Source organism: Delftia sp. (genome assembly GCF_059499305.1).
In genome coordinates, this window is record NZ_JCABYI010000037.1 from 125419 (window position 1) to 226218 (window position 100800).

Below are 100800 nucleotides of genomic sequence, written 5' to 3' on the forward strand. Positions count from 1 at the left end.
TACCGCTGAGCTAATCACCCATATGTCGTTACTGCGACAAGACTTAGATTATGTCATAACTTCTAGGACTGATTTTCGAAGCTGCGCCAAATTGTCTTGCCGCCGCTCGATTTATCCATCTGCACCATCACGTCCTCGTGCGCGGCCAGCTCCTGATCATTGGCGCTCACCACGCGTAGCCTGAAGCTGCGCAGATCGACCTGCGCGACCACCAGGCCGCCCTCGGACTGGGCCGGCTCCTCCACCATCAGCAGGGCCTCCTGGCCTCGCGTGAGGTTGATGTAGACATCGGCCAGCAGTTCCGCATCCAGCAAGGCTCCGTGCAGCGTGCGCCCGGAGTTGTCCACTTCCAGACGGTCGCACAGCGAGTCCAGCGAGTTGCGCTTGCCTGGGAACATTTCCTTGGCCATGACCAGGGTGTCGATGACGCCGCTCACGCACTGCCTGATCGGCGGGCGGTTGGCAAGCTCCAGCTCCTTGTTCAGGAATCCCAGATCGAAAGGCGCGTTGTGAATGATGAGTTCAGCGCCTTGCAGATACTCCCAGATCTCATCGACCTTTTGCTCGAAGCGAGGCTTGTCCTTGAGGAACTCGGTGGTGATGCCGTGCACGCGCAGCGCGTCCGGATGGCTGTCGCGCCCCGCATTGAAGTACAGATGCAGGTTGTTGCCGGTCAGCTTGCGGTTGACCATCTCCACGCACCCCAGCTCGATGAGCCGGTCGCCGTTGTCGGCGGACAGGCCCGTGGTTTCCGTGTCGAGAATGATTTGACGCGACATGTGCTGGGTCCTCAGTGGTTTTCCTTGGCGTGGTTGAGCGAGTACTTGGGAATCTCGATGGTCACGTCCTCGCGCGCCAGGATGGCCTGGCAGGACAGGCGGGACTGCGGCTGCAGGCCCCATGCGCGGTCCAGCAGGTCTTCTTCCTCTTCCTCGGCCTCGTTCAACGAGTTGTAGCCTGCCTTGACCACCACGTGGCAGGTGGTGCATGCACAGCTCATGTCGCAGGCGTGCTCGATCTTGATGTTGTTGTCCAGCAGTGCCTCGCAGATGGAGGTGCCGGCAGGCGCCTCGATTTCGGCACCCTGGGGACAGTATTCGGCGTGGGGAAGTATTTTGATAACGGGCATGGCGGATCTGCGTTCGGATCAGAAATCAGGAAAGGGATTGCACGCTCTTGCCGGCCAGGGCCTGCTGGATGCTGCGGTTCATGCGCTCGGCGGCAAAGGACTCCGTGCCCTTGGCCAGCGCCTGTGTTGCGGCCTCGATGACGGCAGCATCCTCGGAGCCCACGCTGGCGCGCAGGGCGTCGACCAGCGCGTCGATGGCTGCGCGCTGGTCTGCAGCCAGCACATCGCCATCGGCCTGCAGCGCGCTCTCCGTGGCCATGAGCATGCGGTCGGCATCGACACGCGCCTCCACCAGAGCGCGCGCCTGAATGTCCTGCTGGGCCGTGGCAAAGCCGTCCTGCAGCATGCGGGCGACCTCGTCGTCCGAGAGGCCGTACGAGGGCTTGACATGGATATGCGCCTCGACGCCGCTGATCTGCTCCTTGGCACCCACCGACAGCAGGCCGTCGGCATCCACGGTGAAGGTCACGCGGATGCGGGCCGCGCCGGCTGCCATGGGCGGGATGCCGCGCAGTTCGAAACGCGCCAGGCTGCGGCAGTCCGCCACAAGATCGCGCTCACCCTGCACCACATGAATGGCCAGGGCCGTCTGCCCGTCCTTGTAGGTGGTGAAGTCCTGGGCGCGGGCCGTGGGAATGGTCTCGTTGCGCGTGATGATGCGCTCCACCAGACCGCCCATGGTCTCCACACCCAGCGACAGGGGAATCACATCCAGCAGCAGCATGTCGCCGCTGGAACTGTTGCCCGCGAGTTGATTGGCCTGAATGGCAGCGCCCAACGCCACGACTTCATCGGGATTGAGGTTGACGAGAGGATCGCGGCCAAAGAACTGGGCCACTGCCTCGCGCACCTGGGGCATGCGGGTGGAACCACCGACCAGGACCACGCCCTGCACCTCGTCGCGCGTCAGGCCAGCGTCCTTGAGTGCGCGGCGCACCGCCGCCAGCGAGCGCGCCGTCAGATGGGCCGTGCTCGCATCGAAGTCGCCACGCTTGACATCGAAATGCACAGTGCCGGTGGACAGCTCTGCCGTGAACGTGGCGGCCTGAGCATCCGTCAATGCCTGCTTGCAAAGGCGTGCCGCCATGCGCCAGCGGGCCTTGTCCTCGGCGGTCTGCGGAACCACGCCGGTCTGCTGGGCCACCCACTCAGCCAGTGCCGCATCGTAGTCATCGCCACCCAAGGCCGAGTCCCCCCCCGTGGAGACGACCTCGAACACACCCTGGGACAGGCGCAGGACCGAAATATCGAAAGTGCCGCCACCCAGATCGTAGACGGCGTAAACGCCTTCGGAGCCGTTGTCCAGGCCATAGGCAATGGCGGCAGCCGTGGGCTCGTTGATCAGCCGCAGCAGGTTGATGCCGGCGAGCTTGGCCGCATCCTTGGTGGCCTGGCGCTGCGCGTCGTCAAAGTAGGCTGGCACGGTGATGACCGCGCCATGGATGTCGTCGTTGAAGGTGTCCTCGGCGCGAAAGCGCAGCGTGGCCAGGATCTCGGCGCTGACTTCCACGGGGGTCTTCGTGCCATCGATGGTCTCGATCCCGATCACGCCACGACCGGCTTCTTGCTCAGCAAAGCGGTAAGGCAGCTTCTCCGGCGCGTCGATGTCCGCCAGCGTGCGGCCCATGAAGCGCTTGGCCGAGGCGATGGTGTTGCCCGCATCGGTGGACAGCGCCGCCTGCGCGGCGTAGCCGATCTCGCGGCGCCCCTGGGGCAGATAGCGCACGACGGAAGGCAGCAGTACCTGACCCTGATCATCCGGCAGGCATTCGGCCACGCCATTGCGGACTGCGGCGACCAGCGAATGGGTGGTGCCCAGGTCGATACCCACGGCAATGCGTCGCTGGTGGGGATCGGGGGACTGACCGGGTTCGGAAATCTGCAAAAGCGCCATGGAAATACTCGGGGAAATTGCAGGTCCGGGCCGGCCGGCCTGCCTTGTGAATAAGGGACTCTCGTGGGAGGTTCGGGTCGCGGACTATTGTCCCAGTTGATCGCGGCGACGCTCTATGTCCTGCGCAAATCGCGCAACAAACATGAGGGCTCTGACCTGCTGCACGGCCGCCTGGGCATCGTGCAGTTCATCGAGCTGGCGGCCGCATTCGGCCAGCATGCTCTTTCTGGCCTGCGACACTTCGCCGTCCAGCGCATCCAAGGCGGCCTCGTCCTGCGCATCGTCCAGCGCCTCGCGCCATTCCATCTGCTGCATCAAAAAGGCGGTGGGCATGGAGGTGTTGTCCTCGGCACGCACGGGTGCACCCAGCAATTCGCAAAGATAGGCTGCTCGCCTGAGCGGCTCTTTCAGCCGTTGGTAGGCCTCGTTGATGCGTACCGACCATTGCATGGCCACACGCTGCGCAGCTGCGCCCTGCGAGGCAAAGCGGTCAGGATGGGCCTCGCGCTGCAACTCCTTCCAGCGCGCGTCAATGGTGCTGCGCTCCTGCGCAAATTGGCGCGGCAGCGCAAACAGCTCGAAATCGTCCGATTGCAGGTTCATGTCGATAAAAAGCCGCCAGCACCGAAGCGATGGCGGCCTCTTGAGGGAGTAGAAAAGTCAGGGCCTGCCGGGCATGCCGCCAGGCCACCAGAGCCTGGCCCCCCGGCAAATGCCGGTCAGATGCGAAAGCTCTCGCCGCAGCCGCAGCGATCGCGCTCGTTGGGGTTGTGGAACTTGAAGCCTTCGTTCAAGCCTTCACGCACAAAGTCCAGTTCCGTGCCATCGATATAGGCCAGGCTCTTGGGGTCGACCAGCACCTTGATGCCGTGGTCCTCGAAGATCACATCCTCGGGCAACTGTTCGTCCACATACTCCAGCTTGTAGGCCAGCCCGGAGCAGCCCGTGGTCTTGACCCCAAGGCGCACGCCGATGCCCTTGCCGCGGCGCGACAGGTAGCGGCTCACATGGCGGGCCGCGGACTCGGTCAGCGAGATCGCCATATCAGGCGGCCACCACCGCAGTGCGCTTGGCACGGTAGTCGTCCACTGCGGCCTTGATGGCGTCTTCGGCCAGGATGGAGCAGTGCACCTTGACGGGAGGCAGGGCCAGTTCTTCGGCGATCTGGCTGTTCTTCAGCGCAGCCGCTTCATCCAGCGTCTTTCCCTTGACCCACTCGGTCACCAGCGAAGACGAGGCGATTGCCGAACCACAGCCATAGGTCTTGAAACGGGCATCTTCAATGACGCCGGTTTCGGGGTTGACCTTGATCTGCAGCTTCATCACGTCGCCACAGGCAGGCGCGCCGACCATGCCGGTGCCCACCGATTCGTCGCTCTTGTCGAACGAACCCACGTTGCGGGGGTTTTCGTAGTGGTCTACCACTTTGTCGGAATAAGCCATGATGTCTACCTCTTCAATACTTGATTCGCGTGCCGGCCGACGCTCAGTGCGCCGCCCACTGGATGGTGCTGAGGTCGATGCCGTCCTTGTACATCTCCCACAGCGGGCTGAGTTCGCGCAGCTTGACCACATTGGTGCGGATGGTGCTGATCGCGTAGTCGATTTCTTCCTCGGTCGTGAAACGGCCGATGGTCATGCGCAGGCTGCTGTGCGCCAGCTCGTCACTGCGACCGAGGGCACGCAGCACATAGCTGGGCTCCAGGCTGGCCGAAGTGCAAGCGGAGCCCGACGACACTGCCAGCCCCTTGATGCCCATGATGAGCGACTCGCCTTCGACGAAGTTGAAGCTCATGTTCAGGTTCTGAGGCACACGGTGCTCCATGCTGCCGTTGATGAAGACCTGTTCCAGATCCTTCAAACCGTTGAGCAGGCGCTGTTGCAGCGCATAGGCCTTGGCATTGCTCTCGACCATCTCTTCCTTGGCGATGCGGAAAGCCTCGCCCATGCCGACGATCTGGTGCGTGGGCAGCGTACCCGAACGCATGCCACGCTCATGACCACCGCCGTGGATCTGCGCCTCCAGGCGCACACGCGGCTTGCGGCGCACGTACAGGGCACCCACGCCCTTGGGACCGTAGGTCTTGTGCGCGGTCATGCTCATCAGGTCGATCGGCAACTTGGACATGTCGATCTCCACGCGGCCCGTAGCCTGCGCAGCATCCACATGGAACAGGATGCCCTTCTCGCGGCACAGCGCGCCAATCGTGGGAATGTCCTGGATGACGCCGATTTCGTTGTTCACGAAGAGCACGCTCACCAAGATGGTATCGGGACGCAGCGCGGCCTTGAATGCCTCGATATCGAGCAGACCATCAGGCTGCACGTCCATGTAGGTCACCTCAAAGCCCTGGCGCTCGAGTTCACGCATGGTGTCGAGCACGGCCTTGTGCTCGGTCTTGAGCGTGATCAGATGCTTGCCCTTGCCTTGATAGAAGTGCGCCGCACCCTTGATGGCAAGATTGATGGACTCGGTCGCGCCACTGGTCCACACAATTTCACGGGGATCCGCGCCAATCAGATCCGCCACCTGGCCGCGGGCCTTCTCGATGGCCTCTTCGGCCTCCCAACCCCAGGCATGGCTGCGCGATGCAGCGTTGCCGAAGTGCTCACGCAACCATGGGATCATGGCGTCCACCACGCGAGGGTCCACGGGAGTGGTCGCGCCATAGTCGAGATAGATGGGGAAATGCGGGGTCATGTCCATGACTGGCTCTTATCAAAGTTCCGGCTGGCAAAAATCGGGAAGGCGATGAACTCCGGTGAATCCATCCGGGCGGGCAGCACCGCGCCACACAGCCATGCGCAGCGGCGCCCTGCCCTCAGGGTGTCAAAAGTCGATCAGGACTTGGCGAAGGCGTTGCCCAGCGCGAATACCGAGTTCGGTGCATTCACGCGGATGGGCTTGACCACGGGAGCCGTGGAAATCGCACGACGCACTACGGGCTTGTCCTCGATCTGGATGCCCTTGGCCAATTGTTCGTCGACGAGCTTTTGCAGCGTCACGGAATCGAGGAACTCGACCATGCGCTGATTCAATGCCGCCCACAGTTCATGCGTCATGCAGCGGCCTGCTTCGCCCAGACAATTTTCCTTGCCGCCGCATTGGGTGGCGTCAATGGGCTCGTCCACGGAGACGATGATGTCGGCCACGGTGATGTCGCCAGCCTTGCGGGCCAGCGTGTAACCGCCGCCGGGTCCACGGGTGGACTCGACGAGTTCATGGCGGCGCAGCTTGCCGAACAGCTGTTCGAGATACGACAGGGAAATCTGCTGTCGCTGGCTGATGGCAGCCAGCGTAACAGGGCCATTGTTCTGGCGCAGGGCCAGATCGATCATGGCAGTGACCGCAAAACGGCCTTTGGTGGTGAGACGCATTACGAGCTCCTTCAGTCAGGCTTGTACGTTACAGAAACACCCGCTCCAGCGATTTGACTGGAGTTGGGCACAGTCTCCGCCCTTACTCCGTCCTGTTCAAAAGGTTCAGAGCCCTTCTTTTCATCGAAGTTTTTGTTGTTGTTGAGTGTTGACCCTGAGTGTACCACATTCCCCATCAATTTTGTCGGGTAACAAGAGCCAACAGGCTTCAGACAAGGCACCGCCTCAGGAAACCTGCGCGGAAGAGCCTCCGAACAGTTGCTCCTTGAGCAGTGCCAGCTGATCGCGCACCCGCGCCGCCTGCTCGAACTCCAGGCTGCGCGCATGTTCGAGCATCTGCTTCTCCAGACGCTTGATTTCCTTGGCCACATCTTTTTCGGACATGTCCTCGACACGCGCTCTTTCGAGCTGATTGGCCTCCAGACGTTCCGCTTCCTTGCCGCTTTTTTCGCTGTAGACACCATCAATCAGGTCTTTCACCCGCTTGACAATCTGCTTGGGTTCAATGCCGTTTTCCTCGTTGAACGCCATTTGCTTGGCGCGGCGGCGCTCGGTCTCGCCGATGGCCTTCTTCATCGACTCCGTGATCCTGTCCGCGTAGAGGATGGCCTTGCCGTGCAGGTTGCGTGCTGCGCGGCCGATGGTCTGGATGAGACTTCGCTCGGCGCGAAGAAAGCCTTCCTTGTCGGCATCGAGGATGGCGACCAGCGAGACTTCAGGGATGTCCAAGCCCTCTCGCAGCAGGTTGATGCCCACGAGAACGTCGAAGACGCCCAGACGCAGGTCACGAATGATCTCCACGCGCTCCACCGTCTCCACATCGGAGTGCAGATAGCGCACCTTGACCCCGTTTTCGCTCAGGTAGTCGGTGAGCTGCTCGGCCATGCGCTTGGTGAGCGTGGTGATGAGAACACGCTCCCCGCGCTCGACGCGCAGGCGGATTTCCTGCAGCACGTCATCCACCTGGTTGGTGGCCGGGCGCACTTCGATTTCGGGGTCGATCAGCCCCGTCGGGCGCACAACCTGGTCCACGATCTGACCTGAGTGGGTTTTTTCGTAGTCTGCCGGCGTGGCCGAGACAAAGATGACCTGGCGCATGCGCCGCTCGAATTCCTCGAATTTCAGCGGCCGGTTGTCCAGCGCCGACGGCAGCCGAAAGCCGTACTCCACGAGCGTGGTCTTGCGCGAGCGATCGCCGCTGTACATGGCGTTGAGCTGACCGATCATCTGGTGGCTCTCGTCCAGGAACATGAGCGCGTCGCTGGGCAGGTAGTCGGTCAATGTGCTGGGGGGCTCGCCCGGGGCTGCGCCGGAGAGGTGGCGCGTGTAGTTCTCGATGCCCTTGCAGTGGCCGACCTCGGTGAGCATTTCAAGGTCGAAGCGCGTGCGCTGCTCCAGGCGCTGGGCCTCGACCAGCTTGCCGTCACCCACCAGTTGCTTGAGCCGCTCGGCCAGTTCCAGCTTGATGGTTTCCACGGCGGCCAGCACCTTGTCGCGCGGCGTGACGTAGTGGCTGCTGGGGTAGACAGTGAAGCGCGGAATGCTCTGGCGCACGCGGCCCGTGAGCGGGTCGAACAGCTGCAGGCTTTCAACCTCGTCGTCGAAGAGTTCGATGCGGATGGCCAGCTCGGAATGCTCGGCGGGGAAGACATCGATGGTGTCGCCGCGCACGCGGAACTTGCCGCGGCTGAAGTCCTGGTCGTTGCGCTGGTACTGCATGCGGATCAACTGCGCGATGACGTCGCGCTGGTTGATGCGGTCGCCGGTACGCAGCGTCATGATCATGCGGTGGTAGCTTTCGGGTTCGCCGATGCCGTAGATGGCCGAGACCGTGGCCACGATGACCACGTCGCGCCGCTCCATGAGACTTTTGGTGCACGAAAGCCGCATCTGCTCGATGTGCTCGTTGATGGCGCTGTCCTTTTCGATGAAAAGGTCGCGCTGGGGCACGTAGGCCTCGGGCTGGTAGTAGTCGTAGTAGCTGACGAAGTACTCGACGGAGTTCTTGGGAAAGAACTCGCGGAACTCGCTGTACAGCTGTGCGGCCAGTGTCTTGTTGGGTGCGAAGACGATGGCCGGACGACCCAGGCGGGCGATCACGTTGGCCATGGTGAAGGTCTTGCCCGAGCCCGTCACGCCCAGCAGGGTCTGAAAGGATTCACCGTCCTGGATGCCCTCGACCAGCTTCTCAATGGCGGCGGGCTGGTCGCCAGCCGGTGGATAGGGCTGGAACAGCTCGAAGGGGGAGTCCGCGAAATGCACGAACTGGCCCGAGGCCGCAGGTGCTGGAGAGGAATCAGAGACTTCGTGCATGACGTGGGTTCGCAAAAGTGGGTATCGGCCGGCGAGATCGCTAGAATTCATGGGTTAACCCGAAAGCCTACCGCAGCTTGGGGCTAGCCGCGTTTTTTCCACCTCCCAAGACATCCCAAGGACGCTTCATGTCTCTGTTTACCGCCGTCGAAATGGCCCCCCGCGACCCCATCCTGGGTCTGAACGAGCAGTTCGCTGCCGACACCAACCCCAGCAAGGTGAATCTGGGCGTGGGCGTGTACTTCGACGACAACGGCAAGTTGCCCCTGCTCGAGTGCGTGCAGGCCGCCGAGAAGGCGATGATGGACAAGCCCACGGCCCGCGGCTACCTGCCCATCGACGGCATCGCTGCCTATGATGCCGCAGTCAAGGGCCTGGTGTTCGGCGCCGAGTCCGACGTCGTCAAGTCCGGCCGCGTGTCCACGGTGCAGGCCATCGGCGGCACCGGCGGCCTGAAGATCGGCGCCGACTTCCTCAAGAAGATCAGCCCCGCTGCCAAGGTGCTGATCTCCGACCCTAGCTGGGAAAACCACAAGGCCATCTTCACGAACGCCGGTTTCGAGGTGGGCACCTATGCCTACTACGACGCCGTCAACCGCAAGGTGAACTTCGAAGGCATGCTGGCCGACCTGAACGCAGCGGCCCCTGGCACCATCGTGGTGCTGCACGCCTGCTGCCACAACCCGACCGGCTACGACATCACGGCCGAGCAGTGGGACCAGGTGATTGCCGCCGTCAAGGCCAAGGGCCTGGTGGCCTTCCTTGACATGGCCTACCAGGGCTTTGGCCACGGCATTGCCGAAGACGGCGCCGTGATCGGCAAGTTCGTGGCCGCCGGCCTGAACATCTTCGTCTCGACCTCGTTCTCCAAGAGCTTCAGCCTGTACGGCGAGCGCGTGGGCGCACTGTCGGTGGTCGCCAACGACAAGGAAGAGGCGGCCCGCGTGCTGAGCCAGCTCAAGATCGTGATCCGCACCAACTATTCCAACCCGCCCACCCATGGTGGCGCCGTGGTGGCGGCCGTGCTGAACAACCCCGAGCTGCGCGCACTGTGGGAAAAGGAACTGGGCGAGATGCGCGTGCGCATCAAGGCCATGCGCCAGAAGCTGGTGGATGGCCTGAAGGCTGCCGGCGTCCAGCAGGACATGAGCTTCATCACCACGCAGATCGGCATGTTCAGCTACTCCGGCCTGAGCAAGGACCAGATGGTGCGCCTGCGCACCGAGTTCGGCGTCTACGGCACGGACACGGGCCGCATGTGCGTGGCCGCGCTCAACAGCAAGAATATCGACTACGTCTGCCAGTCGATCGCCAAGGTGGTCTGACCGCCACTCCAGCCACCTGGCCCTGCGCCGGGTGAGAAGGCATGCCGCCAGCGCTCCCTGCCCTGGCGGCATTTTCTTTGTGCGGGCGATTTTTGCATCCTGGCAGTCCGGTATGCGCCAGGGCTGCGCGGGTACCGGTGCGATCATGCGGGCAGCCGAAACATCGAATGAAGAACGAGACGCTCCATTCCCATGCCAGATCACGCCTGCCTCACTCCCTTCACCTCCTCGCCTGCAGACGGGCTGCCCCTGTCCGGCGTACGCATTCTGAGCCTGGCACTGAACCTGCCGGGTCCCGCCGCCCTGATGCGCTGCGCGGCCATGGGCGCGCAGTGCAGCAAGCTGGAGCCGCCCTCTGCGCAGCCAGGGCCTGCCGGCGCGGACCCTATGGCGCTCTACAGCCCGCAGGCCTATTCCGACATGCACCAGGGCATCGCAGTCTGGCAGGCACAGCTCAAGACCGAGGACGGACAGGCCGCGCTGCACAAGGCGCTGGACAGCGCCGACATCCTGCTGACCTCGTTCCGCCCCGCCGCGCTGGCCAAGCTGGGGCTGGACTGGGCGTCGCTGCAGCAGCGCCATCCGCAGCTGTCGCTGGTGCGCATCGTCGGCAGCGCGGGAGCCCTGGCCGATGTGCCGGGCCATGACCTGACCTATCAGGCCGAGGCGGGGCTGGTACAGGGCGGCGCCATGCCACCCAGCCTGTTTGCCGACATGGCTGGCGCGCTGATGGCCAGCGAGGCCGTGCTCAAGGCCTGGCTGCTGCGCCAGCGCAGCGGCCACGGCAACCTGCAGGAAACAGGACTGGCACAGGCCGCGCAATGGCTGGCCCTGCCCTGGCACTGGGGCCTGACCCGGCCCGACGGAGATGTGGGCGGAGCACACGCAGGCTATCGCGTCTATGCCTGCGCCGACGGTTCGGTGGCCGTGGCGGCACTGGAGCCGCATTTCGCGGCACGCCTGTGCGCAGCAGCATCGGTGCCGGGCGATGGCAGCATCGCCTGCATGCGCAACCCGGCCACGCATGCGGCCCTGGAAGCCTTCCTGGCTGCCCTGTCCTGCGCCGAACTGGCAGACCTGGCCGAGCGCCACGACCTGCCCCTGCATCCGCTCGCCGCTCAGCCAGCGGCCTCGCGCCGCTTGTAGGCGAATGCCGAAAGGCAGCATCTGCGCACGACCTACAAGCCGCCTGGGTCGCGGCTGCCCGCTGAGTATGAACATGCTGCTGCCGACGACCCTCTTTACCGCGATAGCCTGCTCCTCTTAAATCAGAGTTGCGCATACAACCAGACAACCCGAACACATCTGGAAACACCCATAATCGGCTCATCTGGAGGCAGCCCCATGGTTCGAGAACATCCATCGACCGCCCCGCTATCCGGGATGCGTCAGCCACCTAGCCACTCAGCGCCTGGCCTGCAGCGCATCGGCGCCAGCGCCTAAGGCCGCCGCTGGGTCCCCCTTCCGTCCACCGCCTATGCAAAGCCAGCCCCCAGCCCATGTGCCGGTACTGCAGCTGGTGCAGCGCATCTGGCCCCTGGTGCTGGTGGTCGTGGTGCTGGTGGTCATGGCCAGCGGCAGCCTCTACCTTGTGTCTGCGGTGCGCGCCTTCGTGGCCGGAGAAAGCCTGTGGTCCAAGGCACAGAAGGATGCCATCTACGCCCTGAGCCGCTATGTGGACAGCGGCTCGGCGCGCGACCTGGCGCGCTTCGAGCAGGCCATGATCGTTCCTGCAGGCGACTGGCAGGCCCGCATGGCGCTGGACGATGTGCCGGCCAGGGTCAAGGACGCGCGCGCCGGCATTCTGCTGGGAGGCAACCACCCGGACGATGCCGACGCGCTGATCTGGCTGATGCAGACTTTTCGCCATGTCGAACTGCTGGAGGAGCCCTATCGTTACTGGAAGCAGGGCGACCAGTACCTGCAACAGCTCGACCGGCTGGCGCAGGAGATAGAGCAGCGCCACACCGTGGGAAGCGTGAGCGCCGAGGACGTCATCACCTGGAAGCGCGAGATCGAGCAGATCAACGCCGGCGTCACACCCGCCACCCAGCAGTTCAGCGCCTCGCTGGGCCGCAGCTCCCGGCAGATGGTGGTGTGGCTGCAGTGCATTCACCTGATGCTGGGCGTGGCGCTGATCCTGGTGGCACTCTGGCATACGCGGCGCATGCTGCAGCAGCGCCAGCAGGTGCAAAACGACCTGCTGACCGAAAAGGAAAGGGCCCAGACCACGCTGGCATCGCTGGGCGATGCCGTGATCACCACGGACGCCCAGGGCGTGGTGGACTATGCCAACCCTGCCGCGCTGGGCCTGCTGGGCAGCAGCGAGCAGCAGCTCAAGGGACGGCACCTGGCCAAGGGCCTGCATTTCAACAGCATCGACACCACCCAGACGGCGGAAAGCCTGCTGACCCATCTGCTGTCGGGTCGGCAATTGCGCGAAGAGCACACGCGGTGGCTGCGGCGCCATGACCGCAGCATCGTGCCGGTCAAGCTCATGGGCTCGGCCATCAGCGGCGGCGGGGAGCGCCCGGCAGGTGCGGTGATCGTGCTCAGGGATGTCTCGCGTGAGCAGCAGTATCTGGACCAGCTTTCCTGGCATGCCAGCCATGACGGCCTGACCGGGCTGGAGAACCGCGTGGAATTCGAGCGCCGCCTGCAGCGCCTGCTCAACCAGGGCCAGCACAGGCTGCGGCCCGCAGCCCTGCTGTACATGGATCTGGACCAGTTCAAGCTCATCAACGAGACCTGCGGCCATCCGGCGGGCGATGAAATGCTGTGCGAGGTCAGCCGTCTGCTGCTGCACAACCTGCGCGAGACAGACACCCTGGCCCGCCTGGGCGGCGACGAATTCGGCGTTCTTCTGGAGAACTGTCCGCCCGAGCCCGCGCTGCGCATTGCCGAAAAGCTGCGCCAGGCTGCCGAAGCCCTGCACGTGCACTGGGGCAAGCAGGTGCTGCGCACAGGACTGAGCATTGGACTGGTCCACATCGGCGGCGAGGTCCAGTCGGCCCAGGACCTGCTGCGCATGGCCGACATGGCCTGCTACCGCGCCAAGGAGCGCGGCCGCAACCGCATCTATGTCTACCGCAGCGACGACGGCGAATACACCCGCCACGTCAGCGAGATGGAATGGGTCACGCGCATACGCACGGCGCTGGAGCAGGAGCGCTTTTGCCTGTATGCACAAAGCATTGCACCGCTGCAGCCCGATGGCCAGCGCGGCCTGCATTTCGAGGTGCTGCTGCGGTTGCGCGACGAGCAGGGCCAGATCATCTCGCCAGCCGCGTTCATACCCGCGGCAGAGCGCTACGGCATCATGCCCACCGTCGACCGCTGGGTGATCGCCAGAACGCTGGCCACGCTGGCCGAGCATCCGGCCGCGCTGCGCCATATCGACACCTGCGCCATCAATCTGTCAGGCCCCAGCCTCGACGACGACGGGCTGCTGGACTTTGTGCAGGCGCAGCTGAGCACGCACGGCATCGCGCCGCAGCTGCTGTGCTTCGAGATCACCGAGACCAGCGCCATCGCCAGTCTGTCCAGCGCCACCCGGCTGATCCAGGCCCTGCGCACGCTGGGCTGCCGTTTTGCGCTGGACGACTTCGGCGTGGGCATGTCCTCGCTGACCTATCTGAAGCAGTTGCCCGTGGACTATCTGAAGATCGACGGCGGCTTCGTGCGCGACATGCTCCAGGACCCCAGCAACCACGCCATGGTGGAGATGATCAACCGCATAGGCCATATCCTGGGCAAGCGCACGGTGGCCGAGTATGTGGAAAGCCGGGAGATCGCCCAGGCCCTGCAGGCCGTGGGCGTGGACTACGCGCAGGGCTTTGCCCTGGCGCGGCCCGTGCCGCTGGACACGCAGTACTTCGAAAGCGGTGCCCAGGCCGCCCGCCGCGAATGGCAAGGCACGCTGGCGCCGGCAGTCGGCTGAGGCGCGTCAGCGCGGCTTGCGCCCGCCCGGCGCGGCCTTGCGGCCGGCCCCGGCAGCGCCTGCGGAGCCGCCCACGCCAGGGCGCGGTGGCAGGCCCGTGTGCTGGGTCAGCATGCGGCCGGGCTTGGGCTGACTGGAGCGCAAGCGCACGTCGCCTCCGGGGTCGCGGGCCTGTGCCTGCGCCTTGCCCGGCCCCGCACTCTTGCCACCGGCCTTGTTGAGGGCATAGGCCTTGCCCTGCTGGGAGACCACGGCACGCGCGGCCACGCCCGTTCCCTGGGTGCTGTTCTTGCGGCGCGCGCTCTGGTAGCCGCCATCGACCAGGGGCTGGAAGGTGGGGATCAGGTGCTGCTTGCCGTTGCCGATGAGGTCGGCACGGCCCATGGCCTTCAAGGCCTCGCGCAGCAGCGGCCAGTTGTTGGGGTCGTGGTAGCGCAGGAAGGCCTTGTGCAGTCGGCGGCGCTTTTCACCGCGCACGATGTCCACCGACTCCTCGCTTACGTCGCGCATCTGGCGACGCACCTTGGTGAGGGTGTTGCGACCCGAGTGGTACATGGCCGTGGCCGTGGCCATGGGGCTGGGGTAGAAGGTCTGCACCTGGTCGGCGCGAAATCCGTTCTTCTTCAGCCAGATGGCGAGGTTCATCATGTCCTCGTCGCTGGTGCCCGGGTGGGCGGCGATGAAGTAGGGAATCAGGTACTGCTTCTTGCCCGCTTCCTCGCTGAACTGCTCGAACATCTGCTTGAAGCGGTCATAGCTGCCTATGCCCGGCTTCATCATCTTGGTCAGCGGCCCGGATTCGGTGTGCTCGGGCGCGATCTTCAGGTAGCCGCCCACATGGTGCTGCACCAGTTCCTTGACGTACTCGGGCGACTTCACGGCCAGGTCGTAGCGCAGGCCCGAGCCGATCAGGATCTTCTTGATGCCCGGCAGATTGCGCGCGCGGCGGTAGATCTTGACCAGCGGGGCATGGTCGGTGTGCAGGTTCTGGCAGATGCCGGGGAACACGCAGCTGGGCTTGCGGCAGGCGGCCTCGATCTCGGGGCTCTTGCAGCCCAGGCGGTACATGTTGGCCGTGGGGCCGCCCAGGTCGGAGATGGTGCCGGTGAAGCCCTTGACCTTGTCGCGGATGTCCTCGACCTCCTGGATGATGGACTCCTCGGAGCGGCTCTGGATGATGCGGCCTTCATGCTCGGTGATGGAGCAGAAGGTGCAGCCGCCGAAGCAGCCACGCATGATGTTGACCGAGGTGCGGATCATCTCCCAGGCCGGGATCTTGGTCTCGCCCTCATGGCTGCCGTTGGCGTCGGCATAGCTGGGATGGGGGCTTCGCGCATACGGCAGGCCAAAGACCCAGTCCATCTCGGCCGTGGTCAGCGGGATGGGGGGCGGGTTCAGCCACACATCGCGCGCGGTCACGCCTTCGCCGTGGGCCTGGACCAGGGCGCGGGCGTTGCCGGGATTGGTCTCCAGGTGCAGCACGCGGTTGGCGTGGGCGTAGAGGATGGGATCGGCCTTGACCTGCTCGTAGCTGGGCAGGCGCAGCACGGTCTTGTCGCGCGGCGGCTGCTTGCCCTTGCCGCGCAGCGACGGGTTGGGCACGAACTGGATGGTCTGAACGGCGGCGACCGAGGCGCCGTCCGGCTTAGCGTCGGCATCACCCTCTTCCTTGGAGCAGGTCTGGCCCTGGGCCTCGGCCTGCTCGCTGGTGGTCATGTAGGGGTTGATGTGGGGCTCGACCACGCCGGGCTCGTCCACCACGGAGGAATCCAGCTCGAACCAGCCCGCTTCCGACTCACGGCGGAAGAAGGCCGTGCCGCGCACGTCGGTAATGCTTTCCACGGGCTCGCGCGCAGCCAGGCGGTGGGCCACCTCGACCAGGGCGCGTTCGGCGTTGCCGTACAGCAGGATGTCGCACTTGCTGTCCACGACGATGGAGCGGCGCACCTTGTCGCTCCAGTAGTCGTAGTGGGCGATGCGGCGCAGGCTGCCCTCGATGCCGCCCAGCACGATGGGCACGTCCTTGTAGGCCTCGCGGCAGCGCTGGCTGTAGACGATGGCCGCGCGGTCAGGGCGCTTGCCGCCCACGTCGCCCGGCGTGTAGGCATCGTCGGAGCGGATCTTGCGATCGGCCGTGTAGCGGTTGATCATGGAATCCATGTTGCCCGCCGTCACGCCCCAGAACAGGTTGGGCCGGCCCAGGGCCTTGAAGGCCTCGGCGCTTTGCCAGTCAGGCTGGGCAATGATGCCCACGCGAAAGCCCTGTGCCTCCAGCACCCGGCCGATCACCGACATGCCGAAGCTGGGGTGATCCACATAGGCGTCGCCCGTCACCAGGATCACGTCGCAGCTGTCCCAGCCAAGCTGTTCCATCTCAGCCCGGCTCATCGGCAGGAACGGGGCCGTGCCAAAGCGCTTGGCCCAGTAAGGACGATAGCTGGTCAGCGGCTTGGCGGCGCGATGGAAGAAGGAAACGTCAACGGGGGCGTTCATGATGGGCGGTTCGGCTTCTGGGAGCCTGTGCGGAAGGAACCGGCCAGTGTACGTTTCGGCACTCAACCCTGCTGGTCAAGGGTCTTGCTCCAGCCCCCTGATACGGCCTTCCTGCTGCTGCCAGCCCGACCTCTTTGCGGCCTCCTGCGCCAGCCAGGCCTTGGGCGTGTGCCCGGACCAGCGGCGAAATGCCCGTGCAAACACCTTCGGCGAGTCGTAGCCCGCGTTCTCGGCGATGCGGGCCGATGACAGCCCGCCGGCCTCCATCTGCTGGGCGGCCAGCGCCATGCGGTGCGCCGTCAGATAGCCGATGGGCGTGGCACCCACCAGCTCCTTGAAACGCATGCTGAAGCGGGTGCGCGACATGCCGGCCTCGATGGCCAGCGTCTCCACGCTCCAGGCCCGCTGCGGTTCGCGGTGCATGCACACCAGAGCACGCGCAACACAGGCATCGCCCAGGCCCCGCAGCCAGCCTTCACCCACGGCGGCCTCGCGCGCCAGGTGCTCGCGCAGGATGTTGACCAGCAGCAGCTCGCCCATGCGCGCGGCCGACAGGCGCCAGCCCGGGCGCCGCGCCAGCGTCTCCAGCGTGAGCGACTCCATGGTGGTGGCCAGGCAGTCGGCCAGCGGCAGGTCGCTTGCCCGGATGTGGATCAGCGGCGGCAGGATGCGGAATACCGAATGACGGCAGTAGGCGGAAAACCACAACAGGGCCGAAAACATGTCCGTGGCCTCGCCGCCGCCGCCATGGCTGAAGACCAGGGGATTCTCGTCCCGCGGTCCTTCGGCGTGGCGGGCGATCATGCGCGAGAACAGCTCGCTGGCAACGTCCATGTCGGACGCCACCACATGCGCGGCGCCCATGGGCAGCATGACCAAATCGCCGGGGTCGACACGCAGCGCCGGCATGCCCTCCACCTGGATCCAGTAAGGCGCGCCGCGCGCCATGCGGATCATGGCGCCGGTGACGCCCGTGGACTTCAGGCTCCACGGCGCCGTCAGCGCAAAGCGCGCCGTGACGGCGCGCTCCGAGCGGCAAATATCGAGAACTTCACTGAGTACATCCATGGCTCGCGGGACCCTTGTTTTCGGGCCGATGTTAGCCAGTGCCGGCCATGCCACGGCCCGTCGGCACCCCGACAGCGATAGCGGTTTTCCCTGGAGCGCGACTACGCACTAGAGATCCTGCTGCGCCGCCTGCACCAGCTCCGAGAACACGGACGCGCTGCCCAGCCGTTCGGCCGCCAGCAGCGCCAGCTTGACCAGGAACAGCTCAGACCGCTGCGGGCCCGCCGTGTCGATGGCTGTGGCCAGCTGGTCGTAGACAGTTTCCAGGCCGGCGATATCAAGGGTGTGGGGTGATGTCTGTTCTTGGCTCATGCCGGAACTCCTTGCGTGCAGGTGGCGTTGTCGATGGCCGATTGCAGGCGCCGGGCATCCAGCGCCAGCCAGCGCGCGCAGACATGCTGATCGGGCCGCAGCAGATAGGCGGCACCAGGCGGGTGCCCTGCCGGCACGCCATGGCGTGCACGGCAGCGGCCATCTGCATCGGCCAGGGTCAGATCGGCACCCTGGACCGGCTGCGCGGCCGCCTGGCTGGAGATGGCCACGATGCGCAGGCCCACGCCACGGCCGCGCGCCATCCTGGCAACTTCGCACCACTGGGCAGGCACGGGCGTGCCATCGGTGAAATACAGCAGGTCGAATCCACCGCCCAGGTGGTCCAGCAGATAGTCATCGGGCCCCAGGCGCAGGTTCAGCGGCGGTGCGCCATGGCCAGGGCCGGCTTCAAACAGGTGGTTGTCGTCATCCGCGCTGTTGAGCGGCGAGTGCGCGTATTCGTGCGGCCGGGAGGTGCGCCAGTGGTACAGCGGCCGCACGAATTCCTGGGTGAGCGACAGCGACAGCACGGCATCGCGCAGCAGCCGGAAGCCGCGCGAGGGCGGCGCCATGAAGCGCGTGCTCTTGCCGGCCTCTTCGACAATCTCGCGCGCCGCGCCCACGCGCTCGCCGCTGTAGCTGTCCAGCAGCCTCACCGGCGCCACGCCGCGCGCCACCAGGGCCAGCCGCCAGGCCAGGGCCTGGGCATCCTGAAAACCCGTGTTGGCACCGCGCACGCCGAAGATGGGCAGCATGTGGGCCGCATCGCCCGCGAAGATCACGCGGCCGTGCACATAGTCCGGCAAGGTCAGCGCGCGGGCGGAGTAGACCGAACTCCAGTCCATTTCCCAGGGCGTGCCGACGAAGCCGATCATCTCCAGCTGCGCGTCGATGCGCGCCTTGAGCGATTCGGGCTGCAGCGCCTGCTGCGCGTCCTCGCCCGCAGGCAGTTGGTAGTCCACGCGCCAGATGCCATGCGGCTCGCGGTGCATCAGGATGGTGTTGCCGGGGTTCCAGACCGGGTCGAAGAAGGCCAGGCGCTCCGTGGGCAGTGGCAGGTCGATGCGGATGTCGGCGATCACGAAGCGGCCCTCGTACGACGCCCCCTCCATCACCAGGCCCATGGCCGTGCGTATGCCGGAGCGGGCGCCATCGGCGGCGACCAGCCAGTCGGCCTCCATCGCATACGGGCCTTGCGGCGTGTCCACTTGCAGCCGCGCCTTTGCGGCGGCGCCGCTGCCGACCTGCTCCACCCGGTCCACGCGGTTGCCCCAGCGCAGCTCGATCAGCGGATGGGCCAGCACCGCATCGACCAGGTATTCCTCCAGGTACTGCTGCTGCAGATTGGTCATGGGATGGAAGCGATCGTCCTCGCTGTGCGGCGCCTCCATGCGGAACACGCGCTGCCCCCGGTAGAACGAGTTGCCACAGCGCCAGGGCAAGGCGTTCGCCATGACCCGCTCGGCCACGCCCACCTGCTGCAGGATCTCCATGGAGCGGCGCGTGAAGACGATGGCGCGGCTGCCTTCGGACACCTGCAGTTCGGACTCCAGCAGCACGCAGCGCTGGCCGTGGCGCGCCAGCTCCAGCGCCGTGGTCAGCCCCACAGGGCCCGTGCCGACGATGACGACAGGATGGCGCTGCACCCCTGGATGCTGCGAAGGCAGCCAGGGCTGGTGCACCCGGTACCGGTAGTAGATGGAATGCCGCGGCTGGGCATGGGGCTGATGCATGGATGTCTCCGTCTTGCGTCTTTGTGAGGCCGCAGTGTAGGCAGCCCCCGCTCCGGCAATGTCCCCGGATGGGGACAGACAGGACCCTCCAGCCCCCAGGCTCAGGACAGCGCCTCGGGCTCCATCAGCAAGGCAAACAGCTCGCGCTGCCCCTGCACGCCCAGCTTGCCGCAGACGCGCTTGAGATAGGTCCGGGCACTGGCCACCGTGATGCCCAGGCGCTGCGCCAGCCGCTCGGTGTCCAGCCCCTCGACCACGCAGCGCACCACGTCCATATCGCGTTGCGTGAGATGCACAAAGCGCCGCGCCAGGCGCGCCAGCACCAGGCCCGCCAGATCGTCCTGCAGGGCCTGGCCTGCGTAATGCAGGCGCATGGCCTGCATGACCAGCGGAGCAAAGGACTCGATGCGTGCAATGGACTGCGGGTCAAAGCTGCCGTGCTCCTCACCCCGGTACAGATTCACCGCCAGCCAGCGTGCGCCGGTCTGCAGGGTCAGCAGCGAAAGCCGCTCCACCAGGCGGGGCAGGTCATAGCAGACACGGCGGTACTCGGGATGGCTCACGTCCGAAGGCTTCTGGCGATGGAGCCAGACGCGCGCTGGCGCCTGGGGATTGCGCTGCTGCCGCGCCAGCTCGGCCTGCATCACGCGCTGCGCGCCGTCCAGTGGATAGAAGCGCTCGCTGTAATCCTGGGAAATCAAAGGCAGTGCGCCTGTGCGTGCCCGGTCCCCGAACCCCACGATGCGCGGCCGAGATCGCCCCTGGAACGAAAAGATCGTGCACTGCGCCAACGGCACATGCCGGCCCAGCAGGTGCAGCAGCTGCCCGGCCACCTCGTCGCTGCTGCCGCTGGAACGGCCCACCTGCTCCAGCAGCGCCGTCACATCGCCCAGCGGCACAGGCAGGCTGGCATCGCTGGCGCAGGCAGGTGCCAGCAGCCAATGGCTGCGGACGGTGTCATTGCTCATGGGTGCGGGAACAGGCCGTGGCAGGAATGCAAAAAAGGCCGGTGCATTGCGCAGCCGGCCTGGGTGAAGATGTTGGAATGATAAATCCAGCGCAGCGAGGCCATTGCCTGCTGCGTTCCTGTCGGCGGTCGTTGGAGCCGCTCAGCCTGGCCGGATGGCCCTTGGCTGCACGGCTGCAGCCATCACCATTCGCCTACGTTGCGAATGCGCTGGTCCAGGTCCAGAGGAAGGCCGCCACCGGCGGCTTCATGGTCCTGGCCTGCCTGCTCCAACGCCATGGGCGGAGGACTGAAATGATCGCGGCCAAAGGTGTGTTCGGTGAGAACGGGATCGCGGGAAGGTGGGGTGTTCATGGTTGCGCCTCCTTGACAGAAAGCTTACTGCGAATCTTTCACTATTTCTGTAGGACAAACCTGGATGCAACCCTCTGAAGCTGAAATGACACAAGGTACGCATGCTCACAAATGTGTAGCGCTTCGTAATAAAGGCGTAATGAATCCATGCGCCAAACCCCGGGCCAGGGGCGATCGGGTAAGCTTGCCGCCCTCCATGCCACAGACACTCCGCGCGCCTGCGCACAGCGAACTCCTCATCAAGAAAAGCCGTTTCATCGGCTGCGTGCAGCCCATGGCCGACCGCGCCAGCGCCCAGGCCGTGGTCGATGCGCTGCGCCGCGAGCACCCGGGCGCCGCCCATGTCTGCTGGGCCTTGCTGGCGGGAGGCCAGTCGGCAGCCGTCGATGACGGCGAGCCCGGCGGCACGGCAGGCCGCCCCATGCTGGATGTGCTGCGCCACCAGGACCTGGAAGGCGTGCTGGCCACCGTGGTGCGCTACTTCGGCGGCGTCAAGCTGGGCGCCGGCGGCCTGGTCCGTGCCTACACCGATGCCGTGGCCCAGGCCTTGCTGACCGCCGAGAAGGTGACGCTGCAGCGCATGCAATTGCTGCGCTGCAGTGTCCCTTATGCGCTCGAAGGCCTGGTGCGCCGCGAGATCGATGCGGCAGGCGCCGAGCTGCTCCAGGTCGAGCATGGATCGCTGGTGCAGTTCGATCTGCGCCTGCCGCAGTCGCAGGCTGAAGGCTTTGTGGGCCGCCTCAATGAGGGCGGACAAGGACGCGTGGGCTGGATGGAGATCCACCACGGCGAGTGAAATGCGCCGGGCCGAACCCGTTCAACCGGCCACCAGAAACCGCTGCGCCAGCAGAACCCAGTACGCCGCTCCCACGGCGATGTTGTCGTCGTTGAAGTCATAGCCCGGGTTGTGCACCATGCAGGCGCCCTGCTCGCTTGCATGGCCATTGCCGATCAGCAGATAGCTGCCTGGCACGCGCTGCAGCATGAAGGCAAAGTCTTCGCTGCCCGGCAAGGGTGGCGCCTGCAGCGTGACATGTTCCGGGCCCAGCAGCTCCAGCGCGATCTGGCGCGCGAAGTCCGTCTCCTTGGGCGTGTTGACCAGCACGGCATAGCCGGGTCGCCAGTCGAGTTGCGCCTGCACGCCGAAGCTCTCGGCCTGCGCACTCACCAGATCGCGAATGCGCTGCTCCAGCAGCCTGCGCACATCGGCATCCAGCGCACGCACGCTCAACTCCAGCACCGCACTGTGGGCGATCACGTTGTTGGCCTTGCCCGCATGGATGGCGCCCACGGTCACCACCGCCATCTGCAGCGGATCGATGTTGCGCGAGACGATGGTCTGCAAGGCCATGACGATGCTGGCGGCCGCAACGATGGGGTCGGCCGCGCGGTGCGGCATGGCACCATGCCCACCCACCCCGGTGAGCGTGAGCGTGGCGTAGTCGGAAGACGCCATGGCCGCGCCCTCGCGCAGGGCCAGCCTTCCCTGGGGCAGGCCCGGCATGTTGTGCATGGCAAAGATGGCGTCGCAGGGATGTCGCTCGAAGAGGCCGTCCTCCATCATGCGCAGGGCGCCGCCGCCGCCCTCCTCCGCAGGCTGGAAGATCAGCGTGAGCGTTCCGTCGAAGCCGCCGTGCTCGGCCAGATGCCGGGCCGCTGCCAGCAGCATGGCGGTATGGCCGTCATGGCCGCAGGCATGCATGACGCCGGCATGCGTGCTGGCATGGGCGAATTCATTGGCCTCGGCGATGGGCAGGGCGTCCATTTCGGCACGCAGGCCCAGGCGCCGGTGGCCGCTGCCGCGCACCAGCTGCCCCACCACGCCCGTGCCGCCCAGGCCGCGCTCCACCTCGTATCCCCATTGCTCCAGTTGCTGCGCGACCAGGGCGCTGGTGCGGTGTTCCTCGAAGCCGAGCTCGGGGTGCCTGTGGATGTCGCGGCGCACCTCGACGAAGGCTGCGGCCGAGCCGCGCAAAGTGTCCAGAAGGGTGTTCATGTGCGGCGTCTCACTGGGGTTGCAGGCGGATGGAGCGGGCAATGCTGCGGTAGCGGGCCGTCTCGGCCTCATAGAACTGCGCGGCTTCGGCCAGCGACATGGGCGCCGCGGCCAGTTGGGTCTGCAGGGCCAGTTGCTCGCGCACGCCCGGGTCCTTGAGCATGGCGCCTATCGCCTGGTGCAGCCTTTGCAACACCTCCTGCGGCGTGTCCTTGCGCACCAGGAAGCTGGTCCAGGTCTTGTAGGCGAAGTTTTTCAGCTCCCGGCCCTCACGCACCGTGGGCACATTCTTGAGCAGCTCCGATCGCTGCTCCCCCAGCTGGCCCAGGATCTTGAGCCGGCCCTGCTCGGCCAGCGCGCCCATGGCAGCGCTGTAGACGAGCACAGCGAAATCGACTTGCCCGCTGCCGATGTCCTGCAGCAGCGGCGCGTTGCCCTTGTAGGGCACATGCATGAGTTGTATGCCAGCGTCCTGCTGCACCTTCTCCAGGATCAGGTGGTAGAGCGAGCCAATCCCGACGCTGCCGTACGACAGCGGCCGGCTGGCGCTTTTGCGGGCCAGCGCGATCAGCTCATCCACATTGCCGGCCTCCAGGTCCTTGCGAGCGACGAAGACCATCACGGCCTCGGCCACGGGATGGACCAGGCGGAAATCCTCGCACTTGAGCCGCACGGCGGCATTGGCCAGCGGCGACAGGATCACCTCGTTGGGCGAGCCCTGGAAGACGTAGTGCCCGTCAGGCGGAGCGGCCAGCACCTTTTGCGCGGCCATGGCGCCGCTGACGCCGCCCAGGTTCTCCACGATGACCTGCTGGCCCAGTGCCTTGGACAGCGGCACGCTGAAGATGCGGGCAACGGCATCCGAAGGGCCGCCGGCCGGATAGGGAACCATCAGGCTCACGGGCCTGGAGGACGGGCTCTGCGCACAGGCCAGGCCCGCGCTCAGCAGCAGGCCGGCGCCCGTCAGCCAAACGCGCTGGAACAAAAATCTCATCATGTCTCCTTGGTGGATGGCTCCGGCTCGGTCGGCCGGATACGCGGCATCCTAGGAGCCGGGTCATCGAACGTCCAATGCATTGTTGGCTGCATTAGCATGAGTTTCATGCAGACTTCAGGGCGCGAAAAATCATGACGCTGGTGCAGCTCAGACATCTCATATCGGTGGCGCAGACCGGCTCCTTCAGCCGCTCGGCCGAGGCCATGCATCTGACACAGCCGGCCCTCAGCCGCAGCGTGCGCGCGCTGGAGCAGGAGCTGGGCATACCCTTGTTCGACCGCATCGGCCGCCACAGCGAACTCACAGCATTCGGCCGCGAGATGCTGGGACGGGCACGCGCCCTGGTGACTGAAGCCGACGAGCTGCGTGACAGGGGGCGCCAATTGCGCGAGGGTGCGGCCGGCACTGTGCGTGTGGGCCTGGGATCGGGCCCCGGCGCAATATTGATGACGCCGTTCCTGCAGCACATGACCGTGCACCATCCCGGCGTGCGAACCGAGGTGGCGCGCGGCAGCACCGATCTGCTGGTGCACTCGCTACGCGAGCGCCTGCTCGACGCCCTGGTCGTGGACCTGCGCGCGCTGCGGCCCGCACCCGACCTTGCGCTGGACGTCGTGCACGAAATGCGCGCCGCCTTCATGTGCCGCACCGACCATCCACTGGCCCGCCTGCAGCGGGATCTGCGCTTCGAGGATGTGCAGCGCTACCCCGTCGCCTCCACCCCATTGAGCGACCAGGTGGCCTGGCTGCTGGTGGAGACCTATGGCGCCATGGCCCACCCGGCGCGGTTCGTCACACTGCAGTGCGAGGAGTTGCCTAGCCTTGTGGACGTTGCGCGCAACAGCGACACCGTGCTGCTGGCCGTGCGCGCCGTCGCCCCGGACCTGGCCGAATTGCCCATGGACCCGCCCATGCGCAGCACCGCCCGCTTCGGGCTGGTCACGCTGCGTCAGCGCAGCGAGGCGCCGACGCTGGCAATCCTGCGAGGCCTGATGGGGAAGTTGATGGCCGACGATGCCCCTGCGCCGGAACAGGCGCCCAGCCATGGCGGAAGGCCGGGCCGCATGGCATTGCCAGACTGATTTGATGCTGGTAATTACTCATCAAATGGCCAAAAAGCAAATCGCAAGCAGGCAAAACAAGCCATGTGAAATTAGACAGTTAGCTTTCAAGCCCTGATCAATGTAGTTCCCTAAAGGAATACCCAAGGCAATAAGCAGCTGTCACCAACTTATTTCCCGATATCAAAACACTGCCACAAGTATGATAAAAGCCAGCTCCAACTGAACTACCATTTGCATACAGGCTGCTATTTTCCAAATTTATTAGACCATCTTCCGAAAAATAAATATTATTTGCATGCGCCGCAGATGAGGACATTAAAACACCAAATACCACCATAGTGGACAATGATTTTTCATATCGAAATCTCATTTCAACCCCTTTATCTCATCGTTTTTAAATTGATACTGACGAGCAGGAGTCCACAGATTCTGCACACAGCACGCGTTGTCTGTGGACGCCCAGATGATGGCGCGAAAGCTTTCATCGCCCAGTTCGCTGTAGCAAGCCACCATTGCGGTATCGCCTATATTCACCACAGGCGCATTCATACCGCAAACATGCTCATATTCATTTCGCCATCATCTGAAGTGGCATTAGTTCGGTTTTACCTGTATTCGCAGTCATCATTTCCATCAATTTCGACAACTCGCTCGTTCGCGCCATCATCAGGGGCAACATACTATATGAGCCCAAAAAAGCCTGTGCCGCATTGGAGGAGGAAAAATTCTCGAATGAAATGCCGTTCGCTTGCACTGCAGGGGCCCAGAGCCCGCACACAGCGATTGCCAGTGTGGTTGCAAGTCTTGGATATCGCATCTTCATGGTATTTCCTTTATGCACGGTGTGAGACGAGGCTGCGCCTTCATGGCGTGCACAGGTTCTGCACGAAGGCATGCGTGGCCAATTGCGCGACTTCGCTCCTTCCTGTCATGTAGCAGCCATCCTGGCTCAGTGCCGAGGCCGCACTGTTCTCGCCGCCTGCGAGGGTTCCCTGGTCCACGGTGCCGCCCAAGGGGGTCCAGGTGATGGCGTGCGAACTTCCGTCGGCCAGTTCGCTGTGGCCTGCCACCGTTCCGTTGTCACCGATATCCACCACACGTGCATTCATGCCGCCAGGCAGCGGAGGAATATCGCGGATGACACCGGTCTGGCTGTTCCAGTAATAGGGCATGCTGCGCCCGTCTGCCAACTGGTAGTGCCCAATCACCTCGCCGAGGATGTTGAGATCGACGCCGCTGTTTCGCGCGGGCGGGGACGATATGGACAACACCTGCGGACTGGAGGACGAGTTGAGCCAGACGACGGTGCGTCCACCCTGGGCACCGAAATCGCAGTAGCCCATGATGCGGGTATTGACGACGGTCTTTGCGCGGCAGAAGACGGCATTGAGAGGCAGGTTCAGGGCCGTGGCCATATAGCCGCCCAGAACTGCGGCAGACCAATAGACAGGACGCGGATGCCCGCTGTTGTCGGGACAGTTGCCCACGATGCCCGGCATGTTGCCGCCCACCACGAAATTGTCCACATCGGACGGAATGCAGTTGGTGCTGTTCAGGCCCAGCAGGCCCGCCGGCAGCGCGCGTGCCGTGGTTTCATTGTTGCGCCACATGACAGGGCGGGCCGTGTTGCTGCCGCTCAGGCTGACGCCTGCCACATAGCCGCCCTGGTTGAATGCCGTGGGCATGCTGCGCACATCGAGCGTCAGCGGCTGCAGTGTCTGCACCGTGGCCGGCGTGGCCGCATTCCAGAACACCCCCACGGACACCGAATTGCCGTCCAGGCAGCTGCCCACCACCTGGCCGCTGTTGGTGATGGCCGCCGCGTTGCAGTTGCGGCCCGGCGACAGGCGCACAAGGTCCGCCGCACTGCCCGGCGCCAGCGACACGAAGCCTGCGGACGAGCCGTCGCTCTCTGCACAGGCGCCCACGACATGGCCGCTGTTGTTGATGTCCAGGCCCACGCATTGCGGACCTGCCGACGTGCCCACGTCCTGCATGGGCAGGGCCTGCGCGGCCGGCAGTGCCAGCAACGCTAGGCACGCAACGGAAAAATTCAAATGCTTTGGCTGAAGGCGCATGAAGGGTTCTCCTGAAAAAGCAAAGAAGTCGTTCATGGAAATCGGGCGCCGAACAGGAAATCCGCATGGGGCTTGGCATATGCGCGCCGGCGCAGACGCTATTTCCGTGATCCGCATCCCGGCCCCACGATAGGCATCGCGGTATGGAGCCGTCCATCCGAGCAGCAATCAAAACAACAAAAACAATCAACAAAATCAAAAGCTTGCAAAAGAATCCTCCATCAATAATTGTCTCATCGGCATCCGGGATTCAGGCCATGCCATAGCGCAGCGCCATATGAATGGGGGCTCTCCATGGCAATCACACACTGCCTGACATCCGACAGCGCATGGCCGAATGGAGCAATTCGCCGCCGCTGGAGTCCGGCAGAACTGCTGGCACTCGAACGCTGGGCCGGCGTCCTGCCCGTGCAGGTGATCTGCCGCCGACTGGACCGCAGCGAACGCTCCGTTCGCTGCCAGATGCACAGGCGCGGCCTGAGCACCCGGGTCCGCGAAGGCGTCGGGCTGAGGCAGGTCTGCGAGGACCTGCAGCTTTCTGCACGGTCGGTGAGGGCCTTCATCCTCGATGGCCGCCTGCGCCTGCACAGCGCACAGGTGCATGGCGAGATGGTGGCGCAGCTTCATTGGTCCCTGCGCCGCTGGTTGCAAACAGCGCAAAGCCGCTTGTGCCGTGTCAGCCATTTGAGGGTTACCGAGACCTCCCTCAGGCGCTTTGCGCGGGAAGCGGATTTCGGCGCATCAGGCAGCCGCACGGGCGCGGCATGGCAACACTGGGCATCCGGCTAGCCCCTGCGCGGCACGGGCCGGGCCCTGGATGTCCAGCAGCGGTTTCGGCCCTTCGCCTACGACTGCCGCGAGCGCCAGCATGCAGACTGGCACGCATGTCCCATGGCAGGCGAGGCAGTCATCTCGACCATCTGTCGGCACTTCAGTCGGCACTTCAGTCGGCACTTCCGTCGGCACACCTTTCGGCACATCCACCGGCAGCGGAGACCTCCACGGGACCTGGTGCCACAGTCAAAGGAATCAGACAGCATGAAAAACCCACCCACCACCGCCCTCGACGTGATCATCGTCGGTGCCGGCTCGGCCGGACTGTCGGCACTGCGCGAGGTGCGCAAGCACACGGAGCATTTCGCCATCGTCAACGACGGGCCCTGGGGAACGACCTGTGCGCGGGTGGGATGCATGCCGTCCAAGCTCCTGATCGAGGCGGCCAACGCCTTCCATGCACGCCATCACTTCGATGCCTTCGGCATACGCGGCGCGAGCGGGCTGCAGCTGGACCTGCCCGCCGTTTTGCGCCGCGTGCGCAAGCTGCGCGACGAGTTCGTGGCAAGCACGATCAAGGCCACGGAGGGCCTGGGCTGGCGGGCCATCGACGGGCGCGCCAGGCTGCTGGCAGCCAATCGGATCGAGGTCAATGGCAAGGTGCTGGCTGCGCGCAAGCTCATCCTCGCTCCGGGCTCAAGCCCCGTGGTGCCGGAGGAATGGAAGCGCTTTGGCAAGCGCATCCTGACCACCGACACCTTGTTCGAACGCAAGACGCTGGGCCCGCGCGTGGCCGTCGTCGGCCTGGGTCCGCTGGGCGTGGAGATTGCACAGGCGCTGGCGCGGCTGGGACTGGAGGTCACCGCATTGGGACGCGGCCCGAAGCTGGCGGGCCTGTCCGACCCGAACGTCACCGATGCGTTGCGGCATCTGCTTGAGAAAGAGATGACGGTGATCACCGACCATGAAGTGCAGTTGAGCAAGGGCCCGGACAGCAGCATCGTCGTGCGTGCAGGCGACACCCGCATCGTCGTGGACCATGTGGTGGCCGCCATGGGTCGGCGCCCGCAGCTCGAAGGCCTGGGCCTTGAGACGCTGGGACTTGAGCTGGACGAACACGGCCAGCCGCCCGTAAGCCGCGAGACACTGCAGGTCGGCGAGCTGCCGCTGTTCCTCGCGGGCGATGCCAATGGCGACCGCCCCTTGCTGCATGAGGCCGTGGACGAAGGCCATATTGCCGGCACCAACGCCATGGCAGAGAACGTGGCCTGCTTCGAGCGGCGCACGCCGCTGTCCATCGTCTTCAGCTCGCCCAACGCGGCCGTCGTGGGCCAGCCCATGAAGGCGCTGCTGGGGCAGGACTTCGTGGTGGGCCGCGTGGATTTCGCGCACCAGGGGCGTGCGCGCGCTGCGCAGCACAACGCGGGCCTGCTTCACGTCTATGCGGACCCGGCCAGCGGCCGGCTGCTGGGCGCGGAAATGTGCGCGCCGGCCGGCGAGCATCTGGCCCATCTGCTGGCCCTGGCCGTGCAGCAGCAACTGACCGTGCATGAGTTGCTGCGTGCGCCCATCTATCACCCCGTGCTGGAAGAGGGCCTGCGCACCGCCCTGCGCGACGCGGTGCGCCAGCTGCCCCAGCAGCCGCCCTCCGACCTGGGCAACTGCGATTCTTTGCCCATGGACGATTGATCGCGCGCGGCCCAGGGCCGCACGCGGATCAAGCCTGGGGGGCGCTCTGCGGTGCGCTTACTTCCGACAGCGTCCACCCGCCATTGCCATCGACCGCCAGCGCGTGGGTATGGAAACCCGCCAGCGTGCTGCGGTGGCCCACGCTCACCAGCATGGTCGAGCGCATCTGCTCGCGCAGCAGCGTGTACAGCGCATGCTCCAGGCCCTCGTCCATGGCCGAGGTGGATTCATCGAGAAAGACGATGGCGGGCCGGTTGAACAGCACGCGGGCAAAGGCCAGGCGCTGCTGCTCGCCAATCGACAGAATGCGGGACCAATCCTGGTTGACATCCAGCTTGTCGGCCAGATGGGCCAGGCTGACCTGGCGCAGCGCCTGTTGAAGGCGCTCGTCGTCCTGCGGTGAAGCATCCATCGGATAGGCAATGGCCGTGCGCAGGTCGCCCAGCGGCAGATACGGGCGCTGCGACAGGAACAGCGCCTGGTGGCCGCCCGGGCGGCCCACCGTGCCCTGGGCATGCGGCCACAGGCCGGCAATGGACCGCAGCAAGGTGGTCTTGCCACTGCCCGAAGGCCCCTTGATCAGCAGCGCCTGGCCGGGAATGAGCTTCAGTTGCAGGCCGCTGAGCAGGTGGTGGCCGTCCGGGCGGCTGACCTGCAGGTGCTCGATGTCCAGGGCGCCGGGCTGCTCTCTGTGGACGACCTGGGGCAGTTCGCGGGTCTGCGCATTGGCATCCAGAAAGCCGCACAGGCGATCCAGCGCAGCGCGGTACTGGGCGAAAGTGTCGTAGGAGGTTCGGAAGAAGGACAGCGCATCCTGCACCTGCCCGAAGGCCTGCGAGGTCTGCATCACATCACCGAGCTTGATGGCACCGCTGAAAAAGCGCGGCGCCTGCAGCAGAAAGGGAAAGACCACGGCCACTTGGTTGACGGTGAGGTTGAAGCCGTCGAACTTCAGGCTGCGGTAGACCAGCGCCCAGACATTGGCGATCAACGCCGAAAAGCGCGTCAAAAGCGTGTTGCGCTCGATGGCCGCGCCCTGGTAGAAGGCGATGTTCTCCGCATATTCGCGCACGCGCACCAGGGCGTAGCGGAAGTTGGCGGTCAGCCTCTCGTTCAGGAAGTTCAGCCGAATCAGCGGCTGGCCCAGGCGAAAGGCGATCAGCGTGGCGACGATCACATAGAGGTAGACCGCGAACACCATGGCCCGCGGAACCTCCACGCCCGCCACCGCGATGGGCGCGGACAGCCCCCAGAGAATGCCCGTGAACGCCACCAGCGAGACCACCGCGCTGACGGCACCCAGCGCCAGGGTCAGCGAGTTCGAGACAAAGGTGTTCACATCCAGCTCGATGCGCTGGTCGGGGTTGTCCACCGGCTCGTCCAGGAAGTGGCTGCGATAGTAGGCATCGCCGCGCATCCAGTCGGTGGTCACGCGCTCGTTGAGCCAGACCCGCCAGCGGATGCGAAACGCCTGGTTCACATAGAAATTGAACAGCTCGCGCAGGATGTGGACCGTGGCCAGCACCGCAAAGATACCCAGGAAGCGCCAAAAGCCCTTCTGGTCCAGTTCCTGCAGCGCGCTGTAGAAGCCGTTGTACCAGTAGGAAAACAGCACGTTCATGCGCACCGAGACCAGGGCCAGCACCAGCAGCAGCGTGAACACCAGCAGCGGCCACCAGCTGTTTCTGGGGTGCAGGAACGGGCCGGCCAGCTGCCAGAACTGCCGACCCCAGCGGGTGAATCGAACCACCAGCAGCGCCACGGCCGCGAAAGCCACGACGGTGATCACTGAGGCCGCCGCCAGCCAGACCAGGCTTTCCTGCAGCGCCTTGCTCCAATCCATGTCCATGTCGGAGATCCTCGGGTTGTGTGGGTGGAGAGAATCTACTCCTGTTCAGACATGCCGGCGGGCAGGCCTGGGCGCATGCCGGCAGCAAGCCATCTGCGCTTGCAATGCCCCCATCGCCTTTGCCGATGGGGCCGCTGCCGACAAGGCCGCTGCGCAGGATTAACATTCCGTGCGTGCCGCCCCGGCGGCACGCACGAAGACAGGACCGGCCCGCGCGGTTCCCCCACGACAACAGCGATGCCCTCCCGGGGCCCTGCCCGGGCGGCTCAGACACAAGCCAGAACATGCCCGCATCGCCGCCCCAGGCCCACCCGCCACACGACCCCGCCGATGTGCCGGCCCGGCGCCCCGCCCCCGCCAATCTGCGCGATCTGTTCTGGTCCTTCACATGGCTGGCCCTACAGGGCTTTGGCGGTGTGCTGGCCGTGGTACAGCGCGAGCTGGTCGAGAAAAAGCGCTGGCTGACCAATGAAGAGTTTGTGGAGGACTGGGCCGTGGCCCAGATCATGCCCGGCCCCAATGTGGTCAACCTGTCCATCACCATTGGCGAGCGCTACTTCGGCTGGCGCGGTGCCTTGGTGGCCGTGTGCGGCATGCTGTGCTTTCCCATGCTGCTGGTGCTGACGCTGACCGTGATCTATTCCCAGCTGGCCGACCACCCCGCCGTGGCCGGCGCGCTGCGCGGCATGGGCGCCGTCGCAGCCGGCCTGGTGGCGGGCATGGGCCTGAAGCTGGCCAGCACGCTGAGCCGCCACCCGCTGGGGCGCTGGTGCAGCGCGGGGCTGGCGCTGGCCTCGTTCATTGCCATGGCGGTGATGCGCATTCCGCTGGCCTGGGTGCTGCTGGTGGTCGGCGGCGCGGGCTGCGTGCTGACCTGGAGAAAGCTCACGCCATGAATGCTGCCCACCAGATTGCACTGAGCCTGCAGCCCGCCGACTGGTTGCAGTTGATGCTGTATTTCCTGACGCTGTCGCTGATGGCCGTGGGCGGGGCCATTGCCACGGCGCCCGACATGCACCGTTTTCTGGTCGATGGCCATGGCTGGCTCAGCGAGGCGCAATTCAGCTCCTCCATCGCCATTGCCCAGGCGGCGCCCGGGCCCAATGTGCTGTTCATCGCCTTGCTGGGATGGAACCTGGGCCTGAACGCAGGCGGAGGCACGGGCCTGCTGGCCTGGGCCTTTGGAGCACTGGGGGTGACCATCTGCATGATCGGCATCCTCTTGCCCAGTTCGCTGCTGGCCTGGCAGGCATCGCGCTGGGGCCAGCGCAACAGGAACCGGCGCGGCGTGCGGGCCTTCAAGCAGGGCATGGGCCCTCTGGTCATCGGCCTGCTGCTGGCCACGGGCTGGCTGCTGGGCACGGGCAGCGGTCGCGCCGCCCAGGATTGGCGCCTGTGGCTGCTGACCCTGGTCTGCGCCCTGCTGGTCTGGCGCACGCGCATCCACCTGCTGTGGCTGCTGGGCGCCGGCGCGGCGCTGGGAGCGCTGGGCTGGATCTGAGCGGATGCGCGAGAGGGAGGGGACTGCCCCGGTTGTGCGTCAAATGGAGCCGCCATGGCGCAAGCCCCTTCCCTCCCCCCCTGGGCCGCGTCGGGCGGCCTGCCCCTCCGCCTTCAGTCGCCCAGCAGCAGCGGCAGCACCTGTGCCGACGGGCCGCGCAGGCATTGGTGGGCCGCGTCATCCAGCTCGGACGGTGCGGGATTGATCACGGCCACATGTGCGCCCGCCCTGCGTGCGATTCGCGCCAGCCCTGCAGCCGGGTACACGGCGCCCGATGTGCCCACCACCAGCAGCACATCGCACTGCTGCACCGCCGCCTCCGCGGCCTGCCACACGCCCATGGGCAGGGACTCGCCGAACCAGACCACGCCCGGGCGCACCAGGTTGCCGCAGACGGCGCACTGCGGCGGCTCGCCCGGCTTCACCTGGGCCAGATCGCAGCATGCGCGCGGCCTTTCCAGCCATCGGTCCCGCATCAGCTCACCATGCAGGCACAGCACGCCGGGGCTGCCTGCGCGCTGGTGCAGGCCATCGACGTTCTGCGTGACCAGCGTCATGCGGCCCGGGTGGCGCAAGGCCCATTGCGCCAGCGCATGGTGGCCGGCGTTGGGCTGCACCGCAGCCACGGCTTCGCGCCGGTGCGCATACCACTGCCAGACGCGCTGCGGATGCGCGCGAAAGCCTGCCTCGCTGGCCATGTCCTGCGGGTTGAACTGTGCCCAGTAGCTATTCTTGTCGTCGCGAAAGGTGGGTACGCCGGATTCGGCGCTGACGCCTGCGCCCGTGAGCACCGCGATATGGGCTGCACGCGCGATGCGGTCGCGCAGCTCGCCCTGGCCGGCCAGTTCAGGCTCGGCGGGGGAAGGCGAGGAAAGGGAATGTTCGTCGGGCATCGGGGCGGCGATGGAAAAAAGGCAGGCCATTGTGAGGCAGTGTCGCCCCGCCACGCATCAAATGCCTTTTTCCACCATCTCCAGCAGGCGCAGCGCCAGCGCGCGCCGCTGCTCGGCGGTGGCGTGGCGCAGCGGCCCGTCTATCACCAGCAAGGCCATGCCGTGCACCGCGGACCAGGCCAGGAACTCGGCCTGGGGCCGGCGCTCGGCAGGCAGCACGCCGGCCTCGGCCATGCTGTCCAGCGCATAGCCCAGCAGCTCGAACGGGTTCAGTCCCATGGCCGCTGCACGCGTGGTGTCGGGCGGCAGGTCCACGTCGTACTCGACCGAAGCAAAGGCCGTGCGAAACCAGCCGGTCTCCGTCTGGGCAAAGCCCAGATAGCCGCGCCCCACGGCAGCCAGCAGCGCGCGTGAGCGCTGCAGCACATCGGGCAGGGTGCGCGCCTGGGCCATTTCGGCCTCGATGGCTGCGGCCAGTGCGCCCAGGGCCGCGGCGCGCACGGCATCAAACAGCGCCTGGCGGTTGGCAAAGTGACGATAGGCTGCATTGGGCGCCACGCCCGCCCGGCGCGTGGCCTCGCGCAGCACGATCGCCTGGGGACCGCCTTCACGCGCCAGCGCCAGGCCAGCCTCGACCAGGGCCTGGCGCAGGTCGCCGTGGTGATATGACTCACGCCTGACACGTCGCTGCGTCACTGTTTTGCTTCCTTTTTTCTGCGTGGCCACATCACCCGAGAGGGAAGACAGCCCTGCCCCGCCGATTTACAGCTTGACACCGAAGCTGACAGCGCCTGATGTGGACAGCGTCCATTTTAGTCCCTAGCATATGTGAACGGCGTACACACGCCGGGCAGAAATCGATAAAAAGCCGGCATCGAACGGCATGAAACGGTTATCACCGTCACCAAGGAGACAAGCATGGCTTTGCACACCGGCCGCATACAGCCCTGCCTCTGGTTCGACAACCAGGGCGAGCAGGCGGCGCGCTTCTATACCGAAGTCTTTCCCGATTCCCGCATCACGGCCATTGCGCGCTACGGCGAAGCAGGCCACGACATCCACGGCAGGCCGGCGGGCAGCGTGATGACGGTGCAATTCGAGCTGGAAGGCCAGCCCTTTCTGGCACTCAACGGCGGCCCCATGTTCCGCTTCAACGAGGCCGTCTCGCTGATGGTCAGTTGCGATACACAGGACGAGATAGACCACTACTGGGGCGCCCTGTCCGAGGGCGGCGACCCGGCGGCGCGTCAATGCGGCTGGCTCAAGGACCGCCATGGCCTGTCGTGGCAAATCGTTCCGTCCCAGATGGCGAGCTGGATGGGAGGCCCCGACATGGCCGCCGCCCAGCGCGTGATGCAGGCCCTGCTGGGCATGCAAAAGCTGGACATCGCCGCTCTTGAGCGCGCGCATGACGGCGGCTGAAGCCTCCTGGTCCCCTCCTCCCGTCCTCCCGTTCCTCCACTCCCCTCGCCACCGTCCCTCCCAGGAGCGTTCCATGCAATTCATCCCCTATCTGAACTTCAACGGCAACTGCGCCGAGGCCTTCGCCTTCTACGCCAGGCTGTTCGGCGGCACCATCGTGCACCAGAGCACCTTTGGCGAGACGCCGGGCATGGAGCAGATGCCCGAGGCCGACAAGCGCCTGATCATGCATGCCCACCTGCAGATCAAGGACCAGGCGCTGATGGCCTCGGACGCCACCGACAACTGCGGTGGCGGCGGCTACCAGCAGGCCCAGGGCATGTGGATCTCGATCGGCGTGGACGACGCCACCGAGGGCGGCCGCATCTTCAACGCGCTGGCCGAAGGCGGCAAGGTGACCATGCCCTTCCAGGCCACGTTCTGGTCGCCGGGCTTTGGCATGGTGACGGATCGCTTCAACACACCCTGGATGGTCAACGTCAAGGGCGAGGCCTGAACAAGGCCGGCCGACACATTGCCTCAGTCACCCAAGAAGGAGTCCTCATGAACGCCAATCCCGTCGTCTGGTTCGAGATCCATGTGCAGGACATGGCGCGTGCGCGCCGGTTCTATGAAACCGTCTTCCAGGGCAAGCTGGAGCACCTGCCCGCGCCCGATGGCTCCGACAGCCAGGAGATGCTGTCCTTTCCGATGGACATGACAGGCCCCGGCGCGGGCGGAATGCTGGTGCGGATGGACGGCGCACCTTCCGGCGGCGGCGGCACGCTGGTCTATTTCGGCTGCGAGGACTGCGCCATAGAACAGGGCCGCGTCGAGGCCGCAGGCGGGCGCATCGAGCAGGCCAAATTCTCCATCGGCCCCCACGGCCACTGCGCCGTCGTGGTGGACACCGAGGGCAACCGCATCGGCCTGCACTCCATGCAATGAGGAGCACCATGACAGCACAAGACCTTCCCGAACACGCCAACGACCTGGTGCTCACGCGCCTGTTCGACATCCCCGCCGACAGGCTCTACCGCTGCTGGACCGAGCCGACGCTGATCCAGCAATGGTTTGCACCCAGCCCCTGGAGCGTGGCCCGGGTGGACAACGACGTGCGGCCCGGCGGCCACAGCCTCATCGTCATGCGCAGCCCCGAAGGCCAGGAGATGCCCGGCAGCGGTGTCTACCTGGAAGTCATTCCCAACCGGCGCCTGGTCTTCACCGACGCCTTCACCCAAGGCTGGGTGCCAGCCGAAAAGCCCTTCATGACGGGCATCGTCACCTTCGACCCCGAAGGCAGCCAGACCCGCTATACCGCCCGGGTGCGCCATTGGAATGCCGCCGACCGCGCCCAGCACGAGGCCATGGGCTTTCACAGCGGCTGGGGCCAGTGCGCAGACCAGTTGGCGGAACTCGCAGCCCGGCTCTGACGCCGGTTTTCACCAGGAGAGCACCATGCACTACATCGACGGATTCGTACTGCCCGTTCCCCGGGCCAACCTGCAGGCCTACCGCGAGGTGGCCGAGGCCGCAGGCAAGGTCTGGATGGAATACGGCGCGCTGCAGTACTGGGAATGCGCGGGCGACGACGTGCCCATGGGCAAGCTGACCTCGTTTCCCCAGGCCGTGCAGCTCAAGGAAGGCGAGATCGTGTTCTTTTCATGGATCGTCTATGCCTCGCGCGCGGAGCGCGACCGCATCAATGCCGCCGTCATGAAGGACCCGCGCATTGCCTCCATGGACCCGGCCACCATGCCCTTCGACGCCAAGCGCATGTTCTGGGGCGGCTTCGAGAGCGTGGTGGAGCTGGGCACCGACGGCGCGCCAGCCTAGATCTGGTCGGCCGGGGCGGCGGATACGGCAGGCGTGGTGCCCAGGCCGCGCTGGCGCAGCGCCTCGTACAGGCACACGCCGCTGGCCACGGACACATTGAGGCTGGAGACGGCACCCATCATGGGAATGCCGATCAGCTCGTCGCAGGTCTTGCGCGTGAGCTGGCGCATGCCGTCGCCTTCTGCGCCCAGCACCAGGGCCGTGGGGCCCTTGAGGTCCACCTCGTACAGGGTCTTGGGCGCATCGTCGCTGGTGCCGATGATCCAGATGTCGCGCTCCTTGAGCTCGTTGAGCGTGCGCGCCAGATTGGTGACCATGAAATAGGGCACGGTCTCGGCCGCGCCGCTGGCCACCTTGGCCACGGTGGCGTTCACGCCCACCGCATGGTCCTTGGGGGCAATCACCGCATGGGCGCCTGCGCCATCGGCCACGCGCAGGCAGGCGCCGAGGTTGTGCGGATCGGTCACGCCGTCCAGCACCAGCAGCAGCGGGTTGCTGACGCCATCGGCCTCCAGCTGCTCCAGCAGTTCATCCAGCGAATGCACCTGTGCCACCGCCTCCACGCGCGCGGCCACGCCCTGGTGGCCGTGGCTGCCGGCGAGCTTGGCCAGGCGTTCACCGTCGGCCTCGATCAGCCGGACGCCGGCCGACTTGGCGCGGTCGAGGAACTGGCGCATGCGCGCATCACGGCGCGTGGCCTCGTAGTAGACCTCGATGATGGATTGGGGCGCGGTCTTCATGCGCACGCCGACGGCGTGGAAGCCGAAGAGAACTTTGGGGGACGACATGGGGCGCGATTATCCCGCCAATTGGGCGCAGCCCCGGCACCCGCCGGACGAAGCCCGTCTGCACGCAACGGCTCCTGTGGTTTTTACGTAGCCGCTACACTGCGCGGGTTGGCCGCTTTCCAGCGGGCCCCTCTCATTGCGGCATGCACCGAAGCCACGGGCATGCCGCTTTGCATTTTTCATCGCCCTGTTTTTTCATTTCTTTCTCAACCATCATGCTCAAAGCCTTTCTTGCCTGGCTTGCCCGCACCAGCCTGGTGGGCCAGATCGCCATCAGTCTGGTCGCCGGCGGCCTGTTGGCCTGGCTCTGGCCCGAGGCCGCCCAGTCCGTATCCCTGCTGGGGACGCTGTTCATCTCCGCCCTCAAGGCCGTTGCCCCTGTCCTGGTGCTGCTGCTGGTGGTCTCGGCCACCAGCAACCACCGGCCCGGCCACGCCACGCAGATACGGCCCATCCTGTGGCTGTATGTGCTGGGCACCTTTGCCGCGGCCGTGGTGGCCGTGGTGGCCAGCATGGCCTTCCCGTCCACCATCCAGTTCAAGGACGCCGCCCCCGCCCAGGGCGCGCCTGGGCGCATTGGCGAAGTGCTGATGGCCCTGGTGCAAAGCGCCTTCGACAACCCGGTACGCGCGCTGATGAATGCCAACTACATCGGCATCCTTGCCTGGGCAGTGGCCATGGGCCTAGCCCTGCGCCACGCCTCTGAGACCACGCGCGCCGTGATGCATGACCTGGGCCAGGCCATCACCCGCGTGATCCAGGGCGTGATCCGTCTGGCGCCGCTGGGCATCTTCGGCCTGGTGGCGGGCACCTTTGCCCAGTCGGGCCTGGAAAAGCTGCTGGACTATGCCCACCTGCTGGCCGTACTGCTGGGCTGCATGCTCTTCGTGGCCCTGGTGGTCAATCCGTTCATCGTCTGGACGCAGACGCGCCGCAATCCCTATCCCCTGGTGCTGACCTGCCTGCGCGAGAGCGCGGTCACGGCCTTCTTCACGCGCAGCTCGGCCGCCAACATCCCGGTGAACCTGGCGCTGGCCAAGCGCCTGGGCCTGGATGAGGACACCTACAGCGTCTCCATCCCGCTGGGCGCCACCATCAACATGGCCGGCGCCGCCGTCACCATCAGCGTGCTCTCGCTGGCTGCGGCCCATACCCTGGGCATCCAGGTCGATCTGCTGACCGCCATCTTGCTGTGCGTGGTGTCCGCGGTGTGCGCCTGCGGCGCCTCGGGCGTGGCCGGTGGCTCGCTGCTGCTGATTCCGCTGGCCTGCAGCCTGTTCGGCATCTCCAACGATCTGGCCATGCAGGTGGTGGGCGTGGGCTTTGTGATCGGCGTGATCCAGGACTCGGCCGAAACCGCACTCAACTCCTCCACGGACGTGATCTTCACGGCCGCGGCCTGCGAGGCGGCCGGGCGGCGCGAAGCTGTCGCCGCCTGAGGTCCTGCCACTGGTTGCAGCCGCTTGACCCGGCGGCCGATCAGGCCGCCAGCGCCTGCCCCTCTTCGATGCTGGCGACGCGGCCGGCCTCGATGGTCACGCGCCGCTCGCAGCGCGCGGCGATGGCTCGGTCATGCGTGACCATGACCAACGTGGTGCCGCGCTCACGGTTGAGCGCGAACATCAGCTCCATGATGGTTTCGCCGGTCGCAAAGTCCAGGCTGCCCGTGGGCTCGTCGGCCAGCAGCACGGCGGGCTCGACCACGAAGGCGCGGGCCAGCGCCACACGCTGCTGCTCACCGCCCGACAGCAGCTTGGGATAGTGGCCCAGGCGCTGGCCCAGCCCCACGCGCTCCAGCATTTCGGTGGCGCGGCGGCGGGCGTCGCGGCTGCCGGCCAGCTCCAGCGGCAGCATCACGTTCTCCAGCGCCGTCAGATTGCCCAGCAGCTGGAAGCTCTGGAAGACAAAGCCCAGCTTCTGCGCACGCACGGCAGCGCGCGCATCCTCGTCCAGCGCAAACATGTCCTGGCCCTGCAGCCGCACCGTGCCGCGCGTGGGCGTATCCAGGCCTGCGAGTATGGACAGCAGCGTGCTCTTGCCCGAGCCCGAGGCACCGACAATGGCCACGGTTTCCCTTGCCGCGAAGCGCAGATCGATATCCCTCAGAATATCCAGTGTTCCGGTCGAATCGCTGACCGACTTGAAGACATGCTCGACTTCGATCAGGGGCTGGGCAGTGCTTTGTGACATGGAGGATGGGAAGACGATGCAAGACAAGCTGCGCGCAATGCGCCGACGCCGCCACTTTATCTCGGCCGGCTTGGCCTTCGGTCTGCTGGGTACTTGGACGGCCATGCCCGCCCGGGCTGCAGACGCCGGCCCGTTGCTGGTGCTGGGCGATTCGCTGAGTGCCGAGTACGGTCTGGCCCGCGGCACGGGCTGGGTGGCGCTGCTGCAAAAGCGCCTGCAGGAGAGCCAGAAAAATGTGCCGCTGGTCAACGCCAGCGTGAGCGGCGAGACCACCTCGGGCGGCCGCTCGCGCCTGCCGGCCCTGCTCAAGCAGCACAAGCCGTCGGTGGTGGTGATCGAATTGGGAGGCAACGATGCGCTGCGCGGCCTGCCGCTGCAAAGCACGCAGGGCAATCTCGACGCCATGGTACGCGCGGCCCGTGATGCCGGGGCCAAGGTGCTGCTGGTGGGCATGCAGGTGCCTCCCAACTACGGCAGCGGCTATACGCGCCAGTTCGAGCAGTTGTTCTCCAAGGTGGCGCAAGAGCAGAAGGTACCGCTCGTGCCCTTCCTGCTGGCCGGTATAGGCGATGCGGCCGACTCGGCCCAGTGGTTCCAGGCTGACCGCATCCACCCCACGGCCAAGGCCCAGCCGCGCATGCTGGACAACGTCTGGCCACAGCTCAGCAAACTGCTGCCCTGAGCACAGGGCAGCCAGGCTGTCAGCTGCTGCGGCCTTCCTCGCCGGAATGCGCCGCTGCGGGGGATGCCTGGTCTTCACCCGCTATACCGCCGCCCTCATGGTCGTCGGGTTTTCTTTCGGCCTTGGCCTTCTCCTTTTCAAGCTTCTTCTGCTTCTTGGCCAGTTCGCGCTGGCGTTTTTCATAGGCGTAGTTGGGTGTCGCCACAGGTGGACTCCTCTGTTGTTGCAAGCCCCACTGTAGCCGCAAGACGGGGCCCGGCCGTAAAACCTCAGGATAGGGGGGACGCAGGGTCGGCAGATTCACCCACGCTGCAGCGGTAAGCATGCCAACTGGCGCAGCCCAGCAAAGGCCCCACCAGCAGCAGGCCCACGCCGTGCCACCACAGCGCAGCAGCCACCAGCACGGTGATGATCGCGGCCCATTGCAGCATGACGGCCAGGTTGAGGCCGACCACGCGCATGCTGGTGATGCAGGCCGTCAGCGCATCGCTGCCCCGGTCCAGCATGGCCGGCAGCGCCACCACCATGCTGGCGAACACCAGGGCCGCGAAGGCGCCGCCGACCAGCACGTAGATCGCCAGGAACTCCCAATTCTCCGGCCGTGTCACGGCCTGCAGCATGCCGGCCGTGGTGGGCATGCCGGTATCGAAGAACACGGCAAACACCACCATGGAGGCGCGCGCCCAGAGCATTTCCAGCACCAGCAAAACCATGACCAGCATGCCCATGCTGCCCATTTGCGTGTCCCAGCAGGTCAGCGAGCTGCCAAGCTCCGGCGGCAATCCCCGCTCCAGCCTGCGGCTGGTGTCGTACAGGCCCATGGCCAGGAAGGGGCCGATGAGCAGACAGCCGCTGGCCATGGCCATGCTGTATTCAGGGCTGGCACGGAACACCCAGCCGATGAGCAGGGCCATGGCCCAGAAGCACAGGCCATAGAACAGCGCAACGCCCGGCGCCCGCCGCAGATCGCGCCAGCCCAGCGCCAGCCAGCGCCAGGGATCGGCCATGCGCAGCGGTTGCACCTGCAGCGCGCCAGCCGGGTGGTCGGAAGCTTTCTCGGGAGCGGGGGATGCCTGCATGCCTGGACCTCCTGGATCAGCGAGCCCCAAGTTAGCGCAGCCATGGCCGCGCTGCCATGGCGGAAACTACCGAGGGCCCCCGCCCAGACCGCGCAGACCCGCACCCCGGTCCGCCCTCAGGCCTGCACCAGCTTGCCCGGCTGGCCGGGCAGCACCTTCCAGGCCGCGTCCCGCACGGTCTGGTACTGGCGGCTGAACACCGTATCCACATAGATCCATTCGGCCTGGCAGGCCTGGGGGGTTGCCGTGACGATCATGTAGCCGCGGCGGGAGGTATCGCAGTACTTGAGCGTGTTGATGAACTGCAGCAGCGCGCCACGCAACTGGGCCGGATCCTGGCCGGGCAGGTAGTCCTCGAAGCCGGGCGAGCTGACGGACGAGGTGGCGAACTCCACGCCCACGCCCTGCCCGCTGCGGTCGCGCAGCTCGCTGGCCCAGGCGTTGTGGGTGTCACCGGCCAGCACGACCAGGTTCTTGCCCAGGCTGCGCGCCGTGGCCAGCACGGTCTCGCGAGCCACGGCGTAGCCGTCCCAGGCATCGAGGTTGTAGGGAATGCTGGGCTGGGCCAGGATGGCCTTTTCCGCCGCCGTCAGGCTGGCCGGGTTGGCCTGGGCCTTGGCCAGCAGCGCCGCGTAGGCCGGCAGCGAGACACCGCTGCCGGGGCTGAGGATGTCCATCAGCAAGGGCGCCGGCAGCTCCATGCGCCCCATCAGCACCTGCTGGCCCAGCACCTGCCAGGTGGCCTGCGAGGCCGCCATCTGCTGGCCAAGCCACTGGGTCTGCGTGGCGCCCATGAGCTGGCGTGCGGGATTGGACATGTCGGAGGAAAAGCGCGCCGCGTCCAGCCCCTGGGCCGTGAAATAGTCGGCGTAGTCCAGCTGTTCGTCGCGGCCGATGACGCGCGTGTCCAGCATGTGCAGCGCCAGCAGGTCGCCGAAGGCGAAGCTGCGGTAGATGATCTCGGGCTGTGCGTTGCGCGTGGGCATCCACTCGTGATAGGCCTTGAGCGCGGCCACCTTGCGCAGCTCGAAGTCGCCTTCGGTGGCCGGCTGGTGGTTCTCGGCGCCGTGCATCCAGGTGTCATTGGAGACTTCGTGGTCGTCCCAGACCGCAATCATGGGCGCTGCCGCATGCAGGGCCTGCAGGTCGGCATCGCTCTTGTACTGGGCATGGCGCTGGCGGTAGTCGGCCAGGCTGACGATTTCGTTGGCCGGCAGGCTCTGGCGCTGCATGGCTTCGGCCTTGCCGTTGGCATAGCCGCCGCGCGCATATTCGTAGATGTAGTCGCCCAGATGCACGGTGGCGTCCAGGTCGCCCTGGCGCGCCGCATGCGCGTAGACATTGAAGTAGCCGGCCGGGTAGTTGGCGCAGGAAAACACGGCCAGCTTGACCTGCTGCACGGCGCCCACGGGCAGGGTTCGCGTGCGGCCCGTGGCGCTGGTCATGCCCTGGCAGCGAAAGCGGTAGTGGTAGCGCGTGGCGGGCCTGAGGCCCGTGGCATCGGCCTTGAAGGTGAAATCCTGGGTGGCGCGCGCCATGGCCTTGCCCGAAGTCACGAGGGTCTTGAAGTCGGCGTCCGATGCCACTTCCCACTCCACCTCGATGTCGCTGGAATGGCCCTGCGGCGGCGTCACGCGGGTCCAGAGGATGACGCGGTCACTCAACGGGTCGCCGCTGGCCACGCCGTGGCGGAACTCGACGGGAATGCGGCTGTCGCCATCCGACCCGCCGCAGCCAGCCAGTGGCAGCGCCAGGGCCGAGGCGCCCATGCCGCGCACGAAATGGCGGCGGCTGGCCACGAGGCCGGATTCGCGGGAGCCGGCTTTCGCCTGCTGCAGGATGTTGGTGATGCTCTCTTTGTGCTTCATGCTGGACCGGGGCCCGAAGGCCTCCGTGGGGTGGTATGAAGCCAGCGAGCATCGGCGGCGCAGGTGACAGGCAGATGTCACCTGCGCCTGGCGCTCAACTATGCAAACGCGGCGGCCAGGGCCTGCTCCAGGTCGGCACGCAGGTCCTGCACCGCTTCCAGGCCGATGGCAAAGCGCACCACGGTGCCGCTGCGCAGCTGGGGCGTGGGGCAGCTGCGCATGGACGACAGCTCATAGGGCACGACCAGGCTGATGGGACCGCCCCAGCTGTAGCCGATCTTGAACAGGCGCAGGCTGTCGCAGAAGCGGTCCACGGCCTGCTGGCCGTGGCGCGGATCGATGACCACGCTGAACAGGCCGGCGGCCACGCCCTCGCCGCCTGCGGCTGCGCCACACAGCGCCTTCCAGTTCTCGTGGCCCGGAGCGCCTTCCAGCGCCGGGTGCAGCACCTGGGCCACGGCCGGCTGCTGCTGCAGCCAGCGCGCCAGCTCGCGCGCGGCGCGGTCCTGGGCGTGGTAGCGCAGCGCGATGCTGGGCAGGGAGCGCAGCACGGCCTCGGTGTCGTTGCCGCCCACGCCCAGGCCCAGGCGCATGTGCGCCAGCTTGATGCGCATGTGCAGCGCCTGGTCGCGCGTGATGATGCTGCCCATGAGCACGTCGCCACCGCCGCTGGGGTACTTGGTCAGCGCATGCACGGTGGCATCCACGCCCAGGCTGTGCGTTCCATCGGCCAGCAGATCGAAGGGGTTGAAGGCCAGGCCCGCGCCCCAGGTGTTGTCCAGCACGGTGGTGATGCCCCGCTCGCGGCACAGGCTCACCATGGCGATGAGGTCGGGGAACTCCATGGTCACCGAGCCCGGCGCCTCCAGCCAGACCAGCCGCGTCTTGGGCGTGATTTTGGCTTCGAGGTCGGCAACATCCATGGCGTCATAGCACTGGTGGCGCACGCCGAAATGGGCCAGCTCGCCCTCGCTCAGGGTCTTGTTGGGGCCGTAGGCGTTGTCGGGCAGCAGCATCTCGTCGCCGGTGCGCAGCAGGGCCAGGGAGGTGGTCGCAATCGCAGCCAGGCCGCTGGGTACCAGCAGGCACTGCAGGCCGCCTTCCAGCGCGCTCAGGCGCTCTTCCAGCAAGAAGGTGGTGGGCGTGCCGTGCAGGCCGTAGGTATAGCTGCTCTTGTCCAGCCACTGGCGGCGGCGCATGGCCGCCACGTTCTCGAAGATCACCGTCGAGGCCTTGTGCACGGGCGGCTGCGGCGCAACAAAGCCCTCGGGCGGCTGGTAGGGATGGTGGATGAGATGGGTGCTGATCTGCAGGTCGGGTGTGCTCATGCAGCGCATCTTATGCGCTGGGCTGCAGCGTTCAGGCATAAAAAAACCAGGCGGGGAATCCGCCTGGTTTTCACAAGGGCAACGGAGCCGGTGGCTGCGATCAGCTGGCCTTGATCTCCAGCATGTTGCTGACGTTGTTCACGCCCTTGACGGACTTGGCAATGTCGCCTGCGCGCATCTTGAGTGCTTCGCTGGGGACCGAGCCGGTCAGCGTCACGGCGCCTGCCTTGGTGTCCACGTCGATCTTGAGGGCGGAGATATCGGGCTCCTTGATCAGGTCGGCCTTGATCTGGGCGGTGATGCCGGCGTCGTCGAGTGCGGCGCCTGCTTGGCTCATGGCGTTGTTGGTGGCCGCTTCGGCCTTGGCAGCACCTTCCTCGATCTTGGTGCCGGCGCTGCTCATGGCGTTGTCGATCTTCTGGCCGGCGCTTTGCGCGGCCTGCTGGGACTGCTGAACCGCAGAGTCGAGCTTCTGGCCCGCAGTGTCTTCGGTCTTGCCGCAGGCGGCAAGGCCGAAGGCCAGGGCAGACACGGCGAGGATCTGGCAGCAGCGTTGGGTGATGAAAGTCATGCGGTTACTCCTTGAATAGTTGTGAGTCGGTCAACACAGGCCTCGACTTTATTGAGGGCCCTGGGACAAACCCATACGACGCCGACGCAAGCGCCTGTAGGACAAGCCCGAACATCCCGGCACCATCCAGTTAGCATGACAATAGCGGCCATGCATTCCCTGGCGCGCTGGTTTCCCTTCCTGGCATGGCCCAAACCTTCGGCAGCCGTGCTGCGCGGGGAGTTCTGGGCAGGTCTCACCGTTGGTCTGATGCTTCTGCCCCAGGGCGTGGCCTATGCCGCCCTTGCGGGCATGCCGCTGATCACGGGCATTTACGCATCCATCGTTCCGGCCCTGGTGGCCGTGCTGTTCAGCGGCTCGCCCCGTCTGGGCGTGGGACCCACGGCCCTGAGCGCGCTGCTGATCGGCGCCTCGCTCACGGGCCTGGCCGAGCCCGGCTCCGCGCACTGGGTGGCGCTGGCCGCATGGATGGCGATTCTGTCGGGCCTGGTGCAGTGGTCGCTGGGGCTGATGCGCGCCGGCTGGCTGCTCAACCTGGTGACCTCGCCCGTGCTCACGGGCTTCACGCAGGCTGCGGCGCTGCTGATCCTGGCCTCGCAGCTGCCCACGCTGCTGGGCCTGCGCTCGACCTGGGGTGCCGTCTGGAACACGCCGTCGCTGCAGCTTTTCGACTGGCAGTCCATCGTCTACGGCATGGCCAGCATTGCCTTGCTCGTGCTCGCCAAGCGCTGGCGTGCGGCCTTTCCCTCGGCCATCTTCATCATCGCGCTGACCGGCGTGATCAGTTGGGCCACGGACTTTGCCGACGACGGCGGCGCCGTGGTCGGCCATCTGCCCGCGGGCCTGCCCAGCTTCCAGCTGCCGGGGCTGCTGAGCTGGGACGAGTTCGGCGCCCTGGTGATGCCGGTGCTGGTGATCTCGCTGGTGAGCTTTCTGGAGACGGCCTCCAGCGCCCAGGTGGAGCACCAGCAGGCCGGCACGCGCTGGAACGAGAACCAGGACCTGGTCGCCCAGGGCCTGTCCAAGATCAGTGCGGGCCTGTTCGGCAGCTTTGCCACCAGCGCCTCGTTCTCGCGCTCGGCCGTGAACCTGCTGGCCGGCGCCAAGACGGGATGGTCCAACGTGTTCTCCATCCTGCTGGTGGTCATCGTGGTGATGTGGTTCATCCCGGCGCTGTACCACGTGCCCAAGGCGGCGCTGGCGGCCATCGTGATCACGGCCGTGGTCAACCTCGTCAAGCCGCGTGTGCTGCTGCAGCTGTTCAAGGTGTCGCGCGTGGAGGGCAGCATTGCCCTGGCCACGCTGCTGCTGACCATCGTCACGGCGCCGCGCATGTACTGGGGCGTGTTCGCGGGCATCGTGCTGAGCCTGGGCTACTTCCTCTACCAGCGCCTGCACCCGCGCATCATCGAGGTGGGCCAGCATCCTGATGGCAGCCTGCGCGACCGCAACCTCTGGCAGCTGCCTCCGCTGGCGCCAGGCCTGCTGGCCCTGCGCATGGATGCCGAGCTGGACTTCGGCTCGGCCTCGGCCCTGGAGCGACGCATCGGCGACGAATGGGCGCTGCGCCCCGAGACGCACCACCTGTGCCTGCTGGCCCAGCCCATCAACCGCATCGACGTGACGGGCGTGGAGACCTTCGTGCGCCTGCAACTGCTGGTGGCCAAGCGCAGCGGCGTGCTGCACGTGGTGGGCCTGAAGTTGCCGGCCGAGCAGGTGCTGCTGCGCGCCGGCGCCCTGCACCGCGGGCCGCACCTGCGGCTGTACCGCACCGATGCGGAATTCCTCGCCGCGCTGGCCCTGCCGCCCTTCATATCTCGGCCGGGATCAACATCTGTTACCAGCGATGGTGCAAAAGTCGACGCCGGCGCGGCGACAATTGAGCCTACACACTGATACACTTCACCGGCTTTTGATTCAGCCCTCTGTGACTGCCCCCGCCTCCCACCAATCCGTATACCTGCGCGACCTGCGCCTGGCCACAGCCCACGCGCTGGTTACCCACGCTGGCGGGGCGGTCCATTTGCCCACGGATTCGCCGACGCGATACCTGCAGGCGCTGATCGACGAACTGTGTTCGCTGTCGCTGCGCGACCCGCTCACGGGGCTGGCCAATCGCCGCCATTTCCGCACCATTGCCGAGCGCGAGATCGACCGCGTGGCGCGCTCGGGCGAAGCGGCGCTGATGCTGATGCTGGACATCGACCATTTCAAGCAGATCAACGACCAGCACGGCCACATCGTCGGCGACCGGGTTCTGCAGTCGGTGGCCCGAACCCTGACCAGTTGCGTGCGCCCCATGGACACGCTGGCCCGCTACGGAGGCGAGGAGTTCGCCATCGTGCTGCCGGCCTGCCCTGCGACGTTCGGCCTGTCCGTGGCCGAGCGCATACGCAGCGCCATCGAGCGCATGCCGGTGGTCATCTCACCCACGTTGACACTGCAGATCACCATCAGCATCGGCGGCGCCTATGCGCTGCAGTGGATACGCAGCACCACGACCTTGTGGACCGAGCGTGCCGACAAACAGTTGTACCTGGCCAAGTCTGCCGGCCGCAACCGCGTGCACATTGAAGAACAACCAGACAGTACGGTAAGCGCGGAGGAAAAAAGCCTGCTTTTCGGACCTTTGTATGCCCCCTCCCCGTTTGACAATGGGCTGAATCCAGATATTGCAACCGATGTGGACCCCGAAGATGGACTCCGCTGATAGCCCGGTGGTAAGCGACAACGCCATTCCCCACCCCTCCCTGCCCGCTGCCGTTTCGATGAGCGATGCCGTGCGCGCCAAGCCGCGCGGACACATCATCGCCGTGACCAGCGGCAAGGGCGGCGTGGGCAAGACCTTCGTTTCGGCCAACCTGGCCGCAGCGCTGACACGCCATGGCCTCAAGGTCCTGGTGCTCGATGCCGACCTGGGCCTGGCCAACCTGGACGTGGTGCTCAACCTCTACCCCAAGGTCACGCTGCACGATGTGTTCACCGGCCGTTCCACGCTGGAGGAAGCCATCCTGCCCGCCCCCGGCGGCTACTCGGTGCTGCTGGCCGGCTCGGGGATGATCGAGTACTCGCGGCTCACGCCCGAGATCCGCCAGCAGTTCACGCACACCATCGAGACGCTGGCTCCTCGCTACGACATCGTGCTGCTGGACACGGGCGCGGGCATCTCCGACGTGGTGCTGTTCTCGGTGTCCATGGCCACCGAAGTGCTGGTCATCGCCACGCCCGAGCCCACCTCGCTGACCGATGCCTATGCAGCCATCAAGGTGCTTGCCATTCAGCAAAAGCGCCAGCAGATCCGCCTGGCCATCAACCAGGCCGCGCGTCCCGGCGATGGCCGCGCCATCACGGGTCAGCTCCAGCAGGTGCTCAACCGCTTTGTCAGCACGGCCTCCGGCGAGCCATTGCGGCTCACGCACCTGGGCGACATTCCCTCCGACCCGGCCGTGCGCGAGGCCGTGATGCGACGCCAGTTGCTGCTGCAATCCATGCCCGGTGCACCGGCTTCGCTGGCCGTGGCCCAGCTGGCCAATAAAATCAAGGCCCTGCTGGTGTCGGGCGGCTGATCGGGCCGCCCCTCGCCGGCGACCCGATCCAACCTGCGGCCCTTGCCGCCCCCGCCTGCCTGCCTGTGCCCGATATCCTCAATATTTCCTGCTACAAGTTCACGCCGCTGCCCGACGCAGCGGCGCTGCGCGACACCCTGGCCGAACGCGCCCAGGCCCTGGCGCTCAAGGGCACCATCCTGCTGGCCGAGGAAGGCATCAACTTCTTCCTGGCAGGCCCCGCCCAGGCGGTGCACAGCTTCGTCGATCAGTTGCGCAGCGATGAGCGCTTTGCCGACCTGACCCCCAAGGAAAGCTGGTCCGACACCGTTCCTTTCCGCAAGATGCTGGTCAAGGTCAAGCGCGAGATCATCCGCATGGACCACCCCACCATCCGCCCGGCAGAGGGTCGCGCGCCTTCTGTCAGCCCCGCCACGCTGCGCCGCTGGCTGCAGCAGGGCCACGATGACGAGGGCCGCGAGGTGGTGACGCTGGATACGCGCAACGACTTCGAGGTCGATGCCGGCGCCTTCAAGGGCACCATCGACTGGCGCATCACCAAGTTCACCGAATTCCCGCCCGCGCTGCGTGCCCACAAGGCCGAACTGGCCGGCAAGACCGTGGTCAGCTACTGCACGGGCGGCATACGCTGCGAGAAGGCCGCCATCCTCATGCAGGACGAAGGCCTGGACCATGTCTATCAGCTCGAGGGCGGCATCCTCAAGTACTTCGAGGAGACCGACGGCGCCTTCTATGACGGCGGCTGCTTCGTCTTCGACGAGCGCCGCGCCGTGGGTGCGGACCTGTCGGCCGCACCCCAGCTGGAGCATCCGCAGGCCCAGGAGACTCCGTCTGCATAGGCCGATCCCCCAGCCCTGACCTGAAGCCAGGGGCATGCACGCCACGCTTGCGGCGTGCACCACCAATGCGGCCGTACCGGCTGCAGCATCGGCTGCCGTTCAACCCAGGGCACGCACCGAGTTGCTGAGCGAGCGGGCGCAGGCCAGCAGCCCTGGGCCCAGGCGGGCCTGCGCCTCCTCCACCGTCCATCGGCTGGTCGGCGCGACGATGTGCACGGCGGCCACGGGACGGCCATGGCTGCCGATGACGGGCGCGCCCAGCGTCATGTCGCCCAGAAAGAGTTCCTCCCGGTTGACGGCATAGCCGCGCTGACGCGCCTGGGCCAGCTCATCGAGGATGGCGGCCTCGTCCGTGATGGTGAAACGTGTGTGCGCGGTTCGCTCGCTCTGGCGCAGCAGGGCCAGGGCTTCTTCATCGGGCAGTGCGCTCAGCCAGGCACGCCCCGAGGCAGTGCAGTACATGGGGATGCGGCTTCCAATGGGCATGTGCACCGGCACAAACTGGGCGCTGATGAAGCGTGCCACGTAGACCATCTCCAGCCCGTCGGGCTCGGTCAGGCAGGTGGTCTCGGTCGTGATCTTGGTCAGTTCCGAAAGATACGGATTGGCCAGGTCGATCACCGGGTTGGCCGCCAGGTAGTTGTAGCCCACGCGCATGACGCGCGGCGCGAGCTGGTAGCGCCGGGTTTGCGGATGCTTGCGGACATAGCCCAACTGCTCCAGCGTGAACACCATGCGTTGCGCCGAGCTTTTGTTGATGCCCGCAGCGGCGGCCACATCGGCCAGCGTCATGCTCCGGTGCTGCGCGCTGAAGGCGCAGAGCACGGCCAGGCCCTTCTCCAGCGACTGGTTGAACAGGGGGTTGGTGTCGTCATCCATCGGTGACGAAGCGGGTTGAGACGGTGCTTGCATGGCGGCAAGTATAGGCATCCACATCAAAAGAATCGCATATCGATTTTTTTGAATTGCTTAGTGGTTTTCTCTTATTTCTTGAAGATTCATCCACATTGATCATTGGCACGGTTCCGAGAATTCTTCGCTGCAGGCGAGGGGCAGCCCCCAAGGTGACCTGTCCCTGCTCTTTCCTTCCGTTGTTCACGCCAAGGAGTCAGGCAATGCCAGGTTTTGTCCGCCGCGTCCTCCACCTCGCCTTGGGCCTGTGTGCCGCCGGCGCCGTCGCGCAGGCTGCGGCGCAAGGCGGCAGCGCCCCGGCCAGCTACAACGTGGGCGCCACGCCCACAGGCATTCCGTTCACCTTTCTGGACGTCAAGAGCAACAGCATCCAGGGCATGATGGTCGACACCATGCAGGCCGTGGCCAAGGCCGGAGGTTTCCAGGCCCATGTGCAGCAGACCAGCTTTGCGGCGCTGATCCCCTCGCTCACATCCAGCAAGATCGACATCATCTCGGCGGCCATGCTCAAGACCGCCGCACGCCAGCAGGTGGTCGATTTCAGCGATGCGGTCTACTCCTACGGCGAGGGCCTGATCGTCAAGGCCGACGATGCCAAGGCCTATGTGTCATTGGACGACCTCAAGGGCGAGGTCGTCGGTGCCCAGGTGGGCACGGTGTTCTACGACCTGCTGCAGAAAAAGGGCATCTTCAGGGAAGTGCGCAGCTACGACTCGGTAGCCGACATGACGCGCGACCTGGCGCTTGGCCGCATCAAGGCAGGGCTGGGCGACCAGCCCATCATTGCCTACCAGATACGCCAGCACAGCTTCCAGGGCGTGAAGCTGGCCGAAAGCTACAAGCCCTCCAACGTGGGGGATGTGTGCCTGGTGGTGCGCAAGGGTGACACCGAAACCCTGGCCCGCCTGAACAAGGCCATCGCCACCATCAAGGCAGACGGCACCCTGGCCCAGATCGTCAAGAAGTGGGGCATCTGAGGACATCGGACGCCCGTCGGATCGCCTCGCGCATCACCCCCCTTTGCCGCGCAATGCACGGCAATGACACCTTCGAGGAAAGTACGCCATGCAAGCATTTGTGCAGCACGCGCGAGAGTTCCTGCCCATCCTGCTGCAAGGAGCGGTGGTCACGGTGCAGGTCACCGCGCTGTCGTTCCTGTTGTCCAGCGCGATCGGACTGGTGCTGGCGCTGGGCAAGCTCTCACCCGTGCGCGCCGTCTCGTGGGCCGCGTCGACCGTGGTCAATGTGATACGGGGCCTGCCCATCATCGTGCAGCTGTTCTACATCTACTTCGTGCTGCCCGAGGTCGGCATCCAGCTCACCGCCTTACAGGCCGGGGTGATCGGCCTGGGCATTGCCTATTCGGCCTATCAGGCAGAAAACTTCCGCGCCGGCATCGAGGCGGTGGACCCAGGCCAGCGGGAAGCCGCATTGGCCATGGGCATGCGACCGGCCCTGCTCATGCGCCGCGTGGTGCTGCCGCAGGCATTCCGCATAGCGCTGCCGCCCTACGGCAACACCCTGGTGATGATGCTCAAGGACTCGTCCCTGGTCTCCACCATCACCGTGGCCGAGATGACGCGCCAGGGCCAGCTGATCGCAGCGTCCACCTTCCAGAACATGACGGTCTACACCCTGGTCGCCCTGCTCTACCTGGCCATGAGCCTGCCGCTGGTATGGGGGCTCAGGCGTCTGGAGAAGCGCTTTGGAGCGGGAAGGAAGTCGCCATGATCGAGATCGATCACCTGGAAAAGGCCTACGGCGAGCATCGCGTGCTGCGGGGCGTCAACCTGCGCGTGGCACGTGGAGAAGTGGTGTGTCTGATCGGCCCTTCGGGATCAGGCAAGTCCACGGTGCTGCGCTGCATCAACGGCCTGGAGTCGTACCAGGGCGGCGAGGTGCGCGCCTTCGGTGAGCGCGTGGACACACGCGCGCCGTTCATCCACGCGCTGCGCAGCCGCATGGGCATGGTCTTCCAGCGCTTCAACCTCTTCCCGCACCGCACCGTGGTGCAGAACGTGATGGAAGGCCCCATCCATGTGAAGGGCCAGGCGCCCGGCCAGGCCCATGCCGAGGCATTGGAGCTGCTGCGCAAGGTAGGTCTGGCAGACAAGGCACAGGCTTGGCCCGCACAGCTTTCGGGCGGGCAGCAGCAGCGGGTGGCCATTGCCCGCGCCCTGGCCATGAAGCCAGAGGCCATGCTGTTCGACGAACCCACTTCGGCCCTGGACCCCGAGCTGGTAGGCGACGTGCTGGGCGTGATGCGCCAGCTGGCCGAAGAAGGCATGACGATGATCGTGGTCACGCACGAGATGGCCTTTGCTCGCGAGGTGGCCGACCGCGTGTGCTTTCTGCACGGCGGCACCATCGTGGAGGCAGGCCCTTCGGCCCAGGTGCTGGGCGCACCGCGCCATGCACGCACGCAGGACTTCCTGCGGCGCGTGCTGCACCAGCACTGTGCGCCATCAGAAGGTGCGGCATGACGATGGCAGCTACCGCCTCCATCGCATCGTCTTCGTCGGTACGCCCCGTGCTGTCGCACCCGTCAGCGCCATCGCTGTGGGCGGCCACTGCACCCGCCGCACCGCCCACGCCACCGCTGGCAGCAGCGCTGACCACCACCGACGTGCTGGTGATCGGCGCGGGATATACCGGCCTGTCGGCAGCACTGCACCTGGCCGAAAGCGGCGCCAGCGTGTGCGTGCTTGACGCCCATGCTCCCGGCTGGGGCGCGTCGGGCCGCAACGGCGGCCAGGTGAACCCCACCCTCAAGTACGACCCCGACGAACTGCAGCGCATCCACGGTGCCGCTCTTGGCGAGCGGCTGATCGACGCCGTCTCCCGCTCGGCCGACCTTGTGTACGGGTTGATCGAACGCCACGGCATCGACTGTGCGCCCGTGCGCGCCGGCTGGCTGCAGGTCGGATACACCCAGCAGGCGGTGGACGGCATGCATGCGCGCGCCCGGCAGTGGGAGCGGCGCGGCGTGCGCGTGGAACTGCTGGACCGCACTGCCACGGCAGCACGCACCGGCACGCCCGCGTTTACCGGCGGCTGGCTGGACGGCCGCGCCGGCGCCATACAGCCCCTGGCCTACGTGCGCGGACTGGTGCGCGCCGCACAGACCCTGGGCGCGCAGGTCCACAGCGGATCGCCCGTGCTGGCACTGGAGCGACAGGGCACGGACCATTGGGCCGCCACCACGGCCCAGGGTCAACGCATACTGGCCAGGCAGGTGCTGCTGGCCACCAATGGCTATACCGATGGCCTGTGGCCTGGCCTGGCGCGCACGGTACTGGCAGCCAACAGCTTCATCGTGGCCACGCAGCCCCTGGGCAAGGCGGGCGCGCACATCCTGCCCGGGGGCGAGACAGGCTCGACCTCGCAGCGCCTGCTGCTGTACTTTCGCAAGGACGCACAAGGCCGTCTGCTCATGGGCGGGCGCGGACATTTTGCGGACCCGCAGGGTGCAGGCGACTATGCCCACCTGGAACGCGCCGTGGCGCTGATGTTCCCCGGACTGGGCCCCCTCCAATATGAGTACCGCTGGGCAGGGCGCATCGCCGTCACACGCGACTTCATGCCCCACCTGCACCAGCCTGCCCCCGGCATCACCATGGCCCTGGGCTACAACGGCCGCGGCATTGCCATGGCTACCCTGCTGGGGCGGGAGGCGGCCGTGCTGATGGCCGGCGGAAATGCGCCGGCATGCCCCTTTCCTGTAACGCCGGTTCAGCCGATACCGCTGCATGGGTTGCAACGGTTGTACATAGCGGCAGGGGTAGCTTGGTACAGCCTGCTGGACCGGCTGGGTGCGTGAGGTTCAGTGGAGCCGGCCGATCAAGCCGCGCCGGCCTGGCGCATCAACCGCAGCGCCTGCTGCGCCACGCGCTCGCCGAACAGGCGCGCGGTCTCCAGGTCGCCCGGCAGCATCTCGGCGGCCGAGGCATCCGAGGCCGATTGCGCCATGGCGCCGCTGAAGGCGCCTATCCAGTTGAGGTCGTTGCGCTGCGCGGCGCGCGCGTTGGACGGCAGCATGCCGCTGCCCACCCACAGCCCGCCGTGCTGCATGGCCAGCTGGAACAGGTAGTCCAGCGTGGTCTGCTTGTTGCCGTTGACGCTGGCACTGTTGGTGAAGCCGGCGAACAGCTTGTCCTTCCAGGCCTGCACGAACCACGGCTTGGACGAGGCATCGGCAAAGCGCTTGAACTGCCAGCTGGGCCCGCCCATGTAGGTGGGCGAGCCGAAGATGATGGCATCTGCCGCCGCCAGCAGCTCCCAGCCGCCGGCAGGCAGCTGGCCGTCGCTGTCTATGGCCAGCATGCGCGCACCCGCGCCATCGGCCACGGCCTGGGCCATGCGCTGGGTGTGCCCGTAACCCGAGTGGTAGACCACCACGATATCTGCCATACAAGAAATCCTCGGGCGCCGGCCACGGCTCCAGGCCGGCAGGCGCCACATTCATCGATCATCCACGCCAAAAGGCCCCACAGCGCTGCTGCGGGGCCCACTCAGGCCGGTAGCCTAACAAAAATAAAGGAGCCGGCGGCAGTGCGCGGGCCACTCAATGGCGCCGTGCATCCACACTCCAGCCACCGGCGCCATGGGCGGCAAAGCCCAGCAGGCCGCCCGTGACGGCGATGTTCTTCCAGAACAGCAGCTGCTGCATCATGGCCGCGTCGGCCGGCACGCTCCAGTAGGCATGGAAGAAGAAGCTGGCCACCAGCGTGAAGAAGGCCAGCGCCAGGGCCGCCCAGCGCGTGCACCAGCCCAGCAGCAGGGCCAGCCCGCCGACGATCTCCACCACCAGGGCCACGGCCACGCCGATCTGCGGCATGGGCATGCCCACCGAGGCCGCATAGCCCACCGTGCCGGCGAAGCCTCCGATTTTCTGAAAGCCCGCAGGCACGAACATCAGCGCGATCAGGATGCGGCCGGCCAGCGCCAGCGGGTTGCTCAGACGGTTCAGCATGATGGTTACTCCTCGTGAATGCTCAGGCTTGCAGATCGAACACCAGGACCTCGGACTGTTCCCCGTCGTGCAGGCGCAGTCGCGGTTCATTCTCCACAAGGGCCGCATCGCCCGTTGTCAGCCGTTGCCCATTGACGCTCAGCGCGCCGCGCACCAGGTGCACATAGGTTTTGCGGCCGGAGGGCAGCTCCATTTCGGCGTGCTCATCGCCGTCGAACAGGCCGGCATAGAGCCGGGCATCGGCATGGACGGTGACCGAGCCATCCGCGCCATCGGGCGAGGCCACCAGGCGCAGCCGGCCGCGCTTTTCCTCGTCGGCAAAGGCTTTCTGCGCATAGCCGGGCGCAATGCCCGTCTCGCTGGGCAGCAGCCAGATCTGCAGGAAATGCGTGGTCTGGCCCGGCGCATGGTTGTGCTCGCTGTGGACCACGCCCGAGCCGGCGCTCATGCGCTGCACCTCTCCCGGCGAGATGGTCTGCTCATTGCCCATGCTGTCCTTGTGCGAGAGCCGGCCTTCGAGCACGTAGCTGATGATCTCCATGTCCTTGTGGCCATGGGCGCCAAAGCCCGTGCCCGGGGCGATATGGTCTTCATTGATCACGCGCAGGTTGCCAAAGCCCATGTGGCGCGGATCGTGATAGCCCGCAAACGAGAAGCTGTGGTGCGAGCGCAGCCAGCCGTGGTCGGCATGGCCGCGTTCGCGGGATTTGCGCAGGGCGATCATGTGTATGTCCCTTTCAACTGGTCAGATCTTCAAAACTCTTGCGTCGGTGGCTCCACTGTAGAAGCCGCTGTAGCAGGCCAGGCACAGCGGGATTGATGGCATCATTCAAAGCTTTTGAATCCATAACGCCCCATGCCCAGCCCCCGCGACGTGCTCACTCCCGACAGCCTGGCCATGCTCCAGGCCATTGCCGAGGCCGGCAGCTTTGCCGCCGCCGCACGCCAGCTGGGCCTGGTGCCAAGTGCCCTGACCTACCGCGTGCGCCAGATCGAGGATGCGCTGGACGTGCTGCTGTTCGACCGCCGCTCGCGCCACGCCCAGCCCACCGAGGCCGGCCGGGAACTGCTGCGCGAAGGCACCCGGCTGCTGCATGAGATCGACACCGTGGCCCACCGCGTGCGCCGTGTGGCCACGGGCTGGGAGCCGCATCTGACCATCGTGGTGGACGGCGCCGTGGCGCGCACGCCCATGCTGGAACTGGTCGAGGCCTTCTACGCCATGCAGCCGCCCACGCGGCTGAAGCTGCGCGACGGCATCCTCACCGGCACGCTGGAGACGCTGACCTCGGGCCGCGCCGACCTGGCCATCGGCGTGGCCGTCAACTCCAGCAACGTGGCGGGCCTGCAGGCCTGCGAACTGGGCGAGCTGGACTTCGTCTTTGCCGTGGCGCCCCACCATCCGCTGGCCACGGCGCCCGAGCCCATCACCGACGCGACGCTGCTGCAGCACCGCATCATCGCCGTGGCCGATTCAGGCCTGCGCGACAGCGCCAGCATGGGCCTGCTCAGCGGCCAGGACATCTTCACCGTGGACTCCATGCAGGCCAAGATCGAGGCCCAGGTGCGCGGCATAGGCTGCGGCTTCCTGCCCCATTTCATGGCCGACGTCTATGTGCAGGCCGGCCTGCTGGTAACGCGCCAGGTCGCCCGGCCCTCGCGCAATGTGCGCATGCACTACGCATGGTCCTGCCCGCCGCAGCAGGACCCGCCGCGCGCGCTGCAGTGGTGGCTGCAGCAACTGGAAAGCCCCGCCACGCGCCGCGCTCTCATGGAAAATCATCACCGACATTGAGCTGGCGCACGCCGCCGGGCGGTCTGTGCGGGTGTAGAGTGGTTACAGGTCCCGGCCTGCTCCGCCGCTGCGGCGAAGCAGGCCGGCAAGGACATGCTTCCCGGAATCTGCCACTGCCCGCAAAGGTCTGCTCCATGAACGCTTCCCGCGCCGCCTCCAAGTCCACGGTCAAGAAAAAGGCCACCAAGCCCCCCGAAGCCTCCAAGGCGCGCCCCAAGGCCGGCGCGCGCCGCATCGCCGTGATCGGTGCCGGCATGGCGGGCCTGGCCTGCGCCCGCACGCTGATGCAGGCCGGCCACGATGTCCATGTCTACGAACGGCTGCCCCAGGTGGGCGGGCGCATGCGCTCGGTCAACGCCGCGCATGGCGCCTTCGACATCGGCGCGCAGTATTTCACCGTGCGCGACAAGCGCTTCGAGCTGGCCCTGCAGACCGTGCCCGGCCTGTGTCGCCCCTGGAGCGTGAGCACGCTGCGCGTGCTGGATGCGCAGGGTCGCCAGTCCAGCGCCGCACCCGCACCCACCGAGGCCCATTGGGTGGCCACGCCCGACATGCAGGCCCTGCCCATGGCCTGGGCCGCGCCGCTGTGGGACGCCGACCGCCTGCATCTGGGCCAGCGCGTGACCAAGCTCGAACGCCAGCCCGGCTCGCGCGGCTGGAGCCTGCATGTGGAGACGACCGAGCCGACCACGCAGATCCGCACCGGATTCGATGAAGTGATACTCGCCCTGCCCGCGCCCCAGGCGCGCCAGTTGCTGCAGACCACGCCCCTGGCCCTGTCGCTGGTGCAGGGCATGGCGGCCGTGGAGATGGCACCGTGCTGGGCGCTGACGCTGTCCTATCCCATGGCCACCGAGGCCGGCCTGTCCACCCTGGGCCCACAGTGGAATGCAGCCCGTACCACCCATGAGCGCGCGGTCTGGGTGGCGCGCGAATCGTCCAAGCCGGGACGCTCCCAGAGCGAGCGATGGACCGTGCTGGCCAGCCCCCAATGGTCCCAGGAGCACCGCTCCGACGACGCGCCCCGCGTGCTGGCCAAGATGCAGAAGGCCTTTGGCGAGATCACGCGCATCCGCATCCCCCCCCGCCATGCCAGCGTCTATCTCTGGCCCCATGCCCAGACCCTGTCGCCGCTGGGCAGCAGCCATTTGCGCAACAAGGACGCCGGCCTGGGCCTGTGCGGCGACTGGTGCATTGGCCGCCGTGTCGAGGATGCCTTTGTCTCGGGGCTGGAGATGGCGCTGGCCATGGTTGCGGACTGAGCCGGGGCAGTGTCCGGCGCCCAGGTCATGGCAAGGGGCGCCGCGAGGCTTTAACATCCGGCCCCGATGATTTGCGCCGTTCCTCAGTCCCCCGATCCCGGCATTGCCACCGCGGCCTCCCCCTATGTGGGCCGCTTTGCGCCCTCGCCCACGGGCCTGCTGCACGCAGGCTCCCTGGTGGCAGCGCTGGCCAGCTGGCTGGATGCCCGGGCCCACGGCGGGCGCTGGCTGGTGCGCATCGAGGACATAGACCCCCCGCGCTGCCAGCCCGGTGCCGACATGGCCATCCTGGGCCAGCTCGCCGCCTGCGGCCTGCTGCCCGACGAGGAGCCGGTCTGGCAATCCCGCCGCGGCGCCCTTTACGAGGCCGCTGTGGAGCAGCTCAAGGCCAGCGGCCTGGCCTATCCCTGCGGCTGCACGCGCAAGGACATCGAGGCCGCCTGGGACCGCCTGGGCTGGATCCATGAACGCCATGTGGAGCGCCCCTACCCCGGCACCTGCCGCGACGGCCTGCATGGCAAGAGCCCCCGCGCCTGGCGCTTTGCGCTGGACCACTTTGCCGGCCGCCACCCCGTGCTGCGCTGGCAGGACCGCCGCATGGGCGCCCAGCAACAGGACGTGATCCACAGCGTCGGCGACTTCGTGCTGCGCCGGGCCGATGGCCTGTGGGCCTATCAACTGGCCGTGGTCGTCGATGACGGCCTGCAGGGCGTCACCCATGTGGTGCGCGGCGCCGACCTCGCCGACAATACGCCCCGCCAGATGCTGCTGCAGCGCGCCCTGGGCCTGCCCGCCCCGCAGTACCTGCATACGCCGCTGGTGCTCATGCCTGACGGCGAGAAACTTTCCAAGCAGCACGGCGCCCCCGCCCTGGACCTGAGCGTCCCCCTGGCCACGCTTCGCACCGCCGCCACCCACCTGGGCCTGCCCCAGCCTTCTCCACAGACCGCATTGGGCGAAGCGCTGCAGTTCTGGGTACGGAGCTGGCGCCATACATACAATTGAGCCCGTGAACCCAATTCCTTCCTCCCACGCCGAGCAGTCCATGGACGGCGACATTCCGAACACCATGCCCGCTGCCTCCGGCACGCCGCATGATTGCCCTTCACCCTCCACGCCTGCGGCCGCGCGTACCGGCCAGCCGCCCGAGGGCGTGGCCCATCCCAAGACCATCAAGAGCTATGTGCGCCGCGCCGGCCGCACCACGACCGGCCAGGCCAAGGCCTTCGAGGAACTGGGCCCGCGCTTCGTGCTCAACTACCAGGCCGCGCCGCTGGACGCAGCAGCCACCTATGGCCGCCAGGGCCGGCTGATCCTGGAGATCGGCTTCGGCATGGGCGAGGCCACGGCCCACATTGCGCGCGTGCGCCCCGACGACAACTTCCTATGCTGCGAGGTGCACGAGCCTGGCGTGGGCGCCCTGCTCAAGCGCATTGGCGAGCAGGACATCACCAACATCCGCATCCTGCAGCACGACGCCGTCGAAGTCATAGACAACATGCTGCCCGAGGCCAGCCTCGACGGCGTGCACATCTTCTTTCCCGATCCCTGGCACAAGAAGAAGCACAACAAGCGCCGCCTGATCCAGGAGCCTCTGGTGGCCAAGCTGGCGCGCCGGCTGCGCCCCGGTGGCTACATCCACTGCGCCACCGACTGGGAACCCTACGCAGTGCAGATGCTGGAAGTGCTGGGCGCCGAGCCACTGCTGGCCAACACGGCACAAGGCTATGCCGCCAAGCCCGACTACCGGCCGCTGACCAAGTTCGAGAACCGCGGCATCCGCCTGGGCCACGGCGTATGGGATCTGGTGTTTGAGCGCCGCTGAGCCGGTCGCGCCCTCCTCCAAGACAAGGCCTCGCATGCAGCCATTGCTACAGAATCTGGTCGAGATGACGGCCCACCGGGACCATCTGCGATTGGAAATCTCGGTGCTGTCCACCTTGTTCAAGCTCAACGGCGTGGTGCAGGTGCGGGCGCTGGAGCTGTTCGCCATGCCTGACGGCAGGCACTGCGTGCGTGCGCGCACCTGGAGCCAGGGCGATGAGGTCATGTCCACCGATGCCGAGGCCCTGTACGACCCGCAGAGCGTGGAGCTGTCCTCCATGCCCTCGCTGCAGCAGGCCCTGCAGCAGCGCGCCCTGGTCGCCTCGGCCGTGCAGCCCGATGGCCGCCATGTGCTGTGGCTGCCGCTGTGGCGCCAGGAGACGGCCTACCACTGCCTGGAGATTGCCCAGTCCACGGCCTTCTCGCCCAGCCGGCTGGATGTGATCCAGGGCATCTTCGGTGTCTATCACAACTACCAGAGCCTGCTGGACTACAGCGAGCGCGACGCGCTGACCGGCCTGCTCAACCGCAAGACCTTCGACGAGCAGTTCCTGCGCCTGTCTCTGCAGGAGCCGCCGGCAGCCATGCCTGGCGTGGCCACGCAAGATGTTCCGGGCCAGTGGCTGGCCGCCATCGACATCGACCATTTCAAGCGCATCAACGACCGCTTCGGCCATCTGTATGGCGACGAGGTGCTGATCCTGGTGGCCAACATCCTGCGCAGCTGCTTCGATGCCAAGGACCGCGTATTCCGCTTCGGCGGAGAGGAGTTCGTGGTGCTGCTGCGCTCGGTCAGCCTGGCCAATGCGCGCAAGGCGCTGGAGCGCCTGCGCCACGATGTGGAGAGCTACGAGTTTCCCCAGGTCGGCCGCATCACCGTGAGCGCGGGATTTGCCGCCATGGGCACGGGCGCGCCCGTGGAGGTTCTGGGGCATGCCGACCAGGCGCTCTACCACGCCAAGGAACATGGCCGCAACCAGACCTGGTACTACGGCGACCTGATCACCCAGGGATTGCTGGCACCCCAGGTGAACAGCAACGACATCGAACTGTTCTGAGCCCGACCTGAGGTCAGGCCGGGTCGGCCACGCGCACGCAGTCGCGCCCGGCGTGCTTAGCCTCGTAGAGCATGGCATCGGCACGCTGCAGCAGTTGCTGCACGCCCTCGCCGCCACGCAATTGGGCCACGCCAAAGCTGGCCGTCAGCATCAGATCCAGCCCGTGGACATGCACGGGCGTGGTGCGCACGGTCTCGCGCAGTTGACCGGCCAGTGCCCCGGCCCGGGCCGCAGCGACACCTGGGATCACGATCAGGAACTCCTCCCCGCCGTAGCGCGCCATCCAGTGCGCCGACGAATCCAGCTCCAGCGCACGCTGGCAGCGCAGCGCCACCTCGCGCAGCGCGGCGTCGCCAGCGGCATGGCCGTGCCTGTCGTTCACCCGCTTGAAGTGGTCCACGTCCACGAACATCACGCTCAGCGCCGCGCCCCGGTCCCGGCTCTGGACGACCTCGGCCGCCAGGCGCTCGTCCATGGCGCGCCGGTTGAGGCAGCCGGTCAGCGCGTCGGTCAGCGACATGCGCTTGACCTCTTCCACCAGCTCCTGCAGTTGCCCGGTGCGCTGGGCCACCAGCAGGTCCAGATGCTCGATGTGGCCGCGCAGGTCATGCTGCAGCTGGGCAAAGCCCTGCACCACCAGATCGATCTCGTCGTGCTGGCCGCGCCGGGTCCGCTCCAGCACCAGTGGCCGCGACAGCTCGTTGGGCTTGAGGCTGGCCGCAAAGCCTGCAATCTGCTGCAGCGGCTGGCGAAGTTCGCGGCGCATCACCCAGGCCACCATCAGGCAGACCAGGGCCGTGAACAGCGCGTAGCCCAGCAGCACGCGCAGCGTGGAGTCGCGCAGCACCTCCAGGTAGTGGCCCCGGTTTTCCCAGACCTGCAACTCGCCCAGCGGCAGGCTGGACTGGCTGTGCCTGGGCGCCGCAATGGCCATGGACACGGCGGGAGCCTGGCCATCCCTGGGCTCGCCGGCCTCGTACATCTCGCCCGTGGAGGTGACGCGCAGCTGCACATGGCCGACCAGGGGCAGCCGGCCCAGCCACTGCACCTGCTCGTGCACCAGGGCAGGCTCTATATCCCACAGCGCGGCCGACAGCGAGATCATGCTGTTGGTCACCACCGTCTCCATGGAACGGCGAAACTCCTGCTGCCCCTTGCGGTACTCCCACCAGGCGTGGGCACCGCCGAACACCAGCATGCAGGCCACGGCCAGCAGCATGATGCGCACAATCAGCAAGGAGGCGATCGAACGGAAGCGGGGCATGGAAGGCGCTCAGCGCAGCAGGTGCTTCAACTCGAATCCGTAGCGCCGCAGCCGGGGATTGAGGTGCTTGCTGTAGCTGCGAAAGTCCAGCGGAGCCAGGGGCGCGCTGATCCTGTGCTCGTAGCGGTCGATCTGGGACTTGTCCAGCAAGGCGAACATGGGCCGCACCTGCTCCAGCCCTTCGGTGGCGAAATCGCTGCCGTGCGCATGGTCGTACAGCATGACCAGGGCCCAGGCGCCCGTGAGGAAATGGCCGCCCGCCAACGCGCTCAGCTCGCCCGTGCGCAGCGCCGTCATGGCGGCGGCCGATGAATTGATGGCACTGAAGAAGGCATCGTGCCCGGGCGCTCCCCCGCGCGCGCGCCAGGCCTGCATGGCGCCAAAGGCCATCTCGTCGTTGCCGGCCCACACCAGGCGCACTTCGGGATAGCGCTGGAACAGCACGGCCGCCTGCTGCTCGGCGCGTTCGCGGCGCCATTCGCCAAAGACTTCCTGCTGCAGCACCACGTCACCGGCCTCGGCCGCTGCGCGGCGCATGCCGGCATTGCGCTCCACCGACGAGGGCGTGGAGCGGTCGCCGGCAATGGCCACCATGTGCAGCCGGCCATCGGCCGCACGCGCGTGGCCCGACGCCCGCGCGGCGGCGAACAAGGCCTTGGCCGTGAGGTAGCCGGCCTCTTCGGCGCCCGGCTCCAGGCTGCCCAGCCAGTGGCGATAGCGCTCCCGCGCCACGCCGGTCTGGCCGCGCAATGTCTCGGGCACGCCACTGAAGGCCATGAAGCTGTCTATGCCTGCCGCCTCCAGCGTGCGCAGGATTTCGGGCGCCACGCTGTAGTCGTTGGTGAACATCACGTAGCGTGGCCGCTGCGCCTTGGGCAGGGCCGCGATCTGCCGCGCGATCTCGATGGGGCGCAGGTGGTCGCGCTGCGCATAGCGCACCTGCAGCTGCATGCCCAGGCTGCTGGCCGCGTCCTGCATGGCCTCGCTGACCGTGGTCCAGTAGCGCTCGTCGGACCGGCCGGGGTTGATGAAGACCACGCTTTGCGCGGCGGCAGCGGCCGATTGCGCCACCACGCCCATCACGCACGCCATGCGCAGCGCCCACGGCAAGACGCCCCGGTGGAGGAATCCACCGGGGCGTCCCGAAGCGGGAGCAGCAGCAATCATCTGCCGCGCAACTGGATCAGGCGCGCTCTGCCACCCAGGCCTGCACGGCGGCCAGCGCGTCCGGCAGGCCCGCTGCATCCGTGCCACCGGCCATGGCCATGTCGGGCTTGCCGCCGCCCTTGCCGCCGACCTGGCTGGCCACGAAGTTCACCAGCTCGCCAGCCTTGATGCGCGAGGTCTCGGCCTTGGTCACGCCGGCAGCCAGCTGCACCTTGTCGCCATCGACGGCGGCCAGCACGATGGCGGCGGCGCCCAGCTTGTCCTTGAGCTTGTCCATGGTCTCGCGCAGGGTCTTGGCATCGGCGCCTTCCAGCCTGGCGGCCAGCACCTTGATGCCCTTGACGTCGACGGCCTGACCGGCCAGTTCGTCGCCCTGGCTGGAAGCGAGCTTGCCCTTGAGCGCAGCCACTTCCTTCTCCAGCGCACGGATCTGCTCCAGCGCGCCGCCGATGCGGGTGTTCAGCTCGGCCGTCGGCGCCTTCAGCGCAGCGGCCGCCTGGTCCACCGTGGATTCCAGCGATTGCAGGTAGGCCAGCGCGTTCTCGCCGGTCACCGCCTCGATGCGGCGCACGCCAGCGGCCACGCCGCCTTCGCCCACCACCTTGAACAGGCCGATGTCGCCCGTGCGCTGCACGTGGGTGCCGCCGCACAGCTCGCGGCTGGTGCCGATGTCCAGCACGCGCACGGAGTCGCCGTACTTCTCGCCGAACAGCATCATGGCGCCCGTGGCCTTGGCCGATTCGATGTCCATCACCCGCGCGTCGGTGGGCGTGTTGGCCAGGATCTCGGCGTTCACGCGGCGCTCGATCTCGCGGATCTCGGCAGCGGTCACGGCCTGGTTGTGGGCAAAGTCGAAGCGCGTGCGCTCGGCGTTGACCAGCGAGCCCTTTTGCTGCACGTGGTCGCCCAGCACTTCGCGCAGGGCCTTGTGCATGATGTGCGTGACCGAGTGGTTGCGCATGGTGGCGGCACGCAGCTGCGTGTCCACCTCGGCCTGCACGGCATCGCCCACCTTCAGGCTGCCGGACTCCAGCACGCCATGGTGGCCGAACACATCGGCCTTGATCTTGAGCGTGTCCTCGACCGCGAAGCGCGCGCCTGCGGTGCTGATCACGCCCTGGTCGCCCACCTGGCCGCCGGACTCGGCGTAGAAGGGTGTGGTGTCGAGCACGACCACGCCGCTCTGGCCGGCCTTGAGTTCCTGCACGGCGCTGCCTTCGGCATACATTGCCACCACCTTGGCGGCCTCGGCCAGCTTCTGGTAGCCGGTGAAGGCATTGGCCTGGCCCGTGTACTCGAGGGCGCGGTCCATCTTGAACTTGCCAGCCGCGCGGGCCTTGTTCTTCTGTTCTTCCATGGCGGCCTGAAAGCCTGCCTCGTCCACGCCCAGGCCACGCTCGCGGCAGACGTCGTTGGTCAGGTCCAGCGGGAAGCCGTAGGTGTCGTGCAGCTTGAAGGCCACGTCGCCGGGCAGCACCTTGGCGCCACCGGCCAGCGCCGCATCCAGGATTTCCATGCCGTTGGCCAGGGTCTCGAAGAAGCGTTCTTCCTCGACCTTGAGCACTTCGGTGATGCGCGCTTCCTGCTCGCGGATCTTGGGATAGGCGTCGCCCATCACGGCCACGAGGTCCTTGACCAGCTTGTGGAAGAACGGCGTCTTCTGGCCCAGCTTGTAGCCGTGGCGGATGGCGCGGCGCACGATGCGGCGCTGCACGTAGCCGCGGCCTTCGTTGGACGGGATCACGCCGTCGGCCACCAGGAAGGAGGTGGCGCGGATGTGGTCGGCAATGACCTTGAGCGACGGGGTCTCGAGGTCGGCAATATGCGTCTCGCGCGCAGCCGCCTTGATCAGTGCCTGGAACAGGTCGATCTCGTAGTTGCTGTGCACATGCTGCAGGATGGCGGCCAGGCGCTCCAGGCCCATGCCGGTATCCACGCAGGGGGCGGGCAGCGGCTTGACGTTGCCCTGCTCGTCCATGTCGAACTGCATGAACACGTTGTTCCAGATCTCGATGAAGCGGTCGCCGTCTTCGTCAGGGCTGCCCGGAGGGCCGCCGGCCACGTGCGCGCCGTGGTCGTAGAAGATTTCCGAGCAGGGGCCGCAGGGGCCGGTGTCGGCCATCATCCAGAAGTTGTCGCTCTTGTAGCGGCCGCCCTTGTTGTCGCCGATGCGGATCACGCGCTCGGGCGGCAGGCCGATTTCCTTGGTCCAGATGTCGTAGGCCTCGTCGTCCTCGGCGTAGACCGTGGCCAGCAGGCGCTCCTTGGGCAGCTTGTAGACCTCGGTCAGCAGTTCCCAGGCCCACTTGAGCGACTCGCGCTTGAAGTAGTCGCCAAAGGACCAGTTGCCCAGCATCTCGAAGAAGGTGTGGTGGCGGGCGGTGTAGCCCACGTTTTCCAGGTCGTTGTGCTTGCCGCCTGCGCGCAGGCAGGTCTGCACCGAGGTGGCACGCGTGTAGGGGCGCTTGTCGGTACCCAGGAACACGTCCTTGAACTGGACCATGCCCGAGTTGGTGAACATCAGCGTCGGGTCGTTGCCGGGCACCAGGGGGCTCGACTCCACGATGGTGTGGCCCTTGGATGCGAAAAAGTCCAGAAAGCTCTTGCGAATGTCGGCAACGGTGAAAGTGGGTGTGCTCATGGTGTCTAGGAGTTCGGAGCGCGCACGCGGGGCGCTGTCCCTGGCGGGAGGGTGTCCCGTCGGGACCAACGCGCATTATAGGTTTGCCCCATCGTCGCGGCAGCGAGCCCTGCCTAGCCTCCATCACGCACGTGGCCGAAGAAGGCCTCTCCTCCCATCTGCCCGCCCTTGAGCACGATCTCCAGCCCGTCACTGGCCGGATCGCTGACATGCGCGCGCAACAGCGGCGCGCGACTGGCCGGACCTCGGCGCCTGCAGCTGTGGGTGGCGCCCCATCCGGGCCGCAGGGCCGACATTCTTGCGCTGGAGAAATGGCTGGTGCAGGAGATGGGGGAGATGGCTAGCACAGGCGATCTCGCCGTTCCCTGATCCCGCTCAGACTGCGCGCGATGGGCGCCCTGGATAATCGCCAGCCGGAACCACAGCAAGCACACCATGGCGCAACCACCGACACCCGAGCCTCATTCCGCCGAACCGGCCCAACCAGGCAAAAGCCGCATCGTGCCCTGGCTCATCGGCCTGCCCGTGGCCTTCTTCGCTGTGCTCATGCTGGCTGGCCAGTTGCTGTCCACGCCCGAAGGCGAGGCGCGCTGGGTGGAGCGCGAAACCATCAAGATCTGCCGCAAGGAAACCGCCAGGCCTGAGGCCGAGCGCAAGACGCAGCAGTTTGAATCGGTGCAGGACTGCGACAGGCTCGAATTCGACTTCAAGCAGCGCTACGGTGAAAACCCCTGAGGCGGAGCCGCAACGGAAAATGCCCCCACGCTCCCCTGCTTCGCAAGGTCCGCTGCCCCCAGGGGGCCAGCTTTTTGCCTTGGGGCGGCCCGGCGACAAAAAAGGCCGGCAGAGCCGGCCTTTGGCTTGCAAGGGCCCGTTCAGTCGCGCGTCTCGATGGCCCGGTTGATGCCCAGCGCCGCCAGCGTGCACAGCGCGCCCGACAGCAGATAGATGCCCAGCGCCACCAGTCCGAAGCGCGAGGACACGCCCAGCGCCACCAGCGGGGCAAAGGCCGCGCCGACCAGCCAGGCCATGTCCGAGGACAGGGCCGCGCCCGTATAGCGATAGCGCGAGGGGAAGTTGGCCGTCACCGTGCCTGCCGCCTGCCCGTAGGACAGGCCCAGCAGGATGAAGCCGACGATGATGAACACGTTGTTGCCCGTGGTGCCGCTGCCCAGCAGCCAGGGAGCCACAAAGCTGAAGATGCCGATCAGGCAGGCCATGGTGCCCAGCGTGTTGCGCCGCCCCACCCGGTCGGCCAGCCAGCCCGAAACCATGATGGCGCCGGCTGCACAGAAGGCGCCAACGATCTGCACGCCCAGCACATGGTTCACCGACTGGTCCGAATACAGCGAGATCCAGGACAGCGGGAAGATGGTCACCAGGTGGAAGAGCGCAAAGCTGGCAAGGGCTGCAAAGGCGCCGATGACCACGTTGCGGCCCTCGTCGCGCATCAGCGGCACCACGCCCATGGGCTCCAGCTCGCGCTGCGCCAGCAGCTCGGTGTAGGACTGGCCCACCACCAGGCGCAACCGGGCAAACAGTGCCACCACGTTGATGGCAAAGGCCACGCAGAAGGGATAGCGCCAGCCCCAGCTGAGGAACTCGTCGGCATCCACATGGGCATAGATGAAGGCAAACAGGCCTGCCGCCAGCACAAAGCCCAGCGGCGCACCCAACTGCCCGATCATCGAATACCAGCCCCGCCGGTTCTGGGGCGCCGACATGGCCAGCAGCGACGGCAGTCCATCCCAGGAGCCGCCCAGTGCAATGCCCTGGCCGATGCGCAGCAGCGCCAGCACGATGATGGCGTTCACGCCCGCCTGCTGGTAGCTGGGCAGGAAAGCCATGCCCACCGTACACACGCCCAGCAGGAAGAGCGCCAGCGTCAGCTTGGTCGCCCGGCCCCAGCGCCGCTGCACGGCCATGGACAGCGCCGTGCCCAACGGCCGCGCCACGAAGGCCAGCGCGAAGATGCCGAACGACATCAACGTGCCGTCAAGCTTGGAAAGATAGGGGAACAGCAGTGCCGGGAAGACCAGCACGCAGGCGATGCCGAACACGAAGAAGTCGAAGTACTCCGAGGATCGCCCCAGGATCACGCCGACGGCGATCTCGTTGGGCGTGACATCTTCGTGGGTGTCGGCGCGGGACAGAGATTCCTTGCTTTCGTAGCTTCCGTTGGGGAAGCTTGCAGTTGTGTCGAGGCCGCTCATAGATGGATGCTCCTTGTCTCGTCTCACTGACAGCTCCGTTCTACGCCCTCGCTTGATCTGGCGCAAGGCGGTTTCACCTCGACCGGACTTGGTGTTTTTCCTGCTGCGCGCGGCCGAAAAATGCGGCCTCCGGGCCGCCGGGACCCCGCTGCCTGCCCCGCCAGGTAGCAGAAAGTTCCCGGCTTCTCCTTGACGTTGGACAAAATGTCCAATGGACAAATTTATACTTCGTAATACATTTGCCCGGATCTTGTAATCCGCGTTTCTATGTAAACGCGCTCTTGTTGCGCCCCTAGCATGCTAAAAATCAAGGAACTCCGTGGGCCTGCGTGGCTCACCGCGGCCGCTTTGACAGCCAGTCTCACTGGCTGCAGCAAAGCCGTCGTGCTCAACCCGGCCGGCGATATCGCCGCGCAGCAAGGCAACCTGGTGGTCACGGCCACCTTGCTGATGCTGATCATCATCATCCCGGTGATCATCCTCACGCTGCTGTTCGCCTGGAAATACCGCCAGTCGAACACCGAGGCCCACTACGACCCCGAATGGCACCACTCCACCACGCTGGAGCTGGTGATCTGGTCCGTGCCGCTGATGATCATCATCGCGCTGGGCGCCATCACCTGGATCAGCACCCACAAGCTCGACCCCTACCGCCCGCTGGACCGCGTCTCGGCCTCCAAGCCCTTGAGCACCGATGTCAAGCCGCTGGAAGTGCAGGTCGTGGCCATGGACTGGAAGTGGCTGTTCTTCATCCCTGAAAAGGGCATCGCCACCGTCAACGAGCTGGCCGCTCCCGTGGATCGTCCCATCCACTTCAAGCTGACCGCCACCTCGACGATGAACGCCTTCTACGTGCCTGACCTGGCCGGCATGATCTATGCCATGCCCGGCATGCAGACCGAGCTGAACGCAGTGATCAACAAGACCGGTGTGTTCCACGGCCTGGCATCGCACTACAGCGGCGCCGGCTTCTCGGGCATGACGTTCAAGTTCCACGGCCTCAGCGACGAGGAATTCGAGCAGTGGGTTGCCAAGGCCAAGTCCGAAGGCAAGGCCCTGAACCGCGACACCTACCTGAATCTGGTCAAGCCCAGCGAGCGCAACCCGGTCGAGCGCTTCGCCACCGTGGACGAAGGCCTGTACGACAAGGTGCTCAACCGCTGCGTCGAGGAAGGCAAGATGTGCATGCACCACATGATGGCCATCGATGCCGCAGGCGGTGAAGCCTATCTCAAGGCCGTGGGCATGAACCTGCCCCAGGATGTGTGCACGGTGCAAAACGCCGACCGCGTCGTGGCCTTCCTGGACCAGCGCGACGGCTCGGCCGCCAGCGCACAGCAATAAGCAGATAGCGGAAGCGGACGACGGCCAGCCCGCCGCCCGTTCCAAAACGACCTAAGAGACTCGATATGTCTGAACATACCTCCCCGGCACAGGCCCACTGGCTGCTGGGACGCATCACCTGGGACTCCATCCCGATGGCGCATGAGCCCATCGTGCTGGTGACCTTCATCGCCGTGGTGCTCGGCGGCCTCGGCGTGCTGGGCCTTCTCACCAAGTTCCGCCTGTGGGGCCCGCTGTGGCGCGACTGGCTGTGCAGCATCGACCACAAGAAGATCGGCATCATGTACATGATCCTCGGTCTGGTCATGCTGCTGCGCGGCTTCGCAGATGCGCTGATGATGCGCCTGCAGCAGGCCATGGCCTTCGGCGACAACCTGGGCTACCTGCCTCCGCACCACTACGACCAGATCTTCACCGCCCACGGCGTGATCATGATCTTCTTCGTGGCCATGCCCTTCGTGACCGGCCTGATGAACTACCTGGTGCCGCTGCAGATCGGCGCCCGCGACGTGTCCTTCCCGTTCCTGAACAACTTCAGCTTCTGGATGACCACGGGCGGCGCCGTGCTGGTGATGATCTCGCTGTTCCTGGGCGAGTTCTCCACCTCCGGCTGGCTGGCCCTGTCCAACCTGGGGGCGCAGAACCCGGGGGTCGGGCTTGACTACTACATCTGGGGATTGCAGGTGGCCGGTGTCGGCACCACGCTGTCGGGCATCAACCTGATCGTGACCATCATCAAGATGCGCGCACCCGGCATGAACCTGATGAAGATGCCCGTCTTCACCTGGACTGCCCTGTGCACCAACGCGCTGATCGTGGCCTCGTTCCCCATCCTGACAGCAGCCCTGGTGCTGATGTCGCTGGACCGCTACGTCGGCACGAACTTCTTCACGAACGACCTGGGCGGCAACCCCATGCTGTACGTGAACCTGATCTGGATCTGGGGCCACCCCGAGGTCTACATCCTGATCCTGCCGTGCTTCGGCATCTTCTCCGAGATCGTCTCGACCTTCAGCCGCAAGCGCCTGTTCGGCTACACCTCCATGGTGTACGCGACGGTGTGTATCACCATCCTGTCCTACCTGGTGTGGCTGCACCACTTCTTCACCATGGGCTCGGGCGCCAGCGTGAACACGTTCTTCGGCATCACGACGATGATCATTTCGATCCCGACGGGCGCCAAGATCTTCAACTGGCTGTTCACCATGTACCGCGGCCGCATCCGCTTCACCGTGCCGATGCTGTGGACCGTGGGCTTCATGTGCACCTTCGCCATCGGCGGCATGACCGGCGTGCTGCTGGCCGTTCCCCCGGCCGACTTCGTGCTGCACAACAGCCTGTTCCTGATCGCCCACTTCCACAACGTGATCATCGGCGGCGTGGTGTTCGGCGTGTTCGCCGGCATCAACTTCTGGTTCCCCAAGGCCTTCGGCTACAAGCTCGACGAGTTCTGGGGCAAGTGCTCGTTCTGGTTCTGGCTGGTCGGCTTCTGGGTGGCCTTCACGCCGCTGTACGTGCTGGGCCTGATGGGTGTGACGCGCCGCGCCAACCACTTCGAGGACCCCTCGCTGCAGATCTGGTTCATCATCGCCGCCTGCGGCGCAGGCCTGGTGGCCCTGGGCATCGGCAGCTTCCTGATGCAGCTCGTGGTCAGCTACTTCAAGCGCGACCAGCTGCGTGACGAAACCGGCGATCCATGGGAAGGCCGCACGCTGGAGTGGGCCACATCCTCGCCCCCGCCCCAGTACAACTTCGCCTTCACGCCCGTGGTGCATGAGATCGATGCCTGGTGGGATATGAAGAAGCACGGCTACCAGCGTCCGCTGACCGGCTTCAAGCCCGTGCACATGCCCGCCAACACCGGCGCCGGTGTCGTGATCGCTGCGCTGTCCACGGTCTTCGGCTTCGCGATGATCTGGCACATGTGGCCCCTGGCCATCGTGTCCTTCGCCGCCACCGTGCTGGCGTCGATCATCCACACGTTCAACTACAAGCGCGACTACTACATCCCCGCCGCGGAAGTCGCGGCCACGGAAGAACTGCGCACACAACAGCTGGCACGTCATGTCTGATATCCGTTACACCGCAGGCGGCGCTGCCGCCCTGGCCCCGCGTGAGTACCACCTCGCCGAGGAGCCCCATCCCGAAAACGGCACCGCTCTGGGCTTCTGGCTCTACCTGATGAGCGACTGCCTGATCTTTGCAGCGCTGTTCGCCACCTATGGCGTGCTGGGCCGCAACTACGCTGCAGGCCCCACGGGCGCCCAGCTGTTCGACCTGCCCCTGGTGGCGATGAACACGGCCTTCCTGCTGCTGTCGTCCATCACCTTCGGCTTCGCCATGCTGCAAAAGCAGCAGGGCAAGCTGGGCGGCACGCAGATGTGGCTGGCCATCACCGGCCTGTTCGGCCTGTGCTTCCTGGGCCTGGAACTCTATGAGTTCTCCCACCTGCTGCACGAGGGCGCTGGGCCTCAGCGCAGCGCCTTCCTGTCCTCGTTCTTCACGCTGGTGGGCACCCACGGCCTGCACGTGACCTTCGGCCTGATCTGGCTGGTCACGCTGATGATCCAGATCAACAAGCACGGCCTGACGCACGAGAACAACCGCCGCCTGATGTGCCTGTCGATGTTCTGGCACTTCTTGGACGTGGTCTGGATCGGCGTCTTCACTTTTGTTTATCTGATGGGGGTGCTGTAAATGGCTGCACACGACATCCACGCCGGCCAGGGTCACCACGACCATCACGGCCATGACGACCACCACCACGATGCCGGCCCGCACAGCACGTTCTCGGGCTACATGTGGGGCTTCGTGCTCTCGATCATCCTGACGGCCATCCCGTTCTGGCTGGTGATGGGCAACATCATCTCGGACCGCTCGACGGCCGTGATGGTGCTCGGCGGCTTCGCCGTGGTGCAGATCCTGGTCCACATGGTCTTCTTCCTGCACATGAACGGCAAGATCGAAGGCGGCTGGACCCTGCTGTCCACCATCTTCACCGTGGTCTTCGTGGCCATCGGCATCGCAGGCACGCTGTGGGTCATGTTCCACATGAACACCAACATGATGCCCCAGCACACCATGCCGGCCGATCCTGCGGCGCAGACGGCACCGGCCGTGGTCACGCCTTGACCGCATCCGGAAACTCCGGGCCCTCCAGCCGCGCAGGCGCATCGCGCCGGCGCGGCCCACTCGCTCAGGCGATGCTCATCTCGGTGGGCATCGCCTTGTTTTTGGGCTTCATCTTCCTGGGCAGCTGGCAGGTGCAGCGCCGCGCCTGGAAGCTGGATCTCATAGAGCGCGTGGAGCAGCGCGTGCACGCCGCGCCCGCTGCCCTGCCCCCGCCCGCCGAATGGCCGCAGATCACGGCCGCCGACCATGAATACCGCGCTGTGCAGGCCAGCGGCCAATGGCTGACAGGCAAGACCGTGCTGACCCAGGCCGTGACCGAGCTGGGAGCAGGCTTCTGGGTGCTGACGCCGCTGCAGCTGGACGATGGCAGCCAGGTGCTGGTCAACCGGGGCTTCATCCCCACGGAGCAGCGCGCACGCTGGCAGGCGCAACCCGGGCAGGCATCCCAGGACCAGGTGACGGTGTCCGGCCTGCTGCGCATCAGCGAGCCGCGCGGCGGTTTTCTGCGCGAGAACGATCCTGCTCAGCAGCGCTGGTTCTCGCGCGATGTGGCGGCCATTGCACAGGCCCAGGGCCTGGACCATGCAGCCCCCTACTTCATCGACGCCGGCCTGCCCGGCCAGCCCGTGGCGGACGGCACCTGGCCGCGCCCGGGCATGACCGTGATCCGCTTTCCCAACAGCCACCTGGTCTACGCACTGACCTGGTACGGATTGGCGCTGATGGTGGTCGGTGCCGCCTGGCTGGTCAGGCGCAATGACCGGCAGCCGGCCGACAAGCCATAGAACCGCCTTGCGCAGGCAACGGGGCCATCGATGACATCGGTGGCCCTTTTTCTTCAGTCCTCTACAAGACCCTGCCGCACCATGGCTGCCTGCGGTAGCGCACAATCGCCCGCGTGAATTCGCCTTCAGAGTCCCTGTTCCGCGTCGAGCGCACCACCGAACGCCAGAACATGCAGCTGCTGATACAGCTGCGCTGGTTTGCCGTGGTCGGGCAGGTGATCACCATCTCCCTGGTGCACTACGGCTTCGGCATCAACCTGCCGCTGCCGGCCATGGCCCTGGTGCTGATGGCCAGCGTGTTCACCAACCTCGGCTACATCTACTGGTACCGCAGCCACCGCCGCCAGATCTCGGCGCGCAACCTGTTCCTGGCCCTGCTGGCCGACGTGCTCGCCCTGGCCATACAGCTGTATCTGAGCGGCGGCGCCAGCAATCCCTTCATCTACCTGTTCCTGCTGCAGGGCATTCTGGGCGCCGTGCTGCTCAGGCCCGTGCACGCCTGGATCATCGTCGCCAGCACATCGCTGTGCACCCTGGTGCTGGCCATCGTGCACTGGCCCTTGCCCATTGGCGCGGCGGGGCCGGACGGGCTGCCCGGCCTGTACGTGAGCGGCATCCTGATCAGCTTCGGGCTGACCACGGTGCTGCTGGTGGTCTTCCTGCGCCGCATCGTCTCCAACCTGCGACGGCGCGACGCGCGGCTGGCCAACATGCGCCAGCGCGCCAGCGAGGAAGAGCACATCGTGCGCATGGGCCTGCTGGCCACGGGCGCGGCGCACGAGCTGGGCACGCCGCTGTCGACCATGTCCGTCATCCTGGGCGACTGGCAGCGCATGCCCGTCATCACGCAAGATCCCGATCTGCTCGCCGACCTGCAGGAGATGCAGCAGCAGCTGCTGCGCTGCAAATCCATCGTCTCCAGCGTGCTCATGTCCGCCGGCGAAACCCGCGCCGACGCGCCCCAGGCCACGACCTTGCATGCCTTCATGGATGGAGTGGTCGCCCAATGGCAGTCACGCCATGCGGTGGAGCGTTTCGACTATGTCCAGGCCGAAGAGGACTTCCCCATTCTTTCGGATACCGCGTTGCAGCAAATGGTTTGCAATGTGCTCGACAATGCCGCCGAGGCATCTCCCGGCCATGTGGCGCTGCACCTGTCCGTGCGCACCGGCATGCTGTGCATCACCGTGCGCGACAAGGGTCCCGGCTTTGCACCTGCCGTGCTGGAGCAGCTGGGCCAGCGCCATATCTCCACCAAGACGGAGCGCCCGGGCCGCGGACTGGGCCTGTTCCTGGTGCTCAACGTGGCGCGCTCGCTGGGCGGACGCGTTCAGGTGAGGAACACCCCGCCCAGGGGCAGCGAGGTGGAGATCCGCCTGCCCCTGTCATCGATTGCCATTGAACCCGGCGCCTGAAGCGGCGCCCACAGGAACCCGAATCGCCCATGGACAGCTCCCGCCTCCTGCTGCTGGTTGAAGACGATGCAACGTTTGCACGCACGCTGACGCGATCGTTCGAGCGGCGCGGCTACCGCGTGCTGCAGGCCGCCAGCGCCGAGGAAGTGCGCGAGCTGCTGCAGACGCATTCGCCGCAATACGCCGTCATGGACCTCAAGCTGGCCGGCAATGCCTCGGGCCTGAGCTGCGTGCAGATGCTGCACCAGCACAACCCCGAGGCGCTGATCGTCGTGCTCACCGGCTATGCCAGCATTGCCACGGCCGTGGAGGCCGTCAAGCTCGGCGCCTGCCACTACCTGGCCAAGCCGTCCAACACCGACGACATCGAGGCCGCCTTCGGCCGCCTCGAAGGCCGCACCGACGTGGAGCTGTCGCGCAACCCCACTTCCATCAAGACACTGGAGTGGGAACACATCCACGAAACCCTGGCCGAGAGCGACTTCAACATCTCCGAGGCCGCACGCCGCCTGGGCATGCACCGGCGCACGCTGGCGCGCAAGCTGGAAAAGCGGCAGATCAAGTAAGACGGCAGGCACCAAGACAAACCGGGCCTCAAGGGCCCGGTTTGTCATTGCGCGGCCATGGCCCTCAGGCCATCAGCCCAGCCAGAGGTAGTGATCGATCAGCAGTGCCAGGAACAGCACGCTCAGATGCACCAGCGAGAAGCGGAAAGTCCTGCGCGACAGCTCGTCCGAGTAATTGCGCCACAGCGCGAAGGCATAGCCGCAAAAGCCCACGCTCAACACCACGGCCACCACCAGGTACAGCCAGGAGCTCATGCCGTACATGAAGGGCAGCATGCAGGCTGCGAACAGGATCACCGTGTACAGCAGGATCTGCAGCCGCGTGTACTCGCTGCCATGCGTGACGGGCAGCATCGGCAGGCCCGACTGGCGGTAGTCCTCCACGCGGTACAGCGCCAGCGCCCAGAAATGCGGAGGCGTCCACAGGAAGATGATGAGAAACAGGATCAGCGCCTCGGGTCCGACCTGGCCCGTCATCGCGGCCCAGCCCAGCACGGGCGGCATGGCGCCGGAGGCGCCGCCGATCACGATGTTCTGCGGCGTGGCGGGCTTGAGGATCACCGTGTAGATCACGGCATAGCCCACGAAGGTGGCCAGCGTCAGCCACATGGTCAGCGGATTGGTGCACAGCAGCAGCACCAGCGCACCCAGCGTGCACAGGATGGCCGAGAAGGCCAGGGCCTGCTGGCTGGTCAGCTCCCCGCGCGCCGTGGGCCGCCAGGAGGTGCGCTTCATGCGCGCATCGATATGGCGCTCCACCAGGCAGTTGAAGGCCGCTGCGGCGCCCGCCACCAGCCAGATGCCCAGGCAGGCCAGCGCCATGTGCAGCCACTGGTCGGCGTTGGGCCAGCCCGGCACGGCCAGCACCATGCCGATCAGCGCGCAGAACACGATCAACTGCACCACGCGGGGCTTGGTCAGGGCATAGAACTGCGTCCAGCGTGAGGACTCGACACTCAGGGAAGCTTGTTTACTCATGCAATCTCTCCACGGGCAACCGGCAACCCGGCCCGCAGCGTGCCCGGGCGACTGGCCGCCAGGCACCAAACAATCACGGTCACCAGCGCGGCTGCGCCACCCGTATGCAGCACCGCGGCCACCAGCGGCCAATCGAGCACCACGTTCGACAGGCCTGTCAGCACCTGCAGCACCAAAAACGCACCCAGCACGCGGCGCTGCAACGCCAGTGCGGGCACTTCACCCAAACGCCACCACAGCCCGGCCAGCGCAGCCACCACCACATAGGCCGCCAGGCGGTGCAGATAGTGGATGGCCGTGAGGCCCGCAAAGCTGATGTTGCTGCCGTCCTGCAGCAGGCCCAGCGGACGCCAGATCTGCAGCGCCTGCGAAAAATCCATGGCCGGCCACCAACTGCCCTGGCAGGTCGGAAAACTGCTGCAGGCCAGCACCGCATAGTTGGTGCTGACCCAGCCACCCAGTGCCACCTGCAGCACCAGCAAGCCCAGGCCCAGCCACAGCAGAGCACGCAGGCCCGGGGAAATCACCGTTGCCTGCTGCTGGCGTGCCTCCCGGCTCAGCCCCACGGCGGGCACGCACAGCAAGGCCAGCAGGCCCGTGCCGCCCAGCAGGTGCAGGGTCACGATGGCCGGAAACAGCTTCATGGTCACGGTCCAGGCGCCAAAGGCACCCTGCAGGCAGACCCAGAACAGCGCCAGCGTGGGCCACCAGGGGCTCATGGCCCCCCGCCGTGCGCCTTCCACGCCTTGGGCGCCACCCGCCCTGCCCTGGCGGCGCGCACGCCGCCAGGCCATGATGGTCATGGCGATGATGAGCACGCCCACGGTGGTGGCCAGATAGCGGTGGACCATCTCTATCCATGCCTTGCCATGCGTCACCGGCCCGGTGGGCATGGCGGCCTGCGCCTCGGCAATCTGCGCGCGGGCGCCCATGGGGCTGGCGCTGCCATAGCAGCCCGGCCAGTCAGGGCAGCCCAGGCCGGAATCGGTCAAACGCGTAAAGGCGCCGAACAGCACCAGGTCGAAAGTCAGGAACAGCGTCAGCACCGACAGTGCCTGCAGCCGCTTGAGCGAGCCACCGTTGCGGTTGCGCAGCCACACCCAGGCCAAGGGTCCCAGCGCCAGCAACAGGCCCAGCAGCATCAGCTCCAGAACGGGGGCCAGATCGTACAGCGCCTGCTCGTTCACCTCCGCCCTCCGCAGCGCAGCGTCCACCGGACGGAACCGACCCCAGGCAAGCCGCAAGGCAATGCCACAGGCGCATCCGGTTGGCGACAGCAGAACTTCATAAATGAGAGCAATTTGACGAGAAGGCTCAGCCCCATGCGCGAGATTGGATCGCAGGCCGGGCCCACAGAGAATCAGGACATGCACCCAGATACAGGCTGCGGGACGGCACCCCATGCACAAGGCCCGCCAAGCGGGCCCGGTCGCTGCAACTTTCAGAGCAGCATGTCTTTGATATGAAACAATTCTACTTGCCTGCGCACCACTCAATCGCCCAAGCGCGCAGTGCCCCTAGACCGCAGCCAGCTTCTTTTGGCCGGCGTGATGCGGCTTGGGCCGGGTGCACACGAATTTGCGCAGGGCACCGCCCGAGGCATCGGTGGCCCGGCTTTGCACAACTGCTCAGATTCGCTCAGATTCAGACGCCCAGCGTTCCTTAGATTGACGCTTTCACTTGGGGACCGGCAACCGCCGGGTGAGGCCATGATTGCAGGACGCTCGTGGACTGTGCTTGATGGGCGCGGACACGAAATCGGGCGTGTCGAAGGCGATGAATTCGTCCGGTGCGGGACCAGGCTCATCTACCGCATCGATGGGCCGGCGCTGTACTCCATGGACGGCTCGGCCAGACTGATGGGCTTTATCGAAGGGACCGAGGTCAGAACGCGGCAGGGGCGGATCTTTCTCAAATTCCTCGCGCATTGAACTGCGCTGCTCTGATCTGCGTAGCACCGTGCGCGTGCAGCGGCAAGCTTTCGGCCCCCTTCTGCGCCAGCCGATGACAATCTATATCAATTCATTCATAGCCAGTCGCTAAGACGCACAGATAATTGCCGGCATCGTGTGAATTGTGAGAAGGGACCGGGCCACGTGCCACGCCCTTCGCATGCTGGAGGATTGGCAGATGAGCGCCCCGGAAATGGAGGCCATACAGGAGCGGCTGAAGAAGCTGCGGGCCGACGAGGCGCAGGTAGCCGAGCAGCTGGAACGGCTGCAGACCCAGAAGGCTGCGCTGGAGCACAGGCAGGCCATGATCCAGGGCGCCTTGGAGGTGCTGGAAGAGATGCGGCAGGAGCTGGAGCCATGAACCGCGGCAAGCCCGGTTCGTCCCCGTCCTCGTCACCGCCCGCCACTGCCCTGCCAACAACCCAGGACTGGCTGGAAAGAATTGCAGCCCTGGATGCCACGCAGCCGCCGCCTACCCCACCTCGTCCGCGCAACACCCGCAAAGCAGCGCGCCGCAAGGCGGTCACCATCGTGGCAAGGCTGGTGCTGCTGGTGCTGCTGGCCATCGCCCTGGCCGTGGCGGCGCAATTGATGTGGGTCAAGTAGCTGCCTGCGGTATACCCTCGCATCCTGGCGAAGTTCCCATATTGTTTGCATGCTCACTTGCGCCTAGCATGGAGGCACACTCAACGCAGTGGAGGTGTCATGGCCGATCCCGAAGAACCGCTGGAAATACGCTCAGAACGCTGGCAGTCGCTGAAGGGGCTGGACATCGCCTCCGTGGATCTGGGCCCCATCTGCGTGGTGCTCTTGCTGACGTTGATCTGCATGGCCGTGATGCTGCTGCTGGCCAAGTCCGGCGCCGAGCAGGTGCGGCAGGCCCAGCCATCGCCCCAGGCCAAAGGCCCTGCTCCCCGACCGCAACCGGCGCAGCCCGTGGCAGAACCCGCCCAGCAACAGACCTGGATACCGGCCTTGCGCACCTGAGCGCGGCAAGGCCGGTCCAGGCCGTAGGTAGCGCGTTCAGACCTTCATCGAACGTGTCGCAATGAAGGTCGGCACGAACTTCTCGATCACAAAACGGGCGTGGGGCTGCCAGTCCTCGTGGAAGCCCGTCAGCACAAGCCCCGCATCCAACTGCCCCCCGATCTGATCGGCCAGCGTATGGCCGAACACCAGGGCCTCGTTGCGCTCGCGCTTGGCCGCAATCGCCTCGGGCGGCAAATCTGCCACATCGGAATACGGCAGGCGCCAGGCGGGCCGCACGAGTCCTTGCTCGCGCAATGCAGGATCACGGTCCTCCACGAAGACCACCGGATTCCAGAAGCTGGACAGAAGACGCCCGCCCGTCGTCAGCACCCGCGCGCATTCACGCCACACGGGCCGCACATCGGGCACGTAGAGGTTGGAGATGGGGTGAAAGATCACATCAAAGCTGGCGTCTGCAAAGACCCCCAGATCGCGCATATCGCCCTGCACGCAGGTCAGCGCAAGGCCTTCGCGCTCGGCCACGTGCCGGTCCTGCGCAAGCTGGCCGGCTGAGGCGTCGAAGACGGTGACCTGGGCGCCCGCCGCAGCAAGAATGGGCGCCTGCTGGCCGCCGCCGCTGGCAAGGCAGAGGATGCGCAGGCCGCGTACATCATCCAGCCAGCCGGCAGGCAAGGGGCCTGGCGTGAGCCGCGCCTGCCAGCTTCCGGCGCGGGCCCGTGCTATTTCGGCGCTGTCGACCGGGCGCGACCAGTCGCAGGACTTGGCAGCCTGCTGGTTCCAGGCGGCCGTGTTGTGGGCAAGGATATCGATGGATTCCGTCATGGGCACTCTTTCAAAAATTCCGAAAGGAGGCCGCACGGCGACGCCGGGTTGCGTTCAGGAAACGCAGAGCAATCAACGAACAGGCAGGAGGTGACGCAGGCGTCCGCCGTCGGCCGGCAAAGGGCTTCGGGGGATTGGTCGGACGAAGGTCCGAAGGCGTCACAGGTTCATGTCAGGCTCGCAATGGTCGCAGGAACGGAAGCAAAAATTCTAGGGCTGCCCGAAGCACGCTGTCAAACAGCTGCGGCGCCTTCCCCACACGGTCATGCAAAAGTCACAACCGTGAGACGGCCTGGCTGTAAGTTGAACACGCACCCTCGATGGCGCCGGCTTCTGCTGCGCCTTGGCGCGCCCGCTGACGACCGCCTTTTCCAACCCGGCGCCCAATGGATACCGAGGAGCAACACTTTGAAGGAGAGCTATGCGTAGTCCCAAGAAAGGCAGAGAGCCGATCCGGCTCCTGGACCTGGCCCCCGCCGTCTTCTGCATGCAGTGCGAACAGGAAAAGCCCGCCACAGGCGCCCGCCAATTCCATGCGTGGCACGTGTGCAGCGATTGCTCGCAGAAGCTGGCCCGACTCCCCACGGCGCAAGCACCGACGGCGCACCCTGCGCACTAAGGCAAGCGATTCCCCAAAACGACAGCCCGCCAAATGGCGGGCTTTCTCATGCCCTTTCGGGCATGGGCGGGACCATGACAGTGGATCGCGCCTACCAGGGCGCAAACACCATCATCAGCGCCACGGCCACGACGGCTGCGGCGATGTACATCGTCCGCCTGGTGGCGAACCGGTTGCGGGACGACGATGTGGGCACTTGGCCAGGGGTGTTGGGAGGAGGTGTGTTCATGGCCTCAAGCATGGGTGCCGCCCAGGCACGCCCTTGTCGGACAAGCACAGGTCAGGGAATCAGCGCAAGGCAGGACCAGGCCGTCGGCATTGGCCCATGGCCCGGTGGTCTGAAAGACAAATGGCGCTGCAATCGCTCGCGTGTGCCTCAATATGGGCGGACTCCAGCAGATCAGGTGTGAACCGGTGCCGAGAAATCCCAGGCGTTTGCGGGCATGACCGCGCAAAACGCCCCTGCCAGCGTCGCGTTGTGGTGTTCCACAATTTTCTGCGCTGCAAGCTGGGGGGTGTCGGCACAAGTATGTCCATCCGCAATAAGGACGGCATCAAGGCCCAGATCGCGAGCGACCCGGCAATTGGTGTCCACGCAGTACTGAGTCTTCATGCCGGTGATGACCAGGCCGGTCACGTTGCGTGCTTGAAGCTGCTGCAACAGATCGGTGCCTGCAAAGGCGCTTGGGCGGTGTTTTTCGAACACAACCTCACTGCCGTCCAGTTGCAGTTCGGGTGCGAGTTGGGTCAGTGGGCTGCCTGGGCCAATGGGCGTTCCCACGGGACCGATGTGACGAGCCAGAAAAATTGGCGCTCCCGCACGGCGGGCCTGTTCCATCAAGGTGTTGATGGTGTCCAGCACCTCGGTGCAGCGCCACATGGGTTCAGGGCCTCGGACCAGGCCGACCTGAACATCGAGGACTAACAGAGCAAACATGAGTACAACTCCTTGCGTGGTGCCGGCGACGCAAGGGCAAAAAAAAGGGCCCGGTCCATCGCTGGCGGGCCTGGGAAGTGGTTCAACTGGGACTCACGGCACTTCACACGGTCCGCAGGAAGCGGTCGTGGAGATGGTAGTGGTGAGAGTGCAGTGAACCATGGAGTTCCATTGTAACGAGCGCCTTCGCCTGTCATCTCAGCACCTATGCGGCTTTTTTGCGTTTGTCGCGCCGCAGATCTCGCCCCTGTAGTTCCGGACGCTGTCCAGCTGTTTTCGGGGGAGACGTCAGGCAAGAACAAGCCCACTGTTAGGCCTTGTCTGCACCTCGGTGTGCTTTACCTTCTTCGACGTCTCGTCACTTCCCAGGATGACAAGGTGCCGCGTCCTTTGCGAGACCAGTTCATGGAGAACCCTCAGCCGCTGACGGATCCGGGCAGCGACTACGCGGACAGCAGCGCCCAGCGTTCGTGATCTCGCCAGCGACCACCGACCTTCATGAATGCGGGCGACAACCCCTCCAACTTGAAACCACAGGACTTCACCAGTGCTATGGCTGCCTTGTTCTCAGGCTGAATGTTGGCTTCCAGCCGATGCAGCTTCGAAGTCCTGAAGACCTGCTTCACGACATGCGCGAGGCCCTCCTTCATCAGGCCCTTCCCTTCGAAGCCCGAGAATGCAAAGAAGTCGATATGGGCAGAGCGGAACGGGTCCATCAGGATGTTCGTGATCTGCACGACCCCGGCAAAACCATCGCTGCGCCACTCCCAGATCACAAATGCCGCACCCGACGGCTCCTGCACGCGAGCCAGGTAGCCCTGGAACTCCTGTGCCGTGCTGGGCGGCGAAACCCATGGAGCGTGCAGTTTGCGGCTCTGTCCGACCGCGTCGATGAACTGCTGCTCCAGATCGGCGGTCAGCGTCGAAACGTAGATATCTGTGCCCATGACTTCCCTTCTCTGTGGAGAGAAAAGTGTAGCCAGCCCAGGAATCCGTCGGAAGCCCGGCAGCGCGCTTGCACCCTACAGCCTTGTCAAGTGCACCATTGAAACGACGAAGCCCGCTTTGAACTGACCCCATGAAGTTGGACGGTTGGAAGTTAGCGGCTCAAGGCCTGATTTCGGTACTGCACCGGACTCAGGCCTTCTAGCATGAGCTTGTGCATTGGTAGTTGCCCAAAGACCACCACCGCGACGATGCCCTGCCCTTCGGCGACTGCCCCTCTCAGAAAGGAAACCTCGAAATGACCGGCCACAAGCCCTTGCGGCAGCAGAAAGGACCGGCATCGTGACCACGAAACCCTAACCCATCGCCACTAACGTCTATGACAAACAGCCGGGCGGAACCTATCGGGCCACCATGCACGTCAGTGGGCTGGCCATCCAGCGCGCTCTGCGACATATCCGTCCGGGGACACGACAGGAGCTTGCGCGGTTCCGCCTGGGACAGCACCCGGCGCCGAAACCCCACATGCTTCCCCCCGGCGGTTTTCCCCTTGGAACACAGCTGGCGTTTGAGAAGGCTACGCCAACAGTTCGGCGCCTCCCTACCGATCTTTCCTGCATCGAGCCCCAGTCCCACGCCTGCCCCAGCTGTGCCCGCAGCTGCTTGGCCGCCGTGGGAGGGTCTCGTCGCTTATCGAGTACGTCGTAAGCTTGGCCACAGGTCACGTCACGCGGCACTGTCCAGGCAAGCTCTGGTACCTCGCCCAGCATTCGCGCCAGAGCGCTCCACGCAAGGGCCGTGCACTCGGCTTGGCGCAGCCGCGCAAGGTGATCGCGGAAACCCTCCAGCAGCGCACGCACCTTAGACGATACGGCAGGACCATGTTTGGCCAGTGCTGCCTTGCGACGGGCAGTGACCGGATCAACTCCTGCGCTACCCCCGCGCTTGTCTCCCTGAACTGAGACAGCCTCTGCAAAGCGCTATCTCGGGCCAGTGCCCGAGCCTCACCTACTTCATCAGGCCAGCAGAGCTGTTTGTAGCAGTAGGCCCGTGTTTTGTGCGATTGGGAGGTGACCTATCGCAATTCATCGCACCCCTTCACGAGCAGGTGCGAGCCTGGCTGAAGCTGCTTTGCAGACCGCGAATCGAATAGCACTAGAATCTCACCCAGAGTCATGGCGCAGGTTCTATTGCCAGCGACGTAGGAGGCAAAAACCTACTCCCGAACCTACGCCAAGGTTGCAGGTGCAGATAGATTTCGCTGGGTGCCAAGTTGAGGTTTTGCGGCAAACGCGCCGTGAAACTCTCAAGAAAACAAGCATCTAGCGAAGAAATGCATGATTCGACAATGGCTCAACCAAGGCGGGCGTCGTTCAATGGCAGGACCTGAGCTTCCCAAGCTCATGACGTGGGTTCGATTCCCATCGCCCGCTCCAGCATCATCATCCAAGGAACTCCAGGCTCGTCCAGCGAGCGATGTAAGTGGTTGATTTTGGGAAGGTTTCCCAAAAATTAGCGTCCACTGACGTCCAGGGAGATCCACCGCAAGCGCCGTCGAATATGTACATTGGTGTGTACATTGGAATAGGAAGGCGTCGGCGTCGGTTTGTTGGTGGTGTTGGCGGGACAGACGACTGAAGGTGCACCTAGCTCACTCAGGAGTTAGTGCCATGTCGCTATCAGACCTCACCGTCCGCCGCGCTCAGCCCTCGGAAAAACCCCGCACCCTGGCTGACGCATTCGGGCTTTCTCTCTTTGTGCCGCCCCAGGGCCGCAAGGCTTGGCACTTCCGCTTTCGCTGGGGGGGCGTCGCTGAACGCATGTCGTTCGGCACCTACCCCGAGGTGTCGCTCCAACAAGCGCGCCAGATGCGCGACGAGGCGCGCGCCCAGCTCGCTCGGGGCCTCAATCCCCGCATGGAACGCTCGCGCCACCGGAACGCCGCCATCCTCGCGGCCGAGCACACGTTCCTGGGGATCTACGAGCAATGGCGCGAGCACCGCAAGCTCACCCTCGAAGAAGGACGGCAAACCAGCCTGAGCCAGATCACGCGCGTGTTCAAAAAAGACGTGTTTCCGGTGCTACGTTCGATGGGCATTCACGATATCGAGCGCGCGCACCTGTTGGACATCATCGCCCGCGTCGAAGCGCGCGGCGCGCTGTCCGTGGCCGAAAAGCTGCGTACTTGGTTCCGGCAACTGTTCACCTATGCCACGGTGGTGGTGCCGGGCATGAAGCACAACCCGTCCGATGACCTGGAGGTGGTGGCGTTGCCGCTGCCGGCCGTTGAACACAACCCGTTCTTGCGCATGCCCGAGTTGCCGCAGTTTCTCCAGACGCTGCGCAAGCACCGCGGGCGTTTGAATACGCAATTGGCGATTCGCTTCCTGCTGTTGACGGGCGTGCGCACGGGCGAGTTGCGTCACGCGACACCGGATCAGTTCGATTTAGACAAGGGCCTGTGGTTCATCCCCGTGACCCACCTGAAGCAGCGCAAGCATTTGGCAAACAAGCGGCGGCGGCGGATCACCGATATTCCGCCGTACATCGTGCCCCTGCCGCTCCAGGCGCAGGAAATCGTTCGCCATCTGTTGGATAACTTCAAGCCGGCCCAGGTATATGTGTTCCCCGCCGCGCGATCGCTACGCAAGATCATGAGCGAAGGCACCGTGAACATGGCGATCAAGCGCATGGGTTACATGGACCGGCTCACGGGCCACGGGCTGCGTGGCACGCTGTCCACGGCCTTGCATGAGCTGGGCTACGTGAAGAAGTGGATTGACGCGCAGCTTTCCCACACGGACGCGGATGAAACCAGTAGGGCCTATAACCACGCGCGATTCGTGGAGCAGCGGCGGGTGATGATGCAGGATTGGGCGGATCGCCTGGATCTGTTTGAGCAAGGCCTGGTCGAAGCGGCCAGCACGCCATTGACGATCACGCTCCAGGGGCTGCCGACCATGGTGGGTCGTGATCCCGCAGAGGCGCTGCCGGTAAACACCAGTGCGCCACAGATTGTGGTGACGTCGCCGATCGAGGGAGGGCCCATCATGTCTCCCGCCGTGTATCGCCTGCCAGCGGTGGAGACACCGGAATATGCGAAGCCCGCCCTGTCGGCGGAACGCCGTGCCAAGCTCGATGTGTTGAAAATGTTCGAGGCCCCTCACAACGTGCGTGTGGCGGACTACGCCAAGCTGGTCGGCATCTCAAGACGGGCCATCAGCTATCAGATCACGGCCGGCAAGTTGCTCGCGCTGGACCTGGGCAATCGGGGTCTGCGTGTTCCGGACTGGCAGTTGAATCCGCTCAAGCACCGGCTGGTGCAGATCATCCTGGATCGGGCGCCGCCGGGCATCAACGCTTGGCAGATCTACCATGCGCTCACTCAGGGTCATTCGGCGCTGGCGGACCAGGCGCCGATTGATGCGGTGACGCCCCGCAACTTGGAGCGTGTGGTGGAGTGTGTCCGCGACGTACTCGCTGAGGAGTGCGGCCTGCCAGCCGTCCCAACGCACGCGCCTGTCGAGGCGGCGCAGCCGACGCGAGCGGGATGAGCGTGGCCGGCCCTGCCGACCCATTGTCACGTCGATGGGTTGGCCAGGGCTGGGGTTGCCGCGATGCGCGGGCTGCGCGCGCCGCGTTCGTCAAAGGCACGCTCATGAATCGGTGGCGGCCGATTTCCTATTGTTTGAGGGCATCGCGCGTGGCGTGGACCACGATCACGGCATGTTCAACCTGACGTGTTCCAGCATGCCACCGTCCTCAATCCGCCGCTTGCGCCTGGGCGCAGCCCTGTCGATCGCGATCCTGCCTACGGGGCTTGCCTGGGCGGAGATGTCGTTGCAGCGGCAGGAGCTGGCAGGCGCTTATCGCCAGATTGAAGCGATCGAGCGTCGGATCGAGCGCAGTTCCGCCGCTGTGGTCATCACCCCCGGCGACCGCTACTACTTTGACTACGCCCGTTTTCAGGCCGACTTGGCGCGCGTGCGCGCCGGCATCGCGCATTACCTGACGCCCTCGCGCGCCCAGCCGCGTGACGTCGAGGCGTTGAGCGGGCAATACCGGACGCAAGCTCCCTCGGCCGAGCCGCCCGCCACGCAGGTTCTGCCATGACGGGCGCGCAGATTGCGGCCTTCCGCGCCAACGGCGTGGAGCCCTCGGTAGTCGCCGCCTTGCTCGTCGGCGCCGTTTTCGCGGCGTTGCTGGTCTGGGGCGTCTGGGCCATGCGCACCGCCTATGTCGGCTGGAGCGAAAACACGATCAACGCCCGTCAGTTCCTCGGCGTCTGCATCCGCTTCCTGGCGATGTACACGGTGCTGACTTACTTCCTGCTTTCGTAGCTTCCTCAGGAGCCCGACTATGCCGATGCGCTTTGCCCTTCCTCGTTTTGTCCACCGTCTGGTGGCGGCTGCCACGCTGTCGTTGCTGGCGACGGCCGCGATGGCCCAAGGCCTGCCCAAGGTCGAAGCGCCCTCGCGCGGCCGGGGCAGCGGCATCATGCAGACGATCCGCAACTATGGCTACGACATTGTGATGCTGGTGGCCTTGCTGGTCGTCGCGGCCATGTTCGTGGGGGTCTGCTATCACGCCTACGGCACCTACGCGGAAATTCACAACGGCAAGAAGACCTGGGGCCAGTTCGGGTTGACGGTCGCTGTGGGCGCGGTGCTGCTGGTCGTGGGCGTCTGGCTGCTCACCGAAGCCACTGGCGTGCTGTGAGGACGGCGTATGTCGCTGACGCTCAACGCCCGCACGGACGGCACCGTGGCGTTTCTGCCCCATCGCCTTAATCGCCAGCCCGTGGTGGTGCGCGGTCTGACGGCGGACGAATTGTGGATTTGCTGCGGGCTGTCGGCCAGCGCCGGGCTGCTCGTCGGTCTGCCCCTGGCGCTGGTGCTGTCTACGATCGCACTGGCGCCCACCTTCGTGCTGATCGGCATCACGCTGGGACTCTTTGTGGGCGGCGGCATGCTGCGGCGGCTCAAGCGGGGCCGGCCCGAGACGTGGCTGTACCGGCAGATGCAGTGGCGCTTGGCGACGGTGCCGGTCTTGGGAAGTTGGACGGGCGGCGCCGGCCTGGTGACGCGCGCCGGGGTGTGGTCGGTGCGCAGGAGCAGGTCATGAGCCGCTTCAAGAACGAGGTCGCGCAATTGCAGTCGCATGTGCGCACGTTGCGCTTTGCGGCGGGGGCGCTGTTGTTGGTGGCCCTGGTGATGGGCGGGGGCTGGTGGCGTGCGCCACGCGACCTGACGATCCATGTGCCCCCGGACTTGCGCAGCGGCAGCACACGCAAGTGGTGGGACGTGCCGCCCGAGTCGGTGTATGCCTTCACCTTCTACGTGTTCCAGTCCATCCATCGCTGGCCCAGCGATGGGGAGCAGGACTACGCCCGCAATCTGGACGCGCTGGCGCCCTATTTGACCCCCGCGTGCCGCAGCTTTCTGCATGCGGACTATGAGACGCGGCGCGTCGCGGGCGAGTTGCGCCAACGCGTGCGCGGCGTCTATGAGATCCCAGGGCGCGGCTACGCGGACAACCCGGCCGCGCGGGTGCGCGTTGTCTCGAACAGCGATTGGATCGTGACCCTGGATCTGAGCGCCGACGAGTACTACGGCGCCGAGCGCGTCAAGCGCGTGCTGGTGCGCTACGCGATCAAGGTGGCCCGCGCCGACGTGGACCCCGCCCGCAACCCCTTTGGCCTGGTGCTGGACTGCTACGACGGCGTGCCCCAGCGCATTGACGCGCCCACGGCCCCGCCCGCGCCCGCCAGCGCGGCATCGCAAGGAGTCTCGCCATGAAGCATTCGATCCGTTGCCTCCTGGGGCTGTGGCTGCTGGCGGCAGGCGCCGCGGCGCAGGCGGTCGACATTCTGCGTTGGGAGCGCTTGCCTCTGGCCGTTCCGCTGGTGGTCGGTCAGGAGCGCGTGGTGTTCATCGACCGGAACGTGCGCGTGGGCGTGCCCGCCGCGATCAGCGAGCAGTTGCGGGTGCAAAGCGCGGGCGGCGCCGTCTATCTGCTGGCCCGCGAGCCCATTGCGCCCAGCCGCCTGCAATTGCAGGACGCGGACACGGGCGCGCTGATCCTGCTCGACATCGCCGCCGAGCCGGCGCGCCCGGACGCGCCGCCGCTGGAGCCGGTGCGCATCGTCGAAGGCGAGGCGCCTGCGCCCCGCTACGGCCGGACGCCGCCCGCGGACGCGGCAGCGGCGCCCCAAGCGCCCCGGAACACGCCCGTGGCCGTGGCCTTGACCCGCTACGCGGCGCAGAGCCTGTACGCCCCGCTGCGCACGGTGGAGGCCGTGGAAGGCATTGCGCGGGTCAACCTGCGCCGCGACCTGGACCTGAGCACCTTGCTGCCTGGCGTGGCCGTGCAGGCGACGGCGCTGGCGGCGTGGCGCCTGCACGACCATTGGGTGTCGGCCGTGCGGCTGTCCCATCTGCACGACGGCTGGGTAAGCCTGGACCCGCGCGCCTTGCAAGGCGACTTTCTCGCGGCCAGCTTCCAGCATGACCGCCTGGGGCCACGCGGCACGCCCGAAGATACGACGGTCGTCTACGTGGTCACGCGCGGCCGGGGTCTGGCGTCGGCGCTGCTGCCCGCGATGGCGCGCTTCGATCCTCGGGCGGTCATGGACCCCTCCGTCACGGAGGCCGGCGATGCGCAGTAATGGCTTGCTCAAGTGACTGATGCTGCCGCTGGCGTTGATCGTGCTGCTGGTGGGTCTGCGTCAGTGTTCCGGGGGCGATCGGGCCGCGGTGAGCCCAGATCCCTCGGCCCAGCTCACGCCCGAGGAAATGAAGGCCCTGGGGATCGCGGGCGACACCCCGCGCGACACCGTGGCGACCTTGGTGGCGCAGGTGCGCCAACTGCGCACGGAGCTGCAAAGCGCCGTGGCCGAGAACAAAGCGCAGCGCAGCGAGAACGCCCAGCTGCGCCAACGCGACGGCGACATCGAACGGCGCATTGAGGCCGCCTTGGAAACCGAGCGCGCGCAGGTGCGCAGCGCCCAGGAGCAGGCCGCCAGCGACCGCGAGCAGACCAGCGGGCTGCTGCAAGAGCTTCAACAACGCCTGGAGCGGTTGGGCGGCGCGGCCGGCAGCAAGACGCCGGACCTGCCCATCGGGCTGGGGTTGGAAGACGAGGGCGCCGCGCCGCCGGCCGGCGTGCGCTGGGTGGAACCCGAGGATGCGAAGCCCGAGGAGGCGCGCAAGGCCGGCAGCGCGGGGAGCTTTCCGACCCGCTTCGGTCCCGCCCAGCGCACGCTGGAGGGGACGGCCGATGCCCTGTCGGACCCCGGACCCAAGGTGGAGCGCCGGGAGCGGGACGGCGACGCCGCCCCGTTGAAGGCCGTCTACACGGTGCCCACCAACTCGACGCTGATGGGCTCGGTCGCCATGACGGCGCTGATCGGGCGCATTCCCATCGATGGCACGGTGAACGATCCGTTCCCCTTCAAGGTGCTGGTGGGGCCGGACAATCTCACGGCCAATGGCATCGATGTGCCTGAGGTCGCGGGCGCCGTGTTCAGCGGCACGGCGTCGGGCGATTGGACGCTGTCGTGTGTGCGGGGGAAGGTCCGCAGCATCACCTTCGTGTTCCACGACGGCACGATCCGTACCGTGCCCGATGACACGAATGGCCGGGCGCAGGGCAATGACGAGGGCCTGGGTTGGATCAGCGATCCGCAGGGCATTCCCTGCGTCAGCGGTGATCGCCGCAGCAACGCTCAGCAGTATCTCGGCTCCCAGGCGCTCATCACGGCGGCGGGCGCCGGCGTGGCATCGTTTATCAAACCGGGCCAGAACGTCGCGGTTGTCAGCGGCAGCAGCAATGGCATCGGCACCGTGGGCATTTCCGGCAACGAGGCCATGGGCCGCATTCTCGCGGGCGGGGTGCAGCAGATGTCCGATTGGGTCAACAAGCTGTACGGCCAGGCCTTCGCGGCGGTCTATGTGCGGCCGGGGGCCCAGGTGGCCGTCCATCTGGAGAAGCCCATCCACATCGACTACGCGCCGGACGGTCGGCGCGTCGATCATCGCGAAGGAAGCCGCCATGCGCTGGACCTGGACTAAGTGTGCGTTGCTCATGGTCGCCGCGACGCTTGGCGGCTGCGCCACCAAGAAGGACGCCGTGCTGCCCGCGGGGGACTTTACGATGCAGCAAGTGTGGCAACAAGCGTCCGGCGGGGGCACCGGCTATGCGGCCCAACGCCAGTTGCTCGATGCGCGGCAAAGCCTGCGGCGGCCCCTGGCCGACGCGGATATCGCCGCCGCCCCGGCCGAGCAGGCGCACTACACCCGCACGGCCGCAAATGAAATCCGGCGCCAGTTCCGGCGCCTGCCGAACCCGGATGTCGTGATGTATGTGTTTCCGCACCTGGCGGGCACCGATCCCGTCCCGGTGCCGGGGTACAGCACGGTGTTCCCCCTGTACCAGCGCGTGCAATACGCCATGCCGGGTGAACGGATCGAGGACTACTGATGCGCTGGCCATTGCCCTGGACCGCGCGCCGCGCGCCCCACCCTGCCGAGCCAAGCCACGCGCCCGAGGACGGCTGGCGCGCCCATCTGCGCACGCTGCGCGAGGCCGGCCTGCCCGCGCCGGGCGCGGCCGTGGCCGATGCCCCGGCGGCGACCGTGGACGACGAGAAGCGGCTGTATGACACGGCCCCGTCGTTCGTGTCGATGCTGCCCTGGGTCGAGTACCTGCCGGACGCCCAGGCGATGTTGCTGGAAGACGGCCATTCCGTGGCGGCCTTCTATGAGCTCAGTCCGTTGGGAACGGAAGGCCGTGAACCCGACTGGCTGGCCCAGGCCCGCGACGCGCTGGAGAACGCGCTCCAGGACAGCTTCGATGAGCTCGATGAGCACCCCTGGGTGCTACAGGTCTACGCCCAGGACGAAGCCAACTTCGGCGGCTATCAGCGCCGGTTGCGGGACTACGTGCAGCCGCGTGCGCGCGGCACCGCGTTCACGGAGTTCTATCTGCGCTTCTTCGGCCACCACCTGGACAGCGTGGCGCGGCCCGGCGGGCTGTTCGAGGACACCGTCGTCACGCGCCTGCGCTGGCGCGGCCAGAACCGGCGGGTGCGCATGGTGGTCTACCGGCGCGTGTCCGGGCCGGACAGCCGTCGCGGGCATACCCCTGAGCACGACCTGAGCATCGTCTGCGACCGGCTGATCGGCGGCCTGGCCAATGCGGGCATTGCCGCGCGTCGGCTTCAGGCCGCAGACATCCATGACTGGCTGCTGCGCTGGTTCCACCCGCGGCCCGCCATGCTGGGCGAGACCGCCGCAGACCGCGAGCGGTTCTACCGCCTCGCCGCCTACCCCGACGCCGCCGAGCCGGAGGAAATCGAGTTGGCCAGCGGCCAAGACTTCAGCCAGCGCCTGTTCTTCGGCCAGCCGCGTTCCGACGTCGCGCAAGGGCTGTGGTACTTCGATGACCTGCCCCAGCGCGTGATTGTCACGGAACGCCTGCGCATGCCGCCCAGCATCGGCCACCTGACCGGGGAAGTCCGCAAGGGAGACGCGTTCAACGCCTTGATGGACCAGATGCCCGAGGACACCGTGATGTGCCTGACGCTGGTCGCCACCCCCCAGGACGTTTTAGAGAGCCATCTCAACCATCTGACCAGGAAAGCCGTGGGCGAGACCCTGGCGTCGGAGCAGACGCGCCACGATGTTCAGGAAGCGCGCGCCCTGATCGGTAGCGCCCACAAGCTGTATCGCGGCACCTTGGCTTTTTATCTGCGCGCGCAGGACGAGGCCGAGCTGGACCAGCGGGGCCTGGCGCTGACGAACGTGATGCTCAATGCCGGCCTGCAACCCGTGCGCGAGGCCGATGAGGTCGCGCCGCTGAACAGCTATCTGCGCTGGCTGCCCTGCGTCTACAACCCGTCGCTGGACCGGCGCCAGTGGTACACGCAGCTGATGTTCGCCCAGCACATGGCCAACCTGTTCCCCACCTGGGGCCGCGGCCAGGGCACCGGGCATCCGGGCATCACGCTGTTCAATCGCGGCGGCGGGCCGATCTGCGTCGATCCGCTCAACCGGCTGGACCGGCAGATGAACGCGCACCTGTTCTTGTTCGGCCCCACCGGGTCGGGCAAGTCGGCGATGCTGAATAACCTGCTGAATCAAGTGACGGCGCTCTATCGCCCGCGCCTGTTCATCGTCGAGGCGGGGAACTCGTTCGGCCTGTTTGGCGACTTCGCCAAGCGCCTGGGGCTGACGGTAAACCGGGTCAAGCTCGCGCCCGGCGCCGGGGTGAGCTTGGCGCCGTTCGCGGATGCCCGGCGCCTGGTTGAGACGCCCGGCACGGTGCAGACGCTGGACGCCGACGCGCTGGATGAACCCGTGCCGGACGACGCGGCGGCGGCGGACGAGCAGCGGGACGTGCTGGGCGAACTGGAGATCACCGCCCGGCTGATGATCACGGGCGGCGAGGAGAAAGAAGAAGCGCGCATGACGCGCGCGGATCGCTCGCTGATCCGCCAATGCATCCTCGATGCCGCGCGCCTGGCCGTGGGCCAGGACCGCAGCGTGCTGACCCGCGACGTGCGCGATGCCCTGCGCGCCCGGGGCGGGGACGCCAGCCTGCCCGAAAGCCGGCGGGTGCGGCTGCTGGAGATGGCGGACGCGATGGATATGTTCTGCCAGGGCGCCGACGGCGAGATGTTCGACCGGCCGGGATCGCCTTGGCCCGAGGCCGATATCACCATCGTCGATCTGGCGACCTATGCGCGCGAAGGCTACAACGCGCAGCTGTCGATCGCGTATATCTCGTTGATCAACACGGTCAACAACATCGCCGAGCGCGATCAGTTCCTGGGACGGCCGATCATCAACGTCACGGACGAAGGCCACATCATCACCAAGAATCCGCTGCTCTCGCCCTATATCGTCAAGATCACCAAGATGTGGCGCAAGCTCGGCGCCTGGTTCTGGCTGGCGACGCAGAACATCGACGATCTGCCCAAAGCGGCGGAGCCGATGCTCAACATGATCGAGTGGTGGATCTGCCTGTCCATGCCGCCGGATGAAGTGGAGAAGATCGCGCGATTCCGCGAACTGACGCCGGCGCAGAAGGCGTTGATGCGGTCGGCCCGCAAGGAGGCCGGCAAGTTCAGCGAGGGCGTGATTCTGTCCAAGTCGATGGAAGTGCTGTTCCGGGCCGTGCCGCCGAGCCTCTACCTGGCGCTGGCGCAGACCGAGCCTGAGGAAAAAGCCGAGCGCTACCAACTGATGCAGCAGTGGGGCCTGAGCGAGTTGGACGCGGCGTTCAAAGTGGCGGAACGGATTGACCGAGCCCGCGGCATCGAGTCCCTGCCGCAGGAGGCCTAGCACTTCACTGAGCAGCGGATGCAACGCCGCATCGCGCCAGGCCACGAAAAATCAGACTAGTCCCATTGACAATGACAATGATACTGAATCGTAATCTCAATGCGAGAGGGGCGATTCTCCGACATTGGTAGCGGGCGGTGGCTTGGCATATCGCCAGGACTTTCTCCTGAACTTCCTTTGTGTGGCGATGCATTTGGCGATTCATGGAAGCATGTCCTAAGAATCACCGCTTGATCTACCAAATTGGCCTTTTTTATAGATCGTCGCTCTCGAATGTTATGAGGAAATGGATTCCATAAATTGGAAGCCGCGAGAGCCGCGCCTAAGAGATATATATCAGTAGAAATTCTTGCTGGCGGCGCATTTCCCAATTTTGCTTTGTAGGTGTAGCGGGGAGAGCCTATGGACGCGAATCTATGCTTTATGTTGTGTAACATAGATACTAATTATGAACAGGGAGCGATTGCTGCTCGTGACCATATCGAGCAGACCAGTTGCAATTATGCCCACCAGTTGGCATCGTGGGAAAAAGCTGCGCCTAGCGATCTTCACGTCAGCTCGGTTGCAATGCTTGAGTGGCTAATGGCATCGTCCCAATCTGATGTAGAGCATATTGAACTGGATTCGGAAGAGAGCAAATTTATACTATGCCAGTATTCTCCCATAGCGCTTTTGGAAGGCAGCGCTCTCCAGAATATTGCACACGCCGGCAATAATCATGAGCTTACTGCCACCAAAGGGCATCTAATTCATAGCTGGTATGTTGGCGGGGGCCGCTACACTGACAATCAGTCGGTGTTATACCGTCAGCTTTTGCAAAAATACTCCATATATCTCCCGTCTGTTTGCTCGGAAGGTTTTGCCGATGCGATAGGTATAAATCCAAAAGCGTGGGCTCTTCCAGCATGGTGGTTAAGTCTCTCGCTTTTTCCAGAGGAGTACAAAGCAGAAATACTGGGAGCAACGCTATTCAGTCTAACTGTGCTGGCGCCTATGCTAGTTCAGTCTGCGAAAGAGGCCAGAGCTTCTGCATGGTTCCAGGCTAGAAACTCTTCTAAACGCGAAGCAATGCAGGCCGCGGCACAATCGGCCATTACGCATATTCTGGCTGAGGACAATGACCGCATCATTTTCTTCCGTATCGTCAAGGGCTTCTTGATTTCCCGACTACTACTTGACGCTTGGCAATCGGAGGTTACAGCTCAACTCGACAGAGGACACCTTTCGCCTCAAGCGGCCATGGTCCGCTTGGTAAAACAGAAAGCGAAGTATGCCGCAGGGTATCACAGCCGGCTGAAATTAGGCCCCGATCCGTTCGACAGCTTGATCACGCATGATGCGGCCAGCTTTGTAAAAATGCTTGGTCAATCGCGTTGGGTTTCTCCTGGCCAGCCGGACAAAAGTTTATTGCTCACGCGATTGATTGCTTTTGGCGGGCCGATGTTTCGGATATTCAACGACGAAGAAATATTTATTATTCGAACTTGGATTGAATCGCTATCGATCTCTGATTCTCCGGTCGAACAACGAACCTCACCGGCTAATGCCGATACAGTCACTCCTAATGCCGTGCCCGCACAGGCCCATCCGGCCATTAAAACGGCGAGCAAGGTGGCGTCGATTGATATTCGGGATCTATATCACCAGCTATTGAATATAGAGCGCTATCCGCATGTTCGTTCAACCGCTTGTGCATTTGCCACTAAATGGCTGGCTCGGAGCGCGTTGAGTTTAGAGCGTAGAGCAGATGCATTGCCATTCAAAGAATACAGTCTTTGGCAGTTGCGGGAATGGTTCGAACGCAAAGCAATTGCCCAAGCGCAATCCTATGCAGCCAATTCAAATCAATCAGCAAAATGTCATGACCACGGCTCAAAAACACGTGATGAGGTAATCGAGGAAGCACTCCAGTTGTGTCCGATGATCTTCATCGACGGCGCATGGTTGCAGCGATGGACTAGTGCGGGGCTAGTGGACAGTCAGATTGGCGCCTTGCTATACAAGATTTATTCAGATGAGATAGGTAATGGTGAAGTGGAACTGAATCATCCGAATATCTATCGGGCGCTCATGAGGCAGATGAATATTTCCTTGCCGGACTTTCGCAATATTGACTTCGCCTATTTTCCTCGATTCAACAAGGAATCATTTTTGGTGCCCGTATTTTGGCTGAGCTTGTCCCAGTTTCCTCGTCGATTCCTGCCAGAGACACTAGGGCTAAACCTTGCAATGGAGTTGTCAGGTGTCGGCGGCGCCTACCGAACGGCTCGCGACGAACTTCGGCAGCATGGCTTCAGCACGCTATTCGTCGATCTACATAACACCATCGACAACGTTTCAAGCGGACACTCTGCCATGGCATTGACCGCCACTGAATGGCACTTAGACGAAATACGGCATGTGCATGGCTCACAACTCGTAGATGAACAATGGCGCCGAGTTTGGAACGGCTTCAGATCGCTTTCACCGCCAAGGCGGCACTGGAAGGAGATATTTACTCCCCTTCGTTACGCCTATTGAGTCAGAGAGTCTTCTTATACTTTGGAATTCTATGGCACTGAATTCAATCATTCTTGGTCTTTCATATGGCTATCATGATAGCGCGGCAGCGATTTTACGGGACGGCGAAATTATTGCTGCCGCTCAGGAAGAGCGCTTCACAAGGATTAAGCAGGATGCGCGCTTTCCCGCACATGCAATCCAATACTGTCTCAGAGAGACAGGCATCGGAATTGGCAAAGTCGATAGGGTTTTCTACTATGAAAATCCACGCAAGAAGCTTAGCCGCATTGTCAACACGTACTTGAATTTTGGTTTGCGCGGCTACAAATCATTTGTCACAGAAATGCCGGAATGGCTGCTTTCCAAAGCAAATGTAAAGGACATGCTTTACAAGGAACTCACGCGGCTTGATGCGAGCGAAAGCCAACTTCCCTCGATTGACTACATCGACCATCATGAATCTCATGCGGCAGCAGCCTTTTTCCCCAGCCGATTCCGAAGTGCTGCCGTTCTATGTGTCGATGGGGTTGGTGAGTGGGCGACCACGAGTGCCTGGGTCGGCATCGACAATCAATTGTTCCCCGTATGGGAGATCCAGTTTCCCCACTCACTTGGCTTGCTGTATTCCGCAGTTACTTGGTTCTGCGGATTTAAAGTCGATTCGGGTGAGTACAAGTTGATGGGACTTGCCCCCTATGGGCGTCCTAGATATGTGCAAACCATCCTGGATCATCTCATCGACCTCAAATCAGATGGCAGCTTCTGGCTGAATATGGAATATTTTGACTATGCAGTCGGTGATTACATGGTGAATGAGAAATTTTGCAAGCTATTTGGCGGGCCACGTCGCGAACCGGAAGGGTTAATCACTCAGCGCGAATTCGACTTGGCTGCCTCGGTGCAGGAGGTGCTGGAAGAGGCCATAGTGCGCTTGGCACGTACCCTAAGGCAGCAAACCAAGCAGGCCAACCTGTGTATGGCCGGCGGCGTCGCGCTTAACTGCGTTGCGAATGGCAAACTGCAAGCGAAAGGCATTTTCGACGACATTTGGGTGCAGCCCGCATCCGGCGACAGTGGCGGAGCGTTGGGCGCTGCATTGGCTGGATGGCACACGCGTTTGCGCATGGAACGCGTGGCGCGGGACACTGACCGCATGAAGGCGACGCTCCTCGGATCGCACTGGCGTGACGAAGAAATTAAAGCGGCGCTGGAAGCAAGTGGTGCGGTGTTCAAACGACTGGATGACCATCAGTTGTTCGACGAAGTGGCCGCCCTACTTGAGAACGGCAACGTGGTGGGATGGTTTCAAGGCCGCATGGAGTTTGGACCGCGAGCACTCGGGTCACGTTCAATATTAGCGGATGCACGCAATATTGGCATGCAAAGCGCTATGAACCTCAAGATTAAGAACCGAGAGTCCTTTAGACCATTCGCACCGGCAGTGCTAGAAGAGCATGCTGCCGAATGGTTCCACCTCGACTTCCCCAGTCCCTATATGTTGTTTGTAGTAGCCGTACATCAAAGTAAGCGTTTTCCACAGGATACCGACGATAACAAATTAACCGGAATCGATTTACTTAGATGTGTCCGCTCCACGATTCCGGCCGTTACTCACGTGGACTACTCAGCTCGCGTACAGACGGTAGGGAGAGACGGCAACCCGCGCTTTCGCGCACTGCTAGAAGCATTCCATGCGCGTACCAACTGCCCGGTTCTGGTGAACACATCATTTAATGTGCGGGGCGAACCTATCGTAGAAAGTCCGCATCATGCCTACGTATGTTTTATGCGAACGCAAATGGACTATCTGGTTATTGGCAATTATTTGCTTCTGAAGGCTGATCAGCCTGAATTATCGGAAAGCGGCGACTGGCGAACAGAGTTCGCGCTCGACTGATCTATAAAAATTCTCCGTAAATCAATTCATTCTTAGAAAGGCCCACCGTGATTTCACTTAGAAATCCCCTGTTGTCTCTTGTGCTCTCTCTATTATTTTTTCTTATGTGGCCGATTGGAATATTAATTCGGCACTTGCGCGATCCTTTGCAACTAAGCCCCAGCGATGGTGAAAGCTATCTACGAATGGCTCCAGTTAACAAGGCCCAGTTGCCAGTACAGCCGCCGGACCTTCTTGACTGCTCTCGCTCTGAGGCAAACAAGCAATTTTGAGGAGGTTCTCTCATGACTCTCAAATCTCTGACGCACGACGAAGCTGTGCAGGAGGTCTATCGACTGACGCCGCAGATCCGCGAGTACGATGAGTTCATGTATATGGGGGTCCGTTGGCTCCCATATACGATGTTCTTTCATCACAAAAACTATCGCTCAAAGGTCATTAACACTGATAGTCTCGGCTTTCGACTCAGCGAGTATAAGGAAGATTATATAGGCTTATCCAGCATGCCGTCGAATTTGCCAGTTAATCTTTTGGTAGGCGGCTCTACCACCCTAGGCACGGGTGCCACCTCGGACGCCGCGACGGTGGCCTCCCGACTTGCTGCATATACGGGAGAGCCTTGGATTAACTTCGGTGGGCGTGGCTACAACGCAGTTCAAGAAGTGCTGTTGTTCCTTGTCCATCAACATCGCTTTCGTCGTATCAATAACGTGGTGGTGCTAAGTGGCATCAACACATTGACGCTCGAAGGCTTACCGGACTCCCTCTCTAGCGACCACGGGCGGTATTACTACTCCTATGAGTATCAGCATTATATGGAGCTCTACAACGAGGATTTGAAGCGGCGCACCCGTACCTATGCATCGGAATTGGATAATCGTGGCAAGGGCATGATTACCCGATATCTGGATAAGTTGCGTGCGAGGACTGAAAATCCAGCAGACGTGATCATTAGCGATGAGGGGACTGATACAGAAGCCCGTGTTGCCCGTGCTGCGGATGTTGTGACAAATGCCCTTCGACAGTGGCATTTGCTACTAGCGGGCACTGGAGCGAAGCTCAGCTTCGTATTGCAGCCGATGGCCTATTGGACGCGTAGTCATCTTGTAGCCGAGGAGAAAGAGATTTTCCACGCTATCGATAGCTGCCCAAACAATTTCTGGCGACTCTTCGGAAACATACTAGGTAAAGAAATCCACCTTCCGTTCGCGAGAGCAATTCAGTCTTTCTGCAAGGAACAAGGCGTGCGCTTTGATGACATGAATGAACTGTTGAGGTACAGCCCACATGTGGATGACTACCTTTTTGTTGACCGCGTTCACTTCAACGACAAGGGATACGATGAGGTCGCTAAAGCCATCGCGGCTCATACCCTTGGACCGATCGCTCATTCATAAACTTGGAAATTGTTATGAACAAACCAACCTCATCAAGAACTGGATTCTGGAGCCTGATATGCACCGCCTTTCGTCGAATGTTTAGACGTAAGAAGAAAAAACCGAACTCGATTTATCCGCTTAGAGTGGCTAACACCACTTCGTCACAGACCCCCGCAGAGCAGTTATGCT

At 65.1% G+C, this 100800-nt stretch carries 99 protein-coding genes and 2 tRNA genes (1 of these 101 only partly in view); 56 read left to right on the forward strand and 45 right to left on the reverse strand.

Going from position 1 to position 100800, the window contains the following annotated elements:
• From AC5I49_RS26285 to uvrB, 10 genes are all read right to left on the reverse strand, one after another.
• A tRNA-Val gene (locus AC5I49_RS26285) sits at positions 1-20 on the reverse strand; it reaches 155 nt to the left of the window's first position.
• 42 nt (positions 21-62) lie between these two features.
• Positions 63-779, reverse strand: a complete 717-nt coding sequence (dnaQ, locus tag AC5I49_RS26290; protein WP_016447119.1) for a DNA polymerase III subunit epsilon — start codon at positions 777-779, stop codon at positions 63-65.
• 11 nt (positions 780-790) lie between these two features.
• A complete protein-coding gene (fdx, locus tag AC5I49_RS26295) occupies positions 791-1129 on the reverse strand; it encodes an ISC system 2Fe-2S type ferredoxin (protein WP_013802212.1) in 339 nt (112 codons plus the stop codon).
• Positions 1130-1154: 25 nt separating this feature from the next.
• Positions 1155-3023: a Fe-S protein assembly chaperone HscA gene (hscA, locus tag AC5I49_RS26300; RefSeq protein ID WP_016451691.1), complete on the reverse strand. Its 1869-nt coding sequence runs from the start codon at positions 3021-3023 to the stop codon at positions 1155-1157.
• A gap of 84 nt (positions 3024-3107) precedes the next feature.
• Positions 3108-3626, reverse strand: a complete 519-nt coding sequence (gene hscB, locus AC5I49_RS26305) for a Fe-S protein assembly co-chaperone HscB (protein WP_016447121.1) — start codon at positions 3624-3626, stop codon at positions 3108-3110.
• 116 nt (positions 3627-3742) lie between these two features.
• Positions 3743-4066 carry an iron-sulfur cluster assembly protein IscA gene (iscA, locus tag AC5I49_RS26310; protein ID WP_016447122.1) on the reverse strand — a complete coding sequence of 108 codons (324 nt, stop codon included), beginning with the start codon at positions 4064-4066 and terminating at the stop codon, positions 3743-3745.
• Between the two features lies 1 nt (position 4067).
• On the reverse strand, positions 4068-4466 hold the full coding sequence (iscU, locus tag AC5I49_RS26315) for a Fe-S cluster assembly scaffold IscU (protein ID WP_016447123.1): 399 nt from the start codon (positions 4464-4466) through the stop codon (positions 4068-4070).
• A gap of 43 nt (positions 4467-4509) precedes the next feature.
• Positions 4510-5730, reverse strand: coding sequence for an IscS subfamily cysteine desulfurase (locus AC5I49_RS26320; RefSeq protein ID WP_017403940.1), 1221 nt, complete (start codon positions 5728-5730; stop codon positions 4510-4512).
• Positions 5731-5864: 134 nt separating this feature from the next.
• Positions 5865-6401 (reverse strand): Fe-S cluster assembly transcriptional regulator IscR, encoded by a 537-nt coding sequence (gene iscR / locus AC5I49_RS26325; protein WP_012205825.1) that lies wholly within the window; start codon positions 6399-6401, stop codon positions 5865-5867.
• 225 nt (positions 6402-6626) lie between these two features.
• A complete protein-coding gene (gene uvrB / locus AC5I49_RS26330; RefSeq protein WP_034365932.1) occupies positions 6627-8714 on the reverse strand; it encodes an excinuclease ABC subunit UvrB in 2088 nt (695 codons plus the stop codon).
• Positions 8715-8842: 128 nt separating this feature from the next.
• Here uvrB and AC5I49_RS26335 point away from each other — a divergent pair, with 128 nt between their 5' ends.
• The 3 genes from AC5I49_RS26335 to AC5I49_RS26345 all read left to right on the forward strand — a co-directional run bounded on the left by AC5I49_RS26335 (position 8843) and on the right by AC5I49_RS26345 (position 13979).
• Entirely contained in the window at positions 8843-10039 is a 1197-nt protein-coding gene (locus AC5I49_RS26335; protein ID WP_016447126.1) for an amino acid aminotransferase, read from the forward strand.
• A 192-nt stretch (positions 10040-10231) separates the two neighbouring features.
• Positions 10232-11185: a CoA transferase gene (locus AC5I49_RS26340; RefSeq protein WP_017403937.1), complete on the forward strand. Its 954-nt coding sequence runs from the start codon at positions 10232-10234 to the stop codon at positions 11183-11185.
• A gap of 331 nt (positions 11186-11516) precedes the next feature.
• A complete protein-coding gene (locus AC5I49_RS26345; protein WP_043790148.1) occupies positions 11517-13979 on the forward strand; it encodes an EAL domain-containing protein in 2463 nt (820 codons plus the stop codon).
• 6 nt (positions 13980-13985) lie between these two features.
• On the opposite strand, the gene AC5I49_RS26350 is transcribed toward AC5I49_RS26345, so the two are convergent.
• From AC5I49_RS26350 to AC5I49_RS26375, 6 genes are all read right to left on the reverse strand, one after another.
• Positions 13986-16472, reverse strand: coding sequence for a YgiQ family radical SAM protein (locus AC5I49_RS26350; RefSeq protein ID WP_288897073.1), 2487 nt, complete (start codon positions 16470-16472; stop codon positions 13986-13988).
• A gap of 75 nt (positions 16473-16547) precedes the next feature.
• A complete protein-coding gene (locus AC5I49_RS26355) occupies positions 16548-17540 on the reverse strand; it encodes an AraC family transcriptional regulator (protein ID WP_046239848.1) in 993 nt (330 codons plus the stop codon).
• A gap of 108 nt (positions 17541-17648) precedes the next feature.
• Positions 17649-17852 (reverse strand): hypothetical protein, encoded by a 204-nt coding sequence (locus tag AC5I49_RS26360; RefSeq protein ID WP_016447131.1) that lies wholly within the window; start codon positions 17850-17852, stop codon positions 17649-17651.
• A complete protein-coding gene (locus AC5I49_RS26365; RefSeq protein ID WP_312840343.1) occupies positions 17849-19585 on the reverse strand; it encodes an FAD-dependent monooxygenase in 1737 nt (578 codons plus the stop codon). The genes AC5I49_RS26360 and AC5I49_RS26365 overlap by 4 nt, the downstream gene beginning before the upstream one ends.
• A gap of 101 nt (positions 19586-19686) precedes the next feature.
• Positions 19687-20553: a helix-turn-helix transcriptional regulator gene (locus tag AC5I49_RS26370; protein WP_495790125.1), complete on the reverse strand. Its 867-nt coding sequence runs from the start codon at positions 20551-20553 to the stop codon at positions 19687-19689.
• 182 nt (positions 20554-20735) lie between these two features.
• Positions 20736-20906, reverse strand: coding sequence for a hypothetical protein (locus tag AC5I49_RS26375; RefSeq protein ID WP_016447134.1), 171 nt, complete (start codon positions 20904-20906; stop codon positions 20736-20738).
• A gap of 196 nt (positions 20907-21102) precedes the next feature.
• On the opposite strand from AC5I49_RS26375, the gene AC5I49_RS26380 reads away from it, so the two are divergent.
• A complete protein-coding gene (locus AC5I49_RS26380) occupies positions 21103-21702 on the forward strand; it encodes an IMPACT family protein (RefSeq protein WP_495790126.1) in 600 nt (199 codons plus the stop codon).
• Between the two features lie 21 nt (positions 21703-21723).
• Here the strand turns inward: AC5I49_RS26380 and AC5I49_RS26385 are convergent, their stop codons facing one another.
• On the reverse strand, positions 21724-22902 hold the full coding sequence (locus tag AC5I49_RS26385; RefSeq protein WP_495790127.1) for a M20 aminoacylase family protein: 1179 nt from the start codon (positions 22900-22902) through the stop codon (positions 21724-21726).
• A gap of 10 nt (positions 22903-22912) precedes the next feature.
• Entirely contained in the window at positions 22913-23896 is a 984-nt protein-coding gene (locus AC5I49_RS26390) for a tripartite tricarboxylate transporter substrate binding protein (protein WP_495790128.1), read from the reverse strand.
• 134 nt (positions 23897-24030) lie between these two features.
• On the opposite strand from AC5I49_RS26390, the gene AC5I49_RS26395 reads away from it, so the two are divergent.
• Positions 24031-24981 (forward strand): LysR family transcriptional regulator, encoded by a 951-nt coding sequence (locus AC5I49_RS26395; protein ID WP_244388123.1) that lies wholly within the window; start codon positions 24031-24033, stop codon positions 24979-24981.
• A gap of 348 nt (positions 24982-25329) precedes the next feature.
• Here the strand turns inward: AC5I49_RS26395 and AC5I49_RS26400 are convergent, their stop codons facing one another.
• The 3 genes from AC5I49_RS26400 to AC5I49_RS26410 are packed head-to-tail and all read right to left on the reverse strand — an operon-like array spanning position 25330 to position 27041.
• On the reverse strand, positions 25330-25512 hold the full coding sequence (locus tag AC5I49_RS26400) for a hypothetical protein (RefSeq protein WP_158528271.1): 183 nt from the start codon (positions 25510-25512) through the stop codon (positions 25330-25332).
• A gap of 19 nt (positions 25513-25531) precedes the next feature.
• Complete coding sequence (locus tag AC5I49_RS26405) at positions 25532-25786, reverse strand: hypothetical protein (protein ID WP_158528272.1); 255 nt, start codon at positions 25784-25786, stop codon at positions 25532-25534.
• 40 nt (positions 25787-25826) lie between these two features.
• Entirely contained in the window at positions 25827-27041 is a 1215-nt protein-coding gene (locus tag AC5I49_RS26410) for an HAF family protein (RefSeq protein WP_046239844.1), read from the reverse strand.
• 294 nt (positions 27042-27335) lie between these two features.
• Between AC5I49_RS26410 and AC5I49_RS26415 the strand changes: the two genes are divergently transcribed.
• Both AC5I49_RS26415 and AC5I49_RS26420 read left to right on the forward strand, forming a co-directional pair.
• The gene (locus AC5I49_RS26415; RefSeq protein ID WP_016451677.1) at positions 27336-27830 is read left to right on the forward strand and encodes a hypothetical protein; all 495 of its coding nucleotides are present in this window, start codon (positions 27336-27338) and stop codon (positions 27828-27830) included.
• A gap of 249 nt (positions 27831-28079) precedes the next feature.
• Positions 28080-29504, forward strand: coding sequence for a dihydrolipoyl dehydrogenase (locus AC5I49_RS26420; protein ID WP_017403923.1), 1425 nt, complete (start codon positions 28080-28082; stop codon positions 29502-29504).
• Positions 29505-29532: 28 nt separating this feature from the next.
• Here the strand turns inward: AC5I49_RS26420 and AC5I49_RS26425 are convergent, their stop codons facing one another.
• Complete coding sequence (locus tag AC5I49_RS26425; RefSeq protein WP_017403922.1) at positions 29533-31353, reverse strand: SbmA/BacA-like family transporter; 1821 nt, start codon at positions 31351-31353, stop codon at positions 29533-29535.
• A 284-nt stretch (positions 31354-31637) separates the two neighbouring features.
• Between AC5I49_RS26425 and AC5I49_RS26430 the strand changes: the two genes are divergently transcribed.
• Both AC5I49_RS26430 and AC5I49_RS26435 read left to right on the forward strand, forming a co-directional pair.
• On the forward strand, positions 31638-32249 hold the full coding sequence (locus AC5I49_RS26430) for a chromate transporter (protein ID WP_495790129.1): 612 nt from the start codon (positions 31638-31640) through the stop codon (positions 32247-32249).
• Complete coding sequence (locus tag AC5I49_RS26435; protein WP_244388119.1) at positions 32246-32854, forward strand: chromate transporter; 609 nt, start codon at positions 32246-32248, stop codon at positions 32852-32854. Before AC5I49_RS26430 ends, AC5I49_RS26435 begins: the two co-directional genes overlap by 4 nt.
• A 113-nt stretch (positions 32855-32967) precedes the next feature.
• On the opposite strand, the gene AC5I49_RS26440 is transcribed toward AC5I49_RS26435, so the two are convergent.
• On the reverse strand, positions 32968-33747 hold the full coding sequence (locus AC5I49_RS26440; protein WP_203400916.1) for an SIR2 family NAD-dependent protein deacylase: 780 nt from the start codon (positions 33745-33747) through the stop codon (positions 32968-32970).
• Between the two features lie 57 nt (positions 33748-33804).
• Positions 33805-34443, reverse strand: coding sequence for a TetR/AcrR family transcriptional regulator (locus AC5I49_RS26445; RefSeq protein WP_016447146.1), 639 nt, complete (start codon positions 34441-34443; stop codon positions 33805-33807).
• A gap of 222 nt (positions 34444-34665) precedes the next feature.
• Here AC5I49_RS26445 and AC5I49_RS26450 point away from each other — a divergent pair, with 222 nt between their 5' ends.
• From AC5I49_RS26450 to AC5I49_RS26470, 5 genes are all read left to right on the forward strand, one after another.
• Entirely contained in the window at positions 34666-35169 is a 504-nt protein-coding gene (locus tag AC5I49_RS26450) for a VOC family protein (RefSeq protein WP_016447147.1), read from the forward strand.
• Positions 35170-35242: 73 nt separating this feature from the next.
• Positions 35243-35665 carry a VOC family protein gene (locus AC5I49_RS26455; protein WP_034365141.1) on the forward strand — a complete coding sequence of 141 codons (423 nt, stop codon included), beginning with the start codon at positions 35243-35245 and terminating at the stop codon, positions 35663-35665.
• 47 nt (positions 35666-35712) lie between these two features.
• On the forward strand, positions 35713-36096 hold the full coding sequence (locus tag AC5I49_RS26460; protein ID WP_013802186.1) for a VOC family protein: 384 nt from the start codon (positions 35713-35715) through the stop codon (positions 36094-36096).
• A gap of 8 nt (positions 36097-36104) precedes the next feature.
• Complete coding sequence (locus tag AC5I49_RS26465; RefSeq protein ID WP_016447149.1) at positions 36105-36581, forward strand: SRPBCC family protein; 477 nt, start codon at positions 36105-36107, stop codon at positions 36579-36581.
• 25 nt (positions 36582-36606) lie between these two features.
• On the forward strand, positions 36607-36984 hold the full coding sequence (locus AC5I49_RS26470) for a DUF1428 domain-containing protein (protein ID WP_016451671.1): 378 nt from the start codon (positions 36607-36609) through the stop codon (positions 36982-36984).
• On the opposite strand, the gene rlmB is transcribed toward AC5I49_RS26470, so the two are convergent.
• A complete protein-coding gene (gene rlmB / locus AC5I49_RS26475) occupies positions 36981-37772 on the reverse strand; it encodes a 23S rRNA (guanosine(2251)-2'-O)-methyltransferase RlmB (RefSeq protein ID WP_016447151.1) in 792 nt (263 codons plus the stop codon). The two genes, AC5I49_RS26470 and rlmB, sit on opposite strands and share 4 nt — an antisense overlap.
• Positions 37773-37987: 215 nt before the next feature.
• Here rlmB and sstT point away from each other — a divergent pair, with 215 nt between their 5' ends.
• The gene (gene sstT / locus AC5I49_RS26480) at positions 37988-39211 is read left to right on the forward strand and encodes a serine/threonine transporter SstT (protein ID WP_016447152.1); all 1224 of its coding nucleotides are present in this window, start codon (positions 37988-37990) and stop codon (positions 39209-39211) included.
• Positions 39212-39251: 40 nt separating this feature from the next.
• On the opposite strand, the gene AC5I49_RS26485 is transcribed toward sstT, so the two are convergent.
• Positions 39252-39962, reverse strand: a complete 711-nt coding sequence (locus AC5I49_RS26485) for an ABC transporter ATP-binding protein (protein ID WP_017403911.1) — start codon at positions 39960-39962, stop codon at positions 39252-39254.
• 16 nt (positions 39963-39978) lie between these two features.
• On the opposite strand from AC5I49_RS26485, the gene AC5I49_RS26490 reads away from it, so the two are divergent.
• Complete coding sequence (locus AC5I49_RS26490; RefSeq protein WP_016447154.1) at positions 39979-40644, forward strand: arylesterase; 666 nt, start codon at positions 39979-39981, stop codon at positions 40642-40644.
• A gap of 19 nt (positions 40645-40663) precedes the next feature.
• Here AC5I49_RS26490 and AC5I49_RS26495 read toward each other — a convergent pair whose 3' ends face one another.
• The 5 genes from AC5I49_RS26495 to AC5I49_RS26515 all read right to left on the reverse strand — a co-directional run bounded on the left by AC5I49_RS26495 (position 40664) and on the right by AC5I49_RS26515 (position 45490).
• Entirely contained in the window at positions 40664-40849 is a 186-nt protein-coding gene (locus AC5I49_RS26495) for a hypothetical protein (protein ID WP_133074036.1), read from the reverse strand.
• A gap of 64 nt (positions 40850-40913) precedes the next feature.
• Positions 40914-41723 carry a DUF2189 domain-containing protein gene (locus AC5I49_RS26500; RefSeq protein ID WP_047327361.1) on the reverse strand — a complete coding sequence of 270 codons (810 nt, stop codon included), beginning with the start codon at positions 41721-41723 and terminating at the stop codon, positions 40914-40916.
• A gap of 116 nt (positions 41724-41839) precedes the next feature.
• The gene (locus AC5I49_RS26505; protein WP_074921312.1) at positions 41840-43591 is read right to left on the reverse strand and encodes an alkaline phosphatase D family protein; all 1752 of its coding nucleotides are present in this window, start codon (positions 43589-43591) and stop codon (positions 41840-41842) included.
• A 98-nt stretch (positions 43592-43689) separates the two neighbouring features.
• The gene (locus AC5I49_RS26510; protein ID WP_016447158.1) at positions 43690-44919 is read right to left on the reverse strand and encodes a PLP-dependent transferase; all 1230 of its coding nucleotides are present in this window, start codon (positions 44917-44919) and stop codon (positions 43690-43692) included.
• Between the two features lie 100 nt (positions 44920-45019).
• The gene (locus AC5I49_RS26515) at positions 45020-45490 is read right to left on the reverse strand and encodes a BON domain-containing protein (RefSeq protein WP_016447159.1); all 471 of its coding nucleotides are present in this window, start codon (positions 45488-45490) and stop codon (positions 45020-45022) included.
• A gap of 150 nt (positions 45491-45640) precedes the next feature.
• Here AC5I49_RS26515 and AC5I49_RS26520 point away from each other — a divergent pair, with 150 nt between their 5' ends.
• The 4 genes from AC5I49_RS26520 to AC5I49_RS26535 all read left to right on the forward strand — a co-directional run bounded on the left by AC5I49_RS26520 (position 45641) and on the right by AC5I49_RS26535 (position 49895).
• Positions 45641-47386, forward strand: coding sequence for a SulP family inorganic anion transporter (locus AC5I49_RS26520; protein WP_016447160.1), 1746 nt, complete (start codon positions 45641-45643; stop codon positions 47384-47386).
• Positions 47387-47417: 31 nt separating this feature from the next.
• Complete coding sequence (locus tag AC5I49_RS26525) at positions 47418-48200, forward strand: GGDEF domain-containing protein (protein ID WP_017403908.1); 783 nt, start codon at positions 47418-47420, stop codon at positions 48198-48200.
• A complete protein-coding gene (locus AC5I49_RS26530; RefSeq protein WP_016447162.1) occupies positions 48187-49056 on the forward strand; it encodes a MinD/ParA family protein in 870 nt (289 codons plus the stop codon). The genes AC5I49_RS26525 and AC5I49_RS26530 overlap by 14 nt, the downstream gene beginning before the upstream one ends.
• A 65-nt stretch (positions 49057-49121) precedes the next feature.
• Positions 49122-49895 carry a sulfurtransferase gene (locus tag AC5I49_RS26535; RefSeq protein WP_016447163.1) on the forward strand — a complete coding sequence of 258 codons (774 nt, stop codon included), beginning with the start codon at positions 49122-49124 and terminating at the stop codon, positions 49893-49895.
• Positions 49896-49994: 99 nt separating this feature from the next.
• On the opposite strand, the gene AC5I49_RS26540 is transcribed toward AC5I49_RS26535, so the two are convergent.
• Positions 49995-50774: an IclR family transcriptional regulator gene (locus AC5I49_RS26540; protein WP_016447164.1), complete on the reverse strand. Its 780-nt coding sequence runs from the start codon at positions 50772-50774 to the stop codon at positions 49995-49997.
• Positions 50775-51010: 236 nt separating this feature from the next.
• Between AC5I49_RS26540 and AC5I49_RS26545 the strand changes: the two genes are divergently transcribed.
• The 4 genes from AC5I49_RS26545 (at position 51011) to AC5I49_RS26560 (ending at position 54627) form a co-directional block, all read left to right on the forward strand.
• A complete protein-coding gene (locus AC5I49_RS26545; RefSeq protein WP_026062005.1) occupies positions 51011-51784 on the forward strand; it encodes an ABC transporter substrate-binding protein in 774 nt (257 codons plus the stop codon).
• Positions 51785-51872: 88 nt separating this feature from the next.
• Complete coding sequence (gene ehuD, locus AC5I49_RS26550; RefSeq protein WP_495790130.1) at positions 51873-52538, forward strand: ectoine/hydroxyectoine ABC transporter permease subunit EhuD; 666 nt, start codon at positions 51873-51875, stop codon at positions 52536-52538.
• Positions 52535-53290: an amino acid ABC transporter ATP-binding protein gene (locus AC5I49_RS26555; protein WP_017403905.1), complete on the forward strand. Its 756-nt coding sequence runs from the start codon at positions 52535-52537 to the stop codon at positions 53288-53290. The genes ehuD and AC5I49_RS26555 overlap by 4 nt, the downstream gene beginning before the upstream one ends.
• Before the next feature lie 2 nt (positions 53291-53292).
• Positions 53293-54627, forward strand: coding sequence for an NAD(P)/FAD-dependent oxidoreductase (locus AC5I49_RS26560; RefSeq protein ID WP_495790141.1), 1335 nt, complete (start codon positions 53293-53295; stop codon positions 54625-54627).
• A 20-nt stretch (positions 54628-54647) separates the two neighbouring features.
• Here AC5I49_RS26560 and AC5I49_RS26565 read toward each other — a convergent pair whose 3' ends face one another.
• The 3 genes from AC5I49_RS26565 to AC5I49_RS26575 form a co-directional block, all read right to left on the reverse strand.
• On the reverse strand, positions 54648-55217 hold the full coding sequence (locus AC5I49_RS26565; protein ID WP_016451661.1) for a flavodoxin family protein: 570 nt from the start codon (positions 55215-55217) through the stop codon (positions 54648-54650).
• A 154-nt stretch (positions 55218-55371) separates the two neighbouring features.
• Positions 55372-55779: a DoxX family protein gene (locus AC5I49_RS26570; RefSeq protein ID WP_016447170.1), complete on the reverse strand. Its 408-nt coding sequence runs from the start codon at positions 55777-55779 to the stop codon at positions 55372-55374.
• Between the two features lie 22 nt (positions 55780-55801).
• Positions 55802-56503, reverse strand: coding sequence for a pirin family protein (locus AC5I49_RS26575; protein WP_016447171.1), 702 nt, complete (start codon positions 56501-56503; stop codon positions 55802-55804).
• 132 nt (positions 56504-56635) lie between these two features.
• Between AC5I49_RS26575 and AC5I49_RS26580 the strand changes: the two genes are divergently transcribed.
• From AC5I49_RS26580 to AC5I49_RS26600, 5 genes are all read left to right on the forward strand, one after another.
• Entirely contained in the window at positions 56636-57574 is a 939-nt protein-coding gene (locus AC5I49_RS26580; RefSeq protein WP_016447172.1) for a LysR family transcriptional regulator, read from the forward strand.
• Positions 57575-57708: 134 nt separating this feature from the next.
• Positions 57709-58836, forward strand: a complete 1128-nt coding sequence (locus tag AC5I49_RS26585; RefSeq protein ID WP_016447173.1) for an NAD(P)/FAD-dependent oxidoreductase — start codon at positions 57709-57711, stop codon at positions 58834-58836.
• Positions 58837-58902: 66 nt separating this feature from the next.
• Positions 58903-59841, forward strand: coding sequence for a tRNA glutamyl-Q(34) synthetase GluQRS (gene gluQRS / locus AC5I49_RS26590; protein WP_495790131.1), 939 nt, complete (start codon positions 58903-58905; stop codon positions 59839-59841).
• Positions 59842-59905: 64 nt separating this feature from the next.
• The gene (gene trmB / locus AC5I49_RS26595; protein WP_197065211.1) at positions 59906-60661 is read left to right on the forward strand and encodes a tRNA (guanosine(46)-N7)-methyltransferase TrmB; all 756 of its coding nucleotides are present in this window, start codon (positions 59906-59908) and stop codon (positions 60659-60661) included.
• Positions 60662-60695: 34 nt separating this feature from the next.
• Complete coding sequence (locus AC5I49_RS26600; RefSeq protein ID WP_016447176.1) at positions 60696-61718, forward strand: GGDEF domain-containing protein; 1023 nt, start codon at positions 60696-60698, stop codon at positions 61716-61718.
• 13 nt (positions 61719-61731) lie between these two features.
• Here AC5I49_RS26600 and AC5I49_RS26605 read toward each other — a convergent pair whose 3' ends face one another.
• From AC5I49_RS26605 to alaS, 3 genes are all read right to left on the reverse strand, one after another.
• Positions 61732-62982, reverse strand: a complete 1251-nt coding sequence (locus tag AC5I49_RS26605) for a GGDEF domain-containing protein (RefSeq protein WP_209669008.1) — start codon at positions 62980-62982, stop codon at positions 61732-61734.
• Between the two features lie 9 nt (positions 62983-62991).
• Positions 62992-64074, reverse strand: a complete 1083-nt coding sequence (locus AC5I49_RS26610) for an ABC transporter substrate-binding protein (RefSeq protein WP_016447178.1) — start codon at positions 64072-64074, stop codon at positions 62992-62994.
• A 91-nt stretch (positions 64075-64165) separates the two neighbouring features.
• Positions 64166-66790: an alanine--tRNA ligase gene (alaS, locus tag AC5I49_RS26615; RefSeq protein WP_495790132.1), complete on the reverse strand. Its 2625-nt coding sequence runs from the start codon at positions 66788-66790 to the stop codon at positions 64166-64168.
• Between the two features lie 168 nt (positions 66791-66958).
• Between alaS and AC5I49_RS26620 the strand changes: the two genes are divergently transcribed.
• Entirely contained in the window at positions 66959-67159 is a 201-nt protein-coding gene (locus AC5I49_RS26620; protein WP_128422700.1) for a hypothetical protein, read from the forward strand.
• Positions 67160-67225: 66 nt separating this feature from the next.
• Positions 67226-67525 carry a hypothetical protein gene (locus AC5I49_RS26625; RefSeq protein WP_046239820.1) on the forward strand — a complete coding sequence of 100 codons (300 nt, stop codon included), beginning with the start codon at positions 67226-67228 and terminating at the stop codon, positions 67523-67525.
• Positions 67526-67665: 140 nt separating this feature from the next.
• On the opposite strand, the gene AC5I49_RS26630 is transcribed toward AC5I49_RS26625, so the two are convergent.
• Positions 67666-69003 carry an MFS transporter gene (locus tag AC5I49_RS26630; protein ID WP_016447181.1) on the reverse strand — a complete coding sequence of 446 codons (1338 nt, stop codon included), beginning with the start codon at positions 69001-69003 and terminating at the stop codon, positions 67666-67668.
• Positions 69004-69300: 297 nt separating this feature from the next.
• Between AC5I49_RS26630 and cyoA the strand changes: the two genes are divergently transcribed.
• The 7 genes from cyoA (at position 69301) to AC5I49_RS26665 (ending at position 76245) form a co-directional block, all read left to right on the forward strand.
• Positions 69301-70347 carry a ubiquinol oxidase subunit II gene (cyoA, locus tag AC5I49_RS26635; protein WP_016447182.1) on the forward strand — a complete coding sequence of 349 codons (1047 nt, stop codon included), beginning with the start codon at positions 69301-69303 and terminating at the stop codon, positions 70345-70347.
• A 65-nt stretch (positions 70348-70412) separates the two neighbouring features.
• A complete protein-coding gene (gene cyoB / locus AC5I49_RS26640) occupies positions 70413-72419 on the forward strand; it encodes a cytochrome o ubiquinol oxidase subunit I (RefSeq protein ID WP_016447183.1) in 2007 nt (668 codons plus the stop codon).
• Positions 72412-73044, forward strand: coding sequence for a cytochrome o ubiquinol oxidase subunit III (gene cyoC / locus AC5I49_RS26645; RefSeq protein WP_016447184.1), 633 nt, complete (start codon positions 72412-72414; stop codon positions 73042-73044). Before cyoB ends, cyoC begins: the two co-directional genes overlap by 8 nt.
• The gene (gene cyoD / locus AC5I49_RS26650) at positions 73045-73479 is read left to right on the forward strand and encodes a cytochrome o ubiquinol oxidase subunit IV (protein WP_495790133.1); all 435 of its coding nucleotides are present in this window, start codon (positions 73045-73047) and stop codon (positions 73477-73479) included.
• Positions 73480-73550: 71 nt separating this feature from the next.
• Positions 73551-74264 carry an SURF1 family protein gene (locus AC5I49_RS26655; protein WP_047475367.1) on the forward strand — a complete coding sequence of 238 codons (714 nt, stop codon included), beginning with the start codon at positions 73551-73553 and terminating at the stop codon, positions 74262-74264.
• Between the two features lie 113 nt (positions 74265-74377).
• Positions 74378-75679, forward strand: a complete 1302-nt coding sequence (locus tag AC5I49_RS26660) for an ATP-binding protein (protein ID WP_016447187.1) — start codon at positions 74378-74380, stop codon at positions 75677-75679.
• A 29-nt stretch (positions 75680-75708) separates the two neighbouring features.
• Positions 75709-76245 (forward strand): response regulator transcription factor, encoded by a 537-nt coding sequence (locus tag AC5I49_RS26665; protein ID WP_012205888.1) that lies wholly within the window; start codon positions 75709-75711, stop codon positions 76243-76245.
• A 72-nt stretch (positions 76246-76317) separates the two neighbouring features.
• Here the strand turns inward: AC5I49_RS26665 and cyoE are convergent, their stop codons facing one another.
• Together cyoE and AC5I49_RS26675 are read right to left on the reverse strand one after the other, a co-directional pair.
• Complete coding sequence (gene cyoE / locus AC5I49_RS26670) at positions 76318-77223, reverse strand: heme o synthase (RefSeq protein WP_016447188.1); 906 nt, start codon at positions 77221-77223, stop codon at positions 76318-76320.
• Positions 77220-78410: a COX15/CtaA family protein gene (locus AC5I49_RS26675; RefSeq protein ID WP_047475383.1), complete on the reverse strand. Its 1191-nt coding sequence runs from the start codon at positions 78408-78410 to the stop codon at positions 77220-77222. Before AC5I49_RS26675 ends, cyoE begins: the two co-directional genes overlap by 4 nt.
• Before the next feature lie 522 nt (positions 78411-78932).
• On the opposite strand from AC5I49_RS26675, the gene AC5I49_RS26680 reads away from it, so the two are divergent.
• From AC5I49_RS26680 to AC5I49_RS26695, 4 genes are all read left to right on the forward strand, one after another.
• Positions 78933-79154: a hypothetical protein gene (locus tag AC5I49_RS26680; protein ID WP_017403888.1), complete on the forward strand. Its 222-nt coding sequence runs from the start codon at positions 78933-78935 to the stop codon at positions 79152-79154.
• 199 nt (positions 79155-79353) lie between these two features.
• Positions 79354-79536: a hypothetical protein gene (locus tag AC5I49_RS26685; protein WP_016447190.1), complete on the forward strand. Its 183-nt coding sequence runs from the start codon at positions 79354-79356 to the stop codon at positions 79534-79536.
• Positions 79533-79781 (forward strand): hypothetical protein, encoded by a 249-nt coding sequence (locus AC5I49_RS26690; RefSeq protein WP_017403886.1) that lies wholly within the window; start codon positions 79533-79535, stop codon positions 79779-79781. The genes AC5I49_RS26685 and AC5I49_RS26690 overlap by 4 nt, the downstream gene beginning before the upstream one ends.
• 99 nt (positions 79782-79880) lie before the next feature.
• Positions 79881-80162 (forward strand): hypothetical protein, encoded by a 282-nt coding sequence (locus AC5I49_RS26695; protein ID WP_016447192.1) that lies wholly within the window; start codon positions 79881-79883, stop codon positions 80160-80162.
• 36 nt (positions 80163-80198) lie between these two features.
• Here AC5I49_RS26695 and AC5I49_RS26700 read toward each other — a convergent pair whose 3' ends face one another.
• The 4 genes from AC5I49_RS26700 to AC5I49_RS26715 form a co-directional block, all read right to left on the reverse strand.
• The gene (locus AC5I49_RS26700) at positions 80199-80987 is read right to left on the reverse strand and encodes a class I SAM-dependent methyltransferase (protein ID WP_017403885.1); all 789 of its coding nucleotides are present in this window, start codon (positions 80985-80987) and stop codon (positions 80199-80201) included.
• A gap of 710 nt (positions 80988-81697) precedes the next feature.
• Complete coding sequence (locus tag AC5I49_RS26705) at positions 81698-81835, reverse strand: hypothetical protein (RefSeq protein WP_193726258.1); 138 nt, start codon at positions 81833-81835, stop codon at positions 81698-81700.
• Positions 81836-82006: 171 nt separating this feature from the next.
• Positions 82007-82543, reverse strand: coding sequence for a cysteine hydrolase family protein (locus AC5I49_RS26710; protein WP_080945370.1), 537 nt, complete (start codon positions 82541-82543; stop codon positions 82007-82009).
• A gap of 443 nt (positions 82544-82986) precedes the next feature.
• The gene (locus AC5I49_RS26715) at positions 82987-83490 is read right to left on the reverse strand and encodes a GNAT family N-acetyltransferase (RefSeq protein ID WP_016447197.1); all 504 of its coding nucleotides are present in this window, start codon (positions 83488-83490) and stop codon (positions 82987-82989) included.
• A 1360-nt stretch (positions 83491-84850) separates the two neighbouring features.
• Between AC5I49_RS26715 and AC5I49_RS26720 the strand changes: the two genes are divergently transcribed.
• From AC5I49_RS26720 to AC5I49_RS26785, 14 genes are all read left to right on the forward strand, one after another.
• Positions 84851-84924: transfer RNA gene (locus tag AC5I49_RS26720), tRNA-Gly, on the forward strand.
• Positions 84925-85158: 234 nt separating this feature from the next.
• Positions 85159-87042, forward strand: coding sequence for a tyrosine-type recombinase/integrase (locus AC5I49_RS26725; RefSeq protein WP_495790134.1), 1884 nt, complete (start codon positions 85159-85161; stop codon positions 87040-87042).
• Positions 87043-87214: 172 nt separating this feature from the next.
• Positions 87215-87601, forward strand: a complete 387-nt coding sequence (locus AC5I49_RS26730) for an integrative conjugative element protein, RAQPRD family (RefSeq protein ID WP_495790135.1) — start codon at positions 87215-87217, stop codon at positions 87599-87601.
• Positions 87598-87828: a TIGR03758 family integrating conjugative element protein gene (locus tag AC5I49_RS26735; RefSeq protein WP_495790136.1), complete on the forward strand. Its 231-nt coding sequence runs from the start codon at positions 87598-87600 to the stop codon at positions 87826-87828. The genes AC5I49_RS26730 and AC5I49_RS26735 overlap by 4 nt, the downstream gene beginning before the upstream one ends.
• A 19-nt stretch (positions 87829-87847) precedes the next feature.
• On the forward strand, positions 87848-88207 hold the full coding sequence (locus AC5I49_RS26740) for a TIGR03745 family integrating conjugative element membrane protein (RefSeq protein ID WP_047327371.1): 360 nt from the start codon (positions 87848-87850) through the stop codon (positions 88205-88207).
• Between the two features lie 9 nt (positions 88208-88216).
• Complete coding sequence (locus AC5I49_RS26745; RefSeq protein WP_047327372.1) at positions 88217-88612, forward strand: TIGR03750 family conjugal transfer protein; 396 nt, start codon at positions 88217-88219, stop codon at positions 88610-88612.
• A complete protein-coding gene (locus AC5I49_RS26750; RefSeq protein ID WP_047327373.1) occupies positions 88609-89286 on the forward strand; it encodes a PFL_4703 family integrating conjugative element protein in 678 nt (225 codons plus the stop codon). Before AC5I49_RS26745 ends, AC5I49_RS26750 begins: the two co-directional genes overlap by 4 nt.
• Positions 89283-90155, forward strand: a complete 873-nt coding sequence (locus AC5I49_RS26755; protein WP_047327374.1) for a TIGR03749 family integrating conjugative element protein — start codon at positions 89283-89285, stop codon at positions 90153-90155. The genes AC5I49_RS26750 and AC5I49_RS26755 overlap by 4 nt, the downstream gene beginning before the upstream one ends.
• A gap of 19 nt (positions 90156-90174) precedes the next feature.
• Complete coding sequence (locus tag AC5I49_RS26760; RefSeq protein ID WP_495790137.1) at positions 90175-91560, forward strand: TIGR03752 family integrating conjugative element protein; 1386 nt, start codon at positions 90175-90177, stop codon at positions 91558-91560.
• The gene (locus AC5I49_RS26765; RefSeq protein WP_047327376.1) at positions 91541-91969 is read left to right on the forward strand and encodes a TIGR03751 family conjugal transfer lipoprotein; all 429 of its coding nucleotides are present in this window, start codon (positions 91541-91543) and stop codon (positions 91967-91969) included. The genes AC5I49_RS26760 and AC5I49_RS26765 overlap by 20 nt, the downstream gene beginning before the upstream one ends.
• On the forward strand, positions 91969-94833 hold the full coding sequence (locus tag AC5I49_RS26770) for a conjugative transfer ATPase (protein ID WP_495790138.1): 2865 nt from the start codon (positions 91969-91971) through the stop codon (positions 94831-94833). The genes AC5I49_RS26765 and AC5I49_RS26770 overlap by 1 nt, the downstream gene beginning before the upstream one ends.
• A 402-nt stretch (positions 94834-95235) precedes the next feature.
• Positions 95236-97353: an iron-containing redox enzyme family protein gene (locus AC5I49_RS26775; protein ID WP_495790139.1), complete on the forward strand. Its 2118-nt coding sequence runs from the start codon at positions 95236-95238 to the stop codon at positions 97351-97353.
• Positions 97354-97384: 31 nt separating this feature from the next.
• A complete protein-coding gene (locus tag AC5I49_RS26780) occupies positions 97385-99232 on the forward strand; it encodes a carbamoyltransferase family protein (protein WP_235434645.1) in 1848 nt (615 codons plus the stop codon).
• A gap of 284 nt (positions 99233-99516) precedes the next feature.
• Entirely contained in the window at positions 99517-100629 is a 1113-nt protein-coding gene (locus AC5I49_RS26785) for an SGNH/GDSL hydrolase family protein (RefSeq protein ID WP_047327390.1), read from the forward strand.
• Positions 100630-100800 lie beyond the last annotated feature (171 nt).

Coding starts and splice junctions, on each gene's coding strand:
- AC5I49_RS26510 (WP_016447158.1), bottom strand. CDS start 44,919: ATGAGCACACCCGACCTGCAGATCAGCACCCATCTCATCCACCATCCC.
- AC5I49_RS26435 (WP_244388119.1), top strand. CDS start 32,246: ATGAATGCTGCCCACCAGATTGCACTGAGCCTGCAGCCCGCCGACTGG.
- AC5I49_RS26320 (WP_017403940.1), bottom strand. CDS start 5,730: ATGGACATGACCCCGCATTTCCCCATCTATCTCGACTATGGCGCGACC.
- AC5I49_RS26425 (WP_017403922.1), bottom strand. CDS start 31,353: ATGGACATGGATTGGAGCAAGGCGCTGCAGGAAAGCCTGGTCTGGCTG.
- AC5I49_RS26375 (WP_016447134.1), bottom strand. CDS start 20,906: ATGAACACCCCACCTTCCCGCGATCCCGTTCTCACCGAACACACCTTT.
- AC5I49_RS26340 (WP_017403937.1), top strand. CDS start 10,232: ATGCCAGATCACGCCTGCCTCACTCCCTTCACCTCCTCGCCTGCAGAC.
- AC5I49_RS26570 (WP_016447170.1), bottom strand. CDS start 55,779: ATGCTGAACCGTCTGAGCAACCCGCTGGCGCTGGCCGGCCGCATCCTG.
- AC5I49_RS26680 (WP_017403888.1), top strand. CDS start 78,933: ATGATTGCAGGACGCTCGTGGACTGTGCTTGATGGGCGCGGACACGAA.
- AC5I49_RS26405 (WP_158528272.1), bottom strand. CDS start 25,786: ATGAAGATGCGATATCCAAGACTTGCAACCACACTGGCAATCGCTGTG.
- AC5I49_RS26520 (WP_016447160.1), top strand. CDS start 45,641: ATGCATTCCCTGGCGCGCTGGTTTCCCTTCCTGGCATGGCCCAAACCT.
- AC5I49_RS26745 (WP_047327372.1), top strand. CDS start 88,217: ATGTCGCTGACGCTCAACGCCCGCACGGACGGCACCGTGGCGTTTCTG.
- AC5I49_RS26545 (WP_026062005.1), top strand. CDS start 51,011: ATGCCAGGTTTTGTCCGCCGCGTCCTCCACCTCGCCTTGGGCCTGTGT.
- AC5I49_RS26780 (WP_235434645.1), top strand. CDS start 97,385: ATGGCACTGAATTCAATCATTCTTGGTCTTTCATATGGCTATCATGAT.
- AC5I49_RS26575 (WP_016447171.1), bottom strand. CDS start 56,503: ATGATCGCCCTGCGCAAATCCCGCGAACGCGGCCATGCCGACCACGGC.
- AC5I49_RS26760 (WP_495790137.1), top strand. CDS start 90,175: ATGCTGCCGCTGGCGTTGATCGTGCTGCTGGTGGGTCTGCGTCAGTGT.
- alaS (WP_495790132.1), bottom strand. CDS start 66,790: ATGAGCACACCCACTTTCACCGTTGCCGACATTCGCAAGAGCTTTCTG.
- trmB (WP_197065211.1), top strand. CDS start 59,906: ATGCCCGCTGCCTCCGGCACGCCGCATGATTGCCCTTCACCCTCCACG.
- AC5I49_RS26365 (WP_312840343.1), bottom strand. CDS start 19,585: ATGCATCAGCCCCATGCCCAGCCGCGGCATTCCATCTACTACCGGTAC.
- AC5I49_RS26715 (WP_016447197.1), bottom strand. CDS start 83,490: ATGGGCACAGATATCTACGTTTCGACGCTGACCGCCGATCTGGAGCAG.
- sstT (WP_016447152.1), top strand. CDS start 37,988: ATGCTCAAAGCCTTTCTTGCCTGGCTTGCCCGCACCAGCCTGGTGGGC.
- AC5I49_RS26690 (WP_017403886.1), top strand. CDS start 79,533: ATGAACCGCGGCAAGCCCGGTTCGTCCCCGTCCTCGTCACCGCCCGCC.
- dnaQ (WP_016447119.1), bottom strand. CDS start 779: ATGTCGCGTCAAATCATTCTCGACACGGAAACCACGGGCCTGTCCGCC.
- AC5I49_RS26685 (WP_016447190.1), top strand. CDS start 79,354: ATGAGCGCCCCGGAAATGGAGGCCATACAGGAGCGGCTGAAGAAGCTG.
- AC5I49_RS26410 (WP_046239844.1), bottom strand. CDS start 27,041: ATGCGCCTTCAGCCAAAGCATTTGAATTTTTCCGTTGCGTGCCTAGCG.
- rlmB (WP_016447151.1), bottom strand. CDS start 37,772: ATGTCGTCCCCCAAAGTTCTCTTCGGCTTCCACGCCGTCGGCGTGCGC.
- AC5I49_RS26485 (WP_017403911.1), bottom strand. CDS start 39,962: ATGTCACAAAGCACTGCCCAGCCCCTGATCGAAGTCGAGCATGTCTTC.
- AC5I49_RS26400 (WP_158528271.1), bottom strand. CDS start 25,512: ATGAATGCGCCTGTGGTGAATATAGGCGATACCGCAATGGTGGCTTGC.
- AC5I49_RS26335 (WP_016447126.1), top strand. CDS start 8,843: ATGTCTCTGTTTACCGCCGTCGAAATGGCCCCCCGCGACCCCATCCTG.
- AC5I49_RS26770 (WP_495790138.1), top strand. CDS start 91,969: ATGCGCTGGCCATTGCCCTGGACCGCGCGCCGCGCGCCCCACCCTGCC.
- ehuD (WP_495790130.1), top strand. CDS start 51,873: ATGCAAGCATTTGTGCAGCACGCGCGAGAGTTCCTGCCCATCCTGCTG.
- AC5I49_RS26705 (WP_193726258.1), bottom strand. CDS start 81,835: ATGAACACACCTCCTCCCAACACCCCTGGCCAAGTGCCCACATCGTCG.
- iscU (WP_016447123.1), bottom strand. CDS start 4,466: ATGGCTTATTCCGACAAAGTGGTAGACCACTACGAAAACCCCCGCAAC.
- AC5I49_RS26740 (WP_047327371.1), top strand. CDS start 87,848: ATGCCGATGCGCTTTGCCCTTCCTCGTTTTGTCCACCGTCTGGTGGCG.
- AC5I49_RS26750 (WP_047327373.1), top strand. CDS start 88,609: ATGAGCCGCTTCAAGAACGAGGTCGCGCAATTGCAGTCGCATGTGCGC.
- AC5I49_RS26470 (WP_016451671.1), top strand. CDS start 36,607: ATGCACTACATCGACGGATTCGTACTGCCCGTTCCCCGGGCCAACCTG.
- AC5I49_RS26440 (WP_203400916.1), bottom strand. CDS start 33,747: ATGCCCGACGAACATTCCCTTTCCTCGCCTTCCCCCGCCGAGCCTGAA.
- AC5I49_RS26605 (WP_209669008.1), bottom strand. CDS start 62,982: ATGCCCCGCTTCCGTTCGATCGCCTCCTTGCTGATTGTGCGCATCATG.
- AC5I49_RS26355 (WP_046239848.1), bottom strand. CDS start 17,540: ATGGATGTACTCAGTGAAGTTCTCGATATTTGCCGCTCGGAGCGCGCC.
- gluQRS (WP_495790131.1), top strand. CDS start 58,903: ATGATTTGCGCCGTTCCTCAGTCCCCCGATCCCGGCATTGCCACCGCG.
- AC5I49_RS26630 (WP_016447181.1), bottom strand. CDS start 69,003: ATGAGCGGCCTCGACACAACTGCAAGCTTCCCCAACGGAAGCTACGAA.
- AC5I49_RS26730 (WP_495790135.1), top strand. CDS start 87,215: ATGTTCAACCTGACGTGTTCCAGCATGCCACCGTCCTCAATCCGCCGC.
- AC5I49_RS26500 (WP_047327361.1), bottom strand. CDS start 41,723: ATGCAGGCATCCCCCGCTCCCGAGAAAGCTTCCGACCACCCGGCTGGC.
- AC5I49_RS26710 (WP_080945370.1), bottom strand. CDS start 82,543: ATGTTTGCTCTGTTAGTCCTCGATGTTCAGGTCGGCCTGGTCCGAGGC.
- AC5I49_RS26350 (WP_288897073.1), bottom strand. CDS start 16,472: ATGAACGCCCCCGTTGACGTTTCCTTCTTCCATCGCGCCGCCAAGCCG.
- AC5I49_RS26380 (WP_495790126.1), top strand. CDS start 21,103: ATGCCACAGACACTCCGCGCGCCTGCGCACAGCGAACTCCTCATCAAG.
- AC5I49_RS26530 (WP_016447162.1), top strand. CDS start 48,187: ATGGACTCCGCTGATAGCCCGGTGGTAAGCGACAACGCCATTCCCCAC.
- AC5I49_RS26580 (WP_016447172.1), top strand. CDS start 56,636: ATGCCCAGCCCCCGCGACGTGCTCACTCCCGACAGCCTGGCCATGCTC.
- AC5I49_RS26370 (WP_495790125.1), bottom strand. CDS start 20,553: ATGAGCAATGACACCGTCCGCAGCCATTGGCTGCTGGCACCTGCCTGC.
- AC5I49_RS26490 (WP_016447154.1), top strand. CDS start 39,979: ATGCAAGACAAGCTGCGCGCAATGCGCCGACGCCGCCACTTTATCTCG.
- hscA (WP_016451691.1), bottom strand. CDS start 3,023: ATGGCGCTTTTGCAGATTTCCGAACCCGGTCAGTCCCCCGATCCCCAC.
- AC5I49_RS26420 (WP_017403923.1), top strand. CDS start 28,080: ATGAAAAACCCACCCACCACCGCCCTCGACGTGATCATCGTCGGTGCC.
- uvrB (WP_034365932.1), bottom strand. CDS start 8,714: ATGCACGAAGTCTCTGATTCCTCTCCAGCACCTGCGGCCTCGGGCCAG.
- AC5I49_RS26775 (WP_495790139.1), top strand. CDS start 95,236: ATGGACGCGAATCTATGCTTTATGTTGTGTAACATAGATACTAATTAT.
- AC5I49_RS26655 (WP_047475367.1), top strand. CDS start 73,551: ATGCTCATCTCGGTGGGCATCGCCTTGTTTTTGGGCTTCATCTTCCTG.
- AC5I49_RS26700 (WP_017403885.1), bottom strand. CDS start 80,987: ATGACGGAATCCATCGATATCCTTGCCCACAACACGGCCGCCTGGAAC.
- AC5I49_RS26505 (WP_074921312.1), bottom strand. CDS start 43,591: ATGAAGCACAAAGAGAGCATCACCAACATCCTGCAGCAGGCGAAAGCC.
- AC5I49_RS26540 (WP_016447164.1), bottom strand. CDS start 50,774: ATGGATGACGACACCAACCCCCTGTTCAACCAGTCGCTGGAGAAGGGC.
- AC5I49_RS26465 (WP_016447149.1), top strand. CDS start 36,105: ATGACAGCACAAGACCTTCCCGAACACGCCAACGACCTGGTGCTCACG.
- AC5I49_RS26515 (WP_016447159.1), bottom strand. CDS start 45,490: ATGACTTTCATCACCCAACGCTGCTGCCAGATCCTCGCCGTGTCTGCC.
- AC5I49_RS26360 (WP_016447131.1), bottom strand. CDS start 17,852: ATGAGCCAAGAACAGACATCACCCCACACCCTTGATATCGCCGGCCTG.
- AC5I49_RS26600 (WP_016447176.1), top strand. CDS start 60,696: ATGCAGCCATTGCTACAGAATCTGGTCGAGATGACGGCCCACCGGGAC.
- cyoA (WP_016447182.1), top strand. CDS start 69,301: ATGCTAAAAATCAAGGAACTCCGTGGGCCTGCGTGGCTCACCGCGGCC.
- AC5I49_RS26735 (WP_495790136.1), top strand. CDS start 87,598: ATGACGGGCGCGCAGATTGCGGCCTTCCGCGCCAACGGCGTGGAGCCC.
- AC5I49_RS26385 (WP_495790127.1), bottom strand. CDS start 22,902: ATGAACACCCTTCTGGACACTTTGCGCGGCTCGGCCGCAGCCTTCGTC.
- AC5I49_RS26415 (WP_016451677.1), top strand. CDS start 27,336: ATGGCAATCACACACTGCCTGACATCCGACAGCGCATGGCCGAATGGA.
- AC5I49_RS26450 (WP_016447147.1), top strand. CDS start 34,666: ATGGCTTTGCACACCGGCCGCATACAGCCCTGCCTCTGGTTCGACAAC.
- AC5I49_RS26610 (WP_016447178.1), bottom strand. CDS start 64,074: ATGGCGTGCGTGATGGGCGTGGTGGCGCAATCGGCCGCTGCCGCCGCG.
- AC5I49_RS26665 (WP_012205888.1), top strand. CDS start 75,709: ATGGACAGCTCCCGCCTCCTGCTGCTGGTTGAAGACGATGCAACGTTT.
- AC5I49_RS26625 (WP_046239820.1), top strand. CDS start 67,226: ATGGCGCAACCACCGACACCCGAGCCTCATTCCGCCGAACCGGCCCAA.
- AC5I49_RS26565 (WP_016451661.1), bottom strand. CDS start 55,217: ATGGCAGATATCGTGGTGGTCTACCACTCGGGTTACGGGCACACCCAG.
- cyoE (WP_016447188.1), bottom strand. CDS start 77,223: ATGAGTAAACAAGCTTCCCTGAGTGTCGAGTCCTCACGCTGGACGCAG.
- AC5I49_RS26430 (WP_495790129.1), top strand. CDS start 31,638: ATGCCCGCATCGCCGCCCCAGGCCCACCCGCCACACGACCCCGCCGAT.
- AC5I49_RS26725 (WP_495790134.1), top strand. CDS start 85,159: ATGTCGCTATCAGACCTCACCGTCCGCCGCGCTCAGCCCTCGGAAAAA.
- iscR (WP_012205825.1), bottom strand. CDS start 6,401: ATGCGTCTCACCACCAAAGGCCGTTTTGCGGTCACTGCCATGATCGAT.
- cyoD (WP_495790133.1), top strand. CDS start 73,045: ATGGCTGCACACGACATCCACGCCGGCCAGGGTCACCACGACCATCAC.
- AC5I49_RS26585 (WP_016447173.1), top strand. CDS start 57,709: ATGAACGCTTCCCGCGCCGCCTCCAAGTCCACGGTCAAGAAAAAGGCC.
- AC5I49_RS26455 (WP_034365141.1), top strand. CDS start 35,243: ATGCAATTCATCCCCTATCTGAACTTCAACGGCAACTGCGCCGAGGCC.
- AC5I49_RS26345 (WP_043790148.1), top strand. CDS start 11,517: ATGCAAAGCCAGCCCCCAGCCCATGTGCCGGTACTGCAGCTGGTGCAG.
- AC5I49_RS26765 (WP_047327376.1), top strand. CDS start 91,541: ATGCGCTGGACCTGGACTAAGTGTGCGTTGCTCATGGTCGCCGCGACG.
- AC5I49_RS26460 (WP_013802186.1), top strand. CDS start 35,713: ATGAACGCCAATCCCGTCGTCTGGTTCGAGATCCATGTGCAGGACATG.
- iscA (WP_016447122.1), bottom strand. CDS start 4,066: ATGGCGATCTCGCTGACCGAGTCCGCGGCCCGCCATGTGAGCCGCTAC.
- AC5I49_RS26560 (WP_495790141.1), top strand. CDS start 53,293: ATGGCAGCTACCGCCTCCATCGCATCGTCTTCGTCGGTACGCCCCGTG.
- AC5I49_RS26390 (WP_495790128.1), bottom strand. CDS start 23,896: ATGAGATTTTTGTTCCAGCGCGTTTGGCTGACGGGCGCCGGCCTGCTG.
- cyoB (WP_016447183.1), top strand. CDS start 70,413: ATGTCTGAACATACCTCCCCGGCACAGGCCCACTGGCTGCTGGGACGC.
- hscB (WP_016447121.1), bottom strand. CDS start 3,626: ATGAACCTGCAATCGGACGATTTCGAGCTGTTTGCGCTGCCGCGCCAA.
- AC5I49_RS26785 (WP_047327390.1), top strand. CDS start 99,517: ATGACTCTCAAATCTCTGACGCACGACGAAGCTGTGCAGGAGGTCTAT.
- fdx (WP_013802212.1), bottom strand. CDS start 1,129: ATGCCCGTTATCAAAATACTTCCCCACGCCGAATACTGTCCCCAGGGT.
- AC5I49_RS26695 (WP_016447192.1), top strand. CDS start 79,881: ATGGCCGATCCCGAAGAACCGCTGGAAATACGCTCAGAACGCTGGCAG.
- AC5I49_RS26395 (WP_244388123.1), top strand. CDS start 24,031: ATGACGCTGGTGCAGCTCAGACATCTCATATCGGTGGCGCAGACCGGC.
- AC5I49_RS26755 (WP_047327374.1), top strand. CDS start 89,283: ATGAAGCATTCGATCCGTTGCCTCCTGGGGCTGTGGCTGCTGGCGGCA.
- cyoC (WP_016447184.1), top strand. CDS start 72,412: ATGTCTGATATCCGTTACACCGCAGGCGGCGCTGCCGCCCTGGCCCCG.
- AC5I49_RS26555 (WP_017403905.1), top strand. CDS start 52,535: ATGATCGAGATCGATCACCTGGAAAAGGCCTACGGCGAGCATCGCGTG.